This is a genomic window from Actinoplanes italicus, from assembly GCF_003001815.1.
In the GTDB taxonomy this organism is placed as follows: domain Bacteria; phylum Actinomycetota; class Actinomycetes; order Mycobacteriales; family Micromonosporaceae; genus Actinoplanes; species Actinoplanes italicus.
Window position 1 is genome coordinate 1 of the sequence record NZ_PVMZ01000020.1, and the last position, 113358, is coordinate 113358.

General features: G+C 71.6%; 110 protein-coding genes and 1 riboswitch (1 of these 111 only partly in view). Of the genes, 63 read left to right on the forward strand and 47 right to left on the reverse strand.

Annotation, left to right across the window (positions count from 1 at the left end):
- Positions 1-677 precede the first annotated feature (677 nt).
- The 9 genes from CLV67_RS37130 to CLV67_RS37170 are packed head-to-tail and all read right to left on the reverse strand — an operon-like array spanning position 678 to position 9172.
- Positions 678-1421, reverse strand: a complete 744-nt coding sequence (locus CLV67_RS37130) for a maleate cis-trans isomerase family protein (RefSeq protein ID WP_106327123.1) — start codon at positions 1419-1421, stop codon at positions 678-680.
- A 13-nt stretch (positions 1422-1434) separates the two neighbouring features.
- Positions 1435-2076, reverse strand: coding sequence for a hypothetical protein (locus tag CLV67_RS37135; protein ID WP_106327124.1), 642 nt, complete (start codon positions 2074-2076; stop codon positions 1435-1437).
- On the reverse strand, positions 2076-2831 hold the full coding sequence (locus CLV67_RS37140) for an SDR family NAD(P)-dependent oxidoreductase (RefSeq protein ID WP_106327126.1): 756 nt from the start codon (positions 2829-2831) through the stop codon (positions 2076-2078). Before CLV67_RS37140 ends, CLV67_RS37135 begins: the two co-directional genes overlap by 1 nt.
- Positions 2832-2889: 58 nt before the next feature.
- Entirely contained in the window at positions 2890-3825 is a 936-nt protein-coding gene (locus CLV67_RS37145) for a hypothetical protein (RefSeq protein ID WP_106327128.1), read from the reverse strand.
- Positions 3818-4504 (reverse strand): hypothetical protein, encoded by a 687-nt coding sequence (locus CLV67_RS37150; RefSeq protein WP_106327130.1) that lies wholly within the window; start codon positions 4502-4504, stop codon positions 3818-3820. The genes CLV67_RS37145 and CLV67_RS37150 overlap by 8 nt, the downstream gene beginning before the upstream one ends.
- The gene (locus CLV67_RS37155; RefSeq protein WP_106327132.1) at positions 4501-5709 is read right to left on the reverse strand and encodes an aromatic ring-hydroxylating dioxygenase subunit alpha; all 1209 of its coding nucleotides are present in this window, start codon (positions 5707-5709) and stop codon (positions 4501-4503) included. Before CLV67_RS37155 ends, CLV67_RS37150 begins: the two co-directional genes overlap by 4 nt.
- A 5-nt stretch (positions 5710-5714) precedes the next feature.
- Positions 5715-6674, reverse strand: coding sequence for an alpha/beta hydrolase family protein (locus tag CLV67_RS37160; protein ID WP_239166717.1), 960 nt, complete (start codon positions 6672-6674; stop codon positions 5715-5717).
- A complete protein-coding gene (locus tag CLV67_RS37165; RefSeq protein ID WP_249037980.1) occupies positions 6674-7453 on the reverse strand; it encodes an oxidoreductase in 780 nt (259 codons plus the stop codon). Before CLV67_RS37165 ends, CLV67_RS37160 begins: the two co-directional genes overlap by 1 nt.
- 45 nt (positions 7454-7498) lie before the next feature.
- Entirely contained in the window at positions 7499-9172 is a 1674-nt protein-coding gene (locus CLV67_RS37170) for a carbon-nitrogen hydrolase family protein (RefSeq protein ID WP_239166718.1), read from the reverse strand.
- Positions 9173-9279: 107 nt separating this feature from the next.
- Here CLV67_RS37170 and CLV67_RS37175 point away from each other — a divergent pair, with 107 nt between their 5' ends.
- Positions 9280-9561: a Dabb family protein gene (locus CLV67_RS37175; RefSeq protein WP_106327138.1), complete on the forward strand. Its 282-nt coding sequence runs from the start codon at positions 9280-9282 to the stop codon at positions 9559-9561.
- Positions 9562-9571: 10 nt separating this feature from the next.
- On the opposite strand, the gene CLV67_RS37180 is transcribed toward CLV67_RS37175, so the two are convergent.
- From CLV67_RS37180 to CLV67_RS37210, 7 genes are all read right to left on the reverse strand, one after another.
- A complete protein-coding gene (locus CLV67_RS37180) occupies positions 9572-10333 on the reverse strand; it encodes a hypothetical protein (protein WP_106327140.1) in 762 nt (253 codons plus the stop codon).
- A gap of 332 nt (positions 10334-10665) precedes the next feature.
- Entirely contained in the window at positions 10666-12102 is a 1437-nt protein-coding gene (locus CLV67_RS37185) for an aldehyde dehydrogenase family protein (RefSeq protein WP_239166719.1), read from the reverse strand.
- Positions 12099-13259, reverse strand: a complete 1161-nt coding sequence (locus tag CLV67_RS37190) for an FAD-dependent oxidoreductase (protein ID WP_106327142.1) — start codon at positions 13257-13259, stop codon at positions 12099-12101. Before CLV67_RS37190 ends, CLV67_RS37185 begins: the two co-directional genes overlap by 4 nt.
- Positions 13256-14128 carry an isocitrate lyase/PEP mutase family protein gene (locus CLV67_RS37195; protein ID WP_106327144.1) on the reverse strand — a complete coding sequence of 291 codons (873 nt, stop codon included), beginning with the start codon at positions 14126-14128 and terminating at the stop codon, positions 13256-13258. Before CLV67_RS37195 ends, CLV67_RS37190 begins: the two co-directional genes overlap by 4 nt.
- Positions 14125-15567 (reverse strand): aldehyde dehydrogenase family protein, encoded by a 1443-nt coding sequence (locus CLV67_RS37200; RefSeq protein ID WP_106327146.1) that lies wholly within the window; start codon positions 15565-15567, stop codon positions 14125-14127. Before CLV67_RS37200 ends, CLV67_RS37195 begins: the two co-directional genes overlap by 4 nt.
- Entirely contained in the window at positions 15564-16850 is a 1287-nt protein-coding gene (locus CLV67_RS37205) for an acyl-CoA dehydrogenase family protein (RefSeq protein ID WP_106327148.1), read from the reverse strand. Before CLV67_RS37205 ends, CLV67_RS37200 begins: the two co-directional genes overlap by 4 nt.
- A gap of 4 nt (positions 16851-16854) precedes the next feature.
- The gene (locus CLV67_RS37210; protein WP_170154153.1) at positions 16855-17934 is read right to left on the reverse strand and encodes a flavin reductase; all 1080 of its coding nucleotides are present in this window, start codon (positions 17932-17934) and stop codon (positions 16855-16857) included.
- A 158-nt stretch (positions 17935-18092) separates the two neighbouring features.
- Here CLV67_RS37210 and CLV67_RS37215 point away from each other — a divergent pair, with 158 nt between their 5' ends.
- Complete coding sequence (locus CLV67_RS37215; protein WP_106327152.1) at positions 18093-18893, forward strand: IclR family transcriptional regulator; 801 nt, start codon at positions 18093-18095, stop codon at positions 18891-18893.
- On the opposite strand, the gene CLV67_RS37220 is transcribed toward CLV67_RS37215, so the two are convergent.
- On the reverse strand, positions 18890-19588 hold the full coding sequence (locus CLV67_RS37220; protein ID WP_106327154.1) for a hypothetical protein: 699 nt from the start codon (positions 19586-19588) through the stop codon (positions 18890-18892). The genes CLV67_RS37215 and CLV67_RS37220 overlap by 4 nt on opposite strands.
- Positions 19589-19641: 53 nt before the next feature.
- Here CLV67_RS37220 and CLV67_RS37225 point away from each other — a divergent pair, with 53 nt between their 5' ends.
- Genes CLV67_RS37225 through CLV67_RS37285 form a run of 13 tightly spaced genes read left to right on the forward strand, consistent with a single transcriptional unit; the run spans position 19642 to position 30656 of the window.
- Positions 19642-20103: a MaoC family dehydratase gene (locus CLV67_RS37225; RefSeq protein WP_106327156.1), complete on the forward strand. Its 462-nt coding sequence runs from the start codon at positions 19642-19644 to the stop codon at positions 20101-20103.
- Positions 20100-21125, forward strand: coding sequence for an LLM class flavin-dependent oxidoreductase (locus CLV67_RS37230; RefSeq protein WP_106327158.1), 1026 nt, complete (start codon positions 20100-20102; stop codon positions 21123-21125). The genes CLV67_RS37225 and CLV67_RS37230 overlap by 4 nt, the downstream gene beginning before the upstream one ends.
- The gene (locus CLV67_RS37235; protein WP_106327160.1) at positions 21122-22327 is read left to right on the forward strand and encodes a CaiB/BaiF CoA transferase family protein; all 1206 of its coding nucleotides are present in this window, start codon (positions 21122-21124) and stop codon (positions 22325-22327) included. The genes CLV67_RS37230 and CLV67_RS37235 overlap by 4 nt, the downstream gene beginning before the upstream one ends.
- A complete protein-coding gene (locus CLV67_RS37240; protein WP_239166720.1) occupies positions 22324-23721 on the forward strand; it encodes an MmgE/PrpD family protein in 1398 nt (465 codons plus the stop codon). Before CLV67_RS37235 ends, CLV67_RS37240 begins: the two co-directional genes overlap by 4 nt.
- Entirely contained in the window at positions 23718-24683 is a 966-nt protein-coding gene (locus tag CLV67_RS37245) for a RidA family protein (RefSeq protein ID WP_106327162.1), read from the forward strand. The genes CLV67_RS37240 and CLV67_RS37245 overlap by 4 nt, the downstream gene beginning before the upstream one ends.
- The gene (locus CLV67_RS37250; RefSeq protein WP_106327164.1) at positions 24680-25138 is read left to right on the forward strand and encodes an FAS1-like dehydratase domain-containing protein; all 459 of its coding nucleotides are present in this window, start codon (positions 24680-24682) and stop codon (positions 25136-25138) included. The genes CLV67_RS37245 and CLV67_RS37250 overlap by 4 nt, the downstream gene beginning before the upstream one ends.
- On the forward strand, positions 25125-25505 hold the full coding sequence (locus CLV67_RS37255) for a MaoC/PaaZ C-terminal domain-containing protein (RefSeq protein WP_106327166.1): 381 nt from the start codon (positions 25125-25127) through the stop codon (positions 25503-25505). Before CLV67_RS37250 ends, CLV67_RS37255 begins: the two co-directional genes overlap by 14 nt.
- A complete protein-coding gene (locus tag CLV67_RS37260) occupies positions 25502-26617 on the forward strand; it encodes a thiolase C-terminal domain-containing protein (RefSeq protein WP_106327168.1) in 1116 nt (371 codons plus the stop codon). The genes CLV67_RS37255 and CLV67_RS37260 overlap by 4 nt, the downstream gene beginning before the upstream one ends.
- Positions 26614-26928, forward strand: coding sequence for a Zn-ribbon domain-containing OB-fold protein (locus tag CLV67_RS37265; protein ID WP_170154154.1), 315 nt, complete (start codon positions 26614-26616; stop codon positions 26926-26928). Before CLV67_RS37260 ends, CLV67_RS37265 begins: the two co-directional genes overlap by 4 nt.
- Positions 26918-28081 (forward strand): acyl-CoA dehydrogenase family protein, encoded by a 1164-nt coding sequence (locus CLV67_RS37270; protein WP_106327172.1) that lies wholly within the window; start codon positions 26918-26920, stop codon positions 28079-28081. Before CLV67_RS37265 ends, CLV67_RS37270 begins: the two co-directional genes overlap by 11 nt.
- A complete protein-coding gene (locus tag CLV67_RS37275; RefSeq protein WP_106327174.1) occupies positions 28078-28902 on the forward strand; it encodes an HpcH/HpaI aldolase/citrate lyase family protein in 825 nt (274 codons plus the stop codon). The genes CLV67_RS37270 and CLV67_RS37275 overlap by 4 nt, the downstream gene beginning before the upstream one ends.
- Positions 28899-29540 (forward strand): DUF2461 domain-containing protein, encoded by a 642-nt coding sequence (locus CLV67_RS37280; RefSeq protein WP_106327176.1) that lies wholly within the window; start codon positions 28899-28901, stop codon positions 29538-29540. Before CLV67_RS37275 ends, CLV67_RS37280 begins: the two co-directional genes overlap by 4 nt.
- 24 nt (positions 29541-29564) lie before the next feature.
- Positions 29565-30656 (forward strand): DUF6348 family protein, encoded by a 1092-nt coding sequence (locus CLV67_RS37285; protein WP_106327178.1) that lies wholly within the window; start codon positions 29565-29567, stop codon positions 30654-30656.
- 22 nt (positions 30657-30678) lie between these two features.
- On the opposite strand, the gene CLV67_RS37290 is transcribed toward CLV67_RS37285, so the two are convergent.
- From CLV67_RS37290 to CLV67_RS37305, 4 genes are all read right to left on the reverse strand, one after another.
- Positions 30679-31575 carry a serine hydrolase domain-containing protein gene (locus tag CLV67_RS37290; protein ID WP_106327509.1) on the reverse strand — a complete coding sequence of 299 codons (897 nt, stop codon included), beginning with the start codon at positions 31573-31575 and terminating at the stop codon, positions 30679-30681.
- A 55-nt stretch (positions 31576-31630) separates the two neighbouring features.
- A complete protein-coding gene (locus CLV67_RS37295) occupies positions 31631-34171 on the reverse strand; it encodes a M14 family zinc carboxypeptidase (protein ID WP_106327180.1) in 2541 nt (846 codons plus the stop codon).
- A 373-nt stretch (positions 34172-34544) separates the two neighbouring features.
- Positions 34545-36491, reverse strand: a complete 1947-nt coding sequence (locus CLV67_RS37300) for an ABC transporter ATP-binding protein (protein ID WP_106327182.1) — start codon at positions 36489-36491, stop codon at positions 34545-34547.
- Between the two features lie 2 nt (positions 36492-36493).
- Positions 36494-38269 carry an ABC transporter ATP-binding protein gene (locus CLV67_RS37305; RefSeq protein WP_106327184.1) on the reverse strand — a complete coding sequence of 592 codons (1776 nt, stop codon included), beginning with the start codon at positions 38267-38269 and terminating at the stop codon, positions 36494-36496.
- 89 nt (positions 38270-38358) lie between these two features.
- On the opposite strand from CLV67_RS37305, the gene CLV67_RS37310 reads away from it, so the two are divergent.
- On the forward strand, positions 38359-39303 hold the full coding sequence (locus tag CLV67_RS37310) for a lamin tail domain-containing protein (RefSeq protein ID WP_106327186.1): 945 nt from the start codon (positions 38359-38361) through the stop codon (positions 39301-39303).
- A gap of 3 nt (positions 39304-39306) precedes the next feature.
- On the opposite strand, the gene CLV67_RS37315 is transcribed toward CLV67_RS37310, so the two are convergent.
- The 4 genes from CLV67_RS37315 to CLV67_RS37330 form a co-directional block, all read right to left on the reverse strand.
- Positions 39307-39927 carry a thymidine kinase gene (locus CLV67_RS37315; RefSeq protein ID WP_239166721.1) on the reverse strand — a complete coding sequence of 207 codons (621 nt, stop codon included), beginning with the start codon at positions 39925-39927 and terminating at the stop codon, positions 39307-39309.
- Between the two features lie 69 nt (positions 39928-39996).
- On the reverse strand, positions 39997-41370 hold the full coding sequence (locus CLV67_RS37320) for an NAD(P)/FAD-dependent oxidoreductase (RefSeq protein WP_106327190.1): 1374 nt from the start codon (positions 41368-41370) through the stop codon (positions 39997-39999).
- A 70-nt stretch (positions 41371-41440) separates the two neighbouring features.
- Positions 41441-41872, reverse strand: coding sequence for a MarR family winged helix-turn-helix transcriptional regulator (locus CLV67_RS37325; RefSeq protein ID WP_203737525.1), 432 nt, complete (start codon positions 41870-41872; stop codon positions 41441-41443).
- A 4-nt stretch (positions 41873-41876) separates the two neighbouring features.
- Entirely contained in the window at positions 41877-42734 is an 858-nt protein-coding gene (locus CLV67_RS37330; RefSeq protein WP_106327192.1) for an alpha/beta hydrolase family protein, read from the reverse strand.
- Between the two features lie 49 nt (positions 42735-42783).
- On the opposite strand from CLV67_RS37330, the gene CLV67_RS37335 reads away from it, so the two are divergent.
- From CLV67_RS37335 to CLV67_RS37345, 3 genes are all read left to right on the forward strand, one after another.
- Positions 42784-43326: a hypothetical protein gene (locus CLV67_RS37335; RefSeq protein WP_203737527.1), complete on the forward strand. Its 543-nt coding sequence runs from the start codon at positions 42784-42786 to the stop codon at positions 43324-43326.
- Positions 43327-43339: 13 nt separating this feature from the next.
- On the forward strand, positions 43340-43705 hold the full coding sequence (locus CLV67_RS37340; RefSeq protein ID WP_106327194.1) for an Mth938-like domain-containing protein: 366 nt from the start codon (positions 43340-43342) through the stop codon (positions 43703-43705).
- A gap of 209 nt (positions 43706-43914) precedes the next feature.
- Positions 43915-44253, forward strand: coding sequence for an L-rhamnose mutarotase (locus CLV67_RS37345; RefSeq protein WP_106327196.1), 339 nt, complete (start codon positions 43915-43917; stop codon positions 44251-44253).
- 584 nt (positions 44254-44837) lie between these two features.
- On the opposite strand, the gene CLV67_RS37350 is transcribed toward CLV67_RS37345, so the two are convergent.
- On the reverse strand, positions 44838-45296 hold the full coding sequence (locus tag CLV67_RS37350) for a DUF1877 family protein (RefSeq protein ID WP_106327198.1): 459 nt from the start codon (positions 45294-45296) through the stop codon (positions 44838-44840).
- Between the two features lie 151 nt (positions 45297-45447).
- Here CLV67_RS37350 and CLV67_RS37355 point away from each other — a divergent pair, with 151 nt between their 5' ends.
- The 5 genes from CLV67_RS37355 to CLV67_RS37375 are packed head-to-tail and all read left to right on the forward strand — an operon-like array spanning position 45448 to position 51634.
- Positions 45448-45693 (forward strand): hypothetical protein, encoded by a 246-nt coding sequence (locus tag CLV67_RS37355; protein ID WP_106327200.1) that lies wholly within the window; start codon positions 45448-45450, stop codon positions 45691-45693.
- A 57-nt stretch (positions 45694-45750) separates the two neighbouring features.
- On the forward strand, positions 45751-46662 hold the full coding sequence (locus CLV67_RS37360) for an ABC transporter ATP-binding protein (RefSeq protein WP_106327202.1): 912 nt from the start codon (positions 45751-45753) through the stop codon (positions 46660-46662).
- Positions 46659-48236: an ABC transporter permease gene (locus CLV67_RS37365; RefSeq protein ID WP_106327204.1), complete on the forward strand. Its 1578-nt coding sequence runs from the start codon at positions 46659-46661 to the stop codon at positions 48234-48236. Before CLV67_RS37360 ends, CLV67_RS37365 begins: the two co-directional genes overlap by 4 nt.
- A gap of 54 nt (positions 48237-48290) precedes the next feature.
- Positions 48291-49946: a sensor histidine kinase gene (locus CLV67_RS37370; protein WP_106327206.1), complete on the forward strand. Its 1656-nt coding sequence runs from the start codon at positions 48291-48293 to the stop codon at positions 49944-49946.
- A gap of 38 nt (positions 49947-49984) precedes the next feature.
- Positions 49985-51634, forward strand: a complete 1650-nt coding sequence (locus CLV67_RS37375) for a sensor histidine kinase (RefSeq protein WP_239166722.1) — start codon at positions 49985-49987, stop codon at positions 51632-51634.
- On the opposite strand, the gene CLV67_RS37380 is transcribed toward CLV67_RS37375, so the two are convergent.
- The 3 genes from CLV67_RS37380 to CLV67_RS37390 all read right to left on the reverse strand — a co-directional run bounded on the left by CLV67_RS37380 (position 51620) and on the right by CLV67_RS37390 (position 56776).
- Positions 51620-53218, reverse strand: coding sequence for a glycoside hydrolase domain-containing protein (locus tag CLV67_RS37380; protein ID WP_106327210.1), 1599 nt, complete (start codon positions 53216-53218; stop codon positions 51620-51622). The two genes, CLV67_RS37375 and CLV67_RS37380, sit on opposite strands and share 15 nt — an antisense overlap.
- A gap of 95 nt (positions 53219-53313) precedes the next feature.
- Positions 53314-55038 (reverse strand): ABC transporter ATP-binding protein, encoded by a 1725-nt coding sequence (locus CLV67_RS37385; RefSeq protein WP_106327212.1) that lies wholly within the window; start codon positions 55036-55038, stop codon positions 53314-53316.
- Positions 55031-56776 carry an ABC transporter ATP-binding protein gene (locus tag CLV67_RS37390; protein WP_203737530.1) on the reverse strand — a complete coding sequence of 582 codons (1746 nt, stop codon included), beginning with the start codon at positions 56774-56776 and terminating at the stop codon, positions 55031-55033. Before CLV67_RS37390 ends, CLV67_RS37385 begins: the two co-directional genes overlap by 8 nt.
- A gap of 134 nt (positions 56777-56910) precedes the next feature.
- Between CLV67_RS37390 and CLV67_RS37395 the strand changes: the two genes are divergently transcribed.
- Both CLV67_RS37395 and CLV67_RS37400 read left to right on the forward strand, forming a co-directional pair.
- Positions 56911-58128 carry an MFS transporter gene (locus CLV67_RS37395; RefSeq protein ID WP_106327214.1) on the forward strand — a complete coding sequence of 406 codons (1218 nt, stop codon included), beginning with the start codon at positions 56911-56913 and terminating at the stop codon, positions 58126-58128.
- Between the two features lie 67 nt (positions 58129-58195).
- On the forward strand, positions 58196-58750 hold the full coding sequence (locus tag CLV67_RS37400; protein ID WP_106327216.1) for an HD domain-containing protein: 555 nt from the start codon (positions 58196-58198) through the stop codon (positions 58748-58750).
- On the opposite strand, the gene CLV67_RS37405 is transcribed toward CLV67_RS37400, so the two are convergent.
- On the reverse strand, positions 58747-59865 hold the full coding sequence (locus CLV67_RS37405; protein ID WP_106327218.1) for a M20 family metallopeptidase: 1119 nt from the start codon (positions 59863-59865) through the stop codon (positions 58747-58749). The genes CLV67_RS37400 and CLV67_RS37405 overlap by 4 nt on opposite strands.
- 9 nt (positions 59866-59874) lie before the next feature.
- Positions 59875-60660, reverse strand: coding sequence for a DUF1684 domain-containing protein (locus CLV67_RS37410; protein ID WP_106327220.1), 786 nt, complete (start codon positions 60658-60660; stop codon positions 59875-59877).
- Between the two features lie 74 nt (positions 60661-60734).
- A riboswitch (SAM riboswitch) is annotated at positions 60735-60849 on the forward strand.
- Positions 60850-60865: 16 nt separating this feature from the next.
- Here CLV67_RS37410 and CLV67_RS37415 point away from each other — a divergent pair.
- The 5 genes from CLV67_RS37415 to CLV67_RS51315 all read left to right on the forward strand — a co-directional run bounded on the left by CLV67_RS37415 (position 60866) and on the right by CLV67_RS51315 (position 68383).
- Positions 60866-62092 (forward strand): aminotransferase class V-fold PLP-dependent enzyme, encoded by a 1227-nt coding sequence (locus CLV67_RS37415; protein ID WP_106327222.1) that lies wholly within the window; start codon positions 60866-60868, stop codon positions 62090-62092.
- A gap of 54 nt (positions 62093-62146) precedes the next feature.
- Complete coding sequence (locus tag CLV67_RS37420; RefSeq protein WP_239166723.1) at positions 62147-64444, forward strand: putative bifunctional diguanylate cyclase/phosphodiesterase; 2298 nt, start codon at positions 62147-62149, stop codon at positions 64442-64444.
- A gap of 33 nt (positions 64445-64477) precedes the next feature.
- Complete coding sequence (locus CLV67_RS37425; RefSeq protein WP_275414937.1) at positions 64478-66688, forward strand: glycoside hydrolase domain-containing protein; 2211 nt, start codon at positions 64478-64480, stop codon at positions 66686-66688.
- Entirely contained in the window at positions 66685-67944 is a 1260-nt protein-coding gene (locus tag CLV67_RS37430) for a glycosyltransferase (RefSeq protein ID WP_106327224.1), read from the forward strand. Before CLV67_RS37425 ends, CLV67_RS37430 begins: the two co-directional genes overlap by 4 nt.
- Positions 67945-68014: 70 nt before the next feature.
- On the forward strand, positions 68015-68383 hold the full coding sequence (locus CLV67_RS51315) for a hypothetical protein (RefSeq protein WP_146169442.1): 369 nt from the start codon (positions 68015-68017) through the stop codon (positions 68381-68383).
- On the opposite strand, the gene CLV67_RS37440 is transcribed toward CLV67_RS51315, so the two are convergent.
- Together CLV67_RS37440 and CLV67_RS37445 are read right to left on the reverse strand one after the other, a co-directional pair.
- Positions 68266-68748, reverse strand: a complete 483-nt coding sequence (locus CLV67_RS37440; RefSeq protein WP_239166724.1) for an SRPBCC family protein — start codon at positions 68746-68748, stop codon at positions 68266-68268. The genes CLV67_RS51315 and CLV67_RS37440 overlap by 118 nt on opposite strands.
- Positions 68745-69119 (reverse strand): ArsR/SmtB family transcription factor, encoded by a 375-nt coding sequence (locus CLV67_RS37445; protein WP_106327230.1) that lies wholly within the window; start codon positions 69117-69119, stop codon positions 68745-68747. Before CLV67_RS37445 ends, CLV67_RS37440 begins: the two co-directional genes overlap by 4 nt.
- Before the next feature lie 244 nt (positions 69120-69363).
- Here CLV67_RS37445 and CLV67_RS37450 point away from each other — a divergent pair, with 244 nt between their 5' ends.
- Complete coding sequence (locus CLV67_RS37450; RefSeq protein WP_106327233.1) at positions 69364-69708, forward strand: hypothetical protein; 345 nt, start codon at positions 69364-69366, stop codon at positions 69706-69708.
- 48 nt (positions 69709-69756) lie between these two features.
- Here the strand turns inward: CLV67_RS37450 and CLV67_RS54430 are convergent, their stop codons facing one another.
- Positions 69757-70554, reverse strand: coding sequence for a GAF domain-containing protein (locus CLV67_RS54430; RefSeq protein WP_106327235.1), 798 nt, complete (start codon positions 70552-70554; stop codon positions 69757-69759).
- A 150-nt stretch (positions 70555-70704) separates the two neighbouring features.
- Positions 70705-71844, reverse strand: coding sequence for a glutamate-cysteine ligase family protein (locus CLV67_RS37460; protein ID WP_239166725.1), 1140 nt, complete (start codon positions 71842-71844; stop codon positions 70705-70707).
- Positions 71845-72268: 424 nt separating this feature from the next.
- Between CLV67_RS37460 and CLV67_RS37465 the strand changes: the two genes are divergently transcribed.
- Entirely contained in the window at positions 72269-72862 is a 594-nt protein-coding gene (locus CLV67_RS37465) for a hypothetical protein (RefSeq protein ID WP_106327237.1), read from the forward strand.
- A 64-nt stretch (positions 72863-72926) separates the two neighbouring features.
- Positions 72927-73757 carry an ATP-grasp domain-containing protein gene (locus CLV67_RS37470; protein ID WP_106327239.1) on the forward strand — a complete coding sequence of 277 codons (831 nt, stop codon included), beginning with the start codon at positions 72927-72929 and terminating at the stop codon, positions 73755-73757.
- 5 nt (positions 73758-73762) lie between these two features.
- Here the strand turns inward: CLV67_RS37470 and CLV67_RS37475 are convergent, their stop codons facing one another.
- Positions 73763-74227, reverse strand: coding sequence for an SHOCT domain-containing protein (locus tag CLV67_RS37475; protein ID WP_146169443.1), 465 nt, complete (start codon positions 74225-74227; stop codon positions 73763-73765).
- A 56-nt stretch (positions 74228-74283) separates the two neighbouring features.
- On the opposite strand from CLV67_RS37475, the gene CLV67_RS37480 reads away from it, so the two are divergent.
- Positions 74284-74925 (forward strand): spermine/spermidine synthase domain-containing protein, encoded by a 642-nt coding sequence (locus tag CLV67_RS37480; protein WP_106327243.1) that lies wholly within the window; start codon positions 74284-74286, stop codon positions 74923-74925.
- Here CLV67_RS37480 and CLV67_RS37485 read toward each other — a convergent pair.
- Positions 74895-75368 carry a GNAT family N-acetyltransferase gene (locus CLV67_RS37485; RefSeq protein WP_203737536.1) on the reverse strand — a complete coding sequence of 158 codons (474 nt, stop codon included), beginning with the start codon at positions 75366-75368 and terminating at the stop codon, positions 74895-74897. The genes CLV67_RS37480 and CLV67_RS37485 overlap by 31 nt on opposite strands.
- Positions 75369-75846: 478 nt before the next feature.
- Between CLV67_RS37485 and CLV67_RS37490 the strand changes: the two genes are divergently transcribed.
- The 4 genes from CLV67_RS37490 (at position 75847) to CLV67_RS37510 (ending at position 80042) form a co-directional block, all read left to right on the forward strand.
- Positions 75847-76761 carry a hypothetical protein gene (locus CLV67_RS37490; protein ID WP_146169444.1) on the forward strand — a complete coding sequence of 305 codons (915 nt, stop codon included), beginning with the start codon at positions 75847-75849 and terminating at the stop codon, positions 76759-76761.
- Positions 76762-77397: 636 nt separating this feature from the next.
- The gene (locus CLV67_RS37500) at positions 77398-78402 is read left to right on the forward strand and encodes a LacI family DNA-binding transcriptional regulator (protein ID WP_106327247.1); all 1005 of its coding nucleotides are present in this window, start codon (positions 77398-77400) and stop codon (positions 78400-78402) included.
- A gap of 174 nt (positions 78403-78576) precedes the next feature.
- Positions 78577-79203 carry a 5,6-dimethylbenzimidazole synthase gene (gene bluB / locus CLV67_RS37505; protein WP_106327527.1) on the forward strand — a complete coding sequence of 209 codons (627 nt, stop codon included), beginning with the start codon at positions 78577-78579 and terminating at the stop codon, positions 79201-79203.
- Positions 79200-80042: a DUF72 domain-containing protein gene (locus CLV67_RS37510; RefSeq protein WP_106327529.1), complete on the forward strand. Its 843-nt coding sequence runs from the start codon at positions 79200-79202 to the stop codon at positions 80040-80042. The genes bluB and CLV67_RS37510 overlap by 4 nt, the downstream gene beginning before the upstream one ends.
- 5 nt (positions 80043-80047) lie before the next feature.
- Here the strand turns inward: CLV67_RS37510 and CLV67_RS37515 are convergent, their stop codons facing one another.
- The 3 genes from CLV67_RS37515 to CLV67_RS37525 are packed head-to-tail and all read right to left on the reverse strand — an operon-like array spanning position 80048 to position 82067.
- A complete protein-coding gene (locus tag CLV67_RS37515) occupies positions 80048-80275 on the reverse strand; it encodes a PLDc N-terminal domain-containing protein (protein WP_106327249.1) in 228 nt (75 codons plus the stop codon).
- 53 nt (positions 80276-80328) lie between these two features.
- A complete protein-coding gene (locus tag CLV67_RS37520; RefSeq protein ID WP_106327251.1) occupies positions 80329-81150 on the reverse strand; it encodes an ABC transporter permease in 822 nt (273 codons plus the stop codon).
- Positions 81150-82067, reverse strand: a complete 918-nt coding sequence (locus CLV67_RS37525) for an ABC transporter ATP-binding protein (RefSeq protein ID WP_106327253.1) — start codon at positions 82065-82067, stop codon at positions 81150-81152. Before CLV67_RS37525 ends, CLV67_RS37520 begins: the two co-directional genes overlap by 1 nt.
- Positions 82068-82178: 111 nt before the next feature.
- On the opposite strand from CLV67_RS37525, the gene CLV67_RS37530 reads away from it, so the two are divergent.
- The 5 genes from CLV67_RS37530 to CLV67_RS37550 all read left to right on the forward strand — a co-directional run bounded on the left by CLV67_RS37530 (position 82179) and on the right by CLV67_RS37550 (position 85842).
- Positions 82179-83369, forward strand: coding sequence for a sensor histidine kinase (locus tag CLV67_RS37530; RefSeq protein ID WP_239166726.1), 1191 nt, complete (start codon positions 82179-82181; stop codon positions 83367-83369).
- Positions 83366-84040 carry a response regulator gene (locus CLV67_RS37535; protein ID WP_106327257.1) on the forward strand — a complete coding sequence of 225 codons (675 nt, stop codon included), beginning with the start codon at positions 83366-83368 and terminating at the stop codon, positions 84038-84040. Before CLV67_RS37530 ends, CLV67_RS37535 begins: the two co-directional genes overlap by 4 nt.
- 31 nt (positions 84041-84071) lie before the next feature.
- Complete coding sequence (locus CLV67_RS37540; RefSeq protein WP_106327259.1) at positions 84072-84506, forward strand: hypothetical protein; 435 nt, start codon at positions 84072-84074, stop codon at positions 84504-84506.
- Positions 84507-84515: 9 nt separating this feature from the next.
- Complete coding sequence (locus CLV67_RS37545) at positions 84516-84989, forward strand: hypothetical protein (protein ID WP_106327261.1); 474 nt, start codon at positions 84516-84518, stop codon at positions 84987-84989.
- Positions 84990-85419: 430 nt separating this feature from the next.
- A complete protein-coding gene (locus CLV67_RS37550) occupies positions 85420-85842 on the forward strand; it encodes a hypothetical protein (RefSeq protein ID WP_106327263.1) in 423 nt (140 codons plus the stop codon).
- A 66-nt stretch (positions 85843-85908) separates the two neighbouring features.
- Here the strand turns inward: CLV67_RS37550 and CLV67_RS37555 are convergent, their stop codons facing one another.
- The gene (locus CLV67_RS37555) at positions 85909-86781 is read right to left on the reverse strand and encodes a poly(ethylene terephthalate) hydrolase family protein (protein WP_106327265.1); all 873 of its coding nucleotides are present in this window, start codon (positions 86779-86781) and stop codon (positions 85909-85911) included.
- A gap of 317 nt (positions 86782-87098) precedes the next feature.
- Between CLV67_RS37555 and CLV67_RS37560 the strand changes: the two genes are divergently transcribed.
- The 3 genes from CLV67_RS37560 to prfH all read left to right on the forward strand — a co-directional run bounded on the left by CLV67_RS37560 (position 87099) and on the right by prfH (position 89258).
- Positions 87099-88250 carry an RNA ligase RtcB family protein gene (locus CLV67_RS37560; RefSeq protein WP_106327267.1) on the forward strand — a complete coding sequence of 384 codons (1152 nt, stop codon included), beginning with the start codon at positions 87099-87101 and terminating at the stop codon, positions 88248-88250.
- Positions 88247-88474, forward strand: a complete 228-nt coding sequence (locus CLV67_RS37565) for a hypothetical protein (RefSeq protein WP_106327269.1) — start codon at positions 88247-88249, stop codon at positions 88472-88474. The genes CLV67_RS37560 and CLV67_RS37565 overlap by 4 nt, the downstream gene beginning before the upstream one ends.
- 175 nt (positions 88475-88649) lie before the next feature.
- Positions 88650-89258, forward strand: a complete 609-nt coding sequence (gene prfH / locus CLV67_RS37575) for a peptide chain release factor H (protein ID WP_106327531.1) — start codon at positions 88650-88652, stop codon at positions 89256-89258.
- A 67-nt stretch (positions 89259-89325) separates the two neighbouring features.
- Here the strand turns inward: prfH and CLV67_RS37580 are convergent, their stop codons facing one another.
- Positions 89326-90285 carry an Lrp/AsnC family transcriptional regulator gene (locus tag CLV67_RS37580; RefSeq protein ID WP_106327273.1) on the reverse strand — a complete coding sequence of 320 codons (960 nt, stop codon included), beginning with the start codon at positions 90283-90285 and terminating at the stop codon, positions 89326-89328.
- Between the two features lie 86 nt (positions 90286-90371).
- Here CLV67_RS37580 and CLV67_RS37585 point away from each other — a divergent pair, with 86 nt between their 5' ends.
- The 8 genes from CLV67_RS37585 to CLV67_RS37620 all read left to right on the forward strand — a co-directional run bounded on the left by CLV67_RS37585 (position 90372) and on the right by CLV67_RS37620 (position 102407).
- A complete protein-coding gene (locus CLV67_RS37585; protein ID WP_106327533.1) occupies positions 90372-91733 on the forward strand; it encodes an MFS transporter in 1362 nt (453 codons plus the stop codon).
- A 96-nt stretch (positions 91734-91829) separates the two neighbouring features.
- Positions 91830-93443, forward strand: coding sequence for an ABC transporter transmembrane domain-containing protein (locus CLV67_RS37590; protein ID WP_203737541.1), 1614 nt, complete (start codon positions 91830-91832; stop codon positions 93441-93443).
- On the forward strand, positions 93440-95170 hold the full coding sequence (locus CLV67_RS37595; RefSeq protein WP_106327275.1) for an ABC transporter ATP-binding protein: 1731 nt from the start codon (positions 93440-93442) through the stop codon (positions 95168-95170). Before CLV67_RS37590 ends, CLV67_RS37595 begins: the two co-directional genes overlap by 4 nt.
- A 1076-nt stretch (positions 95171-96246) precedes the next feature.
- The gene (locus CLV67_RS37600; RefSeq protein WP_106327538.1) at positions 96247-98277 is read left to right on the forward strand and encodes a bifunctional aldolase/short-chain dehydrogenase; all 2031 of its coding nucleotides are present in this window, start codon (positions 96247-96249) and stop codon (positions 98275-98277) included.
- A complete protein-coding gene (locus CLV67_RS37605) occupies positions 98274-99653 on the forward strand; it encodes a rhamnulokinase (RefSeq protein ID WP_106327277.1) in 1380 nt (459 codons plus the stop codon). Before CLV67_RS37600 ends, CLV67_RS37605 begins: the two co-directional genes overlap by 4 nt.
- Before the next feature lie 3 nt (positions 99654-99656).
- Entirely contained in the window at positions 99657-100391 is a 735-nt protein-coding gene (locus CLV67_RS37610) for a (Fe-S)-binding protein (RefSeq protein ID WP_106327279.1), read from the forward strand.
- On the forward strand, positions 100388-101821 hold the full coding sequence (locus CLV67_RS37615; RefSeq protein ID WP_106327281.1) for a LutB/LldF family L-lactate oxidation iron-sulfur protein: 1434 nt from the start codon (positions 100388-100390) through the stop codon (positions 101819-101821). Before CLV67_RS37610 ends, CLV67_RS37615 begins: the two co-directional genes overlap by 4 nt.
- Positions 101808-102407, forward strand: coding sequence for a LutC/YkgG family protein (locus CLV67_RS37620; RefSeq protein ID WP_106327283.1), 600 nt, complete (start codon positions 101808-101810; stop codon positions 102405-102407). The genes CLV67_RS37615 and CLV67_RS37620 overlap by 14 nt, the downstream gene beginning before the upstream one ends.
- On the opposite strand, the gene CLV67_RS37625 is transcribed toward CLV67_RS37620, so the two are convergent.
- The 3 genes from CLV67_RS37625 to CLV67_RS37635 are packed head-to-tail and all read right to left on the reverse strand — an operon-like array spanning position 102397 to position 105813.
- Complete coding sequence (locus CLV67_RS37625) at positions 102397-103197, reverse strand: inositol monophosphatase family protein (RefSeq protein WP_106327285.1); 801 nt, start codon at positions 103195-103197, stop codon at positions 102397-102399. The two genes, CLV67_RS37620 and CLV67_RS37625, sit on opposite strands and share 11 nt — an antisense overlap.
- On the reverse strand, positions 103184-103636 hold the full coding sequence (locus tag CLV67_RS37630; RefSeq protein ID WP_106327287.1) for a hypothetical protein: 453 nt from the start codon (positions 103634-103636) through the stop codon (positions 103184-103186). The genes CLV67_RS37625 and CLV67_RS37630 overlap by 14 nt, the downstream gene beginning before the upstream one ends.
- 26 nt (positions 103637-103662) lie before the next feature.
- Positions 103663-105813 (reverse strand): response regulator, encoded by a 2151-nt coding sequence (locus tag CLV67_RS37635; protein WP_239166730.1) that lies wholly within the window; start codon positions 105811-105813, stop codon positions 103663-103665.
- A 62-nt stretch (positions 105814-105875) separates the two neighbouring features.
- On the opposite strand from CLV67_RS37635, the gene CLV67_RS37640 reads away from it, so the two are divergent.
- The 7 genes from CLV67_RS37640 (at position 105876) to CLV67_RS37670 (ending at position 111759) form a co-directional block, all read left to right on the forward strand.
- Positions 105876-106250, forward strand: coding sequence for a response regulator transcription factor (locus CLV67_RS37640; RefSeq protein WP_106327289.1), 375 nt, complete (start codon positions 105876-105878; stop codon positions 106248-106250).
- Positions 106251-106307: 57 nt separating this feature from the next.
- A complete protein-coding gene (locus tag CLV67_RS37645; protein ID WP_106327291.1) occupies positions 106308-107420 on the forward strand; it encodes an efflux RND transporter periplasmic adaptor subunit in 1113 nt (370 codons plus the stop codon).
- A gap of 77 nt (positions 107421-107497) precedes the next feature.
- Complete coding sequence (locus CLV67_RS37650) at positions 107498-108622, forward strand: efflux RND transporter periplasmic adaptor subunit (protein ID WP_239166731.1); 1125 nt, start codon at positions 107498-107500, stop codon at positions 108620-108622.
- A gap of 2 nt (positions 108623-108624) precedes the next feature.
- A complete protein-coding gene (locus tag CLV67_RS37655; protein WP_106327295.1) occupies positions 108625-109350 on the forward strand; it encodes an ABC transporter ATP-binding protein in 726 nt (241 codons plus the stop codon).
- Entirely contained in the window at positions 109347-110519 is a 1173-nt protein-coding gene (locus CLV67_RS37660; protein ID WP_106327298.1) for an ABC transporter permease, read from the forward strand. Before CLV67_RS37655 ends, CLV67_RS37660 begins: the two co-directional genes overlap by 4 nt.
- Positions 110520-110529: 10 nt before the next feature.
- Entirely contained in the window at positions 110530-111177 is a 648-nt protein-coding gene (locus CLV67_RS37665; protein ID WP_239166732.1) for a hypothetical protein, read from the forward strand.
- Positions 111178-111261: 84 nt separating this feature from the next.
- On the forward strand, positions 111262-111759 hold the full coding sequence (locus CLV67_RS37670) for a hypothetical protein (protein WP_106327300.1): 498 nt from the start codon (positions 111262-111264) through the stop codon (positions 111757-111759).
- A gap of 11 nt (positions 111760-111770) precedes the next feature.
- Here CLV67_RS37670 and CLV67_RS37675 read toward each other — a convergent pair whose 3' ends face one another.
- A complete protein-coding gene (locus CLV67_RS37675; protein WP_106327302.1) occupies positions 111771-112028 on the reverse strand; it encodes a DUF3040 domain-containing protein in 258 nt (85 codons plus the stop codon).
- 92 nt (positions 112029-112120) lie between these two features.
- Here CLV67_RS37675 and CLV67_RS52245 point away from each other — a divergent pair, with 92 nt between their 5' ends.
- The gene (locus CLV67_RS52245) at positions 112121-112294 is read left to right on the forward strand and encodes a hypothetical protein (protein ID WP_170154155.1); all 174 of its coding nucleotides are present in this window, start codon (positions 112121-112123) and stop codon (positions 112292-112294) included.
- Positions 112295-112298: 4 nt separating this feature from the next.
- On the opposite strand, the gene CLV67_RS37680 is transcribed toward CLV67_RS52245, so the two are convergent.
- Positions 112299-113358 carry the 3' portion of a M20/M25/M40 family metallo-hydrolase gene (locus CLV67_RS37680; RefSeq protein ID WP_106327304.1) on the reverse strand. Its footprint extends 44 nt past the window's final position, so the window shows 1060 of its 1104 coding nt (coding positions 45-1104); the start codon falls outside the window, past its right edge — the gene reads right to left on this strand; the stop codon is at positions 112299-112301.

Sequence of the window (113358 nt, forward strand, 5' to 3'; positions counted from 1 at the left end):
GGGTGTGGTGATTTGTGGCTGGTGGGTGGGCGTGGGTCACCACGGTGCGGGGGTGTGGGGTGGTGTGTGGCGATCTGCGGCTGGCGGGTGGGCGTAGGTCACCACGCTGCGCGCTGCGCTGCGCGGTGCGCTGCGCGGTGCGGGGGGTGTGGTGATTTGTGGCTGGTGGGTGGGCGTGGGTCACCACGGTGCGGGGTGTGGGGTGGTGCGTGGTGATCTGTGGCTGGCGGGTGGGCGTAGGTCACCACGCTGCGTACTGCGCACTGCGCGGTGCGGGGGGGGTGTGGTGATTTGTGGCTGGTGGGTGGGCGTGGGTCACCACGGTGCGGGGTGTGGGGTGGTGTGTGGCGATTTGTGGCTGGCGGGTGGGCGTAGGTCACCACGCTGCGTACTGCGCACTGCGCACTGCGGGGGGTGTGGTGATTTGTGGCTGGTGGGTGGGCGTGGGTCACCACGGTGCGGGGTGTGGGGTGGTGTGTGGTGATCTGTGGCTGGCGGGTGGGCGTAGGTCACCACGCGGCGCGGGGCGCGGGGCGCGGTGTGGAGTGGTGTGTGGTGATGTGGGGCTCGTGGGTCACCACGGTTGTGAGCGCGACGGGGAGCGGCGCCAGGGGCGGGCAGGGCAGAAGGCCCGTCGTGATCGGACGGCGAGCCCTCCGGTGGGGTGAGCTGTGGGGTCAGTACTCGCGCAGGAGCGAACCGGCCCCGTACACCTTGTCCTTGATGCCGTTCTCGCGTAATGCCATCCACCAGGTCGCCGCGTTGATGGCGATGACCGGCTTGCCCAGCCAGCGTTCGGCCTCGTCGGCCAGGCGGACCATGGACAGGTTGGTGCCGCACTGCACGATCGCGTCGACGTCGGGTGCGTTGACGTTGAGGATCGCCGCGCGCAGCTCGTCCTCGGTGACGTGCGCGATCGAGACGGCGGTCGGGCATTTCAGGCCCTCGATGGCGGTCACCTCGAAACCTATCTCGCCGAAGAAGCGGACCACGTTGGCGTCGCCGACCGGCTGGTACGGCGTGACGACCCCGATCTTGCGGGCGCCGTAGAGCTTGAGCGCCCGTTCGCACGCCTCGGCCCCGGTGGCGACCTCCAGCCCGGTGATCTCCTTGATCTGGGCCACGAACTCGCGGTTGCCCTCGACGCCGCCCCAGAACGTCTCGGCCGACATGCCCATCACCATGTAGTCGGGCTCGCACGTGAGGACGCGTTCGCAGGCGAAGCCGATCTCGGCGCGGATCTGGACGAGCAGGTTCTCGAAGTTCGCGTCGTCGGAGAGGTCCTGGTTGCGGATGTGGATGCGGGAGAAGTGCGACGTCACACCGGGTACGGCCATCGCGTAGAAGTCCGGCTCGACGATCGTGTTGGTGGACGGGGCGATGACGCCGAACTTGCGGCGCCAGCCGAGGGCGTCGGTCATCGGAGAGCTCCGATCAGCGAGGGGCGGAAGTGAGGATGGGGCGGGTAGCGCGGAGGGTGAGCCAAGCGGCCACCAGCAGGCAGCCCTGCGCGGCCGTGTTGATGGACTGCTCGAGCCATTGGAAGGCGAGCGTGTGATGCTCGTCGGACGAGCGCAGCGGCACGAGCCCCATCACCAGGACCAGCCCGAGCACGTACAGCGAGACCGCCCACCACTGCCGGTACCGGCCCGCGACGATCGCTGCGAGAACGCTGATCGCGGTGACGCCGAGGGTGGCAGCCACGAACAGCGGGTTGAGGCTGCCGGCCAGGACCGATCCGGCCGCGCACAGGCCGAGGGTGAGCGCGAACGGCCAGAAGTGGGTGCTCCTCCCGCGTCGCACGGTGACGGCGAGCGCCCACGACAGCAGCGTGGCGCCGGCGGCCATCAGCGGGAACAGCAGTTGTTCGAGCAGCGTCCCATCGCCGGCGCCCGCGGCGTACCCGAGCTTCCAGATGCATTTGGAGATGCCGCCCGCACCGATGAGCAGAGCGCCGGCCAGGCCCGCCCGCTGGGCGACGGGGTGCGGCGCCGTCCGGGCGAGCAGGGCGAACCCCAGGGTTCCGAAGATGACCGGTACGAAGTCCTCGACGGCCAGGATGATCGGATAGTCCATCAGCGGTCCTCGAAGAGGTCGCGCTTGCGGAATCCGGCGGTGGCGAACCGGTAGGCGGCTTTGGGGCCGGTCAGCCAGGCGACCCGGCCGCCGTTCCTCGTGCCGGCGAGCACGCGGGCGGCCAGCCACGGGGTGACCGTCTCGACCCGGTCGGCGAGGATGTTGAAGATCTTCTTCGCCTTCTCGAACTCGGCCGGGTCGTAGTCCTGGACGAGCAGGTCGGTGACGACCATGCCGGGGGAGAGCAGCGCGACCTTGACCGGGGTGTCCTTGAGTTCCTTGGCCATGGCGAGGGTGGCGTAGGTGAGGGCCCGCTTGGTCGCGCCGTAAGGGGTCAGGCCGGGCACGATCTGCCCGTTGGACCCGAGACCCTCCATGTTCCACAGGGCCCCGTGTCCCTGGGCGAGCATCGCTTCGAGAACGACGGCGCTCGCCTGAAGCGTCCCCTCCAGATTGAGCCCGACCACCGACGAGATCTCCGAGGCCGGCAGCTCCCACAGCGGTTTACGTGAGTTGGACATTCCCGCGTTGTTCACCCATATGTCGATCTTTCCGAATCGATCGACAGTGGCGTCCCAGAGCTTGCGGACGTCCGCCCGATTCGTCATGTCAGCGGCCACGGCGAGCGCATCAGCCGGCCCATCAGAAGGGACCGTCCGCCCGCAGTACGCCACCGAAGCACCCTGATCGAGAAAGGAGCGGACCAGGCCCTGACCGATCCCGCGCGTCCCTCCGGTCACCACCACGACGGTCATGACCGTGCCCCCTGAGGGATGCCGGAAGGGCGCCGCTCATGACACCCGCTTCGCCCGGTCATGCCGCCCACTCCAGAAGCCCGTGCAGCACCGAGTCCAGGTTGCCGCCGTGGAACAGCTCGTAGACCACGGCCAGCTGCTTGCCGGCCGACATCCCGGGCGTGGCGTCGATCGAGAACTCTCGCGCCTTGACCTTGAAGGCGTCCGTGAAATGCAGCGACTGGAACGAGGCCCGCCCGAACCCGATCGCGTTGCCCCAGGCCTCCGGCCCCTCGAAGAACAGCCGGTTCCCGTCCCGCCGGGTCTCCGCCACGAAGGAACGGGCCAGCCCGGCGCCCTGCCACGACACGGTCCGGCGGGTGCGCAGCAGGTCGATCGGCTCCAGCGCGATGGACGCCGGCACCGTGCCGCGCAGCTTCTGGTCGGCACCCCACAGTTCCAGTTCGCCGGTGAACGCGCCGGCCTGCTTGGTCGGCAGGATGTACGGCACCGGCCCGTTGCGGGTCTCCGTCTCGATCAGGTCGCCGACCCGCGACGGCGTCCGCGTGTAGAGCCCGTTGAAACAGCCGGCCACGGCCCAGCCCTGGTACAGCACCGACGAGTAGACCTGCGTCTCGCCGTCGGGCAGCACCTGGTTCCACGTGTTCAGGTCGACCTGCCAGCCGGGACCGTAGTAGTGCGAGTCGACGAACGACCCGTACGGCTGCCCGGTCCCGAAGAAGTCCGGCCCCGTGTAGATCCGGTTGGCGTCCGAGTCGACGACGCCGAAGGAGAACGGAGCGCCGAGCCGGAACTGCCCGGCGAGCGGACCGCCACCGATCAGACCACCATCCATCCGGTACGTGGTGACGCCGTCGACGTGATCCGACGACCGCCGGATCTCCTCGAATCCGCACCACGTCCCGTTGTGGTCGAACAGCGACGGCCGCCCGTGCCACTCCCCGGCGATGCGCTTCTGCCAGGTGGACGGCTCGGCGGTGGCGGGCTCAGTCATTGCTCACCAGCGCCAGGCGTACCGACTCACTCTGTTCCTCACCCAGCAGCCGCACGGTCTGCTTCCAGACCGGGTCGATCTCCGGGCTGAACAGCAGCTCGCGGTGGGCGGCGTCCCGCTCGGCGGTGCCGGCCGCGTCGACGCCCTTCTCCACCAGTGCGGACCAGTGCTCGAGGTAGGCGTCCACAGCGTCGCCGATGCCTTCGAAGGCCGCGGCGGTGGCCCGGCTGACCAGCATCCACGGCGACATGAGGGCGTACTGGCGCGGCGTGAGATGCGCCGGCGTCAAGCCTTCGCGAGTGGAAACGCCCTGATAGAGGGGCGTCAGCGGTTCGTAGACGGTGTCCAGGTAGGACAGCGATGTGGCCAGATCGATCCGGGGGATCAGGTCGAGGTGGAACGCGTAGTTCTCGCCGTTGGCGACCGAGTCCAGCGTGAAGTGGGGAACTCCGGACGCCGGCCCGGTGAACGCGAAGATCATGTGACTGTCCAGCCCGATCGGCGGAACCACCAGCGAGACGTTCACGACCTTGGCGACCGGCCCGTCGCCGCGCCATACCCGGATGCGGCCGACCGGGCCCATGGCCGAGGTCAGCTCCCGGTCCTCGGTCGGTGTGACCGGGAATCGCGAGAGGATCTTGTCGAGCGTCGTGTCGGAGAGTGCGGCGGGGAGGCTCAATTCTTCTCCTCGGAGGAAGGGGAATCCTCGGCGCCCATCAGGCGGGCGGCGGCGACGGTCGGGTGCTCGCCGCGGGCCTTGTGCACCCAGGCGCGGGACAGCTCCGGGCTCTCCCGGCGGGCCGGCGAGGGGATCACCGTGGCCGTCCGGCGGGGCACGTCACCGGTGATGAAGTCGTCCTCGCTGAGCAGCCAGCCCTTGTCGGCGAGCTCCTGGCGGCGGCGCCGGTACTCGACGGCGATGATGTCGCTCCTGATGTGCAGCTCGGCGCCGAGGTCGAACGGCAGCAGCTCGGGCCGGACCTTGTTCACCACGGCGGCGTCCTCGTAGAAGATCCGCATGGTCCGGTTGATGGCGTCCCTGTTGGCCCATTTGCCGGTGAAGAACGTGCGCAGCGCGACCCACTTGACCAGCGTGGTCGTCTCGTCGATCGGGATGTTGGTGTCGTAGATGACCATGTCGCCGATCGGCAGCCGGACATGCAGCTTGATCATGTTGGGCAGCATCCAGCCGGCCGACGTGGTGACCGGCGGCCGTTTCTTCAGGTCGTTGCCGATCAGCCGGCCGAACTTCCCCCACAGGCCGCTCGGCTTCGGCGGGTGCAGGTCGACGGTGGCGAACGCCGACCACTCGTCCGGGTGCTCGACCTCGTAGTCCGGCACCTGCGGCATGTCCGGGTTGCCGAACCGTCCGGCGTGGACGAACGGCGCGTGCGCGATGTCGCAGCCGTTCTCCAGGATCCGCTCGTAGTTGGCCTTCCACATGAACTCGCCGGTCACCGTGCGGAACTTGCCACCGTTCTCGACGAGATCGTCGAATTCCGGCCACACCGGCATCGGCGGACGCTCCTCCTCGGGGAGATCGCCCATGAAGACCCAGACAAAACCATACTTTTCCTGTACGGGGTACGAGTCGACCCGCGCCTTCTTGGGAATGCCCCGCCCCGGCAGGTTCGCCGGGATCTTCGTACAGGCGCCGTCGGGGTCGTATTCCCAGCCGTGATAAGGGCACACGATCTTGTCGTCTTTGAGCCACCCGCCGGAGAGCGCGGCCCCGCGATGCACGCACAGGTCGCTCAGCGCCACGACCCGGCCCTGCTTGGGCGTCCGGTAGACGACGAGGTACTGCCCGAGGACCGTGAGCCGCTGCGGCTTGGTGGTGACGTGATCGGAGAACTCCACCGCGTACCAGAAGTTCTTGAGCATGGCTGTTACCTCCGCCGGATTCCGGCGATGTCGGGGGACTGCAGAGCCTTGTCGAGCGCCTCACCCGAGGCGCCTCGCAGGTGGGTGTCGAGGAACGCCGCGGTGACGTCCACGAGAGCGGCACGGGTGACCGCGGGGTCGGTGGTGGCCTCGAGATCCAGAAAGGCGCGGGCCGCGGTGTCGTCGACCGGGTGCACGATCCCGAAGTGGTTGGCGCCCGAGAAGGTGACCTGCACGTTGTCGCCGTCGCGGCTCGGCAGCGCCTCGTCGAACGTACGGCTGATCGGGTCTCTTCTCGTCGCGGCGTCCTCGCCGTACCGGTCCGCCGACCCGTTGATGACGCCGTCGTTCTCGCCGTTCATCAGCAGCACCGGGCAATCCACCTGGGCGGGGAGGACCGTCCCGGCCGGCCAGCCGAGCATCGTGGCGACCATGGTGTGCGTGCCGTACGCCGCGACCGCCTTGACCTCGGGGAAGAACCGGGCGCTCTGCAGGATGACCGTGCCACCCGCCGAGTGCCCCACGAGGCCCACGTTGTCGAGGTCCAGCAGGCCCGCGACCGGCCCGGTGATGCTCCGCAGAGCGTCGATCACGGCCGGCACCGAGGGCGTGGTGGCGCGGGTGCCGTAGGCGTCCGGCTTCGCGGCGGCCAGCTCGACACCGGGCGTGATGCCCTTGAGCCCGCCGAACAGCTCACCGACCCAGTCGTAGGTGACGGCGACGTACCCACGGGAGGCGAGTTCGGCCGCCAGCCACCGGTAGGCCTCCTGACCGACGTTCACCCCGGAGACGATCACGACGACCGGGTACGGGGCGAGCGCCGGATCGGCCGGGAAGACTCCGGAGAGCCGTTCCGCGTCCGAGCCGGTCGGCTTCGACGGGTAGAAGACCCGCAGGTGCGCGGTGTCGAACGGCCTGTCCGCGCCGGGGATCGTGGTCGCCCACCACACCGAACGGACGCTCATCACTCGGCCCCTGGCCGCGGCAGTTCACGGTCGCCGCCCCACAGTGCCCGTACCAGCTTGTTCGTCGTCTCCTCGCCGAAGAAGCGGACCCCCATCACGTTCGCCGGGTCCCGTTCGGCGATGTTCCGGCGGATCGTCTCGTCGGTCCTGCTCAACGCGGCCCGCTCCGGCTCCGGCACCGGCTCGGCCTCGTCGACCCAGCGCAGCCAGCGGTCCACGTGGGCGTGTGCCCGCGCCGCCACGATGTCGAGGTTGCGCTGCGAACGCTCGAACGAGAAGCAGTACGCGGTCGGCGACAGGCTGGCCCGGATGAACCCGGCCCGGCTCACGAAGTAGTCGAACTCCGGGTCGCCGCGCAGCTCCAGCCACTCGGCGTTGACCGGCTCGTAGTACCTGTCGTAGTACTCGCCGTCCTCGACGAGGTTGGTCCGGGGCACCGAGTCGAGGTAGAACCAGCCGCCCGGCCACACCAGCAGCGCGATGCCCAGGTGCGGCACCTTCACCTGCGGGCCGAGCCACGCGGTCAGGTGCAGGTTGGCGAAGCTGGCGCCCGGGTTGCCGATCCAGGAGTGGACCAGCCAGTCGATCTCCGGCCCCGAGTAGGCCTCCAGCGAGCCGCCCGGCCCGTCCGGATACGTGCCGTACGTCTGCAGGTCCAGCGTGGACGGATCGCGCGTCAGCTCGAACCGGGCGTCGATCTTCGCCTTCAGATCGGCGAGGAGCCCCCGGTAGAAGTCGAAAGTGTCGTGCACGTCGATGGCCGGCGAATTGTCGACCATGTCCTCTACATGCTGGATCGTCTCGGCCACTATGTTCGCCCTTCGTTATCGAATGAGGGCGTCGACCAGTCGCCACGGGCGGCCGTCGACGAGATCGGTGTTCCGCGAGACCAGGCGGTTCGCGGCTTGTGCGGGAGCGACCTCGGCGGCGCCGGTGGGGACGCCCGCCGGGATGTCGGTGCGGACCGGCGTGGAGATGCGGCCGGTGAACGGCCCCTCCCACCTGGTCCAGAGCGTGAAGTCGGGGGTCATCGCGAGGACCGCCGAGGGCTGGCCGATCGGGGTGGCGACGACCAGGTTGAGGCGGTTCTCGGCGGCGCGTTCGGGCAGGCCGAGAGCCAGCTCCCAGTCCTCCTGCGCTTCGTAGGGAACTGCCACCACATCCGCGTCCAGCAGCGCGGCCAGCCGGAACGTCTCCGGATAGAGCGCGTCGGCGCCGGCGATGACCGCGAGCCGGCCCCATTCCAGATCGACCGGGACGATCGCCGTGCCGGGCCCGCCGTGGAGTCGCGGCTGGCGGGCGACGATGCCGTCCTCGCCGATCACGACGCCCTCGCCGCCGATCACGGTCACCGCGTGCGCCCCGGTCCCGGCCAGCGCCGCCGAAATCGCGTGGTGATCTGCGGTCCGTTCCGCGCCGGAGGTCACCACGCCGGGGTCCCCGTCCCCGTTCGCGTGGTGATCTGCGGTCCGTTCCGCGCCGGAGGTCACCACGCCGGTGAGCGCGGGCAGGACGATGAGCCGGGCGCCCTTGGCCACCGCGTCGCTGATCAGCGCGATGTCGCGCACCACGGCGACCGGCAGGCCTGGGGCGCCGGGTGGCCGCTGCCGGCCCACCGGTGCGGCTGCGATCGGGCCGTACAGCTCCGGGCGCCGGGACGCGAAGATGTCCGTGCCGTCCGGCCGGGTCTTGTTGTCGGCCCGCGCGGGCTCGATGTCGGCGACGATCACGGCCTCGCCGGTGCGCGGGGCCTTGGCGACGATCGTGCCGTCCGGCGCGACGATCTGGGACTCGCCGGCGCCGTGCAGCCACTCCGGCGGGACCCCGAGACGCTGGGCGATCGCGGGCAGCTCGTCGCGGGGCAGCAGCGGCCCGACCTTGTTGGCGGCCACCACCCACACCTTGTTCTCGGCGGCGCGGACCGGGATGTGCAGGTCGGCCTCGTCCAGCGCGAAGCTGTTCAGGCTGTTCAGCAGCACCTGCGCGCCGCGCAGCGCGAGGCCGCGGGCCACCTCGTTGATGACGCCCTCCATGCAGGCGTACATCCCGATCCGCCCGAGCGGCGTCTCCAGCACCGGGCCGACGGTCGCGCCGGGCTCGAGGAAGTCGTTCTCGGCGCCCATCAGCGTCTGCTTGTCGCAGGTGCCGGCGACCTCACCGGCCGGGTCGAACAGCAGGTTCGTGCCGCCGGTGGTCCCGTCCGGATGGGCGTGCGTGACGTTGATCTTGATCCAGATGCCGTGCCGGCGGGCTCGCTCGGCGATGGCGGTCAGGAACTCGTCGCCCGGCCGCGTCGCGCGTTCGTGGGCCTGGGCGCGCGACGCGTACCAGGAGAGATGGTTGCAGAACTCGGGCAGCACCACGATCTGTGCCCGCTGCCCGGCCGCGGCGTCGATGACGCGCAGGCAGGCGGCGAGGTTCTCGGCGACATCCTGCCCGGCCTCGATCTGGGCCGCGGCGACGCGGATTCGGTCACCGGGCAGTCCAACACCGGCCATGCGGTTCCCCCTAGCGAAACGGCGTTTCCCAAAACTACACTCGGGGCCGCTTTCGCAACAGGGGTTCTCTCGATGGCAAAGATATTTTTGGGGGTGCAGGGGTGCTTGTGCACGTCGTTCTCATGAAGTTTTCGGATGCCGGGGATGCTGCCGGGGCCAAGTCGCGTCTGGAGGCGCTCGGCGAGGTGGTTCCGGAGATCCGTTCCCTCCGGGCCCACCTCGACGAGCTGCACACCGAAGTCTCCTGGCACCTGCACCTGGTGACCACCCACCGGGACGTCGACGATCTCCGGGCCTACCAGGCACATCCCGCCCACCTCGAGCTCGGTGCCTGGCTGCGCCCGCTGCTGGCCGCCCGCGCCGTCGTCGACTACACCGAGGACGCCTGATCCGCCGTGATCAGCCGTTCAGCATCCGGTAGACGGCGGCCGGGGCCTTCTTCGCCTTCGGTGCCGACGGCTTCTTGACCTTGCCGTACCTGTAGGTGATCGTGCAGGCCTTGGCGGACGGCACCTTGATCGTCATGGTGCTGACGTTCCCGGCCTCGTCCACGGCCGCCTCGAACGGGATGGCCTGCGCCTGGGCGCCCAGCTCGGTCACGGTGTCGGCGGCGATGGCCGACGAGCCCTTCCCGTACCTGGTCAGGTCCAGCGTCCCGGTGAACTTCGCACCGTCCTGAACCACACCGGATGCGACGCCCACGAGTCGGCCGACGCCCATCGGGTCGAGGTCGTCCTCGTCGAAAGACACCATGTCGTTGTCGGGATCGTCGAACTTCGCCGGGTCCAATTTCATCCAGTCCCTCGGGATGCCGGCCCTGGTGAACAGTGATGCGGGCTTGGAGGTGATCCGGGCGTATGTCGTCCCGGAGCTCACTGTCTTGAACGACATCGTGAGAGTGCCGTGCGGAGTCTTCATCGTGCTCTCGACCTGCCTGGTCTTGGTCGCGGGGTCGACCATGCCGGAGAACTGCGCCATGCAGCCTCCCTTGGCGGTGTACGAGAACGCGGGCGTCGTCGCGTCCGGCACCGCGGCGGCCAGGTTGTCGGCGGCGGAGGGCGGGACCTGGGACGTGCCGGCTTCCGCGGTTCCGCAGGCGGCGGCGCCGAGAGCGAGGACGGTGACAGTGGCCAGTCCGGCCACGCGACGGTGGTTGCGCACAGGTGACTCCGGGGGATTCGGGGAGGACGGCCTCCGCGCGGCTCACCCGGGGCGGTCCGCCGCCGGGTCCGCGATCTCGCAACGGCCGTCCCCTACGGTACGGACCACTGCGTACCCCCACCAACGGTGTGAAAATGCGGTTCGCGCAGCCCGTACGTCAGAGGTGAGGATTTCGCAGTTCTTCTCCTCGCCCGTTCCGGCGATCTGATCCGCCAGCCGGTGGTTGGGACCGCGAACCGTGACCGGGCCGGGCGGCGGCCCTCTCCTCCGCCTTCCGGACGGTCACGGTTCGCGGCGTCTCGACCCGCCGCCCGCCACGCCGGCGGGGCGCCTCAACCCGGCGGGTACGCCGACGGCCCGCCCGCTGCCACCCCGGCGCCCGGGCGGAACGCCGCCGGGGCGTGGATGACGCAGGTCTGGACGTACTCGGCGAGACCCTCGTGGGCGTACTCCCGTCCCCAGCCGGAGCGCTTCACCCCGCCGAACGGGGCGCGCAGGCTCATGCCCGTGCGGTTGTGCGTGTTGACGAACGTGAACCCGGCCTCGAACCGCCGGGCGAACGCGAACGCCCGCTCCTCGTCGGCGCTCCACACCGAGGCGCCGAGCCCGAGTTCCCCGGCGTTCGCCGCGTCCAGCACCGCCTCCTCGTCGTCGTAGCCCAGCACCGGCACGACCGGTGCGAACTGCTCCGCGACGACCAGTGGCGAACCCGGATCCGGCCCGGCGACGAGCGCGGGCCGCACGAAGTAGCCGCTCTCCGGGTCACCCTCGAAACGACCGAGATCGTGTACGACCCCGCCGGCTCGCAGGGTCTCGGCCGCCCGCTGTGCGGCTGCCGAGATCACCGGGCCCATCGTGACGCCGTCGGCCAGCGGGTCGCCGGTGACCAGGACACGGTCGGCGGCGGCCAGGTACGCCTCCACGAAGCCGTCCAGGCGCGAGGACGGCACGTACAGCCGTTTCGCCGCCATGCAGACCTGACCGCTGGTCGCGAAACTCGCCATCACCAGGCGGTCCATGGCCTCGTCGGTGAACGGGGCGTCGTCGAGGAACACGGCCGGGTCGTTGCCGCCGAGTTCGAGCACGGTCGGGGTCAGCCGGTCGCCGGCCAGGGCCGCCACCGCCCGGCCGCCGTCCGCACCACCGGTGAACGCCACCTTCCGGACCAGATCGTGCCCGACCAGCGCGGCCCCGGTGCCGGCCCCGCCGTGCACCACCCGGGCCGGCGCCTCGAAGAGCGCCACCACGCGCGAGATCGTCAGCGGCGCGAGCGGCGACGGCTTCACGACGACCGCGTTGCCCGCCGCCAGCGCCGGCGCGATCTTGAGCATGCCGAGGATGACCGGAGCGTTCCACGGTGTCACGGCGGCGACCACGCCGTACGGTTTGCGCTGCTCGACGATCCGCCCGAGCTCGTCGTCGACGATCCGGTCCGCGTAGGCGGCCGGGGCGTGCTCGACCACCCACCGCAGATACCGGACCGCGAAACCGATCTCGCCGCGGCAGTCCCCGACGACCTTGCCGGACTCGCGGGCCAGCAGTGTCGCCAGTTCGGCGGCGGACTCCTCGATCGACGTGGCGGCCCGGCTCAGCACCGCGAGCCGTTCCGGCAGTTCGCGGGCGGCCCACTTGCGCTGCCCGGCATCGGCCTCGCGGACGATCGCGTCGACCGCCTCGGCCGGCGTCTCCGCCACGACCCCGGCGATCTCAGCGGTACGGGCGGGGTTCTCCCGGGCGATCACGCCCGCGCCACCGATCGGCGCGCTCATGCCGGGACCGGGCGCAGGGAGGCGATCATGGAGCTGCGCAGCAGCGACTGCCGGGCCAGCGCCGGATCGGCGGCCGTCGCGCGCAGTCCGTCGAGATGGGCGGCGCGGGCGTCGGGGTCGGTGGCGCGGAGGCGCTCGTAGTTCTGGTGGGAGACGCTCTGCACGTATTCGAGGGCGATCCGGCGGCGGTCGCCGGCGGCCGTCCAGACCGTCGCGTCGTCGCCGGTCGCCAGGGCCGCGGCGTAGGCGACGGCGTCGTGGATGCCGGAGTTCATTCCCAGGCCGCCGAGCGGGTTGTTGACGTGGGCGGCGTCGCCGGCCAGCAGGACCCGGCCGGTGCGGAACGACGTGGCCACGCGCTGGTGGACCCGGTACATGCTGGCGTGCGCGATCCGCCACGGCCGGCCGGGGTCGTGGACGCCGCGCAGGCGCTGGTCGAGACGGGCGTACTCGTGCTCGTCGGGCGTCTCGGCCGGTGTCGGCAGCAGCACCCGCCAGTGGTCGGGCGTGCGCAGCAGCACGCACCACTCGACCGGGTCGAACACGTAGTTGACGGCGGCCAGGTCGTCGAGCCAGCCGGTCAGGTCCTCGTCGGCCGAGGCGACCAGGAAACGCTCGGGGTAGGTGATGCCGTCGAAGGTGACGCCGGTGGCCCGCCGCGTCGACGAGTGCGCGCCGTCGGCGCCGATCAGCCAGTCGCCGTGCCGGGAGCGGCCGTCGGCGGCGGTCACGGTGACCGACGTGTCGTGCTGATCGGCGGCGGTCACGTGGAAACCGAATTCGATACCGCAACCGGGGTACGTCAGCAGGTGGCGCAGCAGGATCGGTGTGAGCTTCGACTGTTCGCACTGGATCCGGTACGGGAAGCGCGTGTCACCGGCCAGGACGGCCAGGTCGAGCATCGCGATCAGGCCCTCGCGGCGGTCCCGGTAAGCGAACGTGGGTGACAGCAGCCCGCGTTCGTGCAGCTCGGCGCCCACCCCGAGGTCGTCGAGCATCTCCAGGGTGGGTGGGTGGAACGTGGACGCCCGCGACTCGGCGGCCAGCTCGCCGCCGGACTCGAGGACGGTGACGGCGAAGCCGCGGCGCGCGAGTGCGAGCGCCGCGGTCAGGCCGACCGGTCCGGCCCCGGCGACCAGGATGCGGGTCGTGTTCACGTGTCTATCCCCTTGGGCACATAGCGGGCGTCGAGGTCGAGGGCCTCGTCCTGGCCGATCAGCGCGGTGAACGCGGCCCACGGCATCCGGTCGACCGGTTCGGCGGTGCCGGTGTCGGCGATCGACCGGTAGGCGAGCGAGGCGGCCCGCATGGACGCGAGCAACGCCGCGACCGGGTGCAGCACGAGACGGACACCGGCGGCGGCGAGATCGGCGTCGGACACGGCCGGGCGGTTGCCGCCGGCTTCGCTGCGATTGATCACCACGGGTACGCCGGGAAGCGCCTCGTGCAGGCGCTTCAGCTCGTCCAGCCTGTCCACGCCCTCGGGGAACACCGCGTCCGCCCCGGCCTCGGCGTAGGCCCGGCAGCGCACGATCGTCTCGTCGAGACCGCTGACCGAGTACGCGTCGGTGCGGGCGATCACCACGATCTGCGGCGCCTGGTCGGCCAGAGCGGTGATCTTCGCGGCCGCCTCGCCGATGGCGATCAGCTCCTTGCGGGCCAGATGGCCGCACCGCTTCGGGCTGACCTGGTCCTCCAGGTGCAGACCGGCGATACCGGCACGGGCGTACGCCAGCGCCGTCCACACCGCGTGCAGCGGATTGCCGTAACCGGTGTCCGCGTCGGCGATCAGCGGAATGCCGTCCAGGGCCGGGACCAGGGTGGACGCCCGGTCGGCGATCTGGGTGCCGTGCACGTAACCGAGGTCGGGACGGCCCAGCATGATTGCCGAGACCGCCGCCCCGGACAGGTGCACCGCCCGGTGCCCGGCCGCGACGGCGAGGGCGGCGGTCACCGGGTCGTAGACGCCGGGAGCGTGGGTGACCCGGCCGGAGGCGAGAATGGCTCGCAATGCTGAAGCAGTCATGACCGGCTGTGTAGCGCGAAACCGTTCTCAACGCCAACCACACGTGGGTTGGTGAAGAACAGCAGGGTCTCGGCGGTGCCCTCTTCGGAGTAGCCGGAGATGCCCCAGGCGGGGCGCGGCGTGAACAGGTGCAGGCTCATGATCGAGGAGCCGTTGACCTTTACCTCGCCGGCGCGGACCCGTCTGGCGACCGCGAGAGCGGCCTCCTCGTCGGTGCCGAGGACGTAGCCCTCCAGGCCGTACCGGGTGCCGTTGGCCAGGGCCACCGCCTCGTCGACCGTGGTGTAGCCGTGCACCGCCGCGACCGGGCCGAAGATCTCATCGGTCGTACGGGCCGGGTCGGCGCCGACGACCAGCGACGGGGCGAGAGTGTTGCCGGGACCGGTCAGCGCGGCCTCGCGGACCGTGCCACCCAGGTCGTCTCGGGCCTTGACGACGGCCGCGCGGTGTCCGGAGTGGATCAGCGGGCCGTAGTCGGTGGCCTCGTCGGACGGGTCACCGGTGACCATCTCGCTGACCCGGCCGAGGATCGCGTCCACCAGAGCGCTCTCGCGGCCGGCCGGGACGATCAGGCGGCCCAGCGCGCGGCACCACTGGCCGTTCAGGGTGGTGAGCAGGTCGGCGGCGGCGCGGGCGGCGACGTGCTCGTCGGCGTCCGGCAGCACGATCAGCGCGTTGTTGCCGCCCAGCTCCAGCTGCACCGGTTTGATGTCGTAGGCGCAGGCGGCCGCGACCGCCCGGCCGCCGCCGAGCCCGCCGGTGAACGAGACGGCCCGGACCCGCGGGTCGGAGACGATCGCGGCGCCCGTCCCGGCGCCGCCGTGCAGCAGCTGGAACAGCGCGGGCGGCGCTCCCGCCTCGCGCAGCACGGCGTCGATCACCCCGGCGAGGCGTTCGGTGCCGAACGGGGCGTACTCGCTCGGTTTCAGGATGGCCGGGCAGCCCGCGGCGAGAGCGTTGGCGACCTTGTGAGCGGCCATCGGAGCGGGGGCGTTCCACGGTACGAGACAGGCTGCCGGACCCCATGGCAGGCGCTCGACGAGCACCTCGCGGCCGTCCTCGCGCACCGCCGACGACGTCAGGATGCCGAGGCGGAGCTGGCTCGCGGCCAGGGCGAACGCGCCCGCCAGGATCATGCCGAGCGGGGCGGTCTGCCGGATCGGGACACCGGTGGCCCGCGACTCCATCGCGGTGATCTCCGGAGCGGCCGCCGCGACGGCGGCGGCGATCCGGTCCAGGACGTCAGCGCGGTCGCCTGCCGGAAGCTCCCAGGCGCCCAGGGCGCCTGCCGCGGCCAGCGCCTCCTCGACGCGGGACGGTGACGAGCCCAGCGCCGGGCCGATCACCTCGCCGGTGGCCGGGTTCTCCAGAGTCACACCGGCCGGGGTGGCGCACGCTTCCCACGTACCGCAGACGAGGTCTTTGACCGTGAAAGTCATTTGGCCACACTCGCGAACAGGTCGTTCGCCTTGTTGCTCGTGATCACCGACGCGGCCTCCAGACGTCCGCGCTCCGGCGGGAACGTCATGACCAGGCCCATCGACAGGTCACGCAGCGCGCGGCCGACGGTGCCGTTCATGGTGGCGGCCGACGTGCCGGAAGCCTTCAGGGCGCCCAGCGCCACGTCGAACGCGGCCTGGCAGATGCTGCCCTTGGCGATGCGCCACTGCGCGTACACCTCGGATTTGGTGGCGATCGGCGGCTCGCACGTCTCGAGCAGCAGCTGGCGGCGCAGCCAGAGGTACGCCCGTTCCAGGGATTCGGTCATGTCGCCGATGATCACCTGATGCATCGGTGATTCGGCGATCGGCCGGCCCGTGTCGGCGAACGTCTTGCGGGTGAGCCGTTCGAGGGTGTCGTCGTAGACGCCCTGCGCCGCGCCCACGTAGACCGCGGTGATCGCCAGCTGGTTGCCGACGAAGCTGCCCCGGCTGCACTGCAGCATCTTCACGAACGCACCCGGCACCGTGAGCGCGTCCTCCTGGGGGATGAACACCCCGTCCAGCCGGATGCCGTGGTTGGCGCTGCCGCGCATGCCGAGCCCGTCCCAGAACGGCCGCTCGGACACGCCCTCGGCGTCGCGCGGAACCAGGAACATGACCAGGCCGTCAGCTGTCTCGTAGCCGTCGAGCCGTGCCGTGACCAGGTAGTGATCGGCGATGCCGGTGGCGCAGCCGAACGACTTCTCGCCGGTCAGTTCCCACCCGTCGGTCTCCCCGCGGGTCGCCGGAACAGCCGTGGTCGCGATCGCGATGTTCGCGCCGCTCGACTTCACCGACTCGCTGGCGAAGTTGGCGAGCCAGGCGCCGCCGGACATCAGCCGCAGCACCTTCTCGGCGAACGCCTTGACCACCGGCACCTCGTCGCCGGCGAACAGGCCCGATTCGATCGCCTCCAGCGGCAGCAGGCCACGGGAGGCCGACGTGTTGTGGAAGAAGAACGCCAGCGCCGTCGACGGGCAGGCGCTGCCCATGGCGTAGGTGGCGGCGGCCAGGTCACGCAGGGTGCCGCCGAGACCGCCGTACTCCTCGGGCACGATCAGGCCCATCAGGCCGGCGTCGCGCAGCAGGCCGATGTGCTCGCGCGGGAAGGCGCCGTCCCGGTCGGCCTGGCCGGCCTTGGCGCGCAGGGCGGGCAGCACCTGCTCGACGAGGGCGGCGCGGGCCTTCTCCTCGACGGTCATGTCGTCGACGAGCTTCTCGCCGATGAGTCGGTCGGCCATGGTGTTACTCCCTCAACTGGACGAGGCTGGTCTGGACGAGGTCGGGCAGGCCGGCGACCTCGAGTTGGCGGGACAGGTGAAGCAGGTCGGCGAGAGGCAGGCTGGACGAACCGGAGCCGGGGGCGGCGACGTCGAAGTGGCAGACGCCGTTCTTCATCGCGACCATGGCGTTGACCAGGGCGAGGCGGTTGTCGCCGGACAGCCGCACCCGCAGCACGGCCGGGCGGACCCGGACCACGGCGTCCTGCAGCACCCGGCGCACCTGCAGCGGCGATGCCGGGACCAGGTCTGACTCGGCGCAGCCGATCTCGTCGCACCCGAGGGCCACGAGCCTGTCGACGGTGGCGAGCACCTCGTCCTCGCGGTCCGGGTCGAACGCGTCGGTCACGTAGCCGGCGACCGTGGCGCCGGACCGGCGGGCGGCCCGGATGACCTCCGGTGACGGCGCGGCGTCCGCGGTGAACTCGAAGCAGTCACCCCGCACCCGGGCGCCGGCCTGCCGCAGCGCGCCGGCGAGCGGGTCCCCGGCGGCCACGTCCACGGTCAGTGCGACCGCGGGCGGCAGCGGGTCGGAGAGCTGGCGCCAGTTGCGGGAGTGGAACAGCAGCGGTGCGGTGATCCGGGGCAGTGCCGCCTCGGTGACCTCGCCGACGAAGATGGTGTGGTCGCCGCCCGGGTAGGCGTGCGCGACCGTGCAGTCCAGCCAGGCCACCGCCTCGCTGAGCACCGGGCAGCCGTTGGGCGTGATGGCCCAGTCGAGGCCGGCGAACCGGTCGGCGACCTCGGTGCGGTTGCCGTCACGGTCCTGTCCGGCGAAGCGGCGGCCGATGTGTGCCTGGTCCTTGCCGAGGAAGCTGATCGCGAACTTGCCCGCGTCGCCCAGGAGCGCCCGGCTGGGCAGATGGTTGCCGAGGCAGACCGAGACCATCGGCGGATCGAGGCTCACCGAGGAGAATGAACTGGCGGTCATGCCGTGCCTGCGCGGTTTGCCGCCGACATCGGGCGGGCCGACCGTGGTGACGACACAGACACCGCTCGGCCACTGTCCGAGAACGGATCGGAAGGTCGTGCTGTCGACCGGCACCCGCGCACTCCGTTTCGCTCTCAGAAACGCTGTTACGCTGAACGTAACGACGGCCCGCTGGCCTGTCAACCGCGGAACGGTACGGCGTTTCGCACCGCGAAATAGCAGGCTAGAGTTCGGCAAGGTTTGTTCCGTACCTGTTCCGTGGGGGTTTCGCTGTGCCAACGCCGACACCGGGCGCCAACGAGGACGAGAGCCAGTCCCGCTCCATCGCGGCCGTCGAGCGGGCCATGGACGTGCTGCTCTACTTCGGGCGCACCGAACAGCCCGACCTCGGCGTGACCGAGATCGCCACCGCCCTGGGCCTGACCAAGGCGGCCGTCCACCGCATCCTCACCGCGCTGCGCAGCCGTGAGCTGATCACTGTCGACCCGTCCACCCGCCGCTACGCCCTCGGTCACGCCGCGGTCGCGCTCGGCCGTGCCTACCTGGCCCGCACCGACGTGCGCGCGATGGCCGCCCCCGAGCTCAAGCACCTCTCCGAGCGCACCCACGAGACCGCCACCCTGTCGCTGCGGCGCGGCGACACCCGGCTCTACGTCGACCAGGTCGTCCCCGGCCAGGAGCTGCGTCTCGAGGTCAGCCTCGGCATCCCGTTCCCGCTGAACGCCGGCGCCTCGTCCAAGGCGTTCCTGGCGTTCCTGCCGGACTTCGAGGTCGACGCCTACCTGGCCCGGCACCCGCTCGAGGCGGTCACCGACAAGACGATCACCGACCCGGCGAAGCTCCGCAAGGACCTCGCGACGATCCGCAAGCGGGGGTACGCGACCTCGCTCGGCGAGCGTCAGGCCGGCGCCTCGTCGGTCGCGGCCCCGATCTTCGACCACGACGGCCGGGTGGTGGCCGTGATCAGCCTGGCCGGGCCGGCGCTGCGGTTCAAGGCGGACACCGAGGAGGCCGTCGCCGACCTGCTCGCCGCGGCCGGCCGCATCTCCGCCCAGCTGGGCCACCGGCCCTAGAGGTTGGCGAGGGGCTTGGCCACTCCGAGCAGTCCGGCCAGGAGCACCGAGCCCCAGATCACCCAGACGTAGGGGAGGCAGCCGTTGACACTGCTCCTCACCACGGCGTCGTCCTCGGCTGTCGCGGTCCCGGCCATCACCTTGCCGAAGAACGCCGCCCCGAACGGCTTGAGCTGCCGCCGGATGCCGAGTCCGGCCGCGATGGCCAGGGCGTAGAGGACGACCTTGCCGCCGAGCCACTTCGGGTTCGTGGTGACGCCGAACGGCTCGGCCGCGACGAGGGTGAAGACGCCGGCGCCGGACATGCCCGCGACCACGGCGATCCGGATCGCCCAGTCGGCCCGCTTGACCGCCGGATGTCTCCCCGGCTCGTGGTGGTCGGTCCACATCAGCCGGATCCAGGCGAAGGAGCCGAGCCAGATCGGCACGAGCAGCCACCACGGCAGCAGCGGAACGCCCCACAGCGAGGCGCCGTGCGCGTCCAGCGACATCAGGGTCAGGCCGCTGGGCAGGAAGAGGATCAGGCAGATCTTCGGCCCGAGGTCGAGCCCCAGCATGATCTTTAGCGCGGTGTGGCGGGCCGCGGGGGTGAGCGAGGAGTCGATCACGTACCGGCTCGAATAGAAGACTCCCAGGTCGCCGCCGAGCCAGAAGACCATGAGCACGATGTGCAGGTAGAGGAAGATCTCGAGCATGCGGTAAATGGAAACACCTTTTCACTGTGCGAAACAAGTGCTAGCTTCGCCGCATGCTCGGCCGCTATTACGAAGACTTCACCGTCGGTGACACGTACCGCCATCCACTCGGCCGCACCATCTCCGAGACGGACAACACGTGGTTCACGCTCCTGACGCTGAACACCAACCAGAGCCACTTCAACGCCGACTACGCGGCCGGGACGCCGTACAAGAAGCTGCTGGTCAACTCCACCCTCACGGTGGCGATCGTGACCGGCCTGTCGGTGCCCGACGTCAGCCAGCACGCGTTCGCCAACCTGGGCTGGGAACAGATCGTCATGCCCCACCCGGTGTTCGTCGGCGACACGATCTACGCGAAGTCCACGGTTCTCGACCTGCGTGAGTCCCAGTCGCGGCCGTACGCGGGGATCGTCAAGGTCTTCACCACCGGCTTCAACCAGGACGGCGTCGACGTCATCACCTGGACCCGCACCATGCTCACCTACAAACGCGGACACGGGCCCGCTTCATGAGACTCGACGTGCAGCCGTGGGGCGAGACGATGGCCGAGCTGGTCGCCGCCGCCCGGGCCGCCGAGTCAGCCGGCGCCGGCGTCGTCTGGGCGCCCGAGCTGCATCGCAGCGCATTCACCACGGCGGCGGCCCTGGCATGCGGAACGGGCAAGGATTCCGGGGGCCAGAACCGCATCGGCATCGGTACGGGCATCGCGCTCGCCTTCGCACGAAGCCCCATGCTGACCGCCCTGGCCGCCGCCGACCTCGACGAACTGTCCGAGGGCCGGTTCCGGCTCGGGCTCGGCACCGGCGTGGCCCGCCTCAACCAGGACTGGCACGGCACCGAGTTCGAACGCCCGGTGCCCCGCCTGCGCGACACCGTGGCGATCGTCCGCAAGGTCCTCGCCGGAGCCTCGACCGGCGAACCGATCGTGCACCGGGGTGTCCGCTCGATCCGGGTGCGCGGCTGGCGTCGGCCGTACCCGCCGGTCCGCCCGCACATCCCCGTCTACCTGGCCGGCGTCGGCCCCGCCATGGTGGCGCTGGCCGGTGAGGTCGCCGACGGCTGGATCGCGCACGAGCTGTGCCCGCCGTCCGAGCTGCGCGACAGGATCCGCCCGGCGTTGCGGTCCGGCCTCGCGCGATCCGCCTCTTTCGATGTCGTGGCGGCTGCCTGCTGCTCGGTCGATCCCGATCCGGCGGTGGCCCGCCGCCGCGCCGCCGGCGTGGTCGGCTTCTACGCGTCGGTACGGTCCTACGCCGAGATGTTCGGCACGGCCGGATTCGGCGCCGTCTGCGCGGCCGCCGCCGGGGCCCTGCGCTCCGGCCGTCCCGCCGACTCCCTCGGCGACCTGGTCCCCGACGAGATGGTCGACGCGTACACGATCGCCGGAACGGCATCGGACTGCGCCGTCAGGATCGCCGCCTACGACGGCCTGGCCGACGCGATCAAACTCTCCCCGCCCTCGTACGGCCTGCCCGCCGACGAGGTCCGGGCCGCCCAGAACCACCTGCTCGAACTGGTCGGGGGTATGCAGTGAGACCTCTCGAGGACATCCGGATCATCGCCGTCGAACAGTACGGCGCGGGCCCGTTCGGCTCGGTGCACCTGGCCGACCTGGGAGCCGACGTCATCAAGATCGAGGAGCCGTCCACCGGCGGCGACGTGGGCCGGTACGTGCCGCCGTACGCCGACGGCGAGGACTCGCTGTTCTTCGAGACGTTCAACCGGGGCAAGCGCTCGGTGTCGCTCGACCTGTCCGGCGCGGGCGGCCGCGAGGTCTTCGAGGACCTGGTCCGCCACTCCGACGCCGTCTGGTCCAACCTGCGCGGCGACGTCCCGGCGAAGATCGGCATCACGTACGGCCAGCTGAAGCACATCAATCCGAGCATCGTCTGCTGCTCGCTGACCGGCTTCGGCATGACCGGCCCCCGGGCGGCGCAGCCGGGCTACGACTACATCCTGCAGGGCCTGGCCGGCTGGATGGAGCTCACCGGCGAACCGGGCGGGCCACCCGCCAAGTCCGGCCTGTCCATCGTCGACTACTCCGGCGGTTTCGTAGCCGCGATCGCCCTGCTCGCCGGGGTGCACGCGGCCCGCCGCGACGGCCACGGCATGGACTGCGATCTGAGCCTGTTCGACACCGCGGTCGGCATGCTGACCTATCCGGCCGCGTGGCACCTGAACGCCGGGTTCGAGCCGGTCCGCACCCGGTATTCGGCGCACCCGTCGCTCGTACCTTTCCAGCTCTTCCCGTCCGCCGACGGCTGGGTCGTGGTCGGCTGCGCCAAGGAGAAGTTCTGGCAGCGCCTGGTGGCCGTGCTGAACGTGCCCGGGCTGACCGATCCCCGCTACGCCACCTTCGCCGGCCGGCGGAACCACGCCGACGAGTTGCTGCCGCTGCTGGAGAGGACGTTCGCCACCCGGACCACCGAGGCCTGGCTGTCCGTCCTCGAACCGGCCGGCATCCCGTGTGGCCCGGTCAACGACGTGGCGGCCACGCTGCGCGATCCGCACACGCTGGCCCGGGGCCTGATCGTGGAGACCGAACACCCCCGTTACGGGACGGTACGCCAGGTCGCGTCCCCGGTCCGCGTCGGCGACCAGCCGCCGGCCTACCGCCGCGCCCCGCGCCGCGGCGAAGATCTGGACTACGTGGCCTCGCTGCTCGGCTACGACTCGCGCCGTCTCCAGGAGCTCCGTGACTCGGGCGCCTTCGGCGTCGGCGGGGACCGCGAGTGATCAGCGACTCGGAGAGCCACTCCAGCCTCGAGCCCGCGAACCCCGGTCTTTCCGCGCGACACGAGCCGGCGGTTCCGGTGCTGGCGCGGTGGGCGGCCGGGCTGGCCTGGCCCGCGTTGCCGCCGGCCGTCATCGGCGCTGCGCGCGAGCACCTGATCGACGCTGCCGGCTGTGCGGTCGCCGGGATCAGACGTGGTGCCGCCGAACCCGCGCTCACCGTCGCGCGCGGTCTCGGTGGCCCGCCCGAGGCGCGGCTGTTCACGGGGGAGCGCGTCGGCGCGGTGGCCGCCGCGTTCGGCAACGCCGTCGCCGTGCACGCGCTCGACTTCGACGACACCCACGCGGGTGGGCTCGTCCACGCGAGCGCGGTCAACGTCCCCGTGGCACTGGCCGTCGGGGAGCAGACCGGAGCCCGCGGCAGTGACGTGATCACCGCCGTGGTCGCGGGCCTGGAGGTGACCTGCAGGCTCGGTGCCGCGGCGCCGCACGGCTTCCACGCGCGCGGGCTGCACGCCACCTCGATGTGCGGCGTGATCGGCGCGGCAGTCACCGCCGGGAAGCTCCTCGGCCTCGACGAGACCCGCCTGGCGCACGCCATCGGCATCGCCGCGAGCGGCGCGAGCGGACTCCTCGAGTTCCTGCACAGCCCCGCGAGCACCAAGCAGCTGCACCCCGGCACCGCCGCCGCGAACGGCATCCTCGCCGCCCGCCTCGCCGCCGCGGGCGCCACCGGCCCGGCCGGGGCCGTCGACGGCGAGTACGGCCTGTTCCGCACCATGACCGGCCGCGCCCCTGACCGCGACGCGCTGCTCGGCGCTCTGGGGCTCCGGTGGGAGACGACGCGGATCGGGATCAAGCCGTATCCGGCCTGTCAGCTGACGCACGCGTCGATCGACGCGGCGGGCGAGTTCACCGGCTCGCCGCCGTCGGCGCTGACGGTGACGCTGCATCCGGATGCCGTCCCCATCGTCGGCGGTCCCGAGAAACGCCACCCGCGTAGCGCCTACGAGGCGAAGTTCAGCGTCTACTGGTGTGTCGCCGCCATGGTGATCGACGGCTGGGTGGACCTCGACACGTTCGACAACCTCGACCGGCCCGACGTCCTTTCGCTCGCCTCCCGCATCACGGTGGTGACCGGCGCCGCTGACAGCGTGGCCGCCGACGCACCCGGCATCGTCGCCGGTGACGACCGGATCGCGCGGGTGGAACGCTCCAGCGGCGGGGGAGCGCGCACCAAGGCCGCCGCGAACCTGGGCCCGCACGCGGGGGCGCTCATCGATGCCGTCGACAGGGCGGGCGTCGACAGGGCGGCCGTCGGCGACGGGATCCCCGGCGAAGCGGCCGTCGACCATGCCGCGGCTCTTCTGGACGCGATCGAAGGATGCCTGAGATGACCGAGTACCGACCGGCGGTGGCCGGCTACAACCTGCTCGATGTGGTCGTCGGGGACATCGTGCACGTGACCGAGTACGTCACCGCCGCGGCGCTCGCCGACCCGTCCACCCTGGACGCCGCCCGCGCGGCGGCGCTCGGCGGCCACCGGGCGCCGGTCTCGCGCGTGCCGGTCGAGGCGATCATCGGCTCGGACACCGGACACGCGATCGCCGTGATCACCCATCGCGGTGGCGGTGAGCCGCTCGTCGACGGCGACGACGTGATCCGGGTGGCGGACGGCATCGTCTATCTGCCGAGTGTGCATACGGCCGAGGGCGACTTCCGCGACCAGTACCGTTGGAGCCTGGAACGGATCGCGGCGCTGCTCAGGCGGGCCGGACTGGACACGGGCGCCCTGGTCCGGACCGTCGACTACACCGCGACCGCGACGCGCGCCGAGTACCCGAGGTGCGGCCGCCCGCGCAGGGAGCTGCTGGGGCCCGGCCCGGTACACCCCGGTGCGGCCGGGATCCTGGTCGACGTCCCGGTGGCGCCGGGCGCCCAGGTCTCGCTCGACGCGATCGGCGCCACGGGACCGCTGCAGGCGTTGAATCCCGGCTGGGCCCGTTACGACACCCTCACGTACAAACCGGCCGTACGCGCCGGAAAGTCGATCTTCCTCGCCGGGTTCGGGGCGCTCGACCCGGTCAGCCAGCGAACGATCCACGACGGCGACCTCGTCGCCCAGGCCGCCTACGTCTACCGGAGCATCGAGACCGTTCTGGCCGAGGCCGGCGCCACCGGCGAAAACGTCGTCCACCTGGTCGAATACGTGACTCCCGAGGCGGCCGCCGACTACCCTCGGACGGCCGCGCTGCGGGAGAGGCACTTCCCGGACGCGGTCGTCACCGCGGTCGTCTGCTCCGCCCTGCTGCGTCCCGAGTTCCTGATCGAGACCGTCCCGACGGCGGTGCTCCCATGACTCTCCTGACCGAGGAACTCGCCGCCCGGATCGGCGAGGAACGTGTCTACACCGCGCCGGAGGCGCTCGGCCGGGCCGCGATCCGCTACTTCGCGCTGGCCACCGGCGACACCGACCCGGCGCACCTGGCCGGGGACGTCGCCCCGCCGACGCTGATCTGCGAGACCAACCAGTACGCCGGGCTGCCGCGCGACGACGACGGTTACGCCGGGCACGGCTGGCACCTCGACGTGCCGGGCACCAGGCTGGTGCGCGGCGGCAACTCCTACCGGTTCGAACGGCCGGTCGGCCCGGCCGACGTGATCACCGCCCGCTGGAAGCTCGCCGGCATGACCGAGCGCGTCACCGGCGGCGGCAAACGGATGCTCGTCGTCACCTCGGTCGCCACCTACACCGATCAGTCGAACCGGATCCTGGCCGTCAACGAGGAGACGCTGATCTATGTCGAACGGTGACCTCACAAGGGAGTGGACGATCGGGCTGCCCGACATGATCGCCTACGCGGGCGCGACCTGGGACTGGCACCGGCTCCACTACGACACCGACTACCTGCGCGAACGCGGCCTGGAGAAACCGGTCGTCGACGGCCAGGTGTTCGGGGCGTACCTGGCGATCGCCCTGCGCGAGTGGTTCGGCCCGGACGCGGTGATCATCGGCCTGTCGTTCCGGTTCAAGAGCCTCGTCTTCGCCGGCGAGACGATCCGCTGCGTCGGCACGGTGACCCGCGAGGAACCCGGGAGGGTGGAGCTCGACCTGCGGGTGGAGGCGGGCGGCGGCCGGATCGCGGTGGCGCCCGCCTCGGCCACGCTCACGCTGCCGTGACCGGGGTCGCGATCGCCGGCGCCGCCGAGTGCGACCTGGGAAAGACCGGCCGGACGATCCTCGAACTGCAGACACAGGCGGTCACCCGGGCACTCGACGACGCCGGCCTGACCCTCGCCGACGTCGACGGCATCGCCACCAACGGCATCTCCCGTTTCTCGGCGACCCAGCTCGCCGACTGGCTGGGCCTGCAACCATCGTGGTGCGACTCGACGTTCGCCGGCGGCGCGGTCTTCGAGATGTACGTGGCCCGCGCCGCCCAGGCCATCGCGGCCGGTCAGTGCCGCACCGTGGTGATCTCGTACGCCTCGGACCAGCGCTCGGCCCGGAGCCGCCGGCTCCACGCCGTCTACGACGAGGGCACGCCCGAGGCGGAGCACGAGGCACCGTACCGGCCGATGTATCCGATCTCCTACTACGCCATGGTCGCCCAGCGCTACCTGCACGAGCACGGCCTGACCCGCGCCGACCTGGCGGGAGTCGCCGTGGCCGCGCGGGAGCGGGCGCGCCGCAATCCGGCGGCCTGGACGTACGGCCTGGGCCCGCTCACCGCCGACGAAGTCCTCGCCGCGCCGATGATCTCCAGCCCGCTCGGCCGGCTGGACTGCTGCCTCGTCACCGACGGTGGCGGCGCGATCGTGATGACCTCCCTCGACCGGGCCCGTGACCTGCCGAAGAAGCCGGTCGAGGTGCTCGGTTACGGCGAGGCGCTCACCCACACCGGGATGGCCACGGCACCGGACCTGCTGCGCACCGGGGCGATCGACTCGGGCCGCAGGGCCTTCGAGCGGGCCGGACTCGTCCCGGCCGACGTCGACGTGGTGCAGCTCTACGACTCGTTCACGATCTCGGTGCCGCTCGGCCTGGAGGCGCTCGGTTTCGCCGATCCGGGAGCGGGCCTCGGCGCGACGGTTCCGCACAACACCGGTGGGGGCGGTCTCGCCTACTGCCATCCCGGCCAGCTCGGGGTGCTGCTGCTGGTCGAGGCGGTACGGCAGTTGCGGGGCGTCTGCGGCGACCGGCAGGTCCCGGGCGCGCGGACGGCGCTGGCGCACGGCACCGGCGGCATCTTCTCCAGCCACGCCACGGTGATCCTGGGGGTGGACCGGTGAGACTCCAGCACTGCCTCGGCTGCGGGACCTGCCAGCACCCCCTGCGCCCGATCTGCGTGACGTGCGGCCGGCACCGTCCGGACGAGGTGCCGGCGGCCGGCACCGGAGTCGTGGACAGCTTCACCGTCGTGAACCGAACCGGCGAGCCGTTCGTGCTGGCCCGGGTCCGTCTCACCGAGGGCCCGATCGTGCTGACCCACCTGACCGGCATCCCCGACCCCCGGTGCGACCAGCCCGTACGCCTCGTCGAGGGCTCCGACCCACCGGTTTTCACGGGCCGGAAAGACACAGGGAGTGACGATGGACTTTGAGCTCAACAACGAGCAGCGGATGTTCCGGGACGTGCTCCGCGACTTCGTCGACCGCGAGATCCGGCCGGTGGCGCAGGAGTGGGAGGACTCCGGCCGCTATCCCGCCGAGATCGTGGAGACCATGCGGCAGCTCGGGCTGTTCGGCCTGACCGTTCCCGAGGAGTACGGCGGGCTCGGCGCCGACATGGTCAGCTTCGCGCTCACGTTCGAGGAGATCGCCAAGGGCTGGATGGGGATCGCCGGCATCCTCGGCAGCCACTCGCTGTCCTGCTGGCTGATCGCGCGCCACGGCACCGGCGAGCAGAAGGCGAAGTACCTGCCCGGCCTGGCGAGCGGCAAGCGGCGTACCGGCATCGCCCTGACCGAGCCGGACGCCGGGACCGATCTGCAGTCGATCGCCACCGTGGCCGTACGACATGGTGATTTCTATGTCCTGAACGGCCGGAAGACGTGGATCACCAACGCGCGGCATGCCGACCCGCTGCCGGTGCTCTGCAAGACCGACCCGGCCGCGTCGCCCGCGCACAGGGGCATGTCGGTGATCCTCGTCGAGGCCGGCACGCCCGGCTTCATCGTCGAGCGTGACCTGCCGAAACTCGGTTACAAGGGCACCGAGTCGTGCGAGGTGCTGCTCTCCGACGTGCGCGTTCCCGCGTCCCAGCTGCTCGGCGGCGTCGAGGGCCGGGGCATGCAACAGGTGCTGTCCGGGCTGGAGACCGGCCGGATCAACGTCGCGGCGCGGGCCCTCGGCATCGCGCAGGCCGCCTACGACGAGGCGCTGAGGTACGCCGGCCAGCGCAGGGCGTTCGGCAAGCCGATCGGCGACTTCCAGGCCGTACAACTGAAGATCGCCGAAATGGCCGCGCAGGTCCAGGCCGCCCGGCTGCTCGTCTACTGGGCCGCGTCCCGGGCCGACGGCGGCCACCGCGTCGACATGGAGGCCGGCATGGCCAAGGCCTTCGCCTCCGAGGCGGCCGTCTTCTGCGCACTGAACTCGATGCAGGTGCACGGCGGCTACGGCTACTCGAAGGAGTTCGTGGTGGAACGCCTCTACCGGGACGCCCCGCTCATGATGATCGGCGAGGGCACCAACGACATTCAGCGCGTCGTCATCGCCCGCGCCCTGCTCAGCGGTTCGGCGAGCATCGGATGAGATCCTTCCTGTACGTGCCGGGCAACCAGCCGAAGATGCTGGCCTCAGCGCTGCGCCGGGGCGCCGACGCGCTGATCGTCGACCTCGAGGACGCGGTGCCGCCCGCCGAGAAGGAGTCGGCCCGCTACACGGTCGCCGAGTGGCTGCGCTGGCTTCCGGCCGACGCGCCGGTCTGGGTACGCGTCAACGCCGGCGAGGCCGGTCTTGCCGACGCCCGCACGGTTCTCGCGCCCGCGCTGCGCGGACTCGTCGTGGCCAAGGCGTCCCTGGAGCAGATCACCGCCCTGGCCGCGTTGCTGGACGAACACGATCCGCAGGCCGGGGTCGGTCTCGTGCCCCTGCTGGAGACCCCGCAGGCCATCCTCGCCGCGCCGGCCGTCGCCGCGGCGCCGCGCGTCACCCGGCTCCAGATCGGCGAGGCCGACCTGAGTGCCGAGCTGGGGATCGACCCCGGAGATCAAGAGCTTCTGCTCGTACGGTCGAGCGTCGTCCTCGCCTCGGCGGCGGCCGGCATCGAACCGCCCGCGGCCGCCGTCACCACCGACTTCCGTGACCTCGACGAGCTCCGCCGCTCCACGCTCGCCCTGAAACGTCTCGGCTTCCACGGCCGCGCCTGCATCCACCCCGCCCAGATCCCGGTCGTGCACGAGGTCTTCACCCCGGCCGCCGACGAGATCGCGGCCGCCCGGGACCTGATCGACCGGTTCGAGGCCGCCGGGGGAGGGGCGTGCCTCGACGCCCGCGGCCGGATGATCGACCTGGCCGTCGTCCGGCAGGCCCGCCGGGTGCTCGCGGCGGGCGGTGGCAGACTTCCGGTGTGACGTTCCGTGGCTGGCCGAGCGAGGCTCTCGAGTTCTACGAGGGTCTCACCGCCGACAACTCGAAGACGTACTGGACCGCGCACCTGCCGTTCTACGAGAAGCAGGTTCGTGGACCGGGGCTGGCGCTGCTGGCGGAGCTCGAACCGGAGTTCGGCGCCGGCAAGATCTTCCGGCCCTACCGCGACGTGCGCTTCAGCAACGACAAGACCCCGTACAAGAACCATCTCGGCATGTGGCTCGAATCCGGCGGCTACATACAGCTCTCGGCGGACGGGCTGGCCGCCGGCTGCGGCATGTACCAGATGGCTCCCGACCAGCTGGAACGCTACCGCCGTACGATCGCCGATCCGCGTCTTGGCCCGTCGCTGCCCGGCCTGATCGCGAAGATCGAGAAGGCCGGCGTCGCGGTGCACGGCCACGGCACCCTCAAGACGGCCCCGCGCGGCTACCCGAAGGACCACCCCCGTATCGAGCTGCTGCGCCACAAGGGACTGACCACCTGGCAGGACTGGGAGCCCGCCCCCTGGATGGGCACGGCCGAGGCGAAGGACCGCATCGTCGCCTTCCTCCGCACCAGCCGCCCGCTGCGCGACTGGCTGGACCACCACGTCGGTCCCGCCGCCGGTACCACCAGGTGATCAACTGACGGGTACGCTCGCGCGATGTCCAGGGTTTTCGACGAGGCGGTGGTGGTGGGTGTCGCCGCGTTCCACGAGGGCGCCGAGCCGCCGAGCGACGACGAGGTGTTCCGCCGTCTGCGGACCGCCGGCGTTCAGGAATGGCTCGCCGAACGACTGATCGGCTTCCTGCCGCTCGCCTTCGGCCGCCGGGTCCTGGAAGGCGTGGCCCTCGCGGACACCTTCCTCGACGGCGGCACCGTGCGGCCCCTCGCCTCGGAACCCGTCTACCTGGCGGCGGCCGCCGCCGCGGAGGTCGCCGGGCGTGACGACATCGAGCGGATCGGGCTGCGCAGCGCCGAGTTCCACGCCGTCAACCAGGCACTGCACGCCGGCTCGCAGATGACCGACCTGGCGATCGGGCCGGTCACCTTCCCCGACCCGCTCCCGCCGGTCGAGGACGGGGACGGAGGTGTGCCGTCCCCGGCGGCGATCTTCGCGGCCTTCCTGAAGGGGCACGGCCTGCGGGTCGACGGTCCTGAGGCGGGCACGCTCCGCGTCGATGAGGCGTCGTTCTCGGCCAGGCTCATCGCCCACCCGAGCCCGATGGACGGCGTGCTGATGGCCCAGGTCGACGTGGCGGTCGACCATCCCGAGATGGCCGAGCCGTGGATGGTCGAGAGCTGCGCCGGCGTCGGCCCGACCTGGCGCGAGGCGATCCACCAGGCAATGGTCATGTTCGAACGCGGCGTGGTGCACCCGATAGTCGAGGCGCTGCTCTCCCGGGGCGCCGCGGCCGACCAGGTGAGCTGGGAACGGTACGACCACCCGAGCGGCGCCTTCGACCTGTGCCTGGGCGCCCAGCTGACCCTGTTCACCGCCGACCCCGTCCCCTCGGCGGAGCCCCTGCTCGACCGCCTCCTGACCGAACTCCGCGAGGTCCCGCTGAGCCGTGCCGTGCACGCCCTGCGCGTCTTCACCTGCCACCGCGACGGCGAGCTGATCAACAACGAGCTCCTCCTGGACGGTGAGCCCTGGGAGGCCGGCGCCCGGGTGGTCGCCGCCACCGCGCCCCCGCTGCCGGCAGGCATGGTGGGTCAGCGCCTCTTCGGCCTCCTGGTCCCCGCCCCCGACTGACCGGTGGCGGGCGAGTCCGGGATCAGGAGAGCCGGTCGAGGACCAGCTCGTGAACGGCGGCCAGCTGGGCGTTGCCGTCCTCTCCGTGGGCGGTCACCGTCACCACCGCCCGGCGGGCCGGGTCGATCACGACCATCTGGCCGTAGGCGCCGTTCATCCGGTAGACGCCACCGGGCTCCAGCCACACCCCCAGACCGTAACCGTCCGTGTAGGCGTCACCATCGAGCTTCATGTCCGTCCGGATGGAGCTCATCCGGGCGATGAACCCGGCCGGGAGCAGCTGTCTCCCCTCCCACTCGCCGTCCTGCAGGAGCAGGCGGCCGACGCGTGCCAGCTCCTCCGTTCTCAGGAAGAGGTCACTCTCCGCGAACGGGAAACCCAGCGGGCACGTGTGCCAGGCGGGATTGTGCAGATCGAGCGGGCGAAAGAGGCGGGGCAGCAGGTACTCACGGACGTCGGCGCCGGTCACCCGGGCGATCAACCGGCCGAGGGCATAGAAACCCGATCCGGTGTACGCGAAACGCGCACCCGGTCCGGCGACGAGCGGTTCGGCGACGATCGCGTGCAGCAGATCGGCCGCGTCGACGCGCATGTTCGCGAACCACGTGTGCCCGGTGCCGCTGGTCATGGTGAGCAGGTGCCGCAGGGTCACCTGATCGAAACCGTCGGCGGCCGCCGGGCGCAGCTCGGGGAAGTGATCCAGGAACCGATCGTCGAGACCGAGCCGCCCCTCGGCCTCGGCCATGCCGACGGCGATCGCGGTGAAGGTCTTCGCCACCGAGTACAGGTTGACCCGGTCGTCGGAGCGGAACCGGTGCTCGACCGGCTCTTCACCGTCCCGATGGACGTGAATCCCGTAGGTGCCGAGGTTCTGTTCGCGGTCGGCGCGGACGAAGCCGGCGAGAAGATCGACGGTCACCCACGGACTGTAGAACACCGGGGTCGCGGCCACAGCGGACCGCGACCCCGGTGCGTCAGCCGGCGGTCCAGAACAGGGCGCGGGCGTACGGGGCGAACAACCCCTTGGGGTGTGCGCGGAACAGCGGCTCGGTGCCGAAGAGCACCGCGTTACCGCCTCCGGCCGTCACACCCGACACGACCGACGCCTGCCCGGCGGCCTGGGCCGGTCCGTTGACTCCACCGTCGGCCGGCAGCCAGTGCCCGGCGACCAGCGGGGTGGCACCCGCCCGGTACCGCTGCTCGACCGTGAACCCGGTGCCGGTGAACCAGATCGGCGAGTAGACGAACGCGTGCGCCGGCGAGCCGGCACCCACGATCGGGCCCTCGTTCGTCACGGCGACCACACCGTTGGCGTCACCGCGGCCGGCCGTCGCGACGGCCGGCAGCACCTTCGCGGCGGCGTTGAAGTTCGCGCCGGTGGCGCCACGGGTCAGCACACCACCGCCGCGGGCCAGGTAGGCGTCGACCGCGACCTTGGCGGCCGGGTTCAGCGCGGCGTAGGACAGGCCGGACGAGACGATCAGGGTGTCGACGCCGGACAGGTCGAAGCCGGCGTTGAGGACAGCCGTCGAGACCGTCCGCACCTCGAAGCCCATCTGCTTGAGCACCAGAAGTTCGTCGGCGGAGACCGCGGCGGCGATCACCGGCCGGTCGAACACCTCACCCTTCGTGCCACGCGGCGCGGCGGTGAACCGTACGCCCAGGGATTTGGCTGCCGCCGAGGCCTCGGGCCGCGCCTCGGCCGGGACCACGACGGTGCCCGCGTCCGTACGACCGAGCTTGACGCCCTTGCCGAGCAGCTCGTTGACCGCCCGCACGTCGTTGCCGTCGCGCAGCGTCAGGAGCAGCTTGCTGCCGCGCGGTGCGTCGACCGCGCCGGTCGCATCGGCCTTCGACACCGCGCGCGTGGCGACCTTCGGGAACGCCGAGCGGCTGCCGTCGACGGACGCACCCCAGAGCAGCGCGTTGCTCCAGCCGGAGATGTCGTACATCTGCGGGACCAGCCCGGAGATGTCCCGGCCGGCCTCCAGCAGCACGTTGGCCAGGCCACGCTTCGGCTGGTGCATGTCGATGACGTAGTCGCCCCGGTCGTAGTGGCGCCCGTTCAGGCGGAAATCGGAGAGAGCCTTCCGGACGCGTACGTCGTTCGCGATCAGATGGTCCACGAGGCGCGCGGCGGCCGGGGTGCCGGCCGGGATGACGTACGCCCGCGGGAACGTGGTCGAGTAGCGGTCCTCCGGCCCGAACCCGTCGACGAATCCGTCCGGGATCGTCGGCGAGGGCTCGCCCGCCCAGCCGCGGCGGAACTGCTCGATCTGGTCGGCGAGCAGCGTGCCCCGGTTGGTGTCGGCGTAGGTGAGCGCCGCCTCGATCGTCGCCGCGGCCACGTCGGTGTTGATCCGCGAGCGCCGCTGCAGCTCCTCGACCGGCAGGTTGTTGTAGTCGGCGTTGTTCACCCGCAACGGGATCTCCACGGTGTGCCCGACCGCGCCCTGGTAGATCGCGTACATCGGGGTGAAGATCGGCGGCCAGTCGTCCCAGTCACCGGGAGCGTAGTCCCGGAACGGGATGTCGGCCCGCGTCGTCTCCGGGTATCCGAGCTGCTGGATGGCCTTCTCCATGCCGAGCGCGTTCGGCAGAGCGTGCTTGATGTAGAGGTCGTACTCGTAGTTCTGCCCGTGCGGCGGGGTGGCCGGCTCGATCAGCGTCGTCCCGGTGTAGCCGTGCTCGTCGAGCATGACGAACGGCTGCGTCGCGATGACCACGTCCCGTGCGAACCGGGACTCCGGCTGTGAGTTGGTCGCGAAGTCCCGGTTGATGTCGAAGCCGGCACCGTTGGCCCGGGTGCCCGCGACCCGGCCGTCCGGGTTGAGGCTGACGCTCACGTACACCCGGCTGCGCTGCAGGAACGCCTTGGTGGCCGGGTCGGTGGCGGTGGCCAGGCGCTCGATGACCCGCATCGCGCCGTCGGTGCCCTCCCACTCGTTGCCGTGGATGTTCGCGTTGATCCAGACCGGCGTCTTGTAGCCGGCCTTGAGTGAGCGGTCCCGCTTGGCGGCGGCCGGGTTCTCCTCGATCAGCTCGCGCCAGTGGTCCTGCCGGGCCGCCTCCCAGGAGCTCTCCGGCGCGGTCACCGTCACCAGGTAGAGATCACGGCCGCCGGCCGACTTCCCGGCCACTTCGGCGGAGACGCGGTTCGAGGACTTCTGCAGGGCGTTCAACTTCGGGGCGATCTGGTGGTACGGGATGAGCCCGAGCTTGATCGAGCGGTCGTCCGGGTTGTCCGGCCATTCGGGGAGAACGTTCTGTCTCGGGTAGCCCTTGCGAGTCTTGAGGCTCCACGAGGGCGCGAGCGCCCGATCATCCAGGGTCCGCGTCGAGAAAGCGCTGCTCAGCGCCTCGTCGACGGCAGCTATGTCGTTGCGTTCGGATCCGTTGCCGAAGTCACGGGTCGATGGGCTGGTGTCGCCGGGCGCCCCTGCCGCCGGGTTGGCGAGCAGGGCCGTGGCGAGCAACGCGGCACCGATTCCGGTCAGCGTTCGTGACAGGTCCACAAAGCACCTCCGTTGGGATGCCCCGACCCTTCCTGCCCCATCGACGAATGCGCAACGATCTATGGGACCGTTTTTCATACCGTTCAGGTCATCGCGGCCAGGCGTACGCCCCCACCTGATCCACCTCACCATCCAGCAGCACCCCACTGCGGCAACCCCGGCCACCGTCTCCCCTCACAGCCGCCCCGCCGGGCAACACGCTGCGGCTGCGTGTGCGTTCCCCGTCGCTATCACGACGTTGCGCGTCCACGGATCGGCAACGTGTGCTCCCGGCGTCGCTGCCGACAACATCGAGAGCACACCATCGGCCGTAAAGTGATCCCGCCGGCGCCCGGCCTTTCCCGCGACCTGTCCCGGACCTGACTCTCCGGATTCAGCCGCGGGTGTGGGACTCCCAGGTGGCGTACATGGCGGCGTAGTGGCCGCCCGCGGTGACCAGCTCCTCGTGGGTGCCCTGTTCGGCGATGCCGCCGTCGTCCACGACGATCACCCGGTCCGCCCGCCGGGCCGTCGACAGGCGGTGGGCGACCAGGATCGCGGTACGGCCCTCCAACAGCCGCTGGATCGCGGCCTCCACCCGCAGCTCCGAGCGGAGGTCGAGGCTCGAGGTGGCCTCGTCCAGCACGACCACCCGCGGTTCGGCCACGAAGACGCGGGCCAGGGCGATCAGCTGCCGCTCGCCCGACGACACCGACTGGCCGCGTTCGTGCAGGATCGTGTCCAGGCCGTCGGGGGAGCGGTCCACCAGGTCACGCAGGCCGACCGCGTCCACGGCCGCGTCGACCAGCGCCTCGGAGGCGTCCGGGCGGGCGAAGGCGATGTTGTCGCGCAGTGTGCCGGCGAACAGAAACGGCTCCTGCGGGACCACGCCGACCTGCCGGTGCAGGCTGTCGAGGGTGACGTCGCGCAGGTCGTGGCCGTCGATCAGCACGGCCCCCTGGTCCGGGTCGTAGAGGCGGGCCACCAGCTTGGCCAGGGTGGACTTGCCGGCGCCGGTCGGGCCGACGCACGCGATGGTCTCGCCGGGGGCGATCCGCAGGCTCACGTCGCGGAGAACGGGACGCGTTTCGTCGTACCCGAAAGTGATCTTCTGTAGTTCGATGGCGCCCTGCGCCGGGGGCATCGGGACGGCATCGGGCTTCTCGCGGACCGCGGGGGAGGTGTGCAGGAGGCCGCGGAGTTTGCCGAGCGCGGCGCGGGCCTGCTGGTAGTTGGTGTAGAGCTGGACGAGCTGCTGCACCGGTTGGAAGAACGCGTTCAGGTACAGCACGAAGGCGGTCAGCTCGCCGATCGTGAGCGTGCCGTTGAGCACCATCCGGCCGCCGATCAGCAGCAGCGCGGCCAGGCCGAGCAGGCCGATCACCGAGGTGCCGGGGCCGTAGACGGCGTTGATCCGCCCGGTGTGGTCGTTGGCGTCGCGGTAGCCGCCGACGACCTCGCGGTGCTCGACGATGCTGCGTTCGCGCTGGTTGTGAGCGGTGATCACCCGTACGCCGTAGAGGCTCTCGGAGAGGTGGGTGAAGAGCGCCGCGATGGTGTCGCGCTGGCGGTTGTAGCCGACGTCGGCGGCCTTGCGGAACCACAGCGACAGCACCAGCAGCGGCGGGATGACCAGCAGCAACGTGATCGCCGCGAGGGTCGCGTCGTAGTGGATCAGCACGCCGGTGACGACCACCATGGTCAGGCCGTGGATGAGGAACTGCGCGAACCCCTCGGAGAGCAGGTGCTGCAGCGCCTCCACGTCCGAGGTCATCCGGGTCATCGTGACGCCGGCCTTCTCGGTCGTGTAGAAGTCGAGGCTGAGTCGCTGCAGGTGGGCGAAGACGCGGACCCGCAGGTCACGGGTGGCGTACGCGGAGAGCCGTCCGCTGGCCCGGATGCGCACGCCGGACGCGACAGCGGTCAGGATCACCGAGACCAGGAACGCCACGGCGGCGAAGATCAGCCACGGCACCTCGCGGGCCACGATGCCGTGGTCGATGCCGATCTGCACCAGATACGGACCGGACTGCAACAACAGGGCTTCCAGCAGTACGGCGAAAGCCGCGGCCACGAGCAGTCCGGGCCGCCCGGAGAGCAGCGACCAGAGGGTGAGCCGCCCGCTGTCCGGTGTCTGGCTGAACGGCTCGTCCGGCTCGGGGTGCACCGGTTCGCGCGACTCCAGGGTCGCGACGCCGGCCGCCAGCTCTTCCGGGATGCCCGCGAACGGCGTGCTCGTGCCCTGCCTGCGGTCGCGGCCGCCCGCTCCGGTGCCGCCGAGCCCGCCGACCGCCCCGGAACCCGGCCCGCCGCCCGGTCCGCCGAAGCCTCCGCCGAACATGCTCACGCGACGACCTCCTGATGCGTGCTGGCCAGGACTCTGCGGTAACGCGGCTCCGACTCCAGCAGCGACGCGTGGGTGCCGTCGGCCACCGCCTGTCCGTTCTCGATCAGCACGACCCGGTCGGCGAGGCCGATGGTGGCCAGCCGGTGCGCGACGACGATCGTGGTGCGGTCGCGCATCAGGTCGCGCAACGCCTCGTGGATGCCGTGCTCGACCCGTACGTCGATCGCGCTGGTGGCGTCGTCGAGGACCAGCACCGGCGGGTTGACCAGCAGCGCGCGGGCGATCGCGACACGCTGCCGCTGCCCGCCGGAGAGGGTGTAGCCGCGCTCGCCGACCACCGTGTCGTACCCCCGCGGCAGGTCGGTGATGAACCCGTCCGCACCGGCCGCCCGCGCCGCGGCGACCACCTGTTCGCGGGTGGCCGACGGTCGCCCGAAGGCGATGTTGTCGTGCAGCGACACCGAGAACAGGAACGGCTCGTCCGGCACGATCCCGACCCGGTCGCGCAGCGTCTCGAGGGGATAGTCGCGCACGTCGGCGCCGTCGACGAGGACGCTCCCGGCCTCCGGGTCGTAGAAGCGGGCCACCAGCCGCGCCACGGTCGACTTGCCACTGCCGGTCGCACCGACCAGCGCCACCGTCTCACCGGGACGGATGTGCAGGTCAAGACCATCAAGGGCGAGGGTCCCATCGGGGTACGCGAAACGCACACCCTCGAAGCGGACGTCGCCCCGGGGCTCCGGGACCACGGGCGTGGCCGGGTCGACGATGTCCGCCGGTGTGTCCAGAATGTCGTAGATGCGCTGCGCCGACGCGGCGGCCCGCTGCCCCATCATGATGATCATGCCGAGCATCCGGAACGGCGGCTGCAGCATCAGCACGTAGGAGTTGAAGGCCACGATCGTGCCGACGGTCGCGTTCCCCTCGAGCACCATGAGCCCGCCGATGAGCAGCACCATGGCCAGCCCGAGTCGCGGCAGGTTGTCCATCACCGGCAGCCAGCGGCTCCGGATCCGCGAGTCGGTCGTGTAGGCCCAGCGCACCCCGTCGGCCGCCTTCGCCAGGGTGTTGAGCTGCCGCCGCTCGGCCGCGAACGACTTGACGATCCGGACGCCCTGGATGTTCTCGTCGACCACGGTCGCGACCCCGGCCAGCCGCGACTGGATCAGCCACGACACCGGGAAGATCGCCTTGCGCATGCGTATGCCCAGCACCGCGATGACCGGCATGGTCAGCATCGCGACCACGGCCAGGGGTGCGTTGATCGACACCATGAGGGCGAACGCGATGCCCGCGATGGTGCACTGGACCAGGATCGACGGGCCGAACGCCAGGTACATCTGCACGGCCCGGATGTCGCTGGTGGCCCGCGAGATCAGCTCACCGGACTGCACCCGGTCGTAGAAGGCGTACGACATCCGCATCATGTGGGCGAAGACCAGGTTGCGCAGGTCGTACTCCATCTCGTACGCGGTACGCAGCAGATAGAGCCGGGCCAGGAAGTTGATGACGCCCTGGACGACGGCGAGCGCCGCGATCAGCCACACGTACTTCATGAGCCCGTCGGTGCGATCCACCAGGGCCTCGTCGATGCCGATCCGGACCAGGTCGGGGATCTGCACCTGGACGATGAGGCCGATGAACGACAGCACCAGTGAGGTGATCAGAAGGGCTCGATGGGCGCGGACGATCGGCCATGCGCGCCGCAGCCAGGTCTTCGAGGGGTCCGGATGGATGCCGGCTTTCGGTGCCCGGCGTGGGGCGCTGGTCAAACGTTCGCTCCTTACCGCGATCAGTCCTTAGCCTAGCTAACGACCTTGGGTTTCCTCAACCCGTCCCCGGCCGGGTCGATGGTGGCGTCATGCTCCGCCGCCTCGCGACCCTCGCCGCCGTCACCACGCTGACCGCGACCGGCCTCGCCGCCCCCGCCGAAGCCGCCACGACCGCCTGCCACACCGCAGCCGGCAGCCCGAGCTGCCAGATGTGGACCGGCAAGGTGGACTGGGTCCCGGACGGTGACACGCTGCGCGTCGACCTCGCCGGAGACGGCACGAAGAACCTGGTCTCGGTACGGATGCTCGGCATCCAGGCGATGGAGATGAAGACCTACTCGCACTATCCGGAGCGACGTAAGGGAGACTGCCACGCCGTGGCCGCCAACCTGCGTCTCGAGCAGCTGATCAAGGCCGGTGGCGGCAACGTGCGGCTCACGTCGCTCAAGGCGTCCAGCAAGAGCGAGGGCCGGCCGCTGCGCTCGGTCGCGGTCAAGGTCAACGGACAGTGGAAGGACGTGGGGGAGCAGTTGGTCCGCGAGGGCCACACGCTCTGGCAGGCCTGGCCCGGCGAATGGGCCATGGACGAGACGTACCACCGCGCGGCCCAGGAGGCCGCCGCGGCCGGCCGCGGGATCTACGACACCGACAGCTGCAAGCCGGGCCCGGCCCAGAACAGCGGCATCACGATGACCGTCAACCCGGACGCCGACGGCATCGACGAGAAGAACCTCAACGGCGAGTACTTCAAAATCCACAACCCGTCGGGGGCGGCCGTCCCGATCGCCGGCTGGTGGGTGCGCGACTCAGGGCTGCGCCGCTACACGTTCCCGGCCGGCACCGTGGTCCCGGCCGGCGGGGACGTCCACGTCCACATCGGCAAGGGGAAGGACACGGCGACTCACAAGTACTGGGGACTCACCAAGCCGATCTTCACGAACGTCGACCCGGCCAATCACAGCGTCGGCGACGGCGGCTACCTGTTCGACGTCCACGGCGACCTGCGCGCGTGGATGATCTATCCCCAGGTCTGAGCCCTACGCCGGGCCGGCGTCGCCGTTGCGCCAGTGACGGCGGCACAGCACACGGTAGGTCACCTCGGCCGCGTCGGAGGTGTCGCCGACCGCCACCTGCGCGCCCGAGCGGGCCACCCGGCCGTCCTCGATCCGCGCGTTCTGCCGGCCCGGCCGCCCGCACCAGCAGGTCACCTCGACCTGCAGCGACACGATGTTGTCGGCCAGTTCGAGCAGCCGCTGCGCGCCCGGGAACAGCCGGGACATGAAGTCCGTCGAGATCGCGTAGCAGTCGACGTCCACACACAGCTCGTCGACCGCCCACGCCAGTTGCTCGACCTGCTCGGGCCGTAGGAACTGGGCCTCGTCGACGATCACGAAACCGCCGGCCGGCACCTCGTCGGCGATGAGCGCCGTCAGCTCGGTCCCGTCGGTCACCTCGATCGCGTCCGCCGCGACACCGAGCCGCGACGACATCACCCCGGCGCCGGCCCGGTCCATGCTGGTGAGCAGAACCCCGGGCCGGCCGGCCTCCCGGCGGTTGTACGCGTTCTGCAGCGCGAGCGTCGACTTGCCCGCCCCCATGCTGCCGTGGAAGAGCGTCAGCTCGTGAAAGACCGGAGCGAGGGTCCTGGCTCGGGACACGACGGGTGTACTGACGGTGACCGGGACCAAGGTGAGCCTTCCTCAGGACTTTCAGCGGGCCGGTACACGCTACCCGGCCTGCTCGGCGACCGTCTCCCTGGCCGGTTCGCCGTTCTCGGCCCGCCGCCACGGGTCGCCGTACGCCCGGATCGCCTGGCGGGCGAACGCCTGCTGCTGGGTGGCCACCCGCTCCGATCGGCCCCGCCCGAGGAAGCTGACGAACCAGTGCAGCACCGCGGTCACCCGGTTCTTGAACCCGACCAGGTAGAACAGGTGCACCGCCACCCACACCACCCACGCCGGGAAGCCGGACAGCCGCAACTTCCAGATGCTCGCGACCGCCGAGAAGCGGGAGATCGTCGCCAGACTGCCCTTGTCGAAGTACCGGAACGGCTGGCCGGTCTCCTTGCCGGCGAGACGGCGCTTGATCTGGTCGGCCGCGTGCCTGCCGCTCTGGATGGCCACCTGCGCCACGCCGGGCAGCGGCTTGCCGTCCTCACCGGCCAGGTTCATCATGTCGCCGAGCGCGAAGATCTCCGGGTGCCCCGGCAGGCTGGTGTTCGGCTCCACCTGGATCCGGCCGGCCCGGTCGGTCTTGGCACCGGTGGCCGCCGCCAGCTTCGCGGCCAGCGGCGGGGCCGCGACACCGGCCGCCCACACCTTCGTCATGGCCGGGATGCGCTCGCGCCGGCCGTTCGACTCCACCTCGATGCCGGTCGAGTCCACGGCGACGACCTTGGTGTTGGTACGGACTTCGACGCCCAGTTTGTCGAGCTGCTTCTCGGCCTTCGCCGACAGCTGGTCGCCGAACGTGTTCAGCACCGCCCCGACCGCGTCGACCAGCAGGATCCGCGCCTTACGCGAGTCGATGTGCTTGAACTGCCCGCGCAGGTTACGGTGCGCCAGCTCGGCGATCTGCCCGGCCATCTCGGTGCCGGTCGGGCCCGCGCCGACGACCACGAACGTCATCCAGCGCTCGATCGTCTCCGGGTCGGTGTGCAGGTCGGCGACCTCGAAGGCGCCGAAGATCCGGGCGCGCAGCTCCAGGGCGTCGTCGATGCTCTTCATGCCGGGCGCGTGGTCGGCGAACTCGTCGTTGCCGAAATACGACTGCGACGCGCCCGCGGCGACGATCAGCGTGTCGTACGGCACCGTGTAGTCGATGCCCGGCCCGGCCACCGACACGACCTTGCGCTCCACGTCGACGTCCTGCACCCAGCCGAGGCGCACGTCGACGTTCTTCTGCCGGCGCAGCACCTCGCGGATCGGCGGCGCGACCTCGCCCTCGGACAGGATGCCGGTCGCGACCTGGTAGAGCAGCGGCTGGAAGAGGTGGTACGCCGTACCGTTGATCAGGGTGATCTCGACGTCCGCACGGCGCAGCGCCTTGATCGCGAAGAGGCCGCCGAAGCCGGCCCCCACGACTACCACTCGATGACTCATCAGTACTCCCTCACACCTCAGGGCACCCGCTAACCACCTTGGTATGCCCAGCGCCCGTGCGGAAGTACGTCTAGGCCAGACGTTGTGTGATATGTCCCAGCCACCGGGAGATGACGGCCAGTTCCGCGTCGTCGAAGCCGTCGGACATCTCGGCGTTGAGCTCCCGTACCACCGACCTCGCCATGGCCACCGCCTCCCGGCCGGCCGGTGTCAGCGACAGCCGTACCGCCCGGGCGTCGCCCGCGTCCGGCGTCTTCGCCACGAACCCGGCCTTCTCCAACCGGCTGACCAGGCCACTGATCCCGGACGGTGACGCGCACAGGGCCGCCGCCACGTCACCGACCAGGGCGTCGTCGTGGCTCGCCAGGTGGAACAGCACGCCCGCTCCGGCCGCGCCGATGCCGCTGTCACCGGAGCGCGCGTCGATCCAGCGCCGCGTCGAACGCTCGGCGGTCATCAGGTCGAAGACGAGGCGGTTGTTCACGCGCTTCTGACGGTCCACGGGCCTATCGTGTCGCGTTGGCCACCTGCTTCTGCAACCAGGTCAGCAGTTCCGGCCAGAGTGTCTCGCGGGAACTGCGGCGCATGAATCCGTGGTGACCGATCCGGGTCACGCCCGCGTCGGCCGGAGTGAAGGTGCGGCGCTCGACGGGCGCGTTCACGAGCCGCTCGGCGAGCCGGTCGACCTGCGCGGGCGTCGCCCACGGGTCGTCGCTCAGGCTGATCGCCAGCACCGGCTGCGTGACGCCCGCGGCCCGCTCGGCGGCATGCATCTCCGGGTCGTCGAAAAGGTAGTTCGGCAGCTTCCCCCAGCCGGACCACTGCCGCACGGCGGCCACCGAGATGTCCTCGCCGAGCCCGAGGCGGCGTGCCGGGACATAGCCGAGAAGCCCGGCCAGGGCCGGACCGATCAAAGACAGCACCAGGCGTACGCGCAGACGCTCCACCCGGTCGGGAATGGCGGCCATCGACGCCAGGTGCGACGCGACCAGCACGAACGCGGTCAGCTCCGGCCCGCCGCGCCCGAGGGTCAGCGCATGCCCGCCCACGCTGTGCCCGACGGCGAGCTGCGGCAGCCCCGGGAACCGCTCGGCGGCCCACGCCGTCAAGGCCGGCACGTCCCGCTCGATCCAGTCCCGCATGCCGACGTCCCGGTGGTCGCGCGGCGAGCCGGACCGGCCGGTGCCCCGGTAGTCGTAGGTGATCGCGGCCATCCGGTTCTCCGCCAGGAATGTCGCGAACCCGGTGTAGAACCCGGCCGGCGTCGCCGTCGCCGGATGAACGACCACCACCGCGACCGGCTCCTCGCCGGATTCGAAGAGATTCCCGGCGAGCCCGCCGACGTCGATCGAACTAGTTCGCATGCGATATAAAGTAACCGACCGGCCGGACGGTCCGCTACGGTGGTCGCCCGTGACCCCCCGATGGCGGCGCCTGGCCGTGTTTCCCCTGGTAGCAGCCCTGCTCGCAGGTTGCGTGCGTTTCGTGCCCCTCCAGGTCGGCGACGACCCCTGCGCCGAGCGGGAGGGCGCTGAGGCCACCGCGCCGGAACGGATCGCGATCGAGCCCGACGAGTTCCAGGCCCGGCACGTCGGGCACACCGCCGACGGCCGCCAGTTCTTCCTCACCACGCCGTTCGAACCCGGCGCCCGCGAATTCGTGGCGCTGTATCTTTTCCGGGCGGACGGTTCGTTCGCCGAGGCGCGGATCGACGCGTTCACCGATGGCGAGCAGGCGGCCGCTGACCGGGCCCACCGCGACCGCCTGCGCGAGCTCGGCGAGGTGACCCACGACCGGATCTCGGTCGCGCCGTTCTCGGTGGAGCGCTTCGGCACGACGTTCGGGCTGATCAGCGCACCGCCGGAAACCGAGGACGACGTCTGGTGGGTCACCGCCGAGCCCGGCGACTACATGGCGTTCTCGCCGCCGTGGGACTGCGGGATCTACGACACCTGAGTGGGGGAGCATCATGGCGAAGTCACCGAGGATCGCATCAGTCTCGTGGGGGCGGATGGAGGTCGAGGGCCTCGATGCGGGCAAGGACTTCAAGCTCTACCCGGGCGGTGGCCGGCCGTGGGACTGGCGGGAGACCGGCACCGGGCACAGCCCCGGCATCCAGCCCGCCGACGTCCAGGAGCTGCTCGACAACGGCGCGACCGTGGTCGTCCTGTCCCGTGGCATGGAACGCCGTCTCGGCATCGACCCGGCCACCCTGGCGTTCCTGCGCGAGCGGGACGTCGAGGTGCACGAGGCGGAGACCACCGAGGCCGTCCGTCTCTACAACGAACTGGCCGAGACGCGGCAGGTGGGCGGCCTCTTCCACTCCACCTGCTGAGCCGGGCTCCCCGGCCCGCCCGCCTCTTTGGTCCGCCCGCCTCTTTGGTCCGCCCGCTCCTGATTCATCCGTTCCTGGTTCATCGAGCCCTTTGAGCCACCTGAGCCGCTGGGTGGCCGGCTGCCCATCCGTTGCGTTGAAACGTTATTCCCATCCGGGGCGTGGGACGGCAGGATGGCGGGGAGCCGCCGTGACCGAGGAGTAGCCGGATGACGTACGTGTGCTTCACCCTGCAGGTCGACCCGTCGAAGCTGGACGCCTACCGGGAGGCCCACGCCGCCGTCTGGCCGGAGATGCTGCGGGCCCTGGCCGCGACGGGCTGGCGCGACTACCGGCTGTTCCTCCGCCCGGACGGCCTGCTGGTCGGCACTCTGCAGACCGACGACTTCGCCGCCGTCCAGGAGGCCATGGCCCGGACCGAGGTCAACGCCCGCTGGCAGGCCGCTATGGCCGAGTTCTTCCCGACGCTGGGCGAGGCCCGCCCCGACGAGGGCATGCTGGTGCTCGACCAGGTCTTTCACCTGGAGGAACAGCTCGACCGCCTCTGAGCCCGCCTCCCCGCGGGCCCGCCCCGCGCGGATCGCACCCACCGAACGCCCAGCCGGGGCCGAGCATCCATCACCACCGGGCCGGAGAACGCCACACAAGATCCACAAAGGCAGACCGCCACGCGCGCAGATCACCACGTGGCGGGCGGCGACGGGGTGCGTGGTGTTTTGTGGCGTGTCTGTGGGTGTAGGTCACCACGTGGCGGGCGGCGACGGGGTGCGTGGTGTTTTGTGGCGTGTCTGTGGGTGTAGGTCACCACGTGGCGGGCGGCGACGGGGTGCGTGGTGTTTTGTGGCGTGTCTGTGGGTGTAGGTCACCACGTGGCGGGCGGCGACGGGGTGCGTGGTGTTTTGTGGCGTGTCTGTGGGTGTAGGTCACCACGTGGCGGGCGGCGACGGGGTGCGTGGTGTTTTGTGGCGTGCCTGTGGGCGTAGCTCACCACGCAGAGGCGGGGGTGACGCCAAAGGCGATAGTCGCGGCGGCGAACAACGCACAGCAGCCGGCCCCGCGAGCCGTCACTGAGTCGCCTGATGGCGGCGGGACTTCCGTGGCTGACGGTCTCGCGGCCGGACGCGGGGCCGCTCTACGACCGGTGCACCAGGAGGGGGTCCCCCGCCGCGGCGGCCTCGCCGAACACGGCGGTCAGGCGTGTGTAGTTGTCCTCCAGGTAGGAGAGCGCCCACTCGGCCTCCCACAGGTCCTCCGGGTAGACGCCGATCGACTCCATCAGCGCCCGGTCGTAACCGCCGGCCAGGGCGGTGAAGGGCGTGGCCGCCAGGAACCCGGCGGCCGTCGCCACGTCCCCGGCCGTCAGCAACCGCACCGGGTGAGCCTCGGTGAGCGGCTCGCCACCGTTGATCACGTCGACGGGCGCGTCCAGGTCGAGCAGCAGGAAGTGCAGGCCGGCCCAGGCGCGGTCGATGTGACTGCCGGGCAGGCCGCCGAGATGCTCGAGAGCCGCCAGGACGTCGGAGTCGAGCAGTCGTCGCAGCTCGTCGAGCTGTTCGGGAGTCGGACGCGAGTAGTAGGTGACCACGCTCATCGCCGGATTGTGCCCGAGAGCCTGCCGTCGATGGGGCGGCCGTCTCAGGGAACGGACAGCGAAGGTACAGGTCAGGGCTGGATGCGGGCGCTTACTCTGGAATCCGGACGGCGCGCCGCACTCGCGTGCCGGGCAGCGGAGGAGACCTGCGGTGGGGTTCGTCAAACGGTTCGTGCTCTCGATGGTCGCGTCGAAACTTCAGCGGATGTCCCACGGCCGGCACAACCCGGCGGTCGACGGCCTGTTGCGCGAGGTCAACCACCGGATCGCCCGCCAGCACGGCTACCACCACCCGGGCGCCTACGGTCACCCCGGCGCCTACGGTCACCACGGCCACTACCGTCATCACGGGCACTACCGGCACCACGGCCACTACCGCCGCCGCCGCTGGTTCTAGCCTCCGGTGGCATGCCTCCTTCACTCTGGAGCCTCAGAGGAGTGAAGGAGGCGAGCGATGGCCGCCATATCGATCTCCGGTCTGGTCAAACGTTTCGGCCGGACCACCGCGCTCGACGGTCTCGACCTGACCGTCGGCGAGGGCGAGGTGCACGGTTTCCTCGGGCCCAACGGCAGCGGCAAGACCACCACCATCCGCGTCCTGCTGGGCCTGCTGCGGTCCGACGCCGGTTCGGTGCGACTGCTCGGCGGTGATCCGTGGAAGGACGCGGTCGCCCTGCACGGGCGGCTCGCCTACGTTCCCGGCGATGTCACCCTCTGGCCGGGCATCACCGGCGGCGAGGTGATCGACCTGCTGGGCCGCCTGCGAGGTGAACGGCATCGGGCCCGGCGCGACGAACTGCTGGACCGCTTCGACCTGGACCCGTCGAAGAAGGCCCGCGCCTACTCCAAGGGCAACCGGCAGAAGGTCGCCCTGGTCGCGGCCCTGGCCTCGGACGCCGAACTGCTGCTGCTCGACGAACCGACCTCCGGGCTGGACCCGCTCATGGAGGCCGAGTTCCAGCGCTGCGTCCGGCGGGTACGCGAGGAGGGCCGCACGATCCTGCTCTCCAGCCACATCCTGGCCGAGGTGGAGGCGCTCTGCGACCGGGTCAGCATCGTCCGGCTGGGTCGCACCGTCGAGTCCGGCACCCTGGCCGAGCTGCGGCATCTCACCCGTACCTCGATTTCGGTGGAGACCGTCCGGCCGATCACCGGGCTGTCCGGGGTGCACGACGCGGTGGTCGACGACCGGCACGCCCGGTTCGACGTCGACGACACCCAGCTGGAGCCGGTGATGCGGCAGCTCGCGGCCCTCGGTGTGCGCAGCCTGACCAGCACCCCGCCCACGCTGGAGGAGATGTTCCTACGCCACTACGGGCCCGGGAACGGGGCCGCGGACGGGACGGGGAACGGGGACGGGCGATGACCGGGGCAGGCCTGCTGCTGCGCTTCGACCTGCGCCGGGACCGGGCGAAACTGCCCTGGTGGATCTTCGGGACCGCGCTCCTGTTCCTCATCCAGTCGACGCAGAGCCAGAACATGTACGGCGACCCGCGGGAACTGGCCGGGCTGCGCGAGACCATCGGCGCCAACACCGCGGTGGTGGCGATGAGCGGTCCGGCCCAGCTGCTGGAGACGATCGGCGGGGAGGTCGTCTTCGAGATCTTCGGGTTCGCCGCGATCGTGGTCGCGCTGATGAACATGTTCCTGGTCGGCCGGTACACCCGTGGCGACGAGGAGACCGGCCGGGCCGAACTGGTGCTCGCGGCGCGGGTCGGGCGTCGTGCTCCGGTCGGCGCGGCGCTGCTGCTCGCCCTGCTCGCCGACGTGGTCACCGGCGCCTTGGTGTTCGCGGTGCTGGCCGGCACCGGCCTGCCGGTCGGTGGATCGCTGCTGGTGGCGGCGGCCATCACCGGGCTCGGGCTGCTGTTCGCGGCCCTGACCGCGCTGGCCGCGCAGGTCTTCGAGCACGCCCGCGCCGTCTACGGTGCGGTCGGCCTGTTCCTCGGCGCGGCCTGGACGGCGCGGGCAGCCGGTGACGCCGCGGACAGCGGCCTGGTCTGGGTGTCCCCGATCGGCTGGGGGCAGCGCACCCTGCCGTACGTCGCGGACCGCTGGTGGCCGGTGCTGCTCCTGCTGGTCACGGCCGTCCTGTTGGTGGTGGCCGCGCTGGCGCTACTGGATCGGCGTGACCTGGGTGACGGGCTGGTCCGGTCGCGGCCCGGACGCCCCTACGCGTCGCGGGCGCTGGGTTCGGCCACCGGGCTGGCCTGGCGGTTGCAGCGAGGCTCGCTGGCGGGCTGGGTGGTGGGCGTGGCGCTGCTCGGGGTGGCGTACGGCTCGATCGGCGACAGCATCGAGCAGTTCGTGGCCGACAATCCCGAGGTGACCGCGTACCTGCCCGGTGGGGCGGACCGGATCGTCGACGCGTACCTGGCGCTGACGGTCACCGTGGGCGCGCTGCTGGCGGCCGCGTTCGGGGTGTCGGCGGCGCTGCGGGCGCGGGCCGAGGAGACGTCCGGGCGGGCCGAGCCGATCCTGGCCACCACCACGAGCCGGACGGCCTGGCTGGGCAGTCATCTGACGGTCGCGCTGGCCGGCAGCGGTCTGGTGCTGCTCGCCGCCGGTCTCGGGGAGGGGCTCGCGTACGGCCTGACGGTCGGCGATCCCGGTCAGGCGTTCCGGATGGCGGGCGCGGCGCTGGTGTACCTGCCCGCGGTCTGGGCGGTCGTCGCCGTGGCGGTCCTCGGCATCGGCTGGGCGGCGCGGGCCGCGGCGGTCGCCGGCTGGACGGCGCTGGGGTACTGCGCCGTGGTGGAACTGTTCGCCGACTCCTTCGACCTGCCCGGCTGGGTGCAGCGCGCGTCTCCGTTCGTACATCTGCCGGAGGCTCCGCTGGAGGCCGTGACCGCGCCACCGCTGCTGATCGTCACCGCCGTGGCCGCCGCCCTGACCCTGGCCGGTCTTGCCGGATTCCGCCGACGTGACGTGGGCTACTGAGGCACCATGGGGCCAAGGGGTCAGCGTCGCCGCCGGGGTGCCGATAGGTAGCAGGTGGCGAGCGGGTCCCGGGCCGGCGGGGCGGGTGACACGGAAGCGGATCGCGTCGCGGTCCTGCGTGAGTACCACCTGCTCGACTCCCCTCCGGCCGCCGAGCTGCAGGCCGTGGTCCGGGTCGCCGCCGAGGTGGCCGGAGTGCCCAACGCCACCCTCAATCTGCTCGACGACGTCAGTCAGTACCAGCTGACCACGGTCGGGTTCACCGGGCAGCAGTGTGCCCGCAGCGACTCCATGTGCGCGGTGCGGCTGGGCCGCCGTGAGTTCGTGCACCTCACCGACGCTCGCGTGGAGCCGGACTACCGCGACAACCCGTGGGTGACCGGGAGGCTGGGCCGGATCGTGTTCTACGCGTCGGTGCCGCTGATCACCCCGGACGGGCACGTGATGGGCACACTCTGCGTCTTCGACGGCCGGCCGCGACGGCTGAGCCCGGAACAGATCGAGCGCCTGGGGGACGTGGCCGGGATCATCGTGGCGTTCTTCGAGCGGCGGCGGCACGCCCGGCTCACCAACCGCCTCAAGGAGACCATCCAGGCCCGCGAGCAGTGGACCCGCACGGTGCTGGACAGCATCCACGAGGCGGTGATCGCGGTCTCCGCCGACGGCCGGGCCGCCCTCGTCAACCGGGCTGCCCACGAGGTGCACCCGGAGGTCGGCCTCGCCGGTCCGCCGGCCGGTTCGGGCGCGCGGTTCCGGCTGTACGAGCCCGACGGGCGAACACCGATCCCGGACGACGAGGTGCCGCTGGTGGCGGCGATGCGCACCGGCCGGCCGGTGACCGGACGCGAGATGAGGATCTTGGAGCCGGGCCGGGAACCCCGCTCGGTTCTGGCCAACGCGGCGCCGCTGCGGGCCGCCGACGGCTCGGTGAACGGCGCTGTGGTCGCCCTGCACGACATCACCGCGGAGCACGCCCGGCAGCGGATCCTCGGCGAGGCCCACGAGCGGCTGGCCGCGGCCAACACCGAGCTGCGCCGCTCCAACGCCGACCTCACCAACTTCGCGGGCGCGGTCAGTCACGACCTGGTCGCGCCGCTCGCGGCGGTCGGCGGGTACCTGGAGCTGCTCGCGGATCCGGACGACACGGGGATCACCGACCCCCAGCGGCGGCGGAAGGTGGACGGGTGGGTCGACGCCGCGGCCCAGGCGGTGGACCGGATGCGGGAGCTGATCGACGCGCTGCTCGACTACGCGCGCGCCGGCAGTGCCCCGGTGCGGGCTTTGGTCGTACCGCTGGATGAGGTTTTTGATCAGGTTTTGCTCGATCTTGCCCCGGAGGTAGAGGCCGCCGGGGCGCAGATCAGTGTGGCCCGACCGCTGCCGTCGGTGATCGGTGACCCGGTGCTGATCCGTCAGCTGCTGCAGAATCTGATCGGCAATTCGGTGAAGTACCGGTGCCCGGACCACCCGTGCCGGATCGCGGTGACCGCCGACGGCGACTCGTTCCGGATCGCCGACAACGGAGTCGGCATCCCGGAGAGCCGGCGGGAGGAGGTGTTCGACGTGTTCTCCCGTACCGACGGGCACCGCGTGGGCCACGGGATCGGCCTCTCCAGCTGCCTGCGGATCGTCGAACGGCACGGCGGGACGATCACGATCGAGGACACCCCCGGAGGCGGAGCGACGGTGACCGTCACGCTTCCCGGATAAAGAGTCAGATGTCGGATCCCGCTGCCGATAGAAAGCAGGTGGATCTCGCTGAGCGTGCGCCCGAACGGGAGCGTCTGCGCCTTGCCGCGCTGCACGAGTACCGGCTGCTCGACTCGCCCGCCGGCGACGAGCTGGAGGCGGTCGTCCGGGTCGCCGCCACCGTGGCCGGGGTGCCGCACGCCAGCCTGAACCTCATCGACGAGAACCGGCAGTGCCAGCTCACCACGGTCGGCTTCGAAGGCGCCGACTCGGCCCGGTCCGACTCGATGTGTGCCGTCCGATTCGAGACAGGCCGATTCACCTATCTGCCCGACGCCAGCCTCGACCCGGTGTACCGGAACAATCCGTGGGTGACCGGGGTGCATTCCGACGTGCGGTTCTACGCGTCGTTCCCGCTGGTCACGCCGGAGGGGCACGCCCTCGGCTCGCTCTGCGTCTTCGACCGCGAACCAGGCGAGCTGTCCGGCGACCAGATCGCGCGCCTCCAGGACCTGGCTCAGATCATCCTGGCGCTGTTCGAGCGGCGCCGGCAGGCCCGGATCAACGCCGAGCTGGCCGAACTGGCCGAGGCACGGCAGCGGTGGACCGACACGCTGCTGGAGACCATCGACGTGGCGGTGGTCGCGGCCGGCCAGGACGGCCGGCTCACCCTGTTCAACCGGGCGGCGCGCGAGTGGCACGGGATGGACGCCGAGCAAGACCTCGATCCGGCCGAGTTCTCCGGGCGATACCGGCTGTTCGAGACCGACGGGCGTACGCCGCTCGCGCCGCACCGGATCCCGCTGCTGCGAGCCCTGCACGACGGCGACGTCAGGGACGCCGAGATGATCATCAAGAGGCCGGACCGCGAACCGCTGCACGTCAGTGTCAGCGGCCGCGCCCTGATCGGACCGGACGGCGAGCCGCAGGGCGCGGTCGTGGCGATGAACGACGTCACCAGCGCCCGCGCCCAGCAGCGGGCGATCGAGGACGCCCGGCGGGAGCTGGCCGCCGCCAACGCCGACCTGCGCCGCTCCAACGCCGACCTGAGCAACTTTGCCGGAGCGGTCAGCCACGACCTCGTCGCCCCGCTGACCGCGGTGAACGCCTACCTCGAGATGATCGGTGACGAGGTGGAGGGCCGGCCGCGGCAGTGGGCCGAGTCGGCCTGCCGGGCGGTCATCCGGATGCGGGACCTGATCCGTTCACTGCTCGGGTACGCCCAGGCCGGCAGCGCCCCGGTGCGCCGTGACGCGGCCGATCTCGCCGACATCTTCGAGCACGTCCGCGTCGACCTGCGACCGGCCGCCGAGGCCGCCGGGGCGGAGGTGGCGGCGTCCGGCACGCTGCCGTCGGTGGCCGGCGACCCGGTGCTGATCCGTCAGCTGCTGCAGAACCTGGTCGGCAACTCGATCAAGTATCGGGATCCGGAGCGGCCGTGCCGGGTCACGGTGACCGCCGAGCGCGTGGGCGAGGCCTGGACGATCGCGGTCGCCGACAACGGCCTCGGCATCCCGCCCGAGCAGCGGCGGCGCGTCTTCGAGATGTTCACCCGGCTCGACAACGCCACGGCGGGCGGACACGGTATCGGCCTGTCCACCTGCTGGCGGATCGTCGAACGGCACGGCGGCGACATCCGGGTCGACGAGACCCCGGGTGGCGGCACCACCGTGCTGTTCACCCTCCCCGACGTCTCAGAACAGGGGTGACCTGCCCTTGTAGCCGGTGCTGATGCGAACGCCCGCGGCGAGGATCTTCCCGTTGCCGCGGAACAGCGTCAGGTTGCCGGTCGACGACTGGACCGCGGCCAGATCGGTGTAACCGTCCCGGTCGAAGTCACCGACCCCGAGGAAGTCACGGAACCCGGCCGCCGAGCCGATCCGCACCGGCGACTTGAAGCCGCCCGACTTGCCGGGGAACAGGTACAGGCCGTTGTTGCTGTTCAGCTTCAGCACCAGGTCCTGGAAGCCGTCCCGGTCGAAGTCGCCGGCGCCGGTGAACTCGCTGCGCTTCGTCCAGTCGCCGTAGGCCAGCGCCTTACGCGTACCGAACTTGGCGCCCTTCTGCCCCGGGTAGAGGTAGACGTTGCCGTTGCTGGTCTGCACGCCGAGCAGGTCCGGGTAGCCGTCCCGGTTGAAGTCGCCGATCGACGTCAGCTCGCGCATGTGGCCGAAGTTCTTGTAGAGCTGCTTGCGCGCGCCGAACCTCCCGCTCGCGAGACCGGGGTAGAAGTACACCGCCGCGCCGGTACGGGCGATCAGGTCCACGTATCCGTCGCGGTTGAGGTCCATCCGCAGCAGGGCGTTCGCCGACTTGTGCGCGCCGACATTGGCCCGGCCGCCCTCGGAGACGAAACTTCCGTTACCCGGGTACGCGAACAGGTTGCCGGTCGACGAGGTGCGGGCCAGGACGTCCGACCAGCCGTTGCGGTTCCAGTCGGACAGCTTGGCGGCCGGCAGCCGGGCGAAGTCCAGGTAGTCGTTGTCGATGTTGATGGTCACGCCGCCCCAGGTCTCCTGGTGAGCGCCGCGGTACTGCTTCATCCGCCGCTTCGGCTGCCAGTAGGACGCCGGGATGACCTTGTCGGTGACCGTGACGACCTGGTCCCAGCGGGCGAAGTCGACGTAGTCGGGCCGCACGTAACCGGCCTGGTGGTAGACGGCCACCTGGTCGGCGATGCCGGTGGCGATGCTGGAGTAGTAACCGGAGAAGTAGCCGAAGTCGTGGAGCCGGGCCGACCACGCGCTCATGAACTGCAGCACACCGTTACGGCAGGCGGCGTCGTCCATCCGGTACGACTCCATGTCGTAGATCAGCACGCTCTCCTTGGAGAGCCCGAGAGCGGTGGCCTGACGGACCGCGTCCTCGGCGGTGGCCCGGCCCTGCGCGGCCGCGTTCTTGTTGTCGATCAGGTTCCGCTTGCCGGTGATCTGGGTGCAGCTGGCCTGCGGGCCGACGTACAGCGGGATCAGCCGCCAGCCGCGGGTGACCTGCTCGCGTACCCAGTCCGCGGTCAGGTTCTTCTGTGTGCAGCCACGGTTGTTGCCACCGAAGTAGATGCCGGCCGCCCGGTACGGCGACGACTTGAGCCACGCGGCCATGGCGTCGCTCGACGGGGCGGTGCAGGCGTCGAAGCCGTACCCGGTGAAGTTGCCCGGCTGGGGTGCCAGCGCGACCGCGGCGCCCGCGTTGCCGTTGATCAGGGCCAGCGGGGCCAGTGAGAGCGTCACGACCGCTGCCGCGAGGAGCCGCCTCCGGTATCTGACGATGCCGGCGGTGAGCTTTCGCAACATATGGACTCCAACGACTCGTAAGGGCCCATCGAGGTAAGCAGTTGCTTACGGGTCGGTACAGGGCCGTTCGGCTGATTTCGGCATGGCCGAAGAGATCAATGCCGATTCCAGGCCTCGATCAATGCGGCGTACGGCCCCGGCTCGCCCAGCAGCACGTCGTGCGGCCCGGCCTGGACGATCCGCCCGGCGTCGAAGACCAGCACCCGGTCGGCCCGCTCGGCGGTGATCATCCGGTGCGCGATCGAGATCGTGGTCCGGCCGCGGGTCAGCGCCGTCAGCGCGGTCTGTACCGCCACGTCGGTGGCCGGGTCGACGCCCGAGGTGGCCTCGTCGAAGATGACCAGGTCCGGGTCGGCCAGCGCGGTCCGGGCCAGGCCGACCAGCTGCCGTTCACCGGCCGAGAGCCGCTCGCCGCGCAGTCCCACCTCGGTGTCCGGGCCGTCCGGCAGCGCGTCCAGCCAGTCCCGCAGGCCCAGCCCGTCGAGGATGCGCAGCACGTCGGCGGCGGTCGCGCCGGGCCGGCCGAGGCGGACGTTCGCGGCCAGCGTGCCGTCGAACAGGAACGGGTCCTGCGGCAGGATCACCACCCGCCCCGCGGTCGGCGCCAGCCGTTCCAGCGGCACCCCGCCGAGCCGGATCGTGCCGGCCGACGGGTCCAGACGGCGGGTCAGCAGCTTGGCGAAGGTCGACTTGCCGGAGCCGGTACGCCCCACGACCGCCACGTGCTCGCCGGGCTCGATCCGGACGCTCACGTCGCGCAGGACGAGCGGGCCGTCGCCGTACCGGGCACTGACGTGCTCGACCCGTACCGCCACCGGGCCGTCCGGCAGCGGCACCCCGCCGGTGACCTCGGCGCTCGGCGTGGTGACCAGCTCCAGCGCCCGGCGCCAGCCGGTCAGCGCGTTCTGCGCCTCGCCGAGGCTCTGCACCAGGAACTGCAGCGGCCGCACGAAGAAGGTGACCAGGAAGACCATTGCCACCACCTGCCCGGAGGTGAGCCGCGGATCCGTGCCGTCCGGCACGGCCAGCGCCCACCACACGCCGCCGAGCAGCACCGTCACCGTCATCGTGGCGATCGTGATCTCACCGAGCGAGGCGTTGCCGTGCAGCGCCGGCTGGGTCCGGATCAGGCTGTCGCGGGCCCGGTCCACGGCCTCGTCGAGTTTGGCCCGGGCCCGGTCCTCGGTCCCGGTGGAGCGGATCAGCGCCGCGCCGGTCACCGACTCGGTGACCGCCCGCTGCAGGCGGGACAGGTCCCGCCGGGCACGGTCGTAGCGGCGCCCGATGACCCGCTGCATCACCGTCATCCCGGCGATCAGCACCCCGGCCAGCAGCAGCACCGGCAGCGCGAGCTGCCAGCTGTAGACCGACATGATCACGGCGGCGATCAGCAGCTGCGAGATGTTCGTGACGAACTGGATGCCGCCGCCCTGCAGGAACGTGGTCATCTGGTCGAGGTCGCTGGTCAGCCGGGCCACCAGATCCGCCGTCGGCGTGCGGTCGGCGGTCGAGGCCGCCATGTCGTGCACCCGGCGCAGCCCGGCACGGCGCAGACGGGCGATGGCCCGTTCCACGCGGTCCTGCAGCCGCCGGTTGAGCAGCAGGGACGACGAGCCCGCGACCAGCACGGCGACCGCCCCGACGGCGATCGCCGGGCCGACCGTGTGCGGGGCCAGCCCGGCGTCGATCACCCGCTGCACGGTCAGCGGCGCGATGATCCGGCCGCCGCCGGCGAGCAGTGCGAGCACGGCGGTGACCAGAAGGCCCTGCCGCAACTCCGGGGACGTCCGCAACGCGGTGCGGATCGGGTTCTCAAGCACGGGCTTCGCTCTCGTAGGCCGTCACGATGCGGCGGTACTCCTCGATCTCGTACAGCTGCTCCGGCGTGCCGGTCGCGGCGATCCGCCCGGCCCTGACCAGCACCACCCGGTCGGCGACGGCGATCGCACCGGGCCGGTTCGTGGTGAGCAGCACGGTCGGCCCACCGTCCCGGACGGAGGCGGCCAGCGCGGTGAGCACCTGCCGTTCGACCCGGGAGTCCAGTGCCGACGTGGCGTCGTCGAGCAGCAGCAGCCGCGGTTCGCGCAGCAGCGCCCGGGCGATGCAGAGACGCTGACGCTGTCCGCCGGACAGGGTCGCCCCGCGTTCGCCGACGACCGTGTCCAGGCCGTCCGGCAGACCACGCACGATCTCCTCGGCGTCGGCGAGCCGCAGCGCCCGCCACAGCCGGTCCTCCGGGTAGGCACGGCCCAGCGCCAGGTTGTCCAGGATCGGCTCGGCGAACAGAAACGGGTCCTGCGAGACCACCGCCACGGCACCGGGAACCACACCGCGGGCCAGGTCGCGGACATCTGTTCCGTCGAACAGGACGGCGCCGGAATCCGGGTGGGCCTGCCCGCCGGCCAGATTCAGCAGAGTGGTCTTACCCGCGCCGACCGTGCCGACGATCACCGTGATCGTGCCCGGCTCCAGGGTGAGACCTATGTCGTCGAGCAGCCGGACGGCGGCCCCGCGCACCTCGACCTTCAGCGGGCCCGTCCCGGACAGCCGCCGGTCGCCGTGCCGGACCGCGGGTGCGGCCAGCACCGAGCGCACCCGTTCGAGCCCGGCCGCGGACATCGGCAGCATCGACAGGAACCGGCTGATCACGTTGAGCGGGATCGCCACGGTGATCAGCAGGTAGACCACACCGACCAGGTCGCCGACGGTCAGACTCCCGGCCGCGACCCGCGGTGTCGCGACGCCGAGCACCACGAGCACGGCCACGGTCGGCAACAACTCGAGCAGCGGGTCGAAGAACGAGCTGATCGACGCCATCCGCATGTCGGCGGCGCGCAGCCGTTCGACGCCGGGCGCGAACCGGGCGTCCTCGACGTCGGACAGACCCAGGCTGCGCACGACCGGGCCGCCCTCGATCGACTCGTGCGCGACCCCGCCGACGACGCCGCGGGCCTCCTGCGCCTGGCGGGCGCGGGGCGCGAGCAGCCGCTGGTAGACGAGGTTGAGCCCGAGCACCAGCACGACCAGGCCGACACCGGTGAGACCGAGCACCGGATCGCGGCGGAACAGCTCGGTCATCGCGAGCACCAGCATGAACAGCATGCCGACGGCGAAGAACGCGAACTGCATCGGCGACCACTGGGCGTCGACGTCGGAGATCGCGTGGGCGAGCAGCCGGCCGGGGGAGCGGCGCCGGTGCCAGGCCGGTTCCAGCTCCAGATAGCGGTGCGCCACCGCGCGCCGGGTCTCGGCCTGGGCCTGGAACTGCACCCGGCCGGTGGCGACGCCGCGGACGAAGATGGTGCTCCAGCGGACCGCCGACACCCCCAGGACGAACAGCGCGGCCGTCCACCATGCGGCGGCCGGGACGTGCCGGCCGCCGAGCGCCGGAACGACGACGTGGTCGGTGGCCCAGCCGACGGCGATCGCGCCGAAGACCATGGTGGCCCCGTTGACGAGCCCGGCGGCCGCGGCGAGCGAGGCCGGCCCCGGGTTGTTGCGGGCACCCGCGAACAGGGCGAGGAGCGTAGCCGCCCGCAGGCGGATCGAACTGGTCAAGCGGCACCCCTTCGGTCTCCTATAAGACCTATCAATTAAGTGGGTCGTACGGGAGGGGTGTCCCACGCCTGTCCGCCGGTGACCTGGGACACTCCGCCGCCGGGAACGGTTCACCGACGATCTAGGGTCGGCCGGTGCAACGATTCACCCCTCGTCAGCGCTGGTCCGCGCTGATCGCCCTGGCCCTCGGCGGCGTCGCCATCGGTCTCACCGAGTTCGTGGCGATGGGGCTGCTGCCCGACATGGCCCGCGCCCTGCTGCCGGAGCTCTGGGGGCGGTCGCCGGAGGACGCCGTCGCCAAGGCGGGGTGGGTCATCACCGCGTACGCCCTCGGGGTCGTCGCCGGCGCGCCCCTGATCGCCGCGCTGTCCGCCCGCGTGCCGCGCAAACGCCTCGTGCTCGGCCTGCTCGTGCTGTTCGCCGCCGGGACCGTGGCGTCGGCGGTGGCGCCCACCTTCGAGCTCGTGCTGGTGGCCCGCTTCGTGGCGGCGCTGCCGCACGGCGCCTACTTCGGCGCGGCCGGGCTGCTCGCGGCCGGGCTCATGGGCCAGGGGAAGGAGGCGCGGGGCTACGCCATGGTGCTGGGCGGCCTGACGCTGTCGAACGTGGCCGGGGTGCCGCTGATCACCTACCTCGGGCAGCAGGCGGGCTGGCGTACGGCGTACCTGGTCATCGCCGGCGCCTTCCTGCTCACCCTGCTCGCCGTCCAGGTGACCGTGCCGGCCGTCCCGGCGGCCGACGGCGGCTCCCCCGCCGCCGAGCTGCGCGCCCTGCTCCGCCCGCAGGTGTGGCTCGTGGCCGCGACCGCGGCCGTCGGGTTCGCCGGGTTCTTCGCGGTCAACACCTACATCGCGCCGGTGACGACCGAGGTGACCGGGCTGCCGGCGGGGACCGTGCCGTGGGTGCTCGCCGCGTTCGGGGTCGGCATGACCGTCGGCAACGCGCTGGGCGGCTGGTTCGCCGACCGGAACCTGCGCCGCGCCCTGCTGCTCGGCTTCTCCGGGGTGATCGTGTCGACGGTGTTCTTCGCCCTCACCGCCGCCCACCCGGCCGGGCTCTTCCTGGGCGCGTTCCTGACCGGTGCGACCTGCATCTTCCTCGGTCCGGCGCTGCAGGCCCGGCTGATCACGGTCGCGCCCGGCGCGCAGCTGATGGGCGCGGCCGTCAACCAGTCGGCGATGAACCTGGCCAACAGCATCGGCGCGGCGGTCGGCGGGCTGGTCATCGCGGCCGGCTACGGATACCTGGCCCCGGCCTGGACCGGAGTCGGTCTCGGTGTGGCCGGCCTGGCCCTGGCGGCGGTGAGTTTCGCACTGGAAGTACGTCGCAGTCCGGTGCCCGCGGACGCGTAGCCCGTGCTTCGGTCCTCGGACATGCCTCGTCCACCCAGCGTTAACCTGCGAGGACGACCATCCGGCGATGACCGCTGTTCTCGCACCCACCCGCGCCCTGCTCGCGCGTGCCGTCGCCGAGTCCCTGATCGGCGACAGCGGCAACCGGTGGAAGCACACCGCCGGGGTGGCAGAGAAGGCGGCCGAGCTCGCCGGCAGGCTCGACCTCGACCCGGACGTCCTGGTCGCGGCCGCGTGGCTGCACGACGTCGGCTACGCGGCGCCGATCGCGCTGACCGGTTTCCACCCACTCGACGGCGCTGTGCATCTGAGCGCCGAGGGCTGGCCGGCCCGGATCGCCGGTCTGGTCGCCTACCACTCCGGGGCCCGGTTCGTGGCCGCCGCCCGCGGGCTCGGCGAGCAGCTCTCGGCGTTCCCGGACGAGCGCAGCCTGATGGCCGACGCCCTCACCTACGCCGACCAGACGACCGGGCCCGGCGGGCTCCGGGTCGACCCGGAGGCCAGGTACACCGAGATGCTGCTGCGCCACGGCCCGTGCTCGTGGAACGCGATCGTCGACGGCGACCGCCGGCCTCACCTGCGCGGTGTGGCGGCCCGCGTCGAGCACCTGCTGGCGCCCTAGGCTTCCAAGGATCTCAGAAAACCCAGGAGCGCTTGCCGGTACGGCTCCAGCGTGCGCAGGTCCACGTACTCCTCGGGTCCGTGCTGCCCGTCGCCACCCGGCCCGAAGATGACCGCGTCCACACCCTCCGCCGAGTAGAAGCGCCCGTCGGCCGCCCCGTGCTTGCGTAGTAGTGCCCCGTCGAACCCGGCGTCGCGCGCCGCGGCCCGCAGCAGCCGGACCTCGGCGCTGTCCGGGTCGGCGTGGTGCGGCGCCCCGACGGCCTCGACCACCACGTCCACCGCGCCGCCGGCGACCTTCCGCAGGTGGGTGGCGATCTCCTCGGGCCCGCGCCCGGTCAGATCGGGGTCGGACGGCGGGAACCTTATGTCCAGCAGCGCCGAGGCCGCGGCCGGGACCACGTTGGCGGCCCGGTTGGGGGTCTCGATCCGGGCCACGTTGACGGTCGTTACCCACTCCTCGGCGGCCGGCACCGGGTACCGCTCCAGCAGCCGCCGTACCGCGTCGGTGACGGCGAGCAGCGCGTTGGAGCCCAGCCACGGATAGGCGGCGTGCGCGGTCCGGCCGGTCGCCGACAGCCGTGCCCGGATGATGCCCTTCGACTCGGCGACCACCCGCAGGTTGCTCTGCTCGCCGATGACCACGAATCCGGCCCGGACCCCCTGCGCGACCTGGTGCCCGGTCCCGTCGAAGCCGCCCACCTCCTCGTCGGTGACCAGCTGCAGGCCGAGGCCGTACGGCAGCTCGCCGGCCACCTCGCGGAACACCCGGGCCATCACCAGGGCGGCGGCTTTCATGTCGTGGGCGCCGCGCCCGTACAGGCGGTCGTCGTCGAGCCGGGCGGTGAACTGGTGCGGTTCGCCGGGCACCACGTCGAGGTGCGCGTTGAGGATGATCCGCGGTTGCCGGCCGTCGCGGGTGACGAGCGCGCTGGGTCTGCCGCCGGACTCGAAGCGGCGCACCTCGAAATCCGGCCCGACCAGGGCGAGCACCATGTCCAGCGCGCGCCGCAGGTCGTCCGGCCGGTCCGCGGTCGAGCGGATGCCGATCAGCTCGGCGAGCTCCGCCACGGCCTCCACGGCCTCCCCTGCCCCCGCGTCCTCCACGTCCTCCATGGACGGAACCTACCCCGGCAGCTTCTCTCCCGCCTCGACCGCGACGGCCAGCCGGTTGCCCGCCGGGGGCAGCGGGCAGGTGGCGAACTCGGTGTACGCGCACGGCAGGTTTGTGGCCCGGTTGAAGTCGAGCTCCACGGCGCCGTCCGCGGCGGGCGGCGCGATGAACAGGCTCCGGTTCGCCGCATACGTGGTCAGCCCGGACGTCGCGTCGGTGAACAGTGCGAACAGCGACCCCGGCGCGGATCCGTTGAACACGGTGAGCGTGAACGTCTCGGCGCCGACCTCGAACTCGACCCGTCCCGGCGACTCGTAGACGTGTTCGATGCCTTCGGCCACCGACCCCACGGTGACCGGCTGCGGCTCGTCGAACGGCAGGAAGCGCCCGGCCACGACCCACTTCTCATCGGCCGGGTAGGCGGAGGTGCCGGTGTAGGAGGTGAGGACCGGGCTGGCCGGGTTCCGCGGCCGCACCACGTCGTACCCACCGCGGCGCGCGATCTCGATGCGCACCTCGCCGTGCTCGGCGGTGTGGTCGGCGCGCTCGGCCAGCGGCTCGAACGTGTGCGTTCCGGTGATCACGGCGCCGTCCACGGTCAGCGACTCGCCGTCGGAGAGCGCCACGGTCACGCCGGACGGTCCGGTGCTCCACTCACCCGGCGCGTCGGTGAAGCTCTGCGGCTCCCCGGTGAGCCAGTGCAGGCCGGTGATGGCGAGGAAGCCGTGCGGGTCGGCGCGCCGCTGCTCGTGGCCGGCGTGCCACTGGTCCCACTGCTCCTGGAACGAGGTAGTCATGGACCATGACCTTAATCTCTACTTGTTGCATGGGAGATGGTTCGGTGCTGTGACATCTGCTAACTTCGGCGGCAGGTCATGAGTGCCAGCGCGAAGCCCCGGCTCGCTGGCCGGCAACCCTTCCGTTCGCGACGGGGTGCCCCGGGTGAGGACCGGGCCGGTGTCGTCCGACACCGGCAAACGGCGAACCCGTGGAGGCGCGGTCATGCCATCTCTGCCTTTCGATGTCTCTCCGCTCGATGTGATCGGTGACGACAGCGACTTCGTCCACCTCGACTACGCGGCCTCCGCTCCCTGTGTGCGAGCCGCCGCCGATGCGGTTCAAGATCTCCTTCCCCGGTACGGCAGCGTCCACCGCGGCACGGGCGTACGGTCCCAGACGTCCACCCTCGCCTACGAACTGGCCCGCGACGTGGTCGCGGAGTTCGTCGGCGCCCGCCCCGACGACACCGTGATCTTCACCCGGAACACCACCGACGCGCTGAACCTGCTGGCCCGTGCCCTGCCGCCGGCCACCACGACCGTGCACTTCGACGGCGAGCACCACGCCAACCTGCTGCCCTGGCCGAACCCGCTGCGCCTGCCCGCCCCCTCCTCGCCGGACGAGGCGGTCACCGCCCTGAAGCTCGCGCTCGACGGGCTGAGCGGCCCGGCCGTGTTCACCGTCACCGGGGCGAGCAACGTGACCGGCGAGGTGTGGCCGGTCCGCGAGCTCGCCGACGTGGCCCGCTCGTACGGCGTACGCGTGATCGTCGACGCCGCCCAGCTGGCCCCGCACGTCCCCGTCGACCTCGACGACCTGGGGGCCGACTACCTCGCCTTCTCCGGTCACAAGCTGTACGCCCCGTTCGGCGCCGGGGTGCTCGCCGGCCGCGCCGACTGGCTGGACGCCGCCGAGCCGTACCTGGCCGGTGGGGGAGCCAGCGCCGCCGTCGGTGACCGGCCCGGCGACCTGACCTGGGCCACCGGGGCGCCCCGGCACGAGGGCGGCACCCCGAACCTGCTCGGCGCCGTCGCGCTGGCCGCGGTCTGCGAGGCGCTGACCACGGTCGGCCGGCCCGAGCTGCGCGACCACGAGCAGCGGCTGCTGGCCCGCCTCCGCGACGGCCTGTCCCGGGTGCCCGGCGCGACCGAGGTCAGCCTGTTCGGCCCGGACCACCCGCGCGTCGGCATCGTCTCGCTGGCCCTGACCGGTCACGACCCGGCCGAGGTGGCCCGGCGGCTGGGCCGCGAGCACGGCATCGGCGTCCGTGCTGGTCAGTTCTGCGCGCATCCGCTGGTCCGCCGCCTGTCCGGCACCGGCCGGACCGGCGCATGCGATGACGGCGTGCCCGGCCTGCTGCGGATCAGTTTCGGCCTGGGCAGCACCGAGGCCGACATCGACCGGGTGCTCGAAGCGCTCACCGCGGTGCTCGGGACGGTTCGCACCTGACCTACAACCCGGACGATCCGCGACCAGGACCCCCCGGGGCCGATGGTGCCTCTCGTGGCGACGTGGATGAGAGGGCTGCGTGACCGGCTTCCGACCGGGGCGAGGCTCAGCGACGAGGACTGGGCGGGCCGGCACCGCCTGCTGACGGTGGTGCTCGCTGTCTGCATGGTGCTGCTCACCGTGTTCGGTCTGATCAAGGGCGAGAAGACCGCGGAGCTGCTGATCACCGACGGTCTGGTGCTGCCCTCGCTCGTCGCGGCGGCCCGGCTCCCCGGCCGGCGGCTGCGGTCGCTGGCCGTGGCGTTCGGCTTCACCTCGGCCTGCGCCGGATTCGTGGCGCTGTGCCACGGCCTGACCGAGGCGCACTTCACGTTCTTCATCCTGATCCCGGCGCTCGCCCTCTACCGGGACTGGGCGCCGTTCGGCGGCTTCCTGGTCGCCACCACGCTGCACCACGGCGGTTTCGGCATCATCGAGGCCGACCACACCTTCGGCCACGACTCGGCGCAGCAGCACCCGCTGGTGTGGGCGCTGATCCACGGTGTCGCCGTTCTCGCCGCCGCCTCCTTCCAGCTGGTCGCGTGGCGTTTCAACGAGATCGAGGAGGAGCGGGCGAGGGAGAACCTGAGCGAGAGCCAGGCCCAGCTCAGCGTCGCCTTCGACGAGACGCCGGTGCCGATGGCCATGTTCGCCCCGGACGGGCGGGTGCTGCGCACCAACTCCGCATACCGGGAGTGGCTGCGCCTGCCTGCCGAGCTGCCCGACGACTTCTCGGTCCGGGATCTGCCGCTGATCCCGATCCAGCCGGACGAGCCGCACATCGGTCAGCTGCTCACCCATTCGTACGAGCCGATCACCGTGACCCGCCAGTACCGGCGCAGCGACGACCAGTCGCTGATGTGGGTGCAGACCCACGCCACCGGCCTCTACGACCGTTCCGGGCAGCTGCGGCTGACCTTCGTGCACTGCCTCGACGTCACCGCGGTCCGCGACCACGAGGCCGAACTGCGCTACCAGGTACGCCACGACTCCCTGACCGGGCTGCTGTCACGCAAGGCGTTCGAGCTCGACCTCACCGAGCTGCTGACCAGGAGTGACGGCGCCGAGCCGGTCAGCGTGATCTACCTGGACGTGGACCGGTTCAAGTCGATCAACGACGGGGCCGGCCACACCACCGGCGACGACGTGCTGCGCGCGCTGGCCGTACGCCTGCGGCTGGTGGTCCCGACCGGCGCCCTGGTGGCCCGCCTCGGCGGTGACGAGTTCATCGTGGCGCTGGCCGGCCCGTCCGGCACCGGCCTGCGGGTCGCCAACGGCATCCTCGCCGCGTGCGAGGAGCCCCTGGCCGTCGGCGGCTACGAGCTGCCCGTCTCGTGCAGCATCGGCGTCACCACCGCGTTCGGGTCCGCCGCGACCGACGACGTGGTGCTCGCCGCGGACACCGCCATGTACGCGGCCAAGCGGGCCGGCGGCAACCGGGTGCAGATCTTCACCGACGAGCTGCGCGCCCCCGTACAGGAGAAGATCGCCGCCGAGGCCCGGGTCCGCCGTGCCCTCGCCGGTGAGCAGCGGATCACGCTGCCGCTCTGGTTCCAGCCGGTGGCGTCCTCCTCGACCGGGCAGATCCTCGGCGCCGAGGCCCTGGTCCGGATGCGCACCCCGGAGGGGGAGATCCTCAGCCCGTTCCACTTCATCGGCGCCGCCGAGGAGACCGGCCTGATCGTGCCGCTCGGCGAGCACGTGCTGCGCTCGGCCATCGACCACCTGCTGCACTGGTCGGACCGGCTCGGCTACGTGTCGGTCAACGTGAGCCCGCGTCAGCTGGCCGAGCCCGACTTCGTGCCGATGGTCGCGAGCATCCTGTCCCGCCTGCCCGGCTTCGACCCGTCCCGGATCGTCCTGGAGATCACCGAGACGGCCGTGCTGTCGTCGACGGTCGACGTCAGCGAGCGGCTCACCGCCCTCAAGCAGCTCGGCGTGCGTATCGCGCTGGACGACTTCGGCACCGGCTACAGCTCGCTGACCTGGCTCAAGTCGCTGCCCGCCGACATCGTCAAGCTGGACCGCTCGTTCGTGGCCGGCCTGGCCGAGGATCCGAAGAAGAACTCGATCATCCAGGCGGTGCTGTGGCTGGCCCGGTCACTGGGCATGTCGACCATCGCCGAGGGCGTGGAGGAGCCCGCCGACTGGGAGGCGCTGCGTGCCGCCGGGTGCCCGGCCGTGCAGGGCTACCTGTTCAGCAAGCCGCTGCCGGCCGCCGACTTCGACGAGATGCTGCGCCGGCACCACGAAAGGGCCACCTTCGAGGGAGTTCACCTGCGCGAAACCATGGGGACTCCGGTTGCCGGTTAGAGTCCGGCCATCCTCGACAACGTTGATCCCTTCATCGGCACAGCGGCCACCGATCTGCCCCGGGCACACGGTCTCGCCGCTACCTGGTGGTGGCCGAAACCGCAGGTGGGCAACACCCACCCGGGAGCCACCTCCCCCCTCGGCATGGTCTCCGCCTGCGCCTACTCGGGGGCGTACCCGACCGGATACGGCCGGTACGCCAAGAACACCGAGGGCGTGCCGGAGGAGATGTTCGAGCGGCACCAGGCCTCCGGTTTCACGCACTTCCAGCAGTCCGGGACCGGGGCGATCAGAAAGTACTACAACTACGCCAGGGTCACCCCGATGGTGCAGCCGCTCGACGACCTCGGCCAGTCGTGGCCGCTGGAGGACGAGCGGGCCGAGGCCGGCTACTACGCGGCCAATCTGGACACCGGGGTGCGCTGCGAGATAACGGTGGGGGAGAAGGTCGCGGTCCACCGCTACACGTTCCCCGACCACCACAGCGCCCGCGTCGTCATCGACCTGTCCTGCGGCGGCCTCGGCATCGACCTGGGCCGCACCATCCCGCTGCGCGCCCAGGTGGAGAGCATGGGCCACGGCCGGGCCCAGGGCACCGTCGTGATGGAGGGCATCCCGCTCTCGGTCTACATCGAGGTGGAGAGCCCCGGCTGGCGGCAGATGCTCTGGTACGACCGGCGGCTCATCCCGGGCGGCACCCGCCTCGACTTCGACAGCATCCGGCACACCACCCTGCGCCCGTTCGGGATGCTCTTCATGGGGGCGGCCCGCGCCGGGCAGACCATCGAGGTGCGGATGGGGTTCTCGCTGCGCGGCTGCGACCAGGCCCGGCAGAACCTGGAACGCGAGTGCGGGACCGGCGTCCCGGCCTTCGAGACGGTCCGCGCCCGGACCCGCGGACGCTGGCGCGACCACCTGGGACGCGTCCGGGTCGACGGCGGCACCCAGGCCCGGCGCACCGTGATGGCGACCGCGCTCTACCACTCGCTGATCAAGCCGTGCATCGCGGAGGACGAGAGCCCGAACTGGCCCGACCCAGGCCCGTACGCCTTCGACATCTGCACCATGTGGGACATCTACAAGACCCAGATGCCGCTGCTGTCGGCGATCGCCCCGGACCGGTACGGCGACATGCTGGAGTCTCTGATCCGGGTCTGCGAGGAGGAGGGCAACTTCCCGATCGGCTACCGGATGGCCCGCGGCGCCGACCGGTTCTTCCGGCAGGCCAGCGCGCTCGCCCACACGGCGCTCGCCGACGTGCACGCCCTCAAACGGCCCGGTATCGACTGGAGCTGGGCGCTCGTGCACATGGTCGACGACCTGCGCCGGATGTACGGCGAGGACTTCTGGGAACACGGCGTGGTGCACCCCATCACCCACACCCTCGACCTGTCGTACGCCCACTACTGCACCGCCAAGGTGGCCCGCGCCCTCAACGATCACCGTCTCGCCGCCGACCTGGAACGCCGCAGCCAGGGCTGGGTCAACGCGTTCGACCCGAAGACCGGCCTGCTGCGGGACTCGGAGTTCTACGAGGGCGGCAAGTGGAACTACTCGTTCCGCCTGATGCACGACATGGCCGGCCGGATCGCGCTGGCCGGCGGTGACGCCGCGTTCAGTTTCATGCTCGACCGGTTCTTCGGCTACGGCGCGGCCCCGGTCAAGCAGCCCGGCCGCTGCCCCGACCCGGCCGAGATGGCCGCCGGCTACGCCCTGAACCGATTCGAGGGCCTCAACAACGAGCCCGACATGGAGGTCCCCTGGGCCTACCACTACTCGGGACGGCCGGACCGCACGGCCGAGGTGGTCAACTCGGCGCTGACCTGGCAGTTCGGCACCGGGCCGGGCGGCCTGCCCGGCAACGACGACTCCGGCGGCCTGAGCGCCTGGTACGTCTGGGCGTCGCTGGGGCTGTTCCCGGTCGCCGGGCAGAATCTGTTCCTGGTCAACGCGCCCGCGTTCGAGCGCGCGGCGATCGGAGTCGAGGGCGGCGAGTTCGTCATCGAGACCTCAGGGCACCGGGAATCACCCATCGGCGTCGACGGCATCGACCGCGACCCGCCACCCCAGTACGTCCAATCGGCGACCCTCAACGGGAGGCCCCTGCACGCCACCCACCTGAACGCGGCCGACGTCCATCACGGCGGACGGCTGCACCTGCGGCTGGGGCCCGAGCCCTCCAACTGGGGACACGGGATCCGGCCGCCATCCCTCTCAGATTCCCACCCTAAGGAACAGCGATGAGCCGACCGACCCGCCGTCTCGTCATCGCGGTACGCGCCGATCCGGTCATCTGCGGCCACTCCGGCGAGGCCCGCAACCTCGCCGAGGTGGCTCTCACCCGGGGCTTCGACGACGTACGTCTGCTCACCTGGCCGATCCCCGCCCTCCAGTCGGCCGGACTGCCCCTCAAGCCCCTCGACCGGCTCCTGCCGTACAGCCCCGGCATCACCGTCGAGCGCCCCGAGGCGGTCGGCGACTACCGCGTCCCGGACGGCCGGCACCTGGCCGGGCTCACCGGCCGTCTGGTCGAACTGCTCTCCGACGGCGTCCCCACGGTCTGCCTGTCGATGTACCTCGTCCCCCACACGCAGGTCGTCAACGACGCGGTCACCGCCGCGCGGGCGGCCGGCTTCGCCCCCGACGTGCACACCATCGCAAAGGCGGTCGGCTCGGACGTCACCAACGTCATCCGCTCCTGCCTGCGCGAAGGCCGCTTCGGCGCCGCGACCGTCCTGCTCACCACGTTCCTCGGCAGCGACGAGGTGGTGGCGGTCTCCGAGTACACCCGTGACGAGATCATCGCCTCGGCCGAGGAGGTGGACGCGCACTGCGGCACCACCTTCGCCGCCCAGTGCCGTGAGCGGGTCACCGTCAGCTACCCGCCGATCGACTCGTCGGCGTTCGTCGACCCCGATCCGGCCGCCGTCGACGCGGCCCTGGAACGCCGGGGCCTCAAGCGGGACGAATACGTTCTCTTCCTCTCCCGGGTGGCCCGGGCCAAGGGCATTTACGACCTGGTCATCGCGTACGGCCAGATGCGCTGCCGCGACGACGTGAAACTCGTGGTCGCGGGCACCGGTCCGGCGCTCGAGCACGTGCGCGCGATGGCCAAGGAGGACGAGCGGATCATCTTCCTGACCGACGTGGACGACGACGAGAAACCGCTGCTCATGGCCGGTTGTGCGGCGTACGTGCTGCCCACCAAGCCGGAGCCGGACTTCGTCGAGACGTTCGGCATCGCCCTGGCCGAGAAGGGCCTGGCCGGCGGCGGGCCGATCATCACGACCACCACCGGTGGCGTGCTGGAGGCGGTCGGTGACGCCGCCGTGATCGTGGAGGCCGGCGACATCACCGCGATCGCCGAGGCGGTCGACCGGGCGGTCCTGGACATGTCCGCCGACGAGCGCAAGGACCTGGAGGTCCGCGCCCGGGCACACGCCATGACCTTCGATCGGGTGGCCGTCTTCGACGATCTCTTCACCGCAAAAACCTACTAATCAGTACGAGGTGCGCCGGTTCCGCCGGCGCACCTCGTCCCTGCTGTTCACTGTGACGACGATCTCCGATATGGTCTCCTCCGCTGTGGAGGGCTCGTATCGGGGGATGCTCATGTTCAAGTGGATCAGTGACTGGTTCAGCGAGCGTGTCGACCCCGCGCCCAACCCCATGCGCACCTCGGTCGCCGCCATCGACGAGGAGCTGGCCACGCTGCGTGCCGTGCCCGGCTGGGAGCGCGACAGGTTCGCCCGGGAGCGCGCCGACCAGCTGCTCGACGTGCGGGCCGTGCTCGTCCGTCACGAGGCCGAGGACGCCGCCGCTCAGATGCGACCCTCGGCGACCAGCCGGTCCAGCTTGGCGTACCCCTCGTTGACGCCGACCTCCATGCCGCTCTTGAGCCAGGCGTCCCGGCCCTCGAAGCTGTCCACCAGCGACTGAGTGTGCATCCGGGTGCGGCCGTCACCCAGGTCCTCGAACCACAGGGTCTCCAGGGCGACACCCTCCGGCTGGCCCTCCCAGGTGAACGTCTGCACGATCCGGTCCGTGCCCACCTCGTGGAAGGTGCCGCGGAACGCGAACTCCTCGCCATCCCGGCCGGCGACGTAGCGCCAGCTGCCGCCGGTCCGCGCGTCCCAGTAGTCGACCTTGGTCGTGAGTGAGTCCGGCCCGATCCACAGCACGAACAGCTCCGGGTCGGTGTGCGCGCGGAGGAGCTGCGCCGGGGTGGCCGCGAAGTCACGGGTCATCCGGATGATCGGCAGCTTCGGGTCGGCCTCGATGGCCACGGTCACGGTCTCGTTCACTTTTCTTCCCTTTCGTTCGCGTTCTTGCGTACAACATCGGGATCTTCGGTCTTGTCCATTGCGGCCAGTACCGCGTCGAGCCGGGAGTAGCGCTCCTCGGCCCGCCGCCGGTAGCGCTCGATCCACTCGTCCATCCGGTCGAACACCTCCGTCTCCAGACGCACCACGCGGGGCTGAGGTCCCGGCGGGCGGCTCACCAGACCGGCGTCCTCGAGCACGCGCAGGTGCTTGTAGACCGCCTGCAGTGACATCCGATACGGCTCGGCGAGCTGGTTGACCGTGGCGTCGCCGCCGGCCAGGCGCGCCACCATGTCGAGGCGCGTCGGGTCGGCGAGAGCGCCGAAGACCCGTGCCATCGTGTCCGCCGACATCAGCCCCTCATTTCAACTGCTCGGTTGAAAGACAATATAATCCCGCGGTACGCCTCAGTCAACCAAAAAGTTGAAAGGCCTGCTCAGGGTCGCGGCCGCTATCCCTGGAGGCGTTCCGTAAACACATCCCCAACGGATGGTTACGAATGCCCGCACCTGCGCGACACTACGGAATCTACGATCGATCTCGCCTGCTTCCGCCGCTGTGCGCGGGGCCGTGGCGTCCGGACGGGAGGGAATTCCAGTGCACGACGAGATGCTGGCACTCTTCGACGACTGCATCGCCCGGATGCTTGATCTCCGCGGCGACCTCGCCGCCACCCGGCGCGTCCATCCGGGCGAACGCCACAGCACCGTACTCACCGCGATCGAGGTCGCCTCGCACTTCGCCAGCGAAGCCGGCCGGACCGTCACCGCCGGCGTTCCCGCTGGTACCCCTGCCGGCCTTCCCGGCGGCCTTTCCTCAGGTCCTCCCGGCGCTCTCCCCGTCGCTTTTCCCGCCGCTTTCCCTGCCGCGCCGGATCCCACCGTGATTCCCGGCCGCACCGCCGGCGGTGCACATGATCAGGGCCTCGCCGCGGCGGTCTGACGGTCTCAGGCTCACTCCGGGCCCGGTATGTTGCCGGGACCCGTTCCCTTACCCGGTTCCTTTGTCCGGGCCGGGTTGCCTGTCCAGACCCTGTTGCTTGTCGAGGCCCCTCAGGCGCCGGGCGCCGGCCGTGGCCAGCAGGTCCAGCAGCCGCCGTTCCGCCGCGTCCGGTTCGTGCGGCCGGGGGTAGTGCACCGAAAGGATCCCGGCCGTGACCCCGTCCGGACCGGTCAGGGGAATGGACCGGACCGACCGGACCCCCGCCGAGAGAACCGTGTCCCGGGCCGCCCCGGCCGTGAACAACCCGCTGCGCTCCACATCGTGCACCTGGACCGTCCGGCCCTCCGCCAACGCCGCCCCGCACGCTGTCCCGCGTTCCCGGACCAGCGCGAAGAACTCCGTGAACTCCGCGTCGAACCCGATCTGCGCCACCATCCGCAGCCCGCCCGCCACCGGATCGACGAGTTGCACGTTGCCCATCGCGGCCCGGCTCAGCGTCAACGCCGCCGACAGCACCGCCGACCCGATCGCCCCAGGATCCCGCACATGCCCGAACTCCGGCTCGAACAGCACCAGCCCACGCCGGTCCGAGGACCCGAGAACGGCGTACCGGGCCAGATCGGTCGCCCGCCGCTCCAACTGGAGCCAGCGTTCCTCCAGCTCCGCCCGAACCTGCCGCCGCCACTCCTCGGCCGCCGCCCGGGCCTCCGCCGCACCCGCCCGGTCACGCCGCGCCGCCCGCAGCCGCAGCTCGGCATCGGCGCGGCGCCGCCGCGCCGCCTCGACCAGCTCCCGCGCGCGTGCGGCCCGCTCATCCTCGCCGTACCCGCGGGCGGACGCGCTCATCGGAACCCTCCGGACCTCACGCCGAGTCCGCCACACCCCTTGCGGGGTCCGCCGAGCCCCTTGCGGAGTCCCGCAGAACCCGCGAGCGATCCCGCCGCGACCGCCGGTCCGGTCCGCGCCGCGGCTACGGGTGAGTTCAGGCGCCCCGCCTCAGGCCCGCCCATCCTTCAGTCGTACCACGGACCGGCCGGAAACACCCTCGGATGGGCCCCCGATGACAGCAGGCCCCGACGGCCCCGCGGCGCGTGCGGTGACGCCGTCCAGGATGTCGTCGGCGGGGCAGCGGCCGCGATGAACGTACCGCTCGGTGAACTCGGCCACCGCATCGCGCAACTCGCGGGAGACGCCCTGGCGGGCGAGGGCCGCGTAGGCGGCCATGAAGCAGTCCCGTGCCGCCGCCGCCAGCACCGGATCGGTGAGCGCGTCACGCGCCGCACGCTCCCACAGCCCCGGCTCACCGGCCAGGTGCGCGGTAGCCGCGGCGGCCTCCTCGGCGGCGCGCGCGTCATCCATCAGCACAGCGGTCACGGCCGCCGGGATGCGCCATCCGTTGCCCGGCTGACGGTCGGCGACGTCGAGTTCGAGGTGACCGCGGGCGGCCACCGGCGGCCGGAGCGCGGCCACGTGCCGGTCCAGGTCGTCGGCCGTCAACCGGCCACCGTCGCGCAGCGTCTGCCGCGGCGTGACCCCGGTGCTTCCGGGCGTGTCCATGACGTACGCCGTCCAGGAGTCCCGGGGATCCGCGGCCCCCGGCCGTACGGTGAGATCGCGTCGCAGGGCCTGACGAACGCTGCGCCACCCCGCCGGCCGTCCGTGCCGCAGCGGTGAATTCGCGAAGGCGGCCGCCAGCACCGGGGCGAGCGTGTGCGCCAGTTCCCACCGCCGGCGCAGCCCGAGCGGCCCGCCCCCGTCGAGGCCCGCCTCGAGGCCGACCCGGATGCCCGCCGTGGCGGTGCCGATGGCGTGCGCCGGCCCCTCCGGGTGAACCGTCCCCGTGGCCTGCGGCAAGACGGTGAGCCGATGCTGATCGACGATCCGCTCGGAGGCGGCCAGGTCGTCACCCATCCGGCGCAGAGCAACCTCGAGGCCGGGCGACGGCGGCCCGCTGACCGCCAGGACCCGAGGCGACCGGGTGTCGAGAAACCCGTGCCGAAGCGGCCGCCGCCCCGAAGGCGCGCAGGCCGGATCCACCAGCAGATCCACGGCGATTCCCACGAATCCCGGCAGACCGGGCGAGAACGCCCGCGCCGCGACGAACTCCTCGGCCGCCTGCTCACTCAGGATGCTCACGCCCGCCTCATCCCCCATCACCCGTCCCACCGGAGCGCCGAGCATAGCATTCCTATCTGCCTGCTAGGAGATCCCTCCGCAGGTGGCCGCCCCGGATCCCGGCATGCGTCCCGGATCGCCCTCCAGCGTCCCCGCCGAACCCCACCCGGTACGGCATTTCCCAGCCGAATGTGTCTTCCGCGAGTTCTCACACCATCCGAACACCACGACCGCCACCACCACCGCCCGTTCGACCCGGCTCGTTCGCCCTTACCCGCTCCGCCTCATCCCGCTCGGGCTCGCCCTGGCCGGCCATGGGGCGATGCAGAATGGGTTCCTAGGAAGCCTTAGGGGTTGAGGAGGGGGTCCCTGAGGGTGGAAATCGGGGTAGAGGCAGGGAAAGCGCCGGAACCGGTGATTTGCCGCACCGCCGTACGGTCGGGCCATGCCGTCGAACAGTGCCACCGTCCGCCACGTCGCTCTGGACGCGCCGCTTCTTCTGCTGGCGTACGGGCTGCTGCACCTGGTCGACGGCCTCGACGGCGCGTATGGCCCAGGTCTCGCTCAGAACCTTTCCTACCTGGCATTTCTCGCCGCCATGGTCCTGTTCGGAGTGTTCGCCGCAGCGGTCCGCCCGCTGGTTCCGCCCGGTGCCCGGACGGTGGCCGCGATCGCCGCGACCGTCACCCTCGCCGGTACGGCCTGTTTCCTCTGGGCGATCGCCGGTGATCTCACGGGCGCCTTCCCGGACGCGACGCCCGTCCGGATCGCCGGTCTGCTGCTCCTCGCGCTCGGCATGCTGACCCTTCTCGGTCTGCTCGTGGCGGCCCGCCGCACCCCTGCCTGGAGCCCGCTGCTGTTCGGCGCCGGCATCGCGGCCATCATCATCAACGTCGGCTACCTGCCGCTGGGCGCTCTCATCATCCTCGCGGCCCTGGCGCCGCTGGCCCGCCCGGCTCCATCTCGCGTCGTCCCGGCCGCGCGGCGCGCGCCGACCGGCATGGAGGTGAAACGCCTGGAGCGGGTCGCCTCGAAGTGAGCCCGGTGTGACGGTCCGCCCGGTACGGGGAACGAGCCCGGGGGAGAGCATCATTTCTGACGTGATGTTGCTGGTGCCCTCTGATGTACTCCGCCCCCGCCGTCCTGACGAACACTTCGCCGAGGAGGCTCGGGCCGCCCGCGAGGCGGGGATCACCGTCGCGCTGGTCGACCATGACGCGCTGGCGGGTGGCGGTGACGCCGGCGCCGCAGTGGCGCGGGTGCCGGCCGGTGAGGACGCGGTCTATCGGGGCTGGATGCTCGGTGGTGACCGCTATGCCGCGATGGCCGCCGCCCTGGCCGCCCGGGGCGTGGCGCTGCGGACGAGCCCCGAGCGGTACCGGCGTGCGCACGAACTGCCCGGCTGGTACGACGCGATCGCCGCCGACACCCCCGAGACGGTCTGGACCGTCGGCGACGGCCGGGACGGGTTCGACGAGGCCCGTGAGCGGCTGGCGACCGGTCCGGCGGTGCTGCGGGACTACACCAAGTCGATGAAGCACTACTGGCACGAGGCGGCGTTCATTCCCGACGTCGCCGACGGCACGGCCGCCTGGGCGGTGGCGAGCCGCTTCCGGGAGTTGCGGGCGGACGGGTTCACCGGCGGTTTCGTGTTGCGCCGGTTCGAGCGGTTCACCGGGCCCGAGGTACGCACGTGGTGGATCGGTGGCTCGTGCCGCCTGGTCACCGCCCACCCCGACACACCGGACGACCTGCCGCCCGCCGACGTGACGGTCGCCGGGTTCTCCGCCCCGGACCTGCCGTTCGCCACCGTCGACCTGGCCCGGCACGTCGACGGTCGCTGGCGGGTCGTCGAGATCGGCGACGGGCAGGTCAGTGACCGGCCCGTCAGCACCCCCGCGGAGGCGCTGATCGCCGCCCTGGCGACGGCCTGATCAGGCTAGTCGAGCAGGGCGGCGCGTTTCGCGGCGTACTCGGCGTCGTCGAGAACCCCGGCGGCGTGGAGTTCGGCCAGGTGGTGCAGCAGGGCGGAGTTGTCGGGGCCGGCGGTCATCCGCTGCCGGATGAGTGCGGCGAGATAGGCGGCGGTGTCACGGCCGGCGCGGAAGGACAGGGTGTTCCCGCCGGTGTCGATCTCGACGGAGGATCGGAACAGGCGATCACGTGCGGTCACCCGGTCGACGGCGGTGAGCAGGACCGTTTCCCGGCCGGCGCCGGTGCGCAGTAGGCCGCCGGTGCTGGCGAGTTCCAGGTGGTCGGGGTAGACGAGCAGGTAGAGGTCGGTTCCGCCGTCGCGGGTGTGCGCGACTGCCAAGGCTCCGGCGGTGTCGACGCTGTGTCGCCGGGCCCGTGCGAGGGCCTGGACGCAGTGATCGGGAACCGTCATACCACCGTCAGAGGTCACGAAGAGTCACCGTAGTGCATCGACGCGGGTCCATTGGGTGCGTAGGCTTGCCGCCCATGGAGGAACGGGTCTTCACCGATCGGGGGGAGCTGGTCCTGCGAAGCCGGGATGGACACTTCGAGCTCATCAGCAACGGTGTCTTCCTGATGGACACCCGGTCGGGCCGGTCGGAGCGGGTGCTGGTGCGCGCCGCCCTGGCCGCGACGGGTCCGCGGCCACGGCTGCTGATAGGCGGTCTGGGTGTGGGGTTCTCGCTGGCCGAGGCGGTGCGCACGGACGCATCGGAGATCATCGTCGTGGAGATCGAGCCGGCGGTGGTGGCGTGGCATCAGGGGGTGCTTCGCCCGTTCAGTGAGGGCGCTCTCGACGATCCCCGGGTACGCGTGGTGACCGGCGATCTGGCGGTGTGGTTCACCGGCACGAGCGACCGGTTCGACGCCATCTGCCTGGACGTCGACAACGGGCCGAGCTGGACGGTCTTCGACCACAACACCGGTCTGTACCGGCAGAGTGGCCTGGTCATGCTCCGTGAGCACCTGCGGCCCGGCGGGGTTCTGGCGGTGTGGAGCGCCTCGGTGGAGCCGGCGTTCGCGGCCACTCTGACCAGGGTGGTCGGTCCGGTGCGTACGGTGCGGATCCCCGTGGCGCGCGGCCGGCCGGACGTCGTCTACGTGGCGTCGTGCGCGGGCGACCGCTGATACTCCATGAGTTCCGGGTGGGGCGGGAAGTCGTCCGGCACCGATCGTCCGGTGGGTTTCCAGCCGACCTTCTCGTAGAAGCGTCGCGCCCGATGATTGCCGGCCAGCACCCACAGTCGTGCGGTCCGGTCCAGCAGCCCGACGATCTCGTCGTGCGCGGTCATGGCGAGTCCGCTGCCCCAGGTACGCGTAGCCGTACCGAAATGAAGAAGTTGATCTCGGGTTGATGCGACGTATCCGGCCACCGCTCCGTCCTGCATGATGACCATGACCCGCACGTCCGGATCGTCGATCTCGCGGGCCCATCGGGCGGTGAGCTCGGCGCGCGGGAACGGATATTCGTCCTGGGGGAAGATGCCGGACAGGGCGCGGATCGACCCCTCCTGCTGCACGTCCATGATCGCCTCGAGATCGTCCCGGGTGGCCATGCGAAGGACGCTCACGACGACATCCTATTTTGTACGGCTACGCGCTCCCGACCGCACCAGCGCGTTCCCGGCTCCGCCGCTACCGCGCGTCCGCGACGCCGAACCCGGACGCCTGACAGGTGCGAGTTCGCGCTGCTAGGCTCGCCGCATCCGAGACGGTGCGGTCACGCGGGAACGTTGTCGGAGGCCGATATGAGAGTCGCCCGTGGACATGTGCTCCCACCCGTAACGACAACCGCGACAGAGGCCGGCGGCCGTGGCTGACCACGACCCGCAGAGCGGAGACTGGGGCCACGACGCCCTCTTCCACGGCGGCCCGCCACCGGACCAGCGAAGCCCGATCCCACCGACCGGACCCCCGGCGCCGGCCGCATCTGGATCAGCGGCACCGGCCGGGTCCGCGCCGCTCGCCGAGCCCGCCGGTTCAGCGGCACCGGCCATCTCAGCGAACCTGATGTCTCCCGGTCCGGCAGCCGTCCCGGCAGAGCCGGCCGTGCAGATCGATCCGATGACCTTCCAGCCCACGGTCGACCTGGCATCGGCTTTCGGGCCACCGCAAAGACGGACGGCGCCGGCGACTGATCCCATCGGTGCGGCGGCCGGTGCGTTGCGGCCGGCATCGAGCGGCGAGAGCCCGGCCCCGGCGATGCCCGACCGGCTGGATCCGGTACCGCCCGCCAAGGGGTACGGCAGGCTCCCGCTGGTCGTCGCCGCGCTGGCGGTCCTGCTCGTGATCGGCGCGGTCACGGGTGCCGTACTGCTGCGTTCCTCGGATCGGCCCGGCGGAGCGGACCCGGCCACGGAAACGGTGGCCCAGCCGGCCGGCGATGAAGGCGGTCCGCTTGACAACGGTGGCCGGCCCACAGGAACGGACCCGTGGCTCACGAACACCGGCCCGACCACGGAGACTGGCGCAACGGGCACGGAAACCGGACCGGCCACCACGACCACGGAAACCGGCTACCCGGCGAGCGAACCCACCGCGACCCCCGGCACCGAGGCCGAAGCCCTGGCGGAACTGGACCGGATCCGGCTGCAGGACCTGGCGGCCATCTCGTTCGAAAGCCAGTTCGTCGCCCAGATCGCCTCGAAGTATCCCGGTATCGAGGACCCCCTGCAGAAGGCCGCCGACGGTTCGCACATCTTCCAGGCGTCCGACGTACTCGCCGAGCACCGGCGGCTGCGCTCCCAGCACGCGGCCACCGAGCATCCGGTGATCCTGCTCAAGAGCACCGACTACGGGAAACGGCAGCTGGTCGACGGCCGGGCGCTTTGGATCACGCTGGTGACCGGAGACTTCCCGGACAAACAGTCGGTGCTGGACTGGTGTGCCACCCACTTCGGGCACCTGCCCTCCGACGAACTCAAGAACCACTGCGACTCCCGGAACCTGCGCCCCACCGCCTGAGCCGAAGCCCCGCGGCCCGAGCGGGACCCGCGAGCCCGCGCCTGGGCAGGAGGCTTGCTAGCCGTAGCCGAGCGGCCCAGAGCCGGACTCCATGCCGGTCAGCCCCAGGGTGTCGCCGCGCCGGTCACGCGCCCGGTCACCACCGGTGCACCGGCCGGGTCCGGGAACGCGTCCTCGATCCGCGCATCTCACCCACGCCGCGAACCGGCTTCCCGCGCGCTGGCCATGGATGGATCCCGGCGGGCGTGTGATCGCGGACCACCCAGCCTTTACGCTGGATCACGAGACCTTCCTGGATCAGGCGGAACAGCGCCTCACGGACGGGTGTGCGGCTGGCCCCCAGTCAGTCGCCGATGTCGTTCTCCACGATGCCGTGGGTGGGGGCGGCCCGGCGGAGAGGATCGCCTCGGCCAGGTCGCCGGCCCGGCTCGAGGTGCCCGGCGAGGTGGCCAGCCGGGGTCCGAGCGGCGGCGGTGGGGTCATGAGGGACCATGGAATGCGCGCTGGTGCACCCACGTGCCTCCCGGGTGGGATTGAAATGTTTCAACTATCCTGCTTACCATCAGGGCGCCCACCCCGCCTCGGTTAGGAAGGCCCAGGTTGACACAGCAGCCACGCAACGGTCGAGCCCCGTCGGTGAAAGACGTCGCCGCGGCGGCCGGGGTCTCCCTCGGGACCGTCTCCAACGTGCTCAACCGGCCCGCCGTGGTCAGCGCCGCCACCCGCGAGCGGGTCGAGCGGGCGATGGCCGAGCTCGGGTTCGTGCGCAACGAGTCGGCCCGCCAGCTGCGCGCCGGCACCAGCCGGGCGCTCGCCTACGTGATGCTCGACGGCGGTAACCCGTTCTTCCACGACGTCGCCGAGGGCATCGAGACCGCCGCCGAGGACGCCGACCTGTCGCTGTTCGTCTGCAACAGCAGTGGCCGCACCGAGCGCGAGGCCAAACACCTCGACCGGCTCCTGCAGCAGCGCGTCCAGGGCATCCTGATCACCCCGGTCGACCCCGACGCGCCACACCTGGCCGACCTGGCGCAGCGCGGCCTGCCGTTCGTCATGGTCGACCGGTTCAGCCGGGCCGGCGGGCACTGCTCGGTCGCCGTCGACGATGTGCTCGGCGGCCGGATCGCCGTCGAGCACCTGATCGATCGCGGACACCGGCGGGTCGCGTTCGTCGGGGGGCCGGCGAGCATCGGCCAGGTCCGGGAGCGGCTGCAGGGCGCGCGGGCGGTCTGGGCCGAGTTCGGCATGCCCGAGGAGGACCTGATCCACCTGCCGACCGAGGCGCTCACCGTCAACGAGGGCCGCTCGGCCGGCGAGCGGCTGGCCGGGCTGCCGTCCCGGCGTCGGCCGACCGCGGCGTTCTGCGCCAACGACCTGCTCGCGCTCGGGTTGTTGCAGCACGCCGTCACGGCCGGCCTGCGGGTTCCCGACGACCTGGCGATCGTCGGCTTCGACGACATCGACTTCGCGGCGGCCGCGGCGGTGCCGCTCACGTCGGTCCGCCAGCCACGGCAGGAGCTCGGGCGTACCGCCGCCAGACTGGTCCTCGACGAGGCCACCAACCCCGGCCACGTCCACGAGCAGGCCACCTTCGTCCCGGCCCTGGTGGCCCGGGCCTCAACGGGCACTGTCCGGCGCTGACCGCGGGCCGCCCGGCGGGCACGGGCGGCAGTAACCGCCCGCCCGGCAGGACCGTAAGCCCGGCGGGCACGGGCGGCAGTAACTGCCCGCCCGGCAGGGACCGTAAGCCCGGCGGGAACAGGCGGCGGTGACCGGGTCGTGGCGGGCGGTGACCCGGCTGGTACCGTCCGGCCGGTGACTCAGGGGCTCTACGACGTCATCCACCGCCGCCGCGACGTCCGTGCGGAGTTCACCGGTGAGCCGGTCGAGGCCGAGGTTCTCCGCCGGATCCTGACCGCCGCCCATGCCGCCCCCAGCGTCGGCCTCTCCCAGCCGTGGGATTTCGTCCTCATCCGCTCGGACGACGTGCGCAAGGCCTTCCACGAGCACGTCCGCGCCGAGCGCGACGTCTTCGCCGCCACCCTGACCGGCGACGCCGCCGAACGGTTCGCCCGCATCAAGATCGACGGGGTGCTCGAGTCGAGCCTGTCGGTGGTGATCACCTACGACCCGCAGCGTGGTGGCCCGGCGGTCCTGGGCCGGCACGCCATCGCCGACGCCGGCCTCTACTCGGTGTGCCTCGCCATCCAGAACCTGTGGCTGGCCGCGACCGCCGAGGGTCTCGGCGTCGGCTGGGTGTCGTTCTACCGCGAGGACTTCCTGCGCGACCTGCTCGGCATCCCCGACGGGATCCGGCCGGTCGCCTGGCTCTGCCTCGGCCCGGTCAGCCACCTCGAACAGGTTCCCGACCTGGAACGGCACGGCTGGCGACAGCGGCGGCCGGTCGCCGAGGCGATCCACGAGGACCGGTGGGCGGGATGAGGCTGCACGTCGGCTGCGCCATGTGGAGCCTCAAGTCCTGGCAGGGCCGGTTCATCCCGGCGTCCGGTGGTGATCGTCTCCGGTCGTACGCCGGATGGTGCAACGCGGTCGAGGGCAACACCACCTTCTATGCGACGCCCACCCTCGCGACCGTGGCCGGGTGGGCCGAGCAGGCCCCCGCCGGCTTCCGGTTCGTCTTGAAACTGCCGCGCGAGATCACCCACGGCGGCGGCCTCGGTGACGTCTCCGCCCTCCCGGAGTTCCTGCGGGTGATCGAGCCGCTCGGCGACCGCGTCCACGCTCTGTGGATCCAGCTTCCCGGATCCTTCGGACCCGGAGATCTGCCGGCTCTCTCCCGGTTGCTGCGGGTCCTTCCCGATTCCTTCCGGTACGCCGTGGAGGTGCGCGATCCCGCCTTCTTCCACGAACCGCGCCGCCTCGAGGACCTGCTCACCGGTGCCGGTGCCGAGTGGGTCCCGTTCGACACCACCGAGTTCTTCCGTACGCCCCCGACCAGCGACGCCGAGCGCGACGCGTGGCTCAAGAAGCCCCGGATGCCGCGGCGCACCGAGGCCCTCACCGACCGGCCGATCGTGCGCTACCTGGGCCGTGACGCCACCGAGCGGACCGTCGGCGGCTGGCGCGAGTGGGTGCCGATCGTGGCCGGCTGGCTGCGTGAGGGACGGTCACCGACGTTCTTCGTGCACACCCCGGACAACGCCGACGCCCCCGAACTGTGCCGCCGCTTCCACGACGAGGTGCGCGCGCTGGTGCCGGAGCTCGAGCCGCTTCCGCAGCCGCCCGAGCCCTCGGCACCGGCAGAGATGACCCTGTTCTGACCTGACTAGCTCGGGGCGGGCAGCTGCCTCCGGCCGGACACGAACCAGGCGATGATGCCGACGCCCGGGACAAGTACGACGAACCAGATCCAGCGGGTACGGGAGCGCCGGTCCAGCGGTGCTCTGGCGATGCTGACGATCGTGGCCCCGAACAGGGCGACGGCGGCGGCCACGAGAACCGTCCAGAACGCGATACCGGTGATCGTGGGCAGAAGCTCGGCGGCGAAGGTCATCGGAACTCTCCTCAGGTCGTTGGATCTTCCCGGCGGTGCGAGACAGCCGGGGGTCAGGAGTCGCGGCGGGCGAAACTGATCGCGCCGGCCGCGAGGGCGAGCAGCACGTACCCGGCCGTCACGGCCGCGGCGCCGCCCTGCGATAGCAGGTAGGGATGGTCGCTGCCGGCGAGCTGCGGCGTCAGGTTGGGCAGCAGGACCGAGGCGAGGCGCAGCTGCCACACCGTCGGCAGGAAGTGCGCGAAGATCGGCGCCACCAGCACCAGCCCGCCGAGCGTGGTCAGCGCCGCCGCGGTCGACCGCATCACCGCGCCCAGGCCCAGCGCCACCAGGCAGGTGACCGTCACGATCAGCGCGGCGCAGAGAACCGTCGGGATCGCGTCGGTCCACCGCGGCCACGGGTTGATCGGCGCGGGCCGGTCGCCGAGCATCAGCCGCGCGTCGGCGAACGCGAGCAGTGCGAACACCGCACCGCAGCCGGCACCGGCGAGCCCGGCCACGGCCGCCTTGGCGCCGATCAGCAGACGCCGCTGCGGCACGGCCAGCAGAGCCGGGCCGATCGAGCGGGTGGTGTACTCGCTGGTGATCAGCATCGCGCCGATCGATCCGACGAAGAACATCACGAACGGCATGGTCACCACGGTCGGATCGGCCGTCTCGAAGTTCGCCCGCTCGGCCGGGGTGGCGGCGTCGTACGACTGCACCAGGAAGAACAGGATCAGCGCGCCCAACGCCGTGGCGATCACGCCACCGGCCAGGAACGCCCAGGTCGAGCGCAGGGTGCGTACCTTCATCCACTCGGCGGCCACCGCGTCGCGCAAAGGGCTCGGCCGGGTGACGGGGGCGGTCCGCGGGCGGGTCCGCAGCAGGGTCATCAGGGGTCTTCCTTCGTGACGGTGGCCCGGTACTCGGCGGCCTCGGCGGTCATCTGCAGGTAGACGTCCTCGAGCGTGGCGCTGCGCGGCGTCAGGGCGTGGATGGGGATCCCGGCCGCCGCGGCGGCGTCACCGATGGCCGGCGCGTCCACTCCGGCCGCGATCAGATCGCCGTCGGCGGTGCTCGTCACCGTGGCGCCGAGCCGGGTCAGGAGGCCGGTGAGCTCGGTGGCGCGCGGTGTGCGTACCAGAACGTCTCTTTCGAATCGATCGCGCATCTCGGCCACCGACGTGTCCTCGATCAGGCGGCCCCGGCCGATGATCAGAACCCGGTCCACCGTGACCGCCATCTCGCTCATCAGATGGCTCGACAGCAGCACGGTGCGACCCTCGGCGGCCAGCGCGCGCAGCGTCGAGCGGATCCAGCGGATGCCGGCCGCGTCCAGGCCGTTGACCGGCTCGTCGAGCAGCACCACCGCCGGGTCGCCGAGCAGGGCGCCGGCGATACCGAGCCGCTGGCGCATGCCGAGGGAGAACCCACCGACCCGCCTGCCGGCCACCCCCGACAGGCCGACCTGCTCCAGCACCTCGTGCACCCGTGCCCGGCCGATGCCGTTGCTGCGGGCCAGGCAGGCCAGGTGGGTGACGGCGCTGCGGCCCGGGTGGGCGGCGTCGGCGTCCAGGACCGCTCCCACCTCGTGCAGCGGGCGGCGGATCTCGTCGTAGCGGCGTCCGTCGATCAGTGCCTCGCCCGAGGTCGGGCGGTGCAGGCCGAGCATCATGCGCATGGTGGTCGACTTGCCGGCCCCGTTGGGTCCGAGGAAGCCGGTCACCACACCGGGGCGGACCTCGAACGACAACCGGTCGACGGCCGTCGTGTCGCCGTACCGCTTGGTCAGCTCTCGCAGCTCGATCATGCATTCCATGGTGTCGGCGGGGGCCGTCCGGGGAGTCTGCCCGAGGTCCGAAATCGATGTATGACCTGGGTCAGACGTGCCCCGCCGTCCGATCCGGATAGCGTTCGACGCGTGACACCGCCCGACCGCTCCGAGGTGCGCGGCGCGCTGATCGACGTGCCCGTCGCCGCCGTGCTCACCCACCAGATCGCCACCGCGACCCTCGACGCACCCGGCCCCGACTACACCGGTCCCGCCGCCGTGGCCTGGCTGACCGCCGCGGCGCTGTGCCTGCCGCTGCCCGCCCGCCGCCGGTGGCCGCTGCCGGTGTTCGTGCTGGTCACAGCGGTCGCGGTGGTCGCCACCGCCGCCGGGGTGGTCGGCTTCGGCGTCATCTTCCTGAGCTGGGTCCCCGTCGCGCTCGCGCTGTATTCCGCCTCCGCCACGACCCGCTGGATCGTGGCCGTGTCGATTGCGCCCGGCGCTCTGGCAGCGCCCGCCGTCGCCATCGTCTGGCTCTACCAGCGCACCGGCGTCACCTCCACCGACGCGCCCGGCAGCGAGGCACCCCTGTGGTGGGAGATCGAGACAGGCCTGGTCGTCGTCATGCTGACCGCCGCCTGGGCCACCGGCTGCGTGATCCGGTGGCGGCGCGACGTCGCCGCCGAGTCGGCCCGCAGGCTCGCCCGCGACGCGGTCGCCGACGAACGGCTGCGTATCGCCCGCGAGCTGCACGACATCGTCGGCCACAGCCTCAGCCTGATCGCGGTCAAGGCCACGGTGGCCAACCACATCGCCGAGGAGCGGCCGGCCGAGACCAGGGCCGCGCTGCTGACGATCGAGAAGACCAGCAGGTCCGCTCTCACCGAGATCCGGCGGCTGCTCGACGTGCTGCGCGAGGACGACGACCCGGCCGCCGATCTGGCCCCGTCACCCGGAACGGCCGAGCTACCCGAGCTCGTCGAGCGCCTGCGGCCCGCCGGCCCGCGCATCGACCTGGACCTGAGCGGCGCCGACGAGCTGCCGGCCGCCGTCGGGCTCACCGTCTACCGCCTCGTCCAGGAGTCGCTCACCAACGTGATCAAGCACGCGGACGCGACCCGGTGCCGCGTCGAGGTACGAGCCGCCGACGGCACCGTGCACATCGAGGTGACCGACGACGGCCGGGGCGCTCGGAACCCCCGGCGCCCCGGCGGGCAGGGCCTGATCGGGATGCGCGAACGTGTGACGATGTACGGCGGCAGCCTCACCACCGGCACCGGCCCGGACGGCGGATTCCGGGTGGTCGCCGCCGTCCCGTACACCGCCGAGGAGCCCGCGTGACCGACATCAGCGTCCTGCTCGCCGACGATCACCCGCTCATGCGGGAGAGCTTCCGGGCCCTGCTCGACGCGACACCCGGCATGACCCCGGTCGGCGAGGCCGGCACCGGCGCGGAGGCCGTCCGCGAGGCCCGGCGGCTGCGGCCCGACGTGGTCCTCATGGACGTCCGGATGCCGGAGATGGACGGCATCGAGGCCACCCGGCAGATCTGCTCCTCACCGGAGACCGAGGCCGTCCGGGTGCTCATCCTCACCACCTTCGACCTCGACGAGTACGTCTTCGCCGCGCTGCAGGCGGGCGCCAGCGGCTTCCTCGTCAAGGACGCCACGGCCACCGAACTCCTCAACGGCGTCCGCCTGGTGGCCGCCGGTGAGGCCCTGCTCGCACCCAGGGTCACCCGCCGGCTCATCGACGCTTTCACCAAACCCTCATCGGGTACGCCGCGCGGGCTCGAGTCGATCACGGAGCGCGAACGTGAGGTACTCGCCCTGATCGCCGGTGGCCTGTCCAACACCGAGATCGCCGAGTACCTGCACCTGGGCATCGGCACCGTGAAGACCCACATCGGACGACTGCTGCACAAGCTCGCCGCCCGCGACCGCGCCCAGCTGGTGATCGCCGCCTACGAATCCGGCCTGGTGACCGCCAAGGGCAACGGAGGCCTTCGGTGAGCGGCTCGGCCGGTGGGATAGGTTGCGGTCCATGATCGGGACTCGGCGGCGCGTCGCCGGCGGCAAGATGCGGTATGCGGGACAGTGGGCGCTGGTCGGGTTGTACCTGCTCGGCAGCTTCGGCATCCTGCTGCTCGCGGTGATCCGTAGCGGCGACTGGGGTGCTCTGCTCGACCCGGGACTCGAACGCCTCGACGACCCCAAGGTCTCGATGACGGCCGGCTGGGACTCGATCTGGAACCCGCTCGCCTTCCTGCTCGCCATCGCCCGGCTCACCGCGATGCTCGTCGTCCCGGTCGCCACGATCGGTGTGCTGCTCGGCGGCTCCTCGCTGGTGATAGCGGTCCGGGCCCGCGACCGCCGGGGCATCGGCCGGTCGCTGCTGCTGATCGTGGTGTGGCTGGGGCTGTTCGCGCTCGCGTTCACGCCGTACGGCGGTCAGCTGCACAACTGGCTCGCCGACTAGAGTCCGGCCATGGGCGTCCTCTTCGACTACTTCCGTGCCCCGTCCGACGCCGTGGTCGTCGAGCTGATGGACAAGCACGACGGCGATTCCCCCGGCGGCATCGAGGGCTGGACCCCGATCGTCGACCTCAAGGCCGTCGACCCGACGATCGTGCTGGGCCGTCTGGTCGGCTTCATCGCGGGCAGCCTCTCCCCGGCCGCGGCGGCCCGGGACAGGCTGGTCTGGCCGGTCGGCGGCGAGAACGACATGAACCACCAGGGCCCGTGGGTCACGAGCCTCACCGACCAGGTCCGTGACGCCTTGGCCGGCCTCGACGACGCCCGCCTCCACGAGGTCGCCACCGTCTGGACCGGCATCGAGGAGTTCAGCCACTACAGCGACAACACCGTCGAGTCCTCCGCCGCCATCATCACGCTCCTGGTCGAGCTGGCCCGCGCTGCCCGTGACGCCGACGAACACCTCTACTGCTGGATCTGCCTGTAGGCCGCTCAGGCCCGCCAGCCCACCTTTCATGATGATCGGCGCCCGCAGGTGCGCCGTAGGTCACCACGCGGGGCTTGCTGCTGGTGGTGTGGTGATCTGTGCTCGCAGGTGCGCCGTAGGTCACCACGCGGGGCTTGCTGCTGGTGGTGTGGTGATCTGTGCTCGCAGGTACGCCGTAGGTCACCACGTGTGGCCTTGCTGCTGGTGGTGTGGTGATCAGCGCCCGCAGGTGCGCCGCAGATCACCACGTAACTGGGTGGGGCGGCCTGCGCCGGCGGTTGCGCGATGTGGAGTGTGGCGGTCGGCGGCCCCGAGGGTGGGTGGTGGGTTCCCGGCGGGTGGCTGGTGGGCGGGTGGCCGGGTGGTGGGGTGGGTGGTCGTTCGGAGGAAGGTTCTGGGGTCGTGAGGTGGGGCCGGGTAGGTTGCCGCCATGACTTCGCCGGCGGTGACACGGGTGACGACGGCCGGGGCGCGACCCGGGCGAGGGCTGCTGATCGCGCAGTATGTGCTGCTGGCCGTCCACCTGGCCGGCACATTCGGGGTGCTGTTGTGTGCGGTCGTTCAGAGCGGGGACTGGGGCGGCTTTCTCGATCCCGGGCTGGAACGGCTCGGCGATCCGAAGGACTCGATGTCCTCGAACCCGATTCTGCTCTGGGCGCTCGGTCTCCCGTACACCATCTCGGTCTATGTCCGCCCGCTTCCCGTGATCGGCCTCGTCATCGCCCTGTTCGCATTGGTCGCGGCTCGTGGCCGCTCGCCGAAGGCGGCGTTTCTCACGGTCGTCTGGACGGTTCTGACCGTGCTGGCCTGCACGCCGTACGGGTCGGCGATCCACAACTGGCTGCTCGACTGACGACCAGACCACCGGCCGTACCCCGGACAGGCGACATGTCCGGGGTACGGCGGGCCCTGGCGTGGATCAGGCGTGCGGGCAGGTGGCGCGGTACTCCTGGATGGCGGAACCGGACGGTGCCGGGCAGAGGAACTGGTCGTAGCGGGTGTCGTTGTCGATGAACCGTTTGATCCAGGACAGGCTGTACTTGGCCACCGTGACGCTGCCACCCTCGGTGGGCGCCGAGTGGGAGGCGTTGTTGAGCTCCAGGTACGCCTTGTCGGGTGCGGCGGTCATGCTCGTGTAGAACGGCTCCGAGTGCGACGAGACCGGCGCCACCGTGTCGTTCTCCGCGCCGATGATCATCGTGGGTACGCGGACCGTGGACCAGCTCTTGGTGCCGTGCCACGGGGTCAGCGGGACGGCCGCCTGCAGGGCCGGCCGGGTGCGGGCCGCGGCCAGGCTGCCGCCGCCGCCCATCGAGTGGCCCATCACGCCGAGCCGGGTGGCGTCGATGCGGGTGCGCACCGAGCTGGTGTTCGTCAGGTAGTCGAGGGCGCCGAGCAGCTGCGTGCCACGGCTGTCCGGCTGGTCAAGGGTGCTGCGGGTGTCGATGGTGATCACCACGAAGCCCTGCGAGGCCAGGCGCGGCCCGAGCCACGCGATGCTCGACTGCGAGGCGGTGAATCCGGGGGAGATGGCCACCGCGCCGAACGTGCCGGCGGTGGTGGAGGTCGGGTAGTAGATGGTGCCGCCACCGAAGGTGGACACGCTCGACCGGGGCACGGTGACCTGGGCGATCGCGAACGAGCCGCGGGCGGCCTCGATGCTGGCGTTGGTGGGTGCGGGTCCGCGCTCGTACGGGTTGGCCGCGGAGGCGGGGGCGCTGGGCGCGGCCAGGACGGCGGCGGCGCAGACGGCTGTCAGGAAGGCGAATCGGCGGCGGGTGGGAACGGGCATGAGGAACTCCCTGGGATATGGGGCTCCGAGAATTGACGGATGTGAATACGGTGCGTCGTTTTGTTACCGGTAGGTAATCCCAGGGCGTACCTGCCGCGGTCGTATGTGAACGCGGTGTTACATATCTATGTAGGCCTGTTACATCGTCGGCGGTAATTCGGTTGCGGGTGGACGGGCCGTCCGCGAGGGTGGTCGCCATGACGTACTGAGGCCTTCCCCCAGCGCACCCGGACGGCGTTCTTCCGCCGCCTGCAGTGAACCGTGCCCTCGAATCCGGCGCCCCGAGCGCCTCCTCGTCATGGGAAGAAGACCCTCTCTTGTCTCAGCAGCAGACTGCCTCCACCACCTCCCGGGCCACCGTCCGCGTCTTCGCCGCCCCCGACAGCTGGATCGAGTCGGACGCCGTCGACCAGTGCCACCAGGTCGCCGCCCTGGACGGCATGACCCACGTCGCCGGCATGCCCGACCTGCACCCCGGCAAGGGCGCCCCGATCGGCGCCGCCATGCTCTCGTCGGTGCTCTACCCGCTCCTGGTCGGCTCCGACATCGGCTGCGGGATCGCGGTGTTCCCGTTCAAGCTCAAGCGCGTCGTCCCGGAGCGGCTGGCCGGTCGCTTCCCCGACCTCGACGAGCCGATCGACGCGGCGAGCCTCAACGGCATGAAGATCCCCGGCGGGTACGCCGAGCAGCTCGGCACCCTGGGCCGGGGCAACCACTTCGTCGAGCTGGCCCGCGTCCACGACGTCCTCGACGCCGGGCACGCCGACCGGCTCGGACTCGCCACCGGCGACACGGTCCTCATCGTGCACAGCGGGTCCCGCGGTCTCGGCCAGCGGATCCTGCGAGCGCACACCGAGGAGCACGGCGCCGGCCCGGCCGCCGACCCCGTCGCCTACCTGGCCGCGCACGACGAGGCAGTCCGCTGGGGACACCTCAACCGGCGGCTCATGGCCGGACGGGTCGCCGACGCGCTCGGCGCCGAGCTCGGCGAACCGGTCACCGACGTCTGCCACAACTCGGTGGAGGTCCGATCCGGCCTGGACCGGCACGGCGCGCACGCCGACGGCCTCTACCTGCACCGCAAGGGAGCCGCTCCCGGCGACGGGCAGGACGTGCTCATCGCCGGCACCCGCGGCACCCACTCCTTCCTGGTCGCCGGCCACTCCGGTGCGGAGGCCGGGCATTCCGTCGCCCACGGCGCGGGCCGCAAGATGTCCCGGGCCGACGCGTTGCGGCGTGGCAAGGCCAAACACCGGGTCGAGGAGCTTCGGCGTACGTCAGTCGGCTCCTTCGTCGTCTGCGGCGACCGGCAGTTGCTCTTCGAGGAGGCGCCGACCGCCTACAAGCGGATCGAGCAGGTGATCGGTGACCTGGTCTCGCACGGGCTCGCCACCCCGATCGTGAGCACCCTGCCGCTGGTCACCTACAAGACCGCCGAGCCGGCGCCGCGTTCGGGAGGCCGCCGATGAGCGCGTGCGGTGACCCGCCGGTCGACGGCTGGGACGGCCTGGCCGGGAGCGGGCCCGGCAAGTCGTCGGCGAGCTCGTCGGAGCGGGTGCTGACGGGCCGATGTGTGTCCATGCTGCGGCCACGGTTCGGCGGTCGTCCGCCGCGGCCGCACTTCTCCACCCGCCCGCCCCGCCGCGGCGAGGAACGGCGCGGGGCTGAGCAGCGCGGAGGTGACAAACGATGATCGGCTGGTGGAACCGGGCGGCCCATCCGGCGCCCTGGACCGGGTTCCGGCGCAGCCCCGGCTTCGGCGGGCCGCCGCCACGCATCGGCACGGACGCCGCCGGCAACGGCTGCCGCAGCGCCGGCTCGCGGCCTCCGGGCACGGCCCGGATCGCGCCTTTCCGCCGGTGGGCGCGATGACCGTACATCTGATGCTGTCTGCCGGACGCGGACCTCTGGAGTGTGCCTGGGCCCTGGCCCGTCTGGTCTCCCGGCTGGAGGCCGACGCCGCGAAGCGGAAGGTCCCGGCCCGCCGGCTGGAGAGCGTGGCCGGGGAACGGCCAGGGACGTTCCGGTCGGTGCTGCTGGAGATCGGCGGGGACGACGCGGCCGAGTTCGCCGCGTCGTGGACCGGGACGCTGTGCTGGCAGGCGCCGAGCCCGTACCGGACCGGGCCGGGGCGCAAGAACTGGTATGTGACGGCCCAGCCCTGCCAGGTCGGGGTGCGGCGGACCGTCTTCGACGAGGCGGACGTCGAGATCGTGCCGACGCGGACCGGCGGGCCCGGCGGGCAGCACCGCAACAAGGCCAGCACCGCGGTCCGGGCCACCCACCGTCCCAGCGGGACGGTGGTGGTGGTCGACACCGAACGCCAGTTCAGCCTGAACCGTGGCATCGCCATGCGGCTGCTGCGGGAACGCCTCGAAGCCGGTGACGCGGTCGCCGAACGGGCGGTCGACACGGCCCGGTGGCGGATCCACGACGAGCTGGTGCGAGGCAACCCGGCCCGCGTCGAACGGCCCTGACCGTGTGGGGGCCGGGCGGCGGCCCGAATCGGTGCCGCCGCCCGCGACCCGGAACGTGTCGAGGCGCTCACGACCGGACGGAACCCAGCTGCTTCACGTGCCGCAGCAGGGGCGTCGACTCGACCCGGTCGACGCCCTCCAGGCCGCTGATCCGCTCGGTCAGATAACGGTAGAACTCCGCCATGTCGTGACAGATCACGGTCGCCACCAGGTTCGTCGCGCCGGTGGTGGCGGCCGCGAACACCACCTCGTCGTGCCCGGCCAGCGCTGCTCCGACCGCGGCGAGCCGGGCCGGCGCCACCGTCACCCAGAGCAGCACCGGGGCCAGGAAACCGAAGGTCTGCGGCCGAACCTCGACGTCGTAGTAGACGGCCCCCGACCGGCGCAGCTCGCGCATCCGGCGGCGGACCGTCGACTCCGGCCAGCCGGTCGCCGCCGCCAGCTCGGCATAACCGGCCCGGCCGTCTCGGGCCAGCACCTCCAGCAGCGCGGTGTCACCGTCGGTCAGCCGCACCGGCGTGTGATCGGGCGACTCCTCCGGGGCCAGGGCCGCCTTCTGCTCGCCGGTGAGGGCGTCGTCGCGGCGGTCCGGGCCGACGGCCCCGCCGACGTAGTGGTGGATCAGGCAGTGCGCGCTCACCGACACGAGCCGGGGCGTGCGCGGCAGCTTGTGCAGCAGCAGCGACTCCCGGTCGGCGTGCGCGGCCACCCGTACCAGCGTGGAGATCTCGGTCCCGCCGGAGAACAGGCTCACCCAGGCCGTGTCGGAGCGGCGGGCCAGCGAGTCGGCCAGCGTGGCCGCCATGTCGGGGGCGGTGTGCAGACGCAGCATCCATGACTCGTGGCCGAGCCGGATCGGATTCGGCAGGCCCACCACGCGCACGCCCGCCTCCGCGCGAAGCCGCCGGTAGCGGCGTGCCACGGTCTGGTCGGAGACGCCGAGCACGGTGCCGATCTCCCGATAGCCCGCCCGTCCGTCGATCCGCATGGCGTGCACGATCTGCCGATCCAGCATGTCGATTTCCACCAATTTACTGTACGAGAAAGTCGAGATCCGCAGTGTGCCGGTGAAAACGTGGCGGCTCACGCCGGTCGGGCGGCAGTGTGCGGCGCATGCGTAAGTGGACACCCCTGATCGCCGTCTGTCTCGGCACCTTCCTGCTGCTCGTCGACGTCACCATCGTGGTCGTCGCGTTGCCCAGCATCGCCACCAGCCTGTCCGCAAGCCCGCACGACCTGGCCTGGGTGCTCGACGGCTACGCGCTGGCGCTGGCCGCGCTGCTGCTCGGCGCCGGAGCGCTCGCCGACCGTTACGGGCGGCGCGTCACGTACATCATCGGGCTCTTGATCTTCGGTGTCTCGTCGCTGCTCTGCGCCCTGGCGCCGGGCGTGCCGGCGCTGATCGCGGCCCGTGCCCTGCAGGGCGCCGGCGGCGCCGCGATGTTCGCGACCACCGTCGCCATCCTCAACGTCACCTACCGTGGCCGGGATCGCGGCGTCGCGTTCGGCGTGTGGGGCGCGGTCAACGGCGCCGCCACCGCGGCCGGTCCGCTCGTCGGCGGCCTGCTCACCGAGCATTTCGGCTGGCGGTGGATCTTCCTGGTCAACCTGCCGGTCTGCGTGGTCGCGGTGTGGTTCACCCTGCGTACGGTCACCGAGTCCCGTTCGCCGTCCTCGTCCCGCTTCGACGTGCTCGGCACCGTGACGTTCACGCTCGGCGCCACCGCGGCCGTCTACGGACTGATCAGGGCCGCCGACGACGGCTGGACCTCCGCCGTGGTGCTCGGCGCGCTTGCCCTCGGACTGGCCGGCTTCGCGATGTTCGTGCTGGTGGAGCGCCGGTCCGCGGCCCCCATGCTGGATCTCGGGCTGTTCCGGCGCCCGGCGTTCAGCGGCATGATCGTCGCGGCGTTCCTGTGTCAGGCGGCCGCGTTCGCGTACCTGCCCTACACGACCACCTGGCTGCAGCGTGACCTCGGGCACGGCCCCGTCGACGCGGGCCTGCTCGGCGCGCTGCCGATGAGCGGGGCCGCGCTGCTGGTCGGCGGCTTCGCCGGGCGCCACCTCCAGCGGGTCCGCCCGTGGATCGCGATCAGCGCCGGGCTGATCCTGATCGTGGCGGGCGACCTGGCCCAGTCCGTCGTCGGCGCCGGCAGCGGGGCGGCGGTGCTCATCCCGGGACTCGTCCTGGTCGGGCTGGGCGTCGGCGTGGTCCTGCCGGTCCTGTCGTCGGCGGTTCTCGCCGAGGTGCCGCCCGAGCGCAGCGGCATGGCGGGCGGGGCGTTGAACACGTTCCGGCAGCTCGGGTTCGCGTTCGGTGTTGCGATCTTCGGCACAGTCTTCTCTCAGCAGAACGCCTACACGGAAGGGCTTTCCGGCGCTGTCACTCTTGCGGCTGTATTCGCCCTGGTAGCGGCCCTCACGGTGGTGGCGACCAGCTGGCTGCGGGCCGGGCAGCGGGTGAAAATCGGGTGACATGCCCCTTGGGCGGTGGGGCAGCATGGCGGCGTGGTGGATACGCGCGGACCCGGGTGGTTCCTCTGGTGGCTGGCACGAGAGGTCAAGGGCCGCGTGGCGCTCGGGGCGCTGTTCGGGACACTCTGGTTCGTCAGTCTGGCGGTCACGCCGTACCTGATATCCCAGGCCATCGACCGCGGCCTCACGCCGCGCAACGCCACCGTGCTGTTCACCTGGGCCGGCGTGGTCCTGGCCGTCGGCGTCACCAGCGCGTGGCTCGGCATCATGCGGCACCGCAGCATGACCAGGCTGCGCCTGGCGGCCGCGCTGAAGACCGCCGACCTGGTGCTGACCCACGCCACCCGGCTCGGGGCCGCCCTGCCCCGCCGGGTCACCGCCGGCGAGGTCGTCACCATCGGCATCTCCGACGTGTGGACGGTCGGCCGCGCCATGAACGCGGGTGGCGTCGGCATCGCCTCGATCGTCGCGATCAGCGTGATCGCGTTCCTGCTGCAGAGAACGTCCGGCCTGCTCGCCTGGGTCGTCCTGATCGGAGTCCCGGTGCTGGCTCTGGTCATCGCGCCCCTGCTGCGCCGCACCCAGCGGGCCGCCGGGCACTACCGCCACCACCAGGGCGAACTCAACGGCCGGCTCGTCGACGTGATCAGCGGCCTGCGGGTGCTCAACGGCCTGGGCGGCAAACAGGCCCACCTCGTCCGGTACGAACGCGAGTCGGCGAAACTCCGCGACCAGGGTTACCGCGTCGGCGGGCCGTCCAGCTGGATCGGCGCCCTCGGCGACGGCCTGCCGGTGGTGTTCCTGGCCGTCGTGATCTGGATCGCCGCCCGGATCGCGGTCACCGGCGACCTGACCGCCGGTGAGCTGGTGGCGGTCTACGGATACACCGCCATGCTGGTCATCCCGGTCAACGTGATGATCTTCGTGAGTTTCGACCTGACCCGCGGCATCGTGGCGGCCCGCCGGATCACCGACTTCCTCCGGCTGCCCGAGGACGACCCGGCCGGAGCACCCGGCCCCGCCGGGCCGTCGGTCCTGCACGACCCCGAGTCCGGGGTCAGCGTCGAACCGGGCCGGTTCACCGCCCTCGCCGGCGACCGCCCCTCCGACGCCGCCGAGATCCTCGACCGGCTCGGCCGCTACCAGCCCAGCTCCGCCACGTGGGGCGGGCTGCCACTCGCCGGCATCGCCCAGCCCGAGATCCGGTCCCGCATCCTGGTCGCCGGTCACGACGCCGACCTGTTCGCCGGTCCGCTGCGCGAGGTCGTCGCCGGACCCGGTGAGCCCGACGACGAGCGCGTCCGCCGGGCACTGGACACCGCCGTCGCCCAGGACATCCTGACCGGTGATGCGGCCACCGACCTGGGCAGACCCGTCGACTGGGGCGGACGCAACCTGTCCGGCGGCCAGCGGCAGCGGGTCCGGCTGGCCAGGGCCGTCTACGCCGACCCGGAGATGCTGCTCGCCGCCGAACCCACCTCGGCCGTCGACGCGCACACCGAGGCCGCCATCGCCGACCGGCTCAGCGCCGCCCGTGCCGGGCGCGGCACGGCCCTGGCCACCACCTCGCCGGTGCTGCTGGACCGCGCCGACACCGTCCACTACCTGGTCGGCGGCCGGGTCGCGGCCACCGGCACCCACCGGGAACTGCTCGCCTCCGTTCCCGGTTACCGCGCCCTCGTGGCCCGCGCGTTCGGAGACGACCAGTGACCGCCCTGCTTCCCGTCGCCAGCCCACGTCAGGTCGTCCGCGCCGCCCGCGAGCTGATCGCGGCCGACTCCCGCGCCATGGCCACCCTGCTCACTCTCAGTTCCCTCGCGGCGCTCGCCGGGCTCGGCGGCCCGTGGCTGCTCGGCCGGATCATCGACACGGTCGCCGCGGGCGGCGGCGTCCCCGACGTCGACCGGCTCGCCGTCGCGGTCCTGATCTGCGCCGTCGTGCAGACGCTGCTGTCGCGGTACGCGCTGGCCGCCGCCTACCGGTTCGGCGAACGCACCGCCGCCCGGATCCGGCAGACCTTCCTGCGCCGGGTGCTCGGCCTGCCCGCCTCCGTCGTCGAACGGGTCCCCGCCGGTGACCTCGCGGCCCGCGGCAGCACCGACGTCGACGGCGTCGCCACCGCGTTGCGCGACTTCCTGCCACCGATCTTCATCGGCGTCGTGCAGATGGTGTTCCTGATCGTCGCCGTCGTGATCCTCGACCCGCTGCTCGGCGGCGTCGGCGTCATCGGCTTCTCCGGCATCTGGTTCGTCACCCGGTGGTACCTTCGCCGAGCCCGCGACGCCTACCTCACCGAGGGCGCCGCCACCTCCCGCCTCGCCGACGAGCTGGCCGCCACCACCGACGGCGCCCGCACCGTCGAGGCGTTCGCGCTGCACGCCCGCCGGATCGCCGCCGGCAACGCCGCCCTGGCCGAGACCCGGCGCACCCGCCTGCTCACCCTCCGGCTGCGCTCCGTCTTCTTCCCGCTGGCCGAGACCTCCTACGCGATCCCCGCCGTCCTCGTGCTGATCATCGGCGGACTGCTGCACATCGACGGCCAGGTCAGCGTCGGCACCGTTGCCGCCGCCGTGCTCTACCTGCGGCAACTCGTCAGCCCGCTGGACACCATCCTGATCTTCCTGGACCAGTTGCAGGCCGGCGGTGCCTCGTTCGCACGGGTCGAGGGCATCGCCACGGTGCCGGCCCCGCCGCCCTACTCCGACCGGACACCGGACGACGAGCGGATCGAGGTGTGCGGGGTGCGTTACGCGTACGAGGAGGGCCGCGACGTCCTGCACGACGTCGACCTCACCGTCCGCCCCGGCGAGCGGCTCGCCGTCGTGGGCCTCTCCGGCGCCGGCAAATCGACCCTCGGCCGCCTGATCGCCGGCGTGGAACGGCCCAGCGCCGGCAGCGTCACCGTCGGCGGCACCCCGATCGCCGACCTGCCACCCGACGAGCTGCGCCGCCACGTCGTCCTCGTCACCCAGGAGCACCACGTCTTCCGTGAGACGCTGCGCGACAACCTGATGGTGACCGCCCCCGACGACCAGCTGCGGGCCGCGCTACGCACGGTCGGCGCGGACTGGGCCGACGACCTCGACCGTGACCTCGGCGAACACCCCCTCGACGGCGCGCAGGCCCAACAGCTGGCCCTGGCCCGGGTGGTACTGGCCGACCCCCACACGGTCATCCTCGACGAGGCGACCGCCCTGCTCGACCCCACCGCCGCCCGAACCGCCGAGCGGGCCCTGGCGGCGGTGCTGCACTCCCGTACGGTCATCGCGATCGCCCACCGCCTGCAGACCGCCCACGACGCCGACCGCGTCGCCGTCATGGACGGGGGCCGGATCATCGAACTCGGCACCCACGACGAACTCGTCGCCGCCGACGGCCCGTATGCGGCGTTGTGGCGCTCCTGGCACGGCGGCGAGAGCATGCCCGCCACAGCCTGACCCACCGATGACCCTCGCCTCGCACCTCCTGCGGTCCCTCCGGCGCCCCGGCCCCGGAGTCCCTCTCGTCAATCCCGCCCCGTGATCGCACCGTGCGGATCAGTTGTGGTCGCGGCCTGCGGATCAGTTGTGGTCGCGTATCAAGCGATTGTGGCGCGGGGTGGCCGGCCGCCCATCAATGCGGCAGATCTTGTGGGGCTCGGCCGCCATTTCGACCCGAACCTCACAAGATCTGCCGCCCGGCCGGCGAAGCGGCGAAGCGGTGAAGGGGAGGCGATCTTGTGTGGCTGCGCCGCCAGATCAGCCGCAAACGCACAAGATCTGCCGCCCGGACGGCGAAGCGGCGGTGGGGAGGCGATCTTGTGTGGTTGCGCCGTCAGATCAGCCGCAAACGCACAAGATCTGCCGCCCGGCCGGTGAAGCGGCGGTGGGGAGGCGATCTTGTGTGGTTGCGCCGTCAGATCAGCCGCAAACGCACAAGATCTGCCCGGGGCGGGGCGGGGCGGGACGGGGCGGGGCGGGACGGGGCGGGATGGGGCGGGGCGGGGCGGTCGAGGAGCGCCTCTGAGCGTTGAACGCGCTTGCTGTGCTGCTGGCCGTGCCGTAGCCCTCTTCCCGCGGATCTTGTGTGGCTCGGGTGGCGGACTTCGGGTCGAGGGGTGGTCGCGTCGCGGACTTCGGATCGAGGGGTGGTCGCATCGCTGCTGGTCAGCAACTCGGTGAGTTTTCCGGTGGGGGTGCGCCAGTACAGGGTTTCGCGGGGTCGGTTGTTCATTTCAGTGGCGGGGATGAACAACGTTCAAGATCCCCAGGCGCTCCGTTGGGGTGGGCGGGCCAGAGTCTGTCGTGAGGGCGGTACCGCCATCGCCGGCCGCCGTATTTCCCTTGCGGCCGGCCGTATCTCCCGTGCGGCCGGCCCTATTTCCCGTGCGGCCGGCCCTATTTCCCGTGCGGCCGGCCCTATTTCCCGTGCGGCCGGCCTTGACCCGGGCGAGCGGTCCTGCGTAATCTACCGGTAACTCTGAAACGTTTCATCAACAATGATCCACAACGACGCCGAAGAGAAGCGGATCCCCATGACCAACCCCGTAGTCTCCGAGCTCATCGCCCGCTCCAACCGCCTCGGTGCGGATCCTCGGACGACCAACTACGCCGGCGGCAATACCTCGGCTAAGGGCACCGACACCGACCCGGTCACCGGTGACGCGGTCGACCTGGTGTGGGTGAAGGGCTCCGGCGGGGACCTCGGCACGCTGACCGAGAAGGGGCTGGCCGTGCTGCGCCTCGACCGGCTGCGGGCGCTCACCGGCGTCTACCCGGGGCTCGACCGTGAGGACGAGATGGTCGCCGCCTTCGACTACTGCCTGCACGGCAAGGGCGGCGCCGCTCCCAGCATCGACACGGCGATGCACGGGCTGGTCGACGCCCCGCACGTCGATCACCTGCACCCGGACGCCGGCATCGCGATCGCCACGGCCGCCGACGGGCCGGCGCTGACCAAGGAGATCTTCGGCGACCGGGTGCTCTGGGTGGACTGGCGGCGGCCCGGTTTTCAGCTGGGGCTCGACATCTCCGCCGCCTACCGGGCGAACCCGCAGGCGATCGGCGTCATCCTGGGCGGGCACGGGATCACCGCGTGGGGCGCGACCAGCGAGGAGTGCGAGGCCAACTCCAACGAGATCATCAACACCGCGGCGGCCTACATCGCCGAGCACGGCCGTGGTGAGCCGTTCGGTGCCACGGTGATCACGGCCCTCGAAGAGACAGCACGGCACGAGCGCGCGGCCGCCCTCTTCCCGGTGATCCGCGGCCTCGCCTCCACCGACCGCCCGCAGGTCGGGCACTACAACGACAGCGACGTGGTCCTGGAGTTCGCCGGCAGCGAGCGGGTCGGTGAGCTGGGCGCCCTGGGCACCTCCTGCCCGGACCACTTCCTGCGCACCAAGGTGAAGCCGCTGGTGCTGGACACGGCCCCGGACGCCCCGCTGGACGAGGTGATCACGCGGCTCAAGGAGCTGCACGAGGCGTACCGGGCGGACTACCGCGGCTACTACGAGCGGCACGCGACCCCGGACAGCCCGGCCATCCGTGGCGCCGACCCGGCGATCGTGCTGGTCCCGGGCGTGGGCATGTTCTCGTTCGGCGCCAACAAGCAGACCGCGCGGGTGGCCGGCGAGTTCTACGTCAACGCGATCAACGTGATGCGCGGCGCCGAGGCGATCTCCCGGTATGCGCCGATCGACGAGTCCGAGAAGTTCCGCATCGAGTACTGGGCTCTCGAGGAGGCCAAGCTGGCGCGGATGCCGAAGCCGAAGGCGCTGGCCACCCGGGTCGCGCTGGTCACCGGCGCGGGTTCGGGCATCGGCCGGGCGATCGCGCTGCGGCTGGCCGCCGAGGGCGCCTGCGTGGTGGTCAGCGACCGGGACACCGAGGCCGCCGCGAACGTGGCCGCCGAGATCGGTGGGCCGGACGTCGCTGTGGCGGCCGGCCTGGATGTCACCGACGAGGAGGGCGTCGCTTCGGCCGTACGACAAGCGGTCCTGGCCTTCGGTGGGGTTGATCTCGTCGTCAACAACGCGGGCCTGTCGCTGTCGAAGTCGCTGCTGGACACCACCGCGCGAGACTGGGACCTGCAGCACGACGTGATGGCCAAGGGCTCGTTCCTGGTGTCGCGGGAGACCGCGCGGGTGCTGATCGCGCAGGGCATGGGCGGCGACATCATCTACATCTCCAGCAAGAACTCGATCTTCGCGGGGCCCAACAACGTCGCCTACGGTGCGGCCAAGGCCGACCAGGCCCACCAGGTGCGTCTGCTGGCTGCCGAGCTCGGCCCGCACGGCATCAGGGTCAACGGCATCAACCCCGACGGTGTCGTACGGGGGTCCGGGATCTTCGCCGGCGGCTGGGGCGCCGACCGCGCGGCCGTGTACGGGGTGCCCGAGGAGAAACTGGGCGAGTTCTACGCGCAGCGCACCCTGCTCAAGCGGGAGGTCCTGCCCGAGCACATCGCCAACGCGGTCTTCGCGATCACCGGCGGCGACCTGACACACACCACCGGCCTGCACGTCCCGGTCGACGCTGGCGTCGCCGCGGCCTTCCTGCGATGAGCCAGTCCTTCGCCGCCGTCGATCTGGGCGCGTCCAGTGGGCGCGTCGTGGTCGGCCGCTTCGAGAACGGTGGTCTCAGCCTCGACGTCGTGCACCGGTTCCCGAACGAGCCGGTGCGTGTCGGCGGGACGCTGCACTGGGACATCCTGTCGCTGTACCGCGGTGTGGTCGAGGGACTGCGCAAGGCGGGGCCGGTCCGCAGCATCGGCATCGACTCGTGGGCGGTCGACTACGGGCTGATCGACGCGAGCGGGGCGCTGCTCGGCAACCCGGTGCACTACCGCGACGCACGCACCGACGGCGTCGCCGAGCGGGTCAAGGACCTCTACCAGGTCTGCGGGCTGCAGAAACTGCCGTTCAACACGGTCTACCAGCTGATCGCGGCCGAACCGACGCCACAGTACGCGGTGGCGGAACGGCTCCTGATGATCCCGGACCTGCTCGCCTACTGGCTGACCGGCGAGATCGGAGCGGAGTACACCAACGCCTCGACCACCGGGCTGCTCGACGTGCGTACCCGCGAATGGTCCTGGCCGTTGATCTCCGAACTGGGGTTGCGGGAGAAGCTGCTGCCGCCGGTACGGCATCCGGGCGAGCTGATCGGGCACTTCGAGGGGACGCCGGTCGTGGCGGTCGGGTCGCACGACACGGCCAGCGCCGTCGTCGCCGTGCCCGCCGAGGGCACCGGCTTCGCCTACATCTCGTGCGGTACCTGGTCGCTGGTCGGTCTGGAGCTGGACGCCCCGGTGCTGAGCGAGGCGTCGCGGGCCGCGAACTTCACCAACGAAGGCGGCGTCGACGGGACCATCCGCTACCTGCGCAACGTCATGGGCCTGTGGCCGTTGCAGGAGTGCCTGCGCGAGTGGGGCTCGCCGGACCTGCCGTCGCTGCTCGCCGCGGCCGGGGAGGTGCCGGCGCTCGAGTACGTCGTCGACCTCGACGACCCGGTTTTCCTGCCGCCCGGCGACATGGAGGCCCGGCTCCGCAAGGCGGCCGATCTGCCCTCCGGCGCCGACCGGCCGACGATCGTGCGCTGCATCCTGGACAGCCTCGCGCTCGCTCAACGGCGCGCGGTGCGCGAGGCCCGGGAGCTCGCCGATCGTGAGGTGAGCGTGGTGCACCTGGTCGGCGGGGGAGCGCTGAACGAACTGCTCTGCCAGCTGACCGCGGACGCCTGCGGGCTGCCCGTGCTCGCCGGGCCGGTCGAGGCCACCGCCATCGGCAACCTGCTCGTGCAGGCGCGCGCCGCGGGCCTCGTCCCGCCAGGACTGGATGCGATGCGGGCGCTGGTGCGCGAGACTCAACACATTGTGCGGTACGCGCCCGCCGGCTCCGGCGGGGCCTGGGACGCCGCAGCCGCACGACTGGGGAGGTGACCCGTGCGCATCGCGTTCTTCGCCACGTGCCTGGCCGACACGCTCTTCCCGGAGGCGGCCAAGGCGACCGTACGGCTGCTCGAACGACTCGGCCACGAGGTGGTGTTCCCGTTCGAGCAGACCTGCTGCGGGCAGATGCACATCAACACCGGCTATCAGAAGGAGGCGCTGCCGCTGGTCAAGCGGTACGCGTCCACCTTCGACCCGTACGACGTGATCGTCGTGCCGAGCGGCTCCTGCGCCGGGTCGATCCGGCACCAGCACGCCATGGTCGCGTCGGCGTACGGCGACGCCGGCCTGGCGGCCCGCAGCGAGTCGGTCGCGGCACGCACCTACGAGCTGTCCGAGCTGCTCATCGACGTGCTCGGCATCGAGGACGTGGGGGCGTACTACCCGCACCGGGTCACGTACCACCCGACCTGCCACAGCCTGCGCATGATCCGCGTCGGTGACAAGCCGTTGCGGCTGCTGCGCAAGGTACGCGGGCTCGATCTCGTCGAGTTGCCGGGCGCCGAGCAGTGCTGCGGGTTCGGCGGCACGTTCGCCGTCAAGAACGCGGAGACGTCCACCGCGATGCTGGCCGACAAGATGACGAGCATCGTCTCCACCGGCGCCGACGTCTGCACCGCGGGCGACACCTCATGCCTCATGCACATCGGCGGCGGCCTGAACCGGCTGCGCACCGGCGTGAAGACCGTGCACCTCGCCGAGATCCTGGCCTCCACGGAGTACTCATGACCTTTCTCGGAATGCCGGTCACCGCGCCCCGCGGCGTCGGGCACCTGCGCGGCGACCAGCCGTTCCCGGAGGCCGCCCGGGAGGCACTCGGCAACTCACAGCTGCGGCGCAACCTGCGGCACGCCACCACCACGATCCGCGGCAAGTCCGGCCGGGTCATCGCCGAACTGCCGGACTGGCAGCAGCTGCGCGACGCCGGGTCCGCGATCAAGGCCGACGTCATGTCCCGGCTTCCTGAACTGCTGGAACAGCTGGAGGAGCGGGTCACCGCGGCCGGCGGCGTCGTGCACTGGGCGGCCGACGCCAACGAGGCCAACGCCATCGTCACCGACCTCGTCCGGCGGACCGGCTCCGAGCGGGTCATCAAGGTCAAGTCGATGGCCACCCAGGAGATCGGGCTCAACGAGGCCCTCGAAGCGGCCGGCATCACCCCCGTCGAGACCGACCTGGCCGAACTGATCGTGCAGCTCGGCGACGACAAGCCCAGCCACATCCTGGTACCGGCGATCCACCGCAACCGCTCCGAGATCCGGGAGATCTTCCTGCGGGCCATGCCCGGCGTCGACCCGGCCCTGACCGACGACCCGCCGGTGCTGGCCGCGGCCGCCCGGCGCTACCTGCGTGAGACGTTCCTGTCCACGAAGGTAGCCGTGAGCGGGGCGAACTTCGCGATCGCCGACACCGGCACGCTGGGCGTCGTCGAGTCCGAGGGCAACGGCCGGATGTGCCTGACCCTGCCGGACACCCTGATCACCGTCATGGGCATCGAGAAGGTGCTGCCCACCTGGGGCGATCTGGAGGTGTTCCTGCAGCTGCTGCCGCGGGCGTCGACCGGCGAGCGGATGAACCCGTACACCACCATGTGGACCGGCGTGACCCCCGGCGACGGGCCGCAGAACTTCCACCTCGTGCTGCTCGACAACGGGCGCAGCGCGGTCCTCGCCGACCCCGCCGGGCGGTCGGCGCTGCACTGCATCCGCTGCTCGGCCTGCCTCAACGTGTGCCCGGTCTACGAGCGGACCGGCGGGCACTCGTACGGCTCGGTCTACCCCGGCCCGATCGGCGCGGTGCTGTCGCCGCAGCTCACCGGTGTCGCCGACAACGCGTCGCTGCCGTACGCGTCGTCGCTGTGCGGGGCCTGCTTCGACGCCTGCCCCGTGAAGATCGACATCCCGTCGATGCTCGTGCACCTGCGCAACAAGGTCCCGCATCCGCCGGCCGAGAGAGCCGCCATGGCGGCCGCCGCCAGGATCATGAACAGACCACGGCTGTACGCGTCCGCGCAGCGCGCCGCCAAGATGGCCCGCATCGTCGGCCGGCGCGGGCGAGGGCTGCCACCGCCGCTGTCCGGCTGGACGGCGGGCCGCGACCTGCCCGAGTTCCCGAAGCAGACCTTCCGTGATTGGTGGGCCCAGCGTGAGCAGCCGTGACCTGATCCTCGGCCGGGTGCGGGCCGCGCTGCGCGACGCCCCGGTGGTGGCCGCGGTACCCCGTGAGTACCGGCCCGCGGGTACGAACCGGGCTGATCTCGAGGTGCTCGTGGACCGGCTCGTCGACTACAAGGCCGAGGTCTACCGGGTGACGTCGGCCGAGGTGGCCGCGACCGCGGCACGCCTCGCGGGGGAGGGCGGCGCGGTGCTCGTACCGCCGGGTCTGCCCGGAGAATGGCGCCCGGAGGGTGCCTATGCCGACGAGAACCTGACGCCGGACCGCATCGCCGAGGCCGGCGCCGTGCTCACCGCCGCGGCCGTCGCCGTCGCCGAGACCGGCACGATCGTGCTGGACGCCTCACCCGACCAGGGGCGGCGCATCATCACCCTGCTGCCGGACGTGCACGTCTGCGTGCTGCGTCCCGATCAGGTGGTCGCCTCGGTGCCGGACGCGATCGCCCGCCTCGAGCCGGGGCGCCCGCTCACCTGGATCAGCGGGCCGTCGGCGACCAGCGACATCGAGCTCAACCGGGTCGAGGGCGTGCACGGTCCCCGCCATCTGCACGTGCTGATCCTCACCGACTGAGCCGCTGTGCGCTCACCAGGGACAGCAGGGTGGCGTGGGTGTCCGGGTCGGCCGCGGCGATCAGGCCACCGCGACCGGAGTGCGGCGGGCGGCCGTCCAGGTCGGTGACGACGCAGCCGGCCGCCTCGCACAACGCGATCCCGGCGGCGAAGTGGACGCTGTCCGCCAGGTGGCCGTCGGTCACGTACGCGGCCCGGCGACCGGCCGCCACCCAGGCCACGGCCAGCGTCGTGGAGACGACACGGGGCCGGAACCGATCGAGGAACACGTCGTCGGAGAGCATCCGGGCGGCGAGGAACCCGGGCCGGTTCGGGAACGGCGGGTCCAGGTTGAGGTCGACCAGACGTGATTCCGCCGAGGGCGTGAGCGGCTGGTCCACGCCGTCGCGGCGGACGTACGCGGTGCCGTCGCCGGCCCAGAACACCTCGTCGTTGAAAGGGTCGGCGCAGACCGCGACGCTGATCCGGCCGCCTGCACGAAGAGCGACGTTCACCGAGGCCAGCATGTTGCGGACGGCGTAGTTGAGGGTCCCGCACAGCGGATCGACCAGCCACATCCGATCGCCGCCGCCCTCGCCGGTGCGGCCGGTCTCCTCACCGAGCACGAGGTCGTCCGGCCGAGCGGCCCGCAGTGTCTCCAGGATCGCCTTCTCCGCCTCGATGTCCGCGACCGTGGCGAAGTCGTCGCCGTCCTTGCCGAGCCGCGCGAGCGGCGCCCCGTAGTGCGCACGGACGACGGCGGCACCCGCCCCGGCGGCGGCGATACCCAGATCCCGGTCATTGATCGACATGCCCGCACCCTAACGGCAGGTGTCTCCGGAGCACGGCCATCTGCGCGGCGGTGACGAAGGACGGGTTGGAGCCCTGCGGCTGCCGCAGCACCTCGAGAGCGGCGAGGCCCTCATCGGCCCGCACGATGTCCCGGTGCACGCGCTGATCCTCGTCCAGCCAGCGCAACTCCAGCGGCACGCGGAGCTTGCCGTCCGACACCATGGGCGGGCCGCTGAGTTCGCCGACGCCCCAGACTCCCGGTGCCAGCCGGCGGCGGTCGCCGCTGACCCAGAGGAGCACCGGCTGCCCGGCCGCCATGAGACGGGTGCGATAGCCGGGCCGCACGCACCATGTCCGGACCGCCTCGCCCCGGGCCGCCACCTCGGTGATGTCGGAGGTCACGCCGTTGGCCTTGAGCAGCCACGCCCCCAGATCGTCGAGGCTCACCGCGGGTGTCACCCCGCCACGGTACGCGAGCGGGCGGGTCAGGCCGCCCGGGCCAGCTGACGGGAGATCGTCTCCATGGTGTCGCTGATCTCGCCGGCCCGTTCGTGCAGATCGCGCAGCACCTCGCCGGACGAGGCGGGCCGATGGTGGGCGCGGTCCTCCAGGTCGGCGCAGAGGGCCGCGAAACGGTTCGCGCCGAGCGTGGCCGAGGACGCCTTCAAGCCGTGCGCCAGCCGTGCCAGGTTGCGGGTGTCGCCGCTGGCGGCGGCCTCGTCCATGCGGTCGAGCAGGCCGGGCAGGCGGTCGGCGAAGTTGTGAAGGATCTCGGCGAGCTGCCGGCGGTCACCGGGTTCGGCGTCCGGACCGGCGATCACGTCGACGCAGGCCCGGATGGTGGCCGGCTCGCCGTCGTCGGGCCCCGGCAGCGGACCGGCGCCGGCCAGACGGACGTCGGCGTACGCGGCGGCCGTGGCCAGCACGACGTCCAGTTCGGCGTCGTCGATCGGGCGGGCCAGTACGCCGTCCGCGCCGGCCCTGGCGAAGTCGTCTCGCTCCTCCAGGTCCGAGCAGACGGCGACGATGCGGGGCGGTCCGTGCCGCGGCGGATCGGCGTGGATCAGCCTTACCGTCGTCGGACCGTCGAGCACCAGCAGCCCCGAGCCGAGGAGCAGCAGGTCGTAGCGGTCGCGCTGGACGGCCTCCAGGGCGGCCTCGCCGTCGGCGACGGTCAGCACCCGGTGCCCGCGGCGTTCCAGCAGGCGGCGGGCCAGCCGCTGGTCGACCGGGTCGTCCTCGGCCACCAGGACGAGCAGTGCCTGTTTGCGCCCGGCCACCGGCGAGCGGCCGGAACGGTCCGGCTGGAGTGCCTCGTCCACCCGCAGGGTCACGGTCACGGTCGCGCCCTGACCGGGGCGGCTCTCGGTGGTGACGCCCCCGTCCATCGACTCGGCCAGCCGGCGCGCCAGCAGCACGCCGGGGTCGGACTGCCGTTCGGCGGGCATTCCGAGCCCGGTGTCGCGGATCGCGAACCGTACCTCCAGATTCCGGGTGCCCTCCGGATTCCGCTCTTCTTCGGGATGGGCCGAGACGGGATGGGCCGGGACGGGATGGGCCGAGACGCTGACCGTGACGGCGCCGTGTTCCGTGCCGGCGACCGCCTGGCGCAGCAGTGCGGTCAGGATCCGCCGTACCCGCTGCTCGTCGCCGCGGACCCGTTCCGGGCAGCCGGCCGCCAGGTGCGCGGACAGGTGCAGGCCCTTGGCCTCGGCGTCGGGCGCGACCGGGTCCATGGCGCGGCGCACACAGCCGCGCAGCGAGAACGGCCGCCGTTCCAGCAGCAGGTCGCCGGTCTCGATCCGGGCCAGGTCGAGCAGGTCGCCGACGACGCCGAGCAGGGCGGTCCCGCTGGTGTGCACGGTGGTGGCGAGCTCATGCTGCCGCTGGTCGAGGCCGGTGTCCAGGAGCATGCCGGTCATCCGGGTGAGGGCGGTCATCGGCGTACGGATCTCGTGGTGCATCGCGTTCAGGAACGCCGAGCCGGCCGCCGTGGCCGCGGACGCCTCGTCCCGGGCCCGGGCCAGTTCGGTCATCGACGAGTTGAGTACGGTGGCGAGCTCCGCCAGCTCGCGCGGGGCGCGCACGTCCGCGGGCCGGCTCAGGTCACCGCGCCGGAACCGGCGGGCCGCGGCCGTGATCTGGTCCACGGCGCCGGTGAGGCGTCGTTCCAGCAGACGGCCGCCGATCAGCGACAGGAGTCCGGCCAGCACGGCGACCCAGACGATCAACCACCGGTTGGTACGCGCGACCGCGTTCACCTCACCGATGTGCCGGTCCAGCTTCACCTGCTCGTGGCGCCACATCTCGTCGGTCGCGGCCTGCACGACCGTGACGTCGGCCTCCGGCGTGATCCGCTGGAGCAGGTCACGGTGCACCGGGTCCGGGCCGGCGAGCCTGCCGAGCTCCGCCGCGCGGTTGCGCAGTCGCCCGGTGGAGTCGGTCGCGACCTCGCGCAGGTCACCGATCCGGCGGAGGATCTCGCTCGACCGGCGTACCTCGGCCTGCGCCTGAAGGGTCTCGTCGTTGCGCACCAGGCCGGTCACCGCGACGGCCGTGATCGCCGCCAGGACGAACAGCACAGCGGCGCGCAGCAGACGCCCCGCGCTCCAGATCCGGTCACCGATCTCCGGCACGGCCCTTACTGTATGTAGCGATCAAGGGCATCGTGGTGGGTTCGAGCAGAGCGGGGTGAGGTGTGCCTTCGGTTCTCGTGGTCGACGACGATCCGGCCCTGTTGCGCATCATCGAGACGGTGCTCGTCGCGGCGGGGCTGGAGGTGTCGTCCCGCAACACCGGACACGCCGCCCTCCGGGCCGCTCACGCCCGTCCACCGGACTGCACGATCGTCGACTGGTCCCTCGACGCGTCCGGTCACGACATGGACGCCGTCACCCTGTGCCGGGCGTTGCGCGACGGCGAGGACACCGCCGACGTGCCGATCCTGCTGCTGACCGGACGTGGCCGCTGGATGGAGGCGGCCGCCGCCTTCGACGCCGGCGCCGACGACTACCTGCCCAAGCCGTTCTCCGTACAGGAACTCCTGGACCGCATCACCAGCCTCACGCGTTGATTCGCGGCATTCAATTCGAGACGTAGATTCCGGCACAAACGGCGACAATCTACGTTCGTGAGCGAAACAACGGGGCAAAGGCGAGGTAATCGCCGTATCCGGTTCATCGGGGCCGTCATCGTCGTGACCGGTGCGGTGGCCGGTGGCGTGATCGCGGCGCTCGCCAAGGACGACGCCGCCAGACCGGCCGCCGTGGTCGTGGCGCTCGTCGACCGGGGTGAGGTCACCCGCGACGTGGCCACCACCGGCACCGTGGAGCCGGCCACCACCCGCAGCCTGTCCTTCGCGGTGCCGGGCACGGTCGAGTCGGTGAAGGTGCGTGCCGGCAACCGGGTCAGCAAGGGGCAGACCCTCGCGGCTCTGGAGAACGCCGACGCCGCCGACGACGTGAGCGACGCCCAGAGCGGCCTGGCCGAGGCGCAGACCAGGCTCGGCCAGGCGCAGAGCGTCGCGGCCCGGGCCACCGCCAGCGCCACGGCCTGTGCCCCTCCCGCCGACGCCCGGCCGGTCGCAGCGGCCGTCGGCCCGTGTCCGACGAGGGGTTACCCAGACGGCGGAGGCGACCCGGTCCTGACCGCCGAACAGCAGGTCAACCGCGCGGCGCGGGCCGTCGAGGTGGCCGCGAAGGCACTGGACGGCACGAGCCTCGTCGCTCCGATCGCCGGCACCGTGGTGGCCGTCGAGGGCAAGGTCGGCGACCAGGTCCGAGGCGGGTCGACGTTCATCAACCTGGCAGACACGAACGCCATGCAGGTCCGCGCCGAGTTCCCGGAGGCCGACGCCGGTGCGCTCGCCGCCGGACAGGACGCGACGGTCTCGCTCGCCGACTCCGACGTCCTGTACGAGGCCGAGGTGATCCAGGTCGACCCGGCCGGCACGTCCGACGGTACCCTGGTCCGCTACGGCGTGCTGCTCGCCTTCGCCGACTCCCCGGACGACCTGCTCGTCGGGCAGAGCGCCCGGGTGAAGGTGCGCACCGGCGAGGTGGCGGCCGCGCTCCGGGTGCCGTCGACGGCCGTGCACGACGTATCGGGCGGATCGGGCACCGTGCTGGTCCGTGACGGTAACCGGTCGGTCGAGCGCGTTGTCGCCGTCGGGCTCCGCGGGGACCGATACACCGAGATAACCGACGGTCTGGAGCAGGGCGACCAGGTCGTACGTTCCTGGTGAGAAGCGGAATGGGCAGGCACGCGGGGTAATACGGCGGAACACCGGAACAGGAACCCGCCGGAAGGCATGATGACGGTGTGAAAGCGCTGCGACGACCCAGCACCGCCGTGAACGCCCTGCTGGCCCTATTGATCGTCGGTGCCGCGTTCTGGGGCTGGACCCTGCTGCGGGACACCTCGCAGACCAGCGGGGCGAGCGCGTCCGGCGTACGCACCGTCACCGCCGCCCAGGGCACCGTCACCCGGACCGTGTCCGCCGACGGCTCGGTGGCCAGCGCGGCCACCGCCACGGCCACGTTCGCCACCTCGGGCACGGTCACCGCGATCCCGGTGAAGGTCGGCCAGCAGGTCAAGGCGGGCACCCTGCTCGCCCGGGTCGACCCGGCCGACGCCCGGCGGGACCTGGAGCTGGCCCGGGCGAACCTGGAGGCCGCCGAGGACGCGCTGGACCGGGCGCAGGACGCCGGGACCGACACCGACAACGCGGCGAACGCGGTCACCGAGGCCGAACTGGCCGTCGACGAGGCCGAGGCGGCGGTCGCCGGCACCCGCCTGACCGCCCCGATGGCCGGCACGGTGATCGCCGTCAACGGGACTCTCGGCGGTTCGTCGACGGTGGGCACGCAGGACTCGAGCAGCGGGTTCGTCGACCTGGCCGACCTGACGAAACTGCAGATCACGGCCGCCTTCTCGGAGGCCGACGCCACCGAGCTGAAGGCCGGCCAGAGCGCCACCGTGGTGTGGAACGCCCTGCAGAACGCCGAGACGACCGGCGAGGTGGTGGCCGTCGACCCGACCGCGACCGGTTCGGACTCCTCGGAGCAGGACAGCGCGGTCACCTACGGCGTCACGGTCAGCCTGCCGAATCCTCCGGACGGCGCCAAGCCCGGCCAGACCGTCACCGTCTCGGTCGTCACCGGCAGTGTGGAGAACGCGGTCATGATCAACTCGGCCGCCGTCACGGCGACCGGCAACCGGCGGACCGTGGTCGTCGTGGACGGCGCCGGCAAGCAGGAGGTACGCCCGGTCCAGGTCGGACTGGAGGGCGACGACGCCACCCAGATCACCTCGGGACTGGCCTCCGGCGAGCGGGTGGTGCTGCCGATCGGCACCACCTCCACCACGACGACGAACATGCGCGGTGGCGCCGGGTTCGCCCCGGGCGGCGGGCCCCGGGCCGGCACCGGAACGGGCGGGCGCTGACCATGGAGGTGCCGGTTCTCGACGTACGGGACGTCACCAAGGTGTACGGCGGCGGCGACACCGAGGTCCGTGCGCTCGACGGTGTCAACCTGCAGGTGGAGCGGGGCGACTACGTGGCCGTCATGGGCTCGTCGGGCTCCGGCAAGTCGACTCTGATGAACATCCTGGGCTGCCTGGACGTCCCCACGACGGGTACCTACCTGCTGGACGGTGTGGACGTCGGCTCGCTCGGCGACGAGCAGCTGGCGCTGGCCCGGAACCGGTTGATCGGGTTCGTGTTCCAGGCGTTCAACCTGATCCCGCGGACCAGCGCGGTGGCCAATGTGGAGCTGCCGCTGGCGTACTCCGGGATGAGGGCCGCCGAGAGACGCCGCCGGGCGATGTTCGCACTGGACCTGGTGGGCCTCGCCGACCGCGCCGAGCACGAGCCGGATCAGCTCTCCGGCGGTCAGCAGCAGCGGGTCGCGATCGCCCGCGCGCTGGTCACCGAGCCCGCTCTGCTGCTCGCCGACGAGCCGACCGGCAACCTGGACAGCCATGCCACCGACGACGTGCTCGCGGTGTTCGACGACCTGAACGCGGTCGGCCGCACCATCGTGCTGGTCACCCACGAGGAGGAGGTCGGCTCTCGTGCCGACCGGCTGATCAAGCTCTTCGACGGAAGGATCGCGAGCGATTCCCGTCAGGAGCCGGTAGGGCGTCACGCGGCTGCGGGGGTTTTATCATGAACTTCATTGAGATTGTACGATTCGCGCTGCGCGGCATCAGCGCCAACAAACTCCGGTCGATCCTGACCATGCTCGGCATCCTGATCGGTGTCGCCGCCGTCATCCTGCTGGTGGCCGTCGGCAACGGCTCGGCACAGGCGATCACCACCCGGATCGAGGCGCTGGGCACCAACACGCTGACCGTGATGAGCGCGAGCCGGGAGAGCGGCGACCTCACCATGCGGATCGCCGAAGCCCTCGACGACCCGGTCGTCGCCCCCGACGTCCGCTCGGTCTCGCCCGTGGTCAGCACCTCGGCCACCCTCACCTACGAGGGTGCCGAGCATGAGATCAGCTCGCTCGTCGGCACCACGCCGAGCTGGTTCGGCGCGTCCAACAGCCCGGTCGGGACCGGCGCGGCCTTCACGGCCGACGACGAGGCCCAGGCCCGCCGGGTCGTGGTGATCGGCCGGACCGTGGCCGAGGAGCTGTTCGCCGGTGCCGACCCGGTCGGGCAGCAGGTCACCATCGGCGGCGCCCTGTTCACCGTGACCGGCGTACTGAAGGAGAAGAGCTCGTCCGGTTTCCAGGACTCCAACGACACCGCCGTCGCCCCGATCGGAGCGGTCCGTCAGGTCCTGGCCGGGTACGGCCCGCTCAGCTCGATCCTGGTCGAGGCCTCCGACCCGTCGATGGTCGACACGGTCCAGGGCGAGATCACCACGATCCTCGACACGCGGCTCGAATCCGGCAGCTACCGGGTGCAGAACGCGTCACAGCTGCTCGAGACACAGACCGAGACCGCCGACACGTTCACCACCCTGCTCGGCGCGGTCGCCGCGATCAGCCTGCTCGTCGGCGGCATCGGCATCACCAACATCATGCTCGTCACGGTCACCGAGCGGACCCGCGAGATCGGCATCCGCAAGGCCCTCGGCGCGCCCCGCCGGGTGATCCTCACCCAGTTCCTCATCGAGGCGACCCTGCTCAGTGTTATCGGTGGAGGTCTGGGCGTGGCGGCAGCCGTGCTGGGCAGCCGTTTCTCCATCGTCGGCGTGCAGCCGGTGATCGTGCCGAGTTCGGTGGTGCTCGCCCTGGGCGTCTCCGTGCTGATCGGACTGTTCTTCGGCGGACTGCCCGCGGCCCGTGCCGCCCGCCTGCGCCCGATCGACGCCCTCCGCTACGAGTGAGGACCCTCCTGTGACTTCAAAGAACGCCGCGACCTCGGAGAACGCCGCGACCGCGGACGACACGGTGACCTCGGAGGATGCCGCGCCGTCCGGAAACCGTGACACCGAGGTGCTGCCCCGCCAGTCCAGCGGCCACCCGGACCTCGACGAGGCCCTGGCCGCGGTCGCCCCGCGCCGCTGGTGGAACCGCACCACCGTGGGCCTGCTCGGACTGGCCCTGCTTGCCGGTGGCTTCCTCGGCGGCGTCCAGGCCCACGAGCGCTGGGGCACCGGGGAGACGCAGGCCGGCGGCGCTCCGAACGGCGCGGGCATGCCCAGCGGTTTCGGCCCTGCGCCCGGCGGCTCGCGCGGCCCCGGCGCGCCCGGCGCCCGTCCCGAGGTGTCGGGAAGCGGCGCGGCCCCGGGCGGGACGGTCCAGGGCGGCGCCCAGCCCGCCATGGGCGCCGTCGTGGGCACGGTCAAGGTGGTCGACGGTACGACCCTCTACGTGCAGACCGACGCCGGCGAGACGATCACCGTACGGACCGCTGCGGACACGACCGTCAAGGTCAGCCAGGTCGCCTCTCTGGAGAGCATCACCTCCGGCCTGCCGGTGACCGTCGAGGGCCTGCCCGACTCGGAGGGCGTCATCAGCGCGACCGCGATCACCGCCGGCTGAAAAGTCACAGGAACGGCGTCGCCCAGCCGATGCCTCCCCGCAGCGTGGGACGGCAACCGTCCCGCAACGATCTGGGAGACGGCGATGACCGGCATCAGCAGTGTCTCGGCCTCCACCGGCCAGTACTCCTACCTCCGTTCCCCGGTGGCCGCCCAGCGCCGGGAGAACCTGATGTCGAGGGTGGCCGACACGCTCGGCATGACCGTCGACGACCTGCGGTCGAGGCTCGACGACGGTCACAGCCTCAACGAGCTCGCCACCGCCCGGGGCGTACCGCATGAGGATCTGATCCTCGCGATCCGGGCCGGTCTGTCCGCGGGCGACCCCGAGGCGTTCGCGGCCAGGAGGGGCACACCGCCACCGGCGCCGCCGGCCCGGGAACCGCGCGGCGAGAACGCCGGCTTGCGCGACGAGGTCAAACTCCGCGGGGTGAGCCGTCTCCTCGGCATGGACGGCGAGTCGGTCACCACCGCCGCCACCGGTGCGGCCGCACTGGTCACTCTGATGCAGGACAAGGGCATCGATCTGTACGCGCTACGCGGCGTCCTGACCAGCGGCGACCTCATCGACGTCACGGTCTGAGGCGAGGCGGGTCAGCCGTACAGGCGCCGCCGGATCAGGACGAGCGCGACCGCGGCGAGGAACAGATCCAGGGTGACGATCAGGCCCAGCCACCCGAACAGCAGCATCACCGGTGGAACCAGTACGAACAGGACGGCGCACAACACCGCGACGGCGGGGAAGCGGACCTCGGCGTGCGCCCCGGCGGTCATCCGCGCGGCGAACTCGGGGTCGGACAGGTGGATCCGGTGTTCCAGCTCGGCGATTGTGCGACTGTCGTTATCGTTCATCGTCGATTGCTCCTGCTTCGGAGGCTCCGGGGCCTGCCTGTTACCCGGAGTTCCGCGAGTCTAAACGTCCCGTCCGTGGGAATTCTCTCCTCATGACGAAAGAACTTGGGGCGAGAGAGAACGAGAAGCAGACCGAGAGCAGGACGGAGGACCTGCCACGTCACCCGGCGGCACGTCCGCGGGCCGAGGCCGACCGTGAGCTGGTGCCGCCGGACGCGGACCTCGACGAGGATCGGACCGTCCCCGGCAGCGGCGGGCGCCGGTGATCGATCAGAGGGCGATCGGGGCGGTCAGCAGGGCGGCGAGCAGGGCGGTCCGCTCGGCGATTCCGGCGACGGAGACCCATTCGGTACGGGCGTGCGCGCCCCCGCCGCGCGGAGCGAGCCCGTCCACCGTCGGCCGGCCCAGCGCACCGGTCGTGTTGGTGTCGGCCGCTCCGTCGGCGGGACGCCCGCCGACGCTCTGCCCGATGCCCGCGGCGACCGCGCGGACCTGTTCCAGCAGCGCGTCGCCGGCCGGGCCGGGCCGCCAGGTGGGCCGGTGCGACAGCAGCCGGGCCGACACGGCCGCCCTCGCCCGCACCGGCCGCAGCCGCCGCAGCTCACCGAGCACCGCCTCCTCGTCGTCCGGGTCCGCGAACCGCAGCCCCAGATCGGCGTGGGCGCTCCCGGCGACCACGTTGGTGCGCCCGCCCCCGGCAATCGTCCCGGTGTTCAGCAGCACCGGCCGGGACGCGGCCACCGACCGCATCCGGATCAGCTGGTCGACCAGCTCGTCGATGGCGTTGGCCCCGGCGTCCGGATCGAGGGCGGCGTGGGCCTCCACCCCGGTCACCTCGATCCGGGCCCGGGTGCTGCCGCGACGGCCGGTCTTCAGGTCGCCGCCCGGATGCGGCGGCTCGAGCCCGAGCACGGCCCGCGCCCGGGCCGCCTCCGCACGCACCAGGTCCCCGGCGGTGGGGGAGCCGATCTCCTCGTCGGCGACGACGATCACCCGTACCGCGGGATGGGGTCGGTCCTTGATCGTCTCCACCGCGGACAGCAGCGCCGCGATGCCCGCCTTGGTGTCGTAGACGCCCGGCCCGCGGATCACGTCGCCGTCGACCGTCCACGGCATCCCGGCGAGGGTGCCCACCGGCCAGACCGTGTCGTAGTGGCTGAGCAGCAGGATCGGATCGCCGCCGGTCACGCCGTGCGCGGGCAGGGTCCAGATCAGGTGATCGCCGGTCGGGTGCGTCTCGCGGGTGGTCCGGAAGCCGGCCCGGGCGGCGTCGGCGTCGAGGACCCCGGCCAGGACGGCCAGCGCCCGGGCGTCCCCGGTCGGTGACTCA

What these genes read in the sequence shown, in the direction of transcription:
- CLV67_RS37565 (WP_106327269.1), top strand. Translation starts at nt 88,247, where the DNA reads ATGAGCGCGTGCGGTGACCCGCCGGTCGACGGCTGGGACGGCCTGGCC.
- CLV67_RS37445 (WP_106327230.1), bottom strand. Translation starts at nt 69,119, where the DNA reads ATGTCGGCGGACACGATGGCACGGGTCTTCGGCGCTCTCGCCGACCCG.
- CLV67_RS37145 (WP_106327128.1), bottom strand. Translation starts at nt 3,825, where the DNA reads ATGACTGAGCCCGCCACCGCCGAGCCGTCCACCTGGCAGAAGCGCATC.
- CLV67_RS37380 (WP_106327210.1), bottom strand. Translation starts at nt 53,218, where the DNA reads ATGTTGCGAAAGCTCACCGCCGGCATCGTCAGATACCGGAGGCGGCTC.
- CLV67_RS51315 (WP_146169442.1), top strand. Translation starts at nt 68,015, where the DNA reads ATGGTCTCCTCCGCTGTGGAGGGCTCGTATCGGGGGATGCTCATGTTC.
- CLV67_RS37300 (WP_106327182.1), bottom strand. Translation starts at nt 36,491, where the DNA reads ATGTTCGGCGGAGGCTTCGGCGGACCGGGCGGCGGGCCGGGTTCCGGG.
- CLV67_RS37185 (WP_239166719.1), bottom strand. Translation starts at nt 12,102, where the DNA reads ATGAGCGCGCCGATCGGTGGCGCGGGCGTGATCGCCCGGGAGAACCCC.
- CLV67_RS37155 (WP_106327132.1), bottom strand. Translation starts at nt 5,709, where the DNA reads ATGCTCAAGAACTTCTGGTACGCGGTGGAGTTCTCCGATCACGTCACC.
- CLV67_RS37140 (WP_106327126.1), bottom strand. Translation starts at nt 2,831, where the DNA reads ATGACCGTCGTGGTGGTGACCGGAGGGACGCGCGGGATCGGTCAGGGC.
- CLV67_RS37605 (WP_106327277.1), top strand. Translation starts at nt 98,274, where the DNA reads ATGAGCCAGTCCTTCGCCGCCGTCGATCTGGGCGCGTCCAGTGGGCGC.
- CLV67_RS37550 (WP_106327263.1), top strand. Translation starts at nt 85,420, where the DNA reads ATGACTTCGCCGGCGGTGACACGGGTGACGACGGCCGGGGCGCGACCC.
- CLV67_RS37205 (WP_106327148.1), bottom strand. Translation starts at nt 16,850, where the DNA reads ATGGCCGACCGACTCATCGGCGAGAAGCTCGTCGACGACATGACCGTC.
- CLV67_RS37615 (WP_106327281.1), top strand. Translation starts at nt 100,388, where the DNA reads ATGACCTTTCTCGGAATGCCGGTCACCGCGCCCCGCGGCGTCGGGCAC.
- CLV67_RS37515 (WP_106327249.1), bottom strand. Translation starts at nt 80,275, where the DNA reads ATGACCTTCGCCGCCGAGCTTCTGCCCACGATCACCGGTATCGCGTTC.
- CLV67_RS37415 (WP_106327222.1), top strand. Translation starts at nt 60,866, where the DNA reads ATGCCATCTCTGCCTTTCGATGTCTCTCCGCTCGATGTGATCGGTGAC.
- CLV67_RS37510 (WP_106327529.1), top strand. Translation starts at nt 79,200, where the DNA reads ATGAGGCTGCACGTCGGCTGCGCCATGTGGAGCCTCAAGTCCTGGCAG.
- CLV67_RS37540 (WP_106327259.1), top strand. Translation starts at nt 84,072, where the DNA reads ATGATCGGGACTCGGCGGCGCGTCGCCGGCGGCAAGATGCGGTATGCG.
- CLV67_RS37195 (WP_106327144.1), bottom strand. Translation starts at nt 14,128, where the DNA reads ATGACTGCTTCAGCATTGCGAGCCATTCTCGCCTCCGGCCGGGTCACC.
- CLV67_RS37255 (WP_106327166.1), top strand. Translation starts at nt 25,125, where the DNA reads ATGTCGAACGGTGACCTCACAAGGGAGTGGACGATCGGGCTGCCCGAC.
- CLV67_RS37655 (WP_106327295.1), top strand. Translation starts at nt 108,625, where the DNA reads ATGGAGGTGCCGGTTCTCGACGTACGGGACGTCACCAAGGTGTACGGC.
- CLV67_RS37410 (WP_106327220.1), bottom strand. Translation starts at nt 60,660, where the DNA reads ATGACTACCTCGTTCCAGGAGCAGTGGGACCAGTGGCACGCCGGCCAC.
- CLV67_RS37130 (WP_106327123.1), bottom strand. Translation starts at nt 1,421, where the DNA reads ATGACCGACGCCCTCGGCTGGCGCCGCAAGTTCGGCGTCATCGCCCCG.
- CLV67_RS37330 (WP_106327192.1), bottom strand. Translation starts at nt 42,734, where the DNA reads ATGCGAACTAGTTCGATCGACGTCGGCGGGCTCGCCGGGAATCTCTTC.
- CLV67_RS37220 (WP_106327154.1), bottom strand. Translation starts at nt 19,588, where the DNA reads ATGCTCGAGATCTTCCTCTACCTGCACATCGTGCTCATGGTCTTCTGG.
- CLV67_RS37405 (WP_106327218.1), bottom strand. Translation starts at nt 59,865, where the DNA reads ATGGAGGACGTGGAGGACGCGGGGGCAGGGGAGGCCGTGGAGGCCGTG.
- CLV67_RS37245 (WP_106327162.1), top strand. Translation starts at nt 23,718, where the DNA reads ATGACCGAGTACCGACCGGCGGTGGCCGGCTACAACCTGCTCGATGTG.
- CLV67_RS37310 (WP_106327186.1), top strand. Translation starts at nt 38,359, where the DNA reads ATGCTCCGCCGCCTCGCGACCCTCGCCGCCGTCACCACGCTGACCGCG.
- CLV67_RS37625 (WP_106327285.1), bottom strand. Translation starts at nt 103,197, where the DNA reads ATGTCGATCAATGACCGGGATCTGGGTATCGCCGCCGCCGGGGCGGGT.
- CLV67_RS37340 (WP_106327194.1), top strand. Translation starts at nt 43,340, where the DNA reads ATGGCGAAGTCACCGAGGATCGCATCAGTCTCGTGGGGGCGGATGGAG.
- CLV67_RS37345 (WP_106327196.1), top strand. Translation starts at nt 43,915, where the DNA reads ATGACGTACGTGTGCTTCACCCTGCAGGTCGACCCGTCGAAGCTGGAC.
- CLV67_RS37525 (WP_106327253.1), bottom strand. Translation starts at nt 82,067, where the DNA reads ATGATCGAGCTGCGAGAGCTGACCAAGCGGTACGGCGACACGACGGCC.
- CLV67_RS37170 (WP_239166718.1), bottom strand. Translation starts at nt 9,172, where the DNA reads ATGGCCGGTGTTGGACTGCCCGGTGACCGAATCCGCGTCGCCGCGGCC.
- prfH (WP_106327531.1), top strand. Translation starts at nt 88,650, where the DNA reads ATGACCGTACATCTGATGCTGTCTGCCGGACGCGGACCTCTGGAGTGT.
- CLV67_RS37165 (WP_249037980.1), bottom strand. Translation starts at nt 7,453, where the DNA reads ATGGTCGACAATTCGCCGGCCATCGACGTGCACGACACTTTCGACTTC.
- CLV67_RS37480 (WP_106327243.1), top strand. Translation starts at nt 74,284, where the DNA reads ATGGAGGAACGGGTCTTCACCGATCGGGGGGAGCTGGTCCTGCGAAGC.
- CLV67_RS37275 (WP_106327174.1), top strand. Translation starts at nt 28,078, where the DNA reads ATGAGATCCTTCCTGTACGTGCCGGGCAACCAGCCGAAGATGCTGGCC.
- CLV67_RS37400 (WP_106327216.1), top strand. Translation starts at nt 58,196, where the DNA reads ATGACCGCTGTTCTCGCACCCACCCGCGCCCTGCTCGCGCGTGCCGTC.
- CLV67_RS37350 (WP_106327198.1), bottom strand. Translation starts at nt 45,296, where the DNA reads ATGAGCGTGGTCACCTACTACTCGCGTCCGACTCCCGAACAGCTCGAC.
- CLV67_RS37360 (WP_106327202.1), top strand. Translation starts at nt 45,751, where the DNA reads ATGGCCGCCATATCGATCTCCGGTCTGGTCAAACGTTTCGGCCGGACC.
- CLV67_RS37585 (WP_106327533.1), top strand. Translation starts at nt 90,372, where the DNA reads ATGCGTAAGTGGACACCCCTGATCGCCGTCTGTCTCGGCACCTTCCTG.
- CLV67_RS37465 (WP_106327237.1), top strand. Translation starts at nt 72,269, where the DNA reads ATGCCGTCGAACAGTGCCACCGTCCGCCACGTCGCTCTGGACGCGCCG.
- CLV67_RS37225 (WP_106327156.1), top strand. Translation starts at nt 19,642, where the DNA reads ATGCTCGGCCGCTATTACGAAGACTTCACCGTCGGTGACACGTACCGC.
- CLV67_RS37470 (WP_106327239.1), top strand. Translation starts at nt 72,927, where the DNA reads ATGTTGCTGGTGCCCTCTGATGTACTCCGCCCCCGCCGTCCTGACGAA.
- CLV67_RS37670 (WP_106327300.1), top strand. Translation starts at nt 111,262, where the DNA reads ATGACCGGCATCAGCAGTGTCTCGGCCTCCACCGGCCAGTACTCCTAC.
- CLV67_RS37200 (WP_106327146.1), bottom strand. Translation starts at nt 15,567, where the DNA reads ATGACTTTCACGGTCAAAGACCTCGTCTGCGGTACGTGGGAAGCGTGC.
- CLV67_RS37545 (WP_106327261.1), top strand. Translation starts at nt 84,516, where the DNA reads ATGGGCGTCCTCTTCGACTACTTCCGTGCCCCGTCCGACGCCGTGGTC.
- CLV67_RS37555 (WP_106327265.1), bottom strand. Translation starts at nt 86,781, where the DNA reads ATGCCCGTTCCCACCCGCCGCCGATTCGCCTTCCTGACAGCCGTCTGC.
- CLV67_RS54430 (WP_106327235.1), bottom strand. Translation starts at nt 70,554, where the DNA reads ATGAGCGCGTCCGCCCGCGGGTACGGCGAGGATGAGCGGGCCGCACGC.
- CLV67_RS37270 (WP_106327172.1), top strand. Translation starts at nt 26,918, where the DNA reads ATGGACTTTGAGCTCAACAACGAGCAGCGGATGTTCCGGGACGTGCTC.
- CLV67_RS37675 (WP_106327302.1), bottom strand. Translation starts at nt 112,028, where the DNA reads ATGAACGATAACGACAGTCGCACAATCGCCGAGCTGGAACACCGGATC.
- CLV67_RS37320 (WP_106327190.1), bottom strand. Translation starts at nt 41,370, where the DNA reads ATGAGTCATCGAGTGGTAGTCGTGGGGGCCGGCTTCGGCGGCCTCTTC.
- CLV67_RS52245 (WP_170154155.1), top strand. Translation starts at nt 112,121, where the DNA reads ATGACGAAAGAACTTGGGGCGAGAGAGAACGAGAAGCAGACCGAGAGC.
- CLV67_RS37660 (WP_106327298.1), top strand. Translation starts at nt 109,347, where the DNA reads ATGAACTTCATTGAGATTGTACGATTCGCGCTGCGCGGCATCAGCGCC.
- CLV67_RS37250 (WP_106327164.1), top strand. Translation starts at nt 24,680, where the DNA reads ATGACTCTCCTGACCGAGGAACTCGCCGCCCGGATCGGCGAGGAACGT.
- CLV67_RS37230 (WP_106327158.1), top strand. Translation starts at nt 20,100, where the DNA reads ATGAGACTCGACGTGCAGCCGTGGGGCGAGACGATGGCCGAGCTGGTC.
- CLV67_RS37285 (WP_106327178.1), top strand. Translation starts at nt 29,565, where the DNA reads ATGTCCAGGGTTTTCGACGAGGCGGTGGTGGTGGGTGTCGCCGCGTTC.
- CLV67_RS37365 (WP_106327204.1), top strand. Translation starts at nt 46,659, where the DNA reads ATGACCGGGGCAGGCCTGCTGCTGCGCTTCGACCTGCGCCGGGACCGG.
- CLV67_RS37430 (WP_106327224.1), top strand. Translation starts at nt 66,685, where the DNA reads ATGAGCCGACCGACCCGCCGTCTCGTCATCGCGGTACGCGCCGATCCG.
- CLV67_RS37160 (WP_239166717.1), bottom strand. Translation starts at nt 6,674, where the DNA reads ATGAGCGTCCGTTCGGTGTGGTGGGCGACCACGATCCCCGGCGCGGAC.
- CLV67_RS37600 (WP_106327538.1), top strand. Translation starts at nt 96,247, where the DNA reads ATGACCAACCCCGTAGTCTCCGAGCTCATCGCCCGCTCCAACCGCCTC.
- CLV67_RS37520 (WP_106327251.1), bottom strand. Translation starts at nt 81,150, where the DNA reads ATGACCCTGCTGCGGACCCGCCCGCGGACCGCCCCCGTCACCCGGCCG.
- CLV67_RS37135 (WP_106327124.1), bottom strand. Translation starts at nt 2,076, where the DNA reads ATGGACTATCCGATCATCCTGGCCGTCGAGGACTTCGTACCGGTCATC.